We start from the raw sequence: 111,374 nt of genomic DNA on the forward strand, positions 1-111,374 counted from the left end.
GGCGGGGCTTGATCTATCAAGCCCCGCCGGCGATTGAGGCGATCTTTCAAGCCCCTGCGGCGATTGAGCAGCGGGGTCCGGGGCAGAGCCCCGTGTCCGGGGGACGGCGCCGCATCACCAGTCGACATCCTCCGGGACGGGCTCGTACTGGTCGTCATGCGGCGGCTCATCAGGCCACGGCCCGTCATCCCGCACCGCCCCGGCGGACCCCCGCAACCCCGCCAAAACCCCCAGCACACCCTCGCCCCACGTCGCCAACTTCTTCTCCCCGACCCCACCGATCGTCCCCAACTGGGCCAGCGACGTGGGCTGTTGCAGCGCGATCTCACTGAGCGTCGCATTCTGGAAGATGACGTACGCCGGCACCCCGTGCTCCTTCGCCTGCGCCCCCCGCCAGGCCCGCAACGCCTCGAAGACCGGCGCCACCTCCGCCGGCAGCTCGACCGCGGGCGCCTTGGCCTTGCGCTCACGGGCCGCCGCCGCACGCGGCGCCGGCTTCGGCTCCTTGCGCAGCCGCACCTCCCGCTGCCGCCCCAGCACGGTGCCGCTCTCCTCGGTGAGCACCAGCGTCCCGTATTCGCCCTCGACCGCGATGAGCCCCTGCGCCAGCAACTGCCGTACGACGCCCCGCCATTCGGCCTCCGCCAGCTCCTCGCCGATCCCGAAGACGGACAGCTGATCGTGGTCGAACTGGATGACCTTGGCGCTGCGCTTGCCGAGCAGGATGTCGATGATCTGGCCCGCGCCGAACTTCTGCCGCCGCTCTCTCTCGAGGCGCACCACAGTCGAAAGGATCTTCTGCGCGGCGACCGTGCCGTCCCACGTCTCGGGCGGCGACAGGCAGGTGTCGCAGTTGCCGCAGGCCTCGGCGCCCTCCTGCCCGAAGTACGTGAGCAGCTGGGACCGGCGGCACTGTGCCGTCTCACACAGCGCCAGCATCGAGTCGAGGTGGGCGGAGGCGCGGCGCCGGAACGCCTCGTCCCCCTCGCCCATGTTGATCAGCTTCCGCTGCTGGACCACGTCCTGCAGCCCGTACGCCATCCACGCCGTCGACGGCAGTCCGTCACGCCCGGCGCGGCCGGTCTCCTGGTAATAGCCCTCGACGGACTTCGGCAGGTCGAGGTGCGCGACGAACCGGACGTCCGGCTTGTCGATGCCCATGCCGAACGCGATGGTCGCGCAGACGATGAGGCCCTCCTCGCGCAGAAACCGCGACTGGTGCCTCGCACGCGTGCCCGCGTCCAGGCCCGCGTGGTACGGCACCGCCTCGATCCCGTTGCGACTGAGGAACTCGGCCGTCGCCTCCACGGACTTGCGGGACAGGCAGTACACGATGCCCGCGTCGCCCTCGTGCTCCTGCTGGAGGAAGCCGAGCAGCTGCTTCTTCGGGTCCGCCTTGCCGATGATCCGGTACTGGATGTTGGGCCGGTCGAAGCTCGCCACGAAGTGCTTGGCGTCCGGCATGCCCAGACGCTGGGTGATCTCCTCGTGCGTGGCATGCGTCGCCGTCGCGGTCAGGGCGAGGCGCGGCACGTCCGGCCAGTTCCGGCCGAGCACCGACAGGGACAGATAGTCGGGACGGAAGTCGTGGCCCCACTGGGCGACACAGTGCGCCTCGTCGATCGCGAAGAGGGAGATCTTGCCGCGCGACAGCAGCCTGAGCGTGGAGTCGAGACGCAACCGCTCCGGCGCCAGATAGAGCAGGTCGAGCTCGCCCGCGAGGAACTCCGCCTCCACCAGGCGGCGCTCCTCGAAGTCCTGCGTCGAGTTCATGAACCCGGCGCGCACCCCGAGCGCCCGCAGCGCGTCCACCTGGTCCTGCATCAGCGCGATCAGGGGCGAGACGACGATTCCCGTGCCGGCCCTCACCAGCGCCGGGATCTGGTAGCACAGCGACTTGCCGCCACCAGTCGGCATGAGCACGACGGCGTCCCCACCGCCCACCACGTGATCGATGATCGCTTCCTGCTCACCGCGGAAGGCGTCGTACCCGAAGACCCGGTGGAGCGTGGCTAGCGCCTCGCTCCCGGTCACCTCGCTCATACCCTGTGTCCCGTCCATCGCCCTGTCCCCGTGCGTCCAGCTCGTCTCGACTTCTCCAGTAACGATAGGGGTCCGGACCGACACCCCGGAAAGTTATCCACAGGCTGGGGGCATTCCCGGGACATATGGAGGCCCGGCCCCCTCCCAGGGACCGGGCCTCGACCACGCGCGACGGCGGCGGTACCGCTACCGCACGAACACCCCGGCCTGGCCCGCCAGGTCCAGGAAGTACTGCGGCGCGAGCCCCAGCACGATGGTGACCGCGACGCCCACCCCGATCGTCGTCATGGTCAGCGGCGACGGCACGGCCACGGTCGGCCCGTCCGCCTTCGGCTCGCTGAAGAACATGAGGACGATCACGCGGATGTAGAAGAACGCGGCGATCGCCGAGGACACGACACCGACCACGACGAGCGCACCCGCGCCACCCTCGGCCGCCGCCTTGAACACGGCGAACTTGCCCGCGAACCCGGAGGTGAGCGGGATACCGGCGAAGGCCAGCAGGAACACCGCGAAGACCGCAGCCACCAGCGGCGATCTGCGCCCGAGCCCCGCCCACTTCGACAGGTGCGTCGCCTCGCCCCCCGCGTCGCGCACCAGTGTCACCACGGCGAAGGCACCGATGGTCACGAAGGAGTACGCGCCCAGGTAGAAGAGGACGGACGAGACACCTTCGGGCGTCGTCGCGATGACACCGGCCAGGATGAAGCCGGCGTGCGCGATCGAGGAGTACGCGAGGAGTCGCTTGATGTCGGTCTGCGTGATCGCGACGATCGCGCCGCCCAGCATCGTGACGATGGCGATGGCCCACATGACAGGACGCCAGTCCCAGCGCATCCCCGGCAGGACGACGTAGAGCAGACGCAGCAGCGCGCCGAAGGCCGCGACCTTCGTGGCCGCCGCCATGAACCCGGTCACCGGCGTCGGCGCGCCCTGGTACACGTCCGGCGTCCACATGTGGAACGGCACGGCGCCGACCTTGAACAGCAGGCCCATGCCGACCAGCGCCATGCCGATGAGCAGCAGCGCGTCGTTGCCCATGGTGTCGGCGAGGGCCGGGTCCACGTTCTGGATCGAGCCGTCGACGACGCTCGCGATCGTGGCGTACGAGACGGAGCCCGCGTAGCCGTACAGGAGCGCGATGCCGAACAGGGTGAAGGCGGACGCGAAGGCGCCGAGCAGGAAGTACTTGACCGCGGCCTCCTGCGACATGAGCCGCTTGCGGCGGGCCACGGCGCACAGCAGGTACAGCGGGAGCGAGAAGACTTCCAGGGCGATGAACAGCGTCAGCAGGTCGTTCGCCGCGGGGAAGACCAGCATGCCGCCGATCGCGAAGAGCGCCAGAGGGAACACCTCGGTGGTGGTGAACCCGGCCTTTATGGCCGCCTTTTCGCTGTCACTGCCGGGCACGGAGGCGGCCTGCGCGGCGAACGAGTCGACGCGGTTGCCGTGTGCCTCCGGGTCGAGCCGCCGCTCGGCGAACGTGAAGATCGCGACGATCCCGGACAGCAGGATGACCCCTTGGAGGAACAGCGCCGGGCCGTCCACGGCGATCGCGCCCATGGCCGCGATGTGTGCCTTCGTCGTCCCGTATCCGCCGGCCGCGAGCCCCACGACCGCCGCGAAGGCGGCCGCGAGCGCGACGACGGCGAGGAACACCTGCACGTAATAGCGGGAGCGGCGCGGCACGAAGGCCTCGACCAGGATCCCCAGGACGGCGGCACCGATGACGATCAAGGTCGGCGACAATTGCGCGTACTCGATCTTCGGGGCGTCGATCTTGGAGATCCCCTCTTGAACGGGCCCCGCGGCCACCGTTGTCCACAGGCTGTGGACAGAAGAAGCACTCACCAGTGCACTCATTTGTGAGCCGCCTCCACTTCCGGCTTCGGGTCCTTCTTGTGGACGTCGGACAGGGTGTGCTTGACCGCCGGGTTCACCAGCTCGGTGAGCGGCTTCGGGTAGACGCCGAGGAAGATCAGTACGCCGATCAGCGGGACCACGACCGCGAGCTCACGCACCCGCAGGTCCGCGATGCCCTGGGTCGACGGCTTCACCGGGCCCGTCATGGTGCGCTGGTAGAGGACCAGCGTGTAGAGCGCGGCGAGCACGATGCCGAAGGTGGCGATGATGCCGATCACCGGGTAGCGCGTGAACGTGCCGACCAGGACCAGGAATTCGCTCACGAAGGGCGCGAGACCCGGTAGCGAGAGGGTGGCGAGGGAACCGATCAGGAACGTACCGGCGAGCACCGGGGCGACCTTCTGCACGCCTCCGTAGTCCGTGATGAGCCGCGAGCCGCGCCGCGAGATCAGGAAGCCGGCGACCAGCATCAGCGCCGCCGTCGAGATCCCGTGGTTGACCATGTAGAGCGTCGCGCCGGACTGGCCCTGGCTGGTCATCGCGAAGATGCCCATGATGATGAAGCCGAAGTGCGAGATCGACGCGTAGGCGATCAGGCGCTTGATGTCGCGCTGGCCGACCGCGACCAGCGCGCCGTAGACGATGCTGATCAAGGCGAGCACCAGGATCGCGGGCGTCGCCCACTTGCTCGCCTCCGGGAACAGCTGGAGGCAGAAGCGGAGCATCGCGAACGTGCCGACCTTGTCGACAACTGCCGTGATCAGTACGGCGACCGGGGTGGTGGCCTCCCCCATCGCGTTCGGCAGCCAGGTGTGCAGCGGCCACAGCGGGGCCTTCACCGCGAAGGCGAAGAAGAAGCCCAGGAAGAGCAGGCGCTCGGTGTTGGTCGCCATGTCGAGCGAGCCGCTCGCGCGGGCTTCCGCGATCTCCGAGAGCGAGAAGGTCCCGGCCACTACGTAGAGGCCGATGACGGCCGCCAGCATGATGAGGCCGCCGACCAGGTTGTAGAGGAGGAACTTGACGGCCGCGTACGAGCGTTGGGTCGCGGCCTCCTTCTCGCCGTGCGGGCCCGCCCGGTCCCCGAAGCCGCCGATGAGGAAGTACATCGGGATGAGCATGGCTTCGAAGAAGATGTAGAACACGAAGACGTCGGTGGCCGCGAAGGAGATGATCACCATCGCCTCGACGAGGAGGATCAGGGCGAAGAAGCCCTGCGTCGGCCGCCACCGTGTGTTCCCGGTCTCCTGCGGGTCGGCGTCGTGCCAGCCCGCGAGGATCACGAACGGGATCAACAGCGCGGTCAGCGCGATGAGCGCCACCCCGATGCCGTCCACACCCAGCTCGTAGCGGACCCCGAAGTCGGCGATCCACGCGTGGGATTCGGTGAGTTGGAAGCGTCCGCCGCCCGGGTCGAAGCGGACGGCGACCACCGCCGCGAGGACCAGAGTGGCAGCTGAGAACAACAGCGCGAGCCACTTGGCCGCGGTGCGCTGCTTCGCCGGAACCGCGGCCGTGGCGATCGCGCCCACGGCCGGCAGTACCGCCGTCGCTGTCAGAAGAGGAAAGGACATCGGGTATCAGACCGCCCTCATCAGCAGGGTCACCGCGGCGATGAGCGCCGCGCCGCCGAACATCGAGACGGCGTACGAGCGCACGTAGCCGTTCTGGAGTTTGCGCAGCCGACCGGAGAGGCCGCCGACCGAGGCCGCCGTCCCGTTGACCACCCCGTCGACCAGGGTGTGGTCGACGTATACGAGGGAGCGCGTCAGGTGCTCGCCACCGCGCACCAGGACGACATGGTTGAAGTCGTCCTGGAGCAGGTCACGCCGTGCGGCGCGGGTGAGCAGCGAGCCGCGCGGGGCGACGACGGGAACCTCGCGGCGCCCGTACTGGACCCAGGCGAGACCCACGCCGATCACCAGGCACACCATGGTGGCTCCGGTGACCACGCCCGCGCTGATGGGCGCGTGCCCGTGGTCGTGCCCGGTGACGGGCTCCAGCCAGTGCAGGAAACGGTCCCCGATGGAGAAGAAGCCACCGGCGAAGACCGAGCCGACCGCGAGCACGATCATCGGGATCGTCATGGAGGACGGGGACTCGTGCGGGTGCGGCTCATGGCCGTCAGCGTCCGGCTGCCAGCGCTTCTCGCCGAAGAACGTCATGATCATCACGCGCGTCATGTAGAAGGCGGTGATGGCCGCGCCCAGGAGGGCGACGCCCCCGAGGATCCAGCCTTCCGTACCGCCCTTGGCGAACGCCGCCTCGATGATCTTGTCCTTGGAGAAGAAGCCGGACAGACCCGGGAAACCGATGATCGCCAGATACCCGAGCCCGAACGTCACGAAGGTGACCGGCATGTACTTCCGCAGGCCGCCGAACTTCCTCATGTCGACCTCGTCGTTCATGCCGTGCATGACCGAACCGGCGCCGAGGAACAGCCCCGCCTTGAAGAAGCCGTGCGTCACCAGGTGCATGATCGCGAACACATAGCCGATGGGGCCGAGGCCCGCGGCGAGGATCATGTAGCCGATCTGCGACATCGTCGAGCCGGCCAGCGCCTTCTTGATGTCGTCCTTGGCGCAACCGACGATCGCACCGAACAGCAGCGTGACCGCGCCGACGATGGTGACCACCAACTGCGCGTCGGGCGCCGCGTTGAAGATCGCGCCGGAGCGGACGATCAGGTAGACCCCCGCGGTCACCATGGTCGCGGCGTGGATGAGGGCCGAGACCGGGGTTGGGCCCTCCATCGCGTCCCCGAGCCAGGACTGCAGCGGGACCTGCGCCGACTTGCCGCACGCGGCGAGCAACAGCATCAGGCCGATCGCCGTCAGCTTGCCTTCACCGGTGTCACCGACGCTGTCGAGGACGGGCTTGAAGGCGAACGTCCCGAACGTCGTGAACATCAGCATGATCGCGATCGACAGACCCATGTCGCCGACGCGGTTGACCAGGAACGCCTTCTTCGCGGCCGTGGCCGCGCTCGGCTTGTGCTGCCAGAAGCCGATGAGCAGGTACGAGGCGAGGCCCACACCCTCCCAGCCGACGTACAGGAGCAGGTAGTTGTCGGCGACGACCAGGAGGAGCATCGCCGCGACGAACAGGTTCAGGTAGCCGAAGAAGCGGCGGCGCCGCTCGTCGTGCTCCATGTAGCCGATCGAGTACAGGTGGATCAGCGTGCCCACACCGGAGATCAGCAGGACGAACGTCATCGACAGCTGGTCCAGCTGGAAGGCGACGTCCGCCTGGAAACCCTCGACGGGGATCCAGCTGAACAGGTGCTGGCTGAGCGTGCGGTCCTCGGGGCCCCTGCCGAGCATGTCGGTGAAGAGCACGACGGCGACCACGAAGGAGACGGCCGCGAGCAGCGTGCCGAGCAGATGACCCACCCGGTCCAACGCCCGCCCACCGCACAGCAGTACGGCCGCTCCGAGCAGTGGCGCTGCGACGAGCAGCGCGATCAGGTTCTCTGAGTTCATCGGTTCAGCGACCCCTTACAGCTTCATCAGGCTGGCGTCGTCGACCGAGGCCGAGTGGCGGGAACGGAACAGCGACACGATGATCGCGAGCCCGACCACGACCTCCGCGGCGGCGACGACCATCGTGAAGAACGCGATGATCTGCCCGTCGAGATTGCCGTGCATCCGGGAGAACGCGACGAACGCGAGGTTGCACGCGTTCAGCATCAGCTCGATGCACATGAACACGACGATCGCGTTCCGCCTGATGAGCACGCCGGTGGCGCCGATCGTGAACAACAGGGCGGCGAGATACAGGTAGTTGACCGGATTCACTTCGACGCCTCCTCGGCCCGGTCGCGGTCCGAGCGCTCCAGGCGGTCGGACGACCGCTGCTCCAGAGCCTTCAGATCACTCATCGCCTCACCGGAGACATCCCGGATCTGACCGCGCTCGCGCAGCGTCTGCATGACCGTGAGCTCCGAGGGGGTGCCGTCGGGCAGCAGTCCCGCGACGTCCACCGCGTTGTGCCGGGCGTAGACGCCCGGGGCGGGCAGCGGCGGGAGGTGCTTGCCCTCGCGCACCCGCTCCTCGGCCATCTCGCGCTGTGTCTTGGCCCGTTCGGTGCGCTCGCGGTGCGTGAGCACCATCGCGCCGACCGTGGCCGTGATCAGCAGGGCGCCGGTGATCTCGAAGGCGAAGACGTACTTGGTGAAGATGAGGGACGCCAGGCCCTCCACGTTCCCCCCGGCGTTCGCCTTGCCCAGTCCGTTGAACCGCGTCAGCGAGGCCTGTCCGATCCCCGCGATGAGCAGCACACCGAAGCCGAGCCCGCACAGGGCGGCGAGCCAGCGCTGCCCCTTGATGGTCTCCGTCAGGGAGTCCGCCGCGGTGACGCCGACGAGCATCACCACGAAGAGGAACAGCATCATGATCGCGCCCGTGTAGACGACGATCTGCACGATGCCCAGGAAGTACGCCCCGTTGGCCAGGTAGAAGATCGCCAGGATGATCATGGTGCCGGCCAGGCACAGGGCGCTGTGCACGGCCTTCTTCATCAGGATCGTGCACAGGGCGCCGATGACGGCGACCGTGCCGAGAATCCAGAACTGGAAGGCCTCACCGGTGGAGGTGCCCGCGGCGAGCGTGGCCGCCTCGGCGAGCCGCGCGCTCATACGTCCACCTCCTCGGCGTCCTCGGAGGGCTTCTCGCCCTTGGAGACGGCCACTTGGCGCTCCGTGCCGGGCGCCGCCTCGGTGACGAGACCCCGGTAGTAGTCCTGCTCGTCCGTGCCGGGGAAGATCGAGTGCGGGCTTTCGACCATGCCCTCGTCGAGCCCGGCGAGCAGCTGCTCCTTGGTGTAGATGAGGTTGGCGCGGCTGCTGTCGGCCAGCTCGAACTCGTTCGTCATCGTCAGCGCGCGCGTGGGGCACGCCTCGATGCACAGTCCGCACAGAATGCAGCGCGCGTAGTTGATCTGGTAGACGCGGCCGTAGCGCTCACCCGGCGAGTAACGCTCCTCCTCCGTGTTGTCCGCGCCCTCCACGTAGATCGCGTCCGCCGGGCAGGCCCAGGCGCACAACTCGCAGCCGATGCACTTCTCCAGGCCGTCCGGATGGCGGTTGAGCTGGTGCCTGCCGTGGAAGCGGGGAGCAGTGGTCTTCGGTTGCTCCGGGTACTGCTCGGTCAGCCGCTTCTTGAACATGGCCTTGAAGGTCACACCGAAGCCGGCGACGGGGTTCTGGAACCCCGGCTCTGTGTCCTTCTGGTGGCCGGAGTCGGTCTCTTCAGCCATCGGACGCCTCCTTTCCTTCGCGAGATCCGCCGAGCGACTCGTCACTCTGAGTATCGGGGCCACCACTGACAATCAGCTCCCGCTCCCGGCGGGAACGCCTGCGCGGCACGGGTGGCGGCGTCTGTCCTGGCAACGGCGGCACGGGGAATCCGCCCGCCATCGGGTCGAAGGCGGCGGGCTCTTCGGCGGCCTCCCGCTGCTTGGCCCCGCGATCGCGGAAGATGTCCACGACGAACGACAGGAGCAGGATCACAAGGATCGCGGCGCCGACGTACAGGGCGATGGAGGCGAAGTCGTAGTTCTCGTTGCGCAGCGTCCGCACGGTCGCCACCAGCATCAGCCACACCACGGAGACCGGGATGAGGACCTTCCAGCCGAGCTTCATCAGCTGGTCGTAGCGGACACGAGGCAGCGTGCCGCGCAGCCAGATGAAGAAGAACAGCAGCAGCTGGACCTTGATGACGAACCAGAGCATCGGCCACCAGCCGTGGTTCGCGCCCTCCCAGAACGTGGAGACCGGCCACGGTGCGCGCCAGCCGCCCAGGAAGAGCGTCACGGACACCGCCGAGACCGTCACCATGTTCACGTACTCGGCGAGCATGAACATCGCGAACTTGATGGACGAGTACTCGGTGTTGAAGCCGCCGACGAGGTCGCCCTCGGACTCCGGCATGTCGAACGGGGCGCGGTTCGTCTCGCCGACCATCGTCACGATGTAGATCAGGAACGAGACCGGCAGCAGCACGATGTACCAGCGGTCGTGCTGCTGGGCGACGATCTCCGAGGTCGACATCGAGCCCGAGTAGAGGAACACCGAGGCGAAGGCCGCGCCCATCGCGATCTCGTACGAGATCATCTGCGCGCAGGACCGCAAGCCGCCGAGCAGCGGATACGTCGACCCGGACGACCAGCCCGCGAGGACGATGCCGTAGATGCCGACGGAGGCGACCGCGAGGATGTAGAGCATCGCGATCGGCAGGTCGGTGAGCTGCATCGTCGTGCGGTGGCCGAAGATCGAGACCTCGTTGCCCGCGGGGCCGAACGGGATCACGGCGATCGCCATGAAGGCGGGGATCGCAGCGATGACCGGCGCAAGGACGTAGACCACCTTGTCGGCCCGCTTGACGATCACGTCTTCTTTGAGCATCAGCTTGATGCCGTCGGCGAGCGACTGGAGCATGCCCCAGGGGCCGTGCCGGTTCGGACCGATGCGCAGCTGCATCCAGGCGACGACCTTGCGCTCCCACACGATGGAGAACAGGACCGTCACCATCAGGAAGGCGAAGCAGAAGACCGCCTTGACGACGACGAGCCACCAGGGGTCGCGGCCGAACATCGACAGGTCTTCCAACGCGAGTGGGTTCATGACTGCACCTCCGGGACTCCGGCGGCGACGGCCGGGCCGATCTTCACCAGGTCACCGGGGACGGCCCCGGTGTCCGAAGCGACGCCGCCGCCCTCGGAGTTGAGCGGCAGCCACACGACGCGGTCGGGCATCTCGGTGACCTGGAGCGGGAACGCGACGCTGCCGAGCGCCCCGGTGACCGTCAGTACGTCGCCGTCCTTCACGCCCGCCTCGGCGGCGGTCGTGGCGGACACGCGCGCGTGGGCGGCGTGCCGGGTCCCGGCGAGCGCGTCGTCGCCCTCCTGGAGGCGGCCCTGGTCCAGCAGTAGCCGGTGTCCTGCGAGGACGGCCTCTCCGGAGGAGGGGCTCGGCAGCTGACCTGTCGTCTCCAGGGGCTCGGTCGCGTGCGGGCCTTCCCAGTTGCCGAGGCGGTCCAACTCGCCGCGCAGCGAGCGCAGATCGGGGAGCCCCAAGTGGACGTCCATGGCGTCCGCCACCATCTGCAGCACGCGCGCGTCCGTGGGCGCGACGCGCCGCGTCATCTGGTCGGGCTTCAGCGCCGCCTCGAACATCCGGGCGCGGCCCTCCCAGTTGAGGAACGTGCCCGCCTTCTCGGCGACCGCGGCCACCGGAAGGACGACGTCGGCGTGGTCGGCGACCTCGCTGGGCCGCTGCTCAAGGGAGATCAGGAACCCCACCTCGTGAAGGGCTTCACGCGCGCGTGCCGGGGACGGCAGGTCGGCGACCTCGACCCCGGCCACCACAAGCGCCCCCAGTTCGCCGGTGGCCGCGGCCTCCACGATCTGCCCGGTGTCCCGCCCGAAGCGGTGCGGCAGTTCGGCCACGCCCCAGGCTGCGGCGACCTGGTCCCGCGCGCGCGAGTCGGTCGCGGGCCTGCCGCCCGGCAGCAGCGAGGGCAGCGCGCCCGCCTCGACGGCGCCGCGCTCACCGGCCCGCCGCGGGATCCACACCAGCTCGGCCCCGGTCGCGGAAGCGGCCCGTACGGCGGCGGTGAGCCCGCCCGTCACGGACGCGACCCGCTCACCGACGACGATCACGGCGCCTTCGCCGCGCAGCGCCTGCGCGGCGTCCGCTCCCCCGTCCTCGAGGCCGACCCCGGAGGCCAGCGCGTCCAGCCACTCGGGCTCGGTGCCGGGAGCGGCCGGCAGCAGCGTGCCACCCGCCTTCTCCAGGCCGCGCGTCGCATACGTAGAGAGCGAGTAGACCTTCTGCCCGTGTCCCCGCCACGCCTTGCGGAGCTTGAGGAAGACGCCGGGCGCCTCCTCCTCCGACTCGAACCCGACGAGGAGTACGGCCGGAGCCTTCTCCAGCTTCGTGTACGTGACCCCGCTGCCGTCCAGGTCGCGACCGCGACCGGCGACGCGTGCCGCCAGGAAGTCGGCCTCCTCGCTGCTGTGCACGCGCGCGCGGAAGTCGATGTCGTTCGTGTCGAGGGCGATGCGCGTGAACTTGCTGTACGCGTACGCGTCCTCGACCGTGAGCCGGCCACCGGTGAGCACGCCGGTGCGGCCGCGGGCGGCGGCGAGCCCGCGCGCGGCAGTCTCCAGCGCCTCAGGCCAGGAAGCGGGCCGCAGTTCACCGCTCTCCGCGTCCCGTACGAGGGGGTGGGTGAGCCGGTCGGGCTTCTGCGCGTAGCGGAAGCCGAAGCGGCCCTTGTCGCAGACCCACTCCTCGTTGACCTCGGGGTCGTTGGCCGCGAGGCGGCGCATGACCTTGCCGCGCCGGTGGTCGGTACGGGTCGCGCAGCCGCCCGCGCAGTGCTCGCACACACTCGGCGACGACACGAGGTCGAAGGGCCGGGAGCGGAATCGGTACGCCGCCGAGGTCAGCGCGCCGACCGGGCAGATCTGGATCGTGTTCCCGGAGAAGTACGACTCGAAGGGGTCGCCCTCACCCGTGCCGACCTGCTGGAGCGCGCCGCGCTCGATCAGCTCGATCATCGGGTCGCCCGCGATCTGGTTGGAGAACCGGGTGCAGCGGGCGCACAGCACGCACCGCTCGCGGTCGAGCAGCACCTGCTTCGAGATCGGCACCGGCTTCTCGTAGGTGCGCTTCTTGCCCTCGAAACGCGAGTCGGCCTGGCCGTGCGACATGGCCTGGTTCTGCAACGGGCACTCGCCGCCCTTGTCACAGACCGGACAGTCGAGGGGGTGGTTGATGAGCAGCAGCTCCATGACCCCCTTCTGCGCCTTCTCGGCGACCGGGGAGGAGAGCTGACTCTTGACCACCATGCCGTCGGTGCAGGTGATGGTGCAGGACGCCATCGGCTTGCGCTGGCCCTCCACCTCCACGATGCACTGCCGGCAGGCGCCCGCCGGGTCCAGCAGCGGGTGGTCGCAGAAGCGCGGGATCTCGATGCCGAGCATCTCGGCGGCCCGGATGACCAGGGTCCCCTTGGGGACGCTGATCTCGATGCCGTCGATGGTGAGGGAGACGAGGTCCTCGGGCGGAACAGCCGCCTCGCCGCCCCCGGAGGGAGCGTTGGTCGTGACGGTCACGCGTTCACCTCCGTGCGGTGCTTGTCGCCCCGGCCTGCCCAGAGCGTGGACTTGGCCGGGTCGAAGGGGCAGGCCTTGCCCGTGATGTGCTGCTCGTACTCCTCGCGGAAGTACTTGAGCGAGGAGAAGATCGGCGAGGCGGCGCCGTCGCCGAGGGCGCAGAACGACTTGCCGTTGATGTTGTCGGCGATGTCGTTCAGCTTGTCGAGGTCGGACATGGTGCCCTTGCCGGCCTCGATGTCTCGGAGCAACTGCACGAGCCAGTACGTGCCTTCACGGCACGGCGTGCACTTGCCGCAGGACTCGTGGGCGTAGAACTCGGTCCACCTTGTGACCGCGCGCACAACGCAGGTCGTCTCGTCGAAGCACTGCAGCGCCTTGGTGCCGAGCATCGATCCGGCGGCGCCGACACCCTCGTAGTCCAGGGGCACATCGAGGTGCTCCTCGGTGAACATCGGGGTCGAACTGCCGCCCGGGGTCCAGAACTTGAGGCGGTGGCCCGGCCGCATGCCGCCGCTCATGTCGAGCAGCTGACGCAGTGTGACGCCGAGCGGGGCCTCGTACTGGCCGGGGCTCACGACGTGGCCGCTGAGCGAGTAGAGCGTGAAGCCGGGTGACTTCTCGCTCCCCATCGATTTGAACCAGTCCTTCCCCCGATTGATGATTGCGGGAACCGACGCGATGGACTCGACGTTGTTCACCACAGTGGGGCACGCGTAGAGGCCCGCGACGGCAGGGAAGGGGGGACGGAGTCGCGGCTGACCACGGCGGCCCTCGAGCGAGTCCAGGAGTGCGGTCTCCTCACCACAGATGTACGCGCCCGCGCCGGCGTGCACGGTGAGTTCAAGGTTGAGACCGGACCCGAGGATGTTCTGCCCGAGATACCCCGCGGCGTAGGCCTCGCGCACGGCCTCGTGCAAGCGCCGCAGTACGGGGACCACTTCACCCCGAAGGTAGATGAACGCGTGCTCCGAACGGATCGCGTAACAGGCGATCACGATGCCCTCAATGAGGCTGTGCGGATTGGCGTAGAGGAGCGGGATGTCCTTGCAGGTCCCCGGCTCCGATTCGTCGGCGTTGACAACTAGATAGTGCGGCTTGCCGTCTCCCTGCGGGATGAACTGCCACTTCATCCCCGTCGGGAATCCGGCGCCACCACGCCCGCGGAGCCCCGCGTCCTTCACATACGCGATCAGGTCGTCCGGTGCCATGGCGAGGGCCTTGCGCAGCCCCTCGTATCCCTCGTGCCGGCGGTACACATCCAAAGACCAGGACTTGTCCTGGTCCCAGAAGGCCGACAGGACCGGAGAGAGCAGCTTCTCCGGGCTGGTGTCGTTGTTCTCGATCTCGGCTGCCAAGGTCATCACTCCCCCTCCTCGGCGGTCGGTCCCGCTGGGTGCTGCGGGTCGGAGGCCGACGTGTCCTGCGGCGCGTCGTGCGAGCTCAAGTGCTCGGTGGGCGAAGGGTCGTGGGCCGGATCGCCCTCGACGTTCTCGGCGCGCGGGTGGACCACGCGCGCGGGCTCCGTCTCGCCCTTGGCCAGGCGGAGCCCGATCAGCGAGGCGGGCCCCGCGCTGCCACCCGCCTCGACGGCACCGGCACGCTCGTCGGGGAAGCCGGCCAGGATGCGCGCGGTCTCCTTGAAGGTGCACAAGGGAGCCCCGCGCGTGGGTGACACCTCCGACCCCGCGCGCAGATCGTCGACGAGCTGCTTGGCGGTGTCGGGCGTCTGGTTGTCGAAGAACTCCCAGTTGACCATCACCACGGGAGCAAAATCACAAGCGGCATTGCACTCGATGTGCTCCAGCGTGATTTTACCGTCGTCCGTCGTCCCGTTGTTGCCGACGCCGAGGTGCTCCTGGAGCGACTCGAAGATGGCGTCGCCACCCATGACGGCGCACAACGTGTTGGTGCAGACGCCCACCTGGTAGTCGCCGCTCGGCTTCCTGCGGTACATCGTGTAGAAGGTCGCGACGGCCGTGACCTCGGCGGTGGTCAGGCCGAGCATGTCCGCGCAGAACTGCATTCCGGTCCGCGTGACGTGCCCCTCCTCCGACTGCACGAGGTGCAGCAGCGGAAGCAGCGCCGAGCGGGAGCCGGGGTAGCGGGAGATGACCTCCTTCGCGTCGGCCTCCAGGCGGGTTCGGACGTCGTCCGGGTACGCGGGCGCGGGCAGTTGTGGCATGCCCAGACTCACGCCCTGCTCCGAAGAACTGGTGGTCACCGGTCGACGCCTCCCATCACGGGGTCGATGGACGCGACGGCGACGATGACGTCGGCGACCTGGCCGCCCTCGCACATCGCCGCCATGGCCTGAAGGTTGGTGAAGGACGGGTCGCGGAAGTGGACCCTGAACGGGCGGGTGCCGCCGTCGGACACGGCGTGCACACCCAGTTCGCCCTTGGGCGACTCCACGGCCGTGTACGTCTGTCCCGGTGGGACGCGGAAGCCCTCGGTCACCAGCTTGAAGTGGTGGATGAGGGCCTCCATGGAGGTGCCCATGATGTTCTTGATGTGGTCGAGCGAGTTGCCGAGACCGTCCGGTCCGAGGGCCAGTTGGGCGGGCCAGGCGATCTTCTTGTCGCCGACCATGACCGGACCCGGCTCCAGCCGGTCCAGGCACTGTTCGACGATGCGCAGCGACTGGCGCATCTCCTCCAGGCGGATCAGGAAGCGCCCGTAGGAGTCGCAGGTGTCGGCGGTCGGGATGTCGAATTCGTAGTTCTCGTAGCCGCAGTACGGCTGCGCCTTGCGCAGGTCGTGCGGCAGGCCGGCGGATCGCAGCACAGGACCTGTGGCGCCGAGGGCCATGCAGCCCGCGAGGTCGAGGTAGCCGACGTCCTGCATACGGGCCTTGAAGATGGGGTTCCCGGTGGCGAGCTTGTCGTACTCGGGAAGGTTCTTCTTCATCTTCTTCACGAACTCGCGGAGCTGGTCCACCGCGCCGGGTGGCAGGTCCTGGGCGAGTCCGCCGGGCCGGACGAACGCGTGGTTCATCCGCAGGCCGGTGATCAACTCGAAGACGTCGAGAACGAGTTCACGATCGCGGAATCCGTAGATCATGATCGTGGTCGCGCCGAGCTCCATGCCGCCGGTGGCGATGGCCACCAGGTGCGAGGACATCCGGTTCAGCTCCATGAGGAGCACGCGGATGATGCTGGCGCGGTCCGGGATCTCGCCCTCGATACCGAGGAGCTTCTCGACGCCGAGGCAGTACGCCGTCTCGTTGTAGAACGGCGTCAGGTAGTCCATGCGCGTCACGAACGTGGTGCCCTGGGTCCACGTGCGGTACTCGAGGTTCTTCTCGATGCCGGTGTGGAGGTAGCCGATGCCGCAGCGGGCCTCGGTGACGGTCTCGCCGTCGATCTCCAGGATCAGGCGCAGCACCCCGTGCGTGGAGGGGTGTTGGGGCCCCATGTTGACGATGATGCGCTCGTCGTCGGACTTGGCCGCCGCCTGGGCGACCTCGTCCCAGTCACCTCCGGTGACCGTGTAGACGGTGCCTTCGGTGGTCTCGCGTGGGGAGGCGGAGGCAGAGGGAGCAGAAGGAGTGGAAGACATCAGCTGTACGACCTCCGCTGGTCCGGAGCCGGGATCTGGGCGCCCTTGTACTCGACGGGGATGCCGCCGAGGGGATAGTCCTTGCGCTGCGGGAAGCCCTGCCAGTCGTCCGGCATCATGATCCGCGTCAGCGCGGGGTGGCCGTCGAAGACGAGACCGAAGAAGTCGTACGCCTCGCGCTCGTGCCAGTCGTTCGTCGGATACACCGGGACCAGCGACGGCACGTGCGGGTCCGCGTCGGGCGCGGAGACCTCGAGGCGGATCAGCCGGTTGTGGGTGATCGAGCGCAGGTGGTAGACGGCGTGCAGTTCGCGGCCCTTGTCCTCCGGGTAGTGCACCACCGAGACCCCCGTGCACAGTTCGAAGCGCAGGGCCGGGTCGTCGCGCAGGGTGCGGGCGACGCGGACCAGGTGCTCGCGCTCGATGTGGAAGGTGAGCTCGTCGCGGTCGACGACCGTCTTGTCGATGGCGTTCTCGGGGACGAGGCCCTGCTCCTCCAGGGCGCCCTCCAGCTCGTCCGCCACCTCGTCGAACCAACCGCCGTAGGGGCGGGAGGATTCACCGGGCAGCCGGACCGGGCGGACGAGGCCGCCGTAGCCGGAGGTGTCACCGCCGTTGTTGGCGCCGAACATGCCGCGCTGGACGCGGATCTCCTCGCCCTGGTCGCCGCGCTGCCCTGGAAGGTTGGAAGCGCTGAGGTCCTTTTCGGGGTTGACCCCGTTCGATCCCTTGTCGCTGTGCGCGTCGCTCACCGCAGCAGCCCCTTCATCTCGATCGTCGGGAGCGCCTTGAGCGCCGCTTCCTCCGCCTCGCGGGCCGCCTCCTCGGCGTTCACGCCGAGCTTGGAGGTCTGGATCTTCTGATGGAGCTTGAGGATCGCGTCCATCAGCATCTCGGGCCGGGGCGGGCAGCCGGGCAGATAGATGTCGACCGGGACGACATGGTCGACGCCCTGCACGATCGCGTAGTTGTTGAACATCCCGCCGGACGATGCGCAGACGCCCATGGAGATGACCCACTTGGGGTTCGGCATCTGGTCATAGACCTGGCGCAGGACGGGCGCCATCTTCTGGCTCACCCGCCCGGCCACGATCATCAGGTCCGCCTGGCGGGGCGATCCCCGGAAGACTTCCATCCCGAACCGCGCCAGGTCGTAGCGGCCCGCGCCCGTCGTCATCATTTCGATGGCGCAACAGGCGAGCCCGAACGTGGCAGGGAATACGGACGACTTGCGCACCCAGCCCGCGGCCTGCTCGACGGTGGTCAGCAGGAATCCGCTCGGCAGCTTTTCTTCGAGTCCCATTGGTCTGTGGCTCCTGGTCTCCCCTATACGGGGCTCAGTCCCATTCCAGGCCGCCGCGCCGCCATACGTACGCGTACGCGACGAAGACGGTGAGCACGAAGAGCAGCATCTCTACGAGCCCGAACACCCCTAGGGCGTCGAAGGTGACGGCCCAGGGGTAGAGAAAGACGATCTCGATGTCGAAGACGATGAAGAGCATCGCCGTCAGGTAGTACTTGATGGGGAAGCGCCCGCCACCGGCCGGCGTGGGGGTCGGCTCGATCCCGCACTCATAGGCTTCAAGCTTGGCCCGGTTGTACCGCTTTGGACCGATAAGCGTGGCCATGACCACGGAGAAGATCGCAAAGCCTGCCCCGAGGGCTCCCAGTACGAGGATCGGCGCATACGCGTTCACGCTCCTCGCTCCTCTCAGTCGGCACTGACTGGCGGTTGCATGAGCTCGCGCCCCCGCCCCCCACGTCCCGCGAACAGTCGAAGATCGCCTACATGTGAAGCGGGTCACAAGCCCAACTTGCCCCGCATCCTATGCCTGCAACTCTGTGATCTGCGACACGGGGTGCGCCAACTACTTTGTGATCTCCACCACCTGACGAAGGATCATGAAGTCGGATGAGCAGTGATCTTCACACGCGAAGCACCTGAGTGATCACCAGTGGTGACATCTTGACGCGTTACCCCTGGTCGGAGAGGCGTGCCCACTATCAAGACGTGGAGATCGCAAGCAAATTGGTGCTGGACGCGGTTGGCTGATAGTGGACGCCGTTCACACGTGAGGGGGAGGGGTGTGAATGGAAGTGGACGCGAGTTGTGTCCATCGCGTGTGCATCGCATCCCCTAGGGGTCCACTTGTGACCTGCGTCACGCGGCTACCGCACCGTCAGAAACCGGGCTTGGCCAACTGCCTCAACGGGTGGTAAGCGTCGGGCAATTCGGGCGTATTGCAGAAAACCAATGCTCAGGGCCACCCAAGGGGCTGTCCGCTTTGACCGTTACGGCGTCAATAAAGCCTGTCGGGCCCGGGTTTCGACCCCCCTGCTCCACAACTGTGGCGCACCACACGTTTCTTGAAGGGATCGGGGAGGCCCTGATACCGGTTGGTCTCATGTCCCACACCGCTCACATACCCAGCCACCGGAAGCCCCGCAACAGCGCCTCGAAGAAGGCCCTGCGCGCCGGAGTTACCGGTGGCGTCCTCAGCACCCTGGCGATCGCTGGTGCGGCTGGTTCGGCCAGCGCGGCCGAGCCCGTCACTCAGACCATCGAGATGCCCACGCTCACGACCGACCTCTCCTCCCAGGTCGCCCAGTCCGCGGACGCCACCCAGCAGGCCGCGGCCAACTACCAGGTCCAGGCCGAGCGCGACGCCGCCTTCGACAAGGCCGCGGACCAGGCGAAGAAGGACCAGGTCGCCGCCGAGAAGAAGGCCGAGGCCAAGAAGAAGGCCGAAGCGAAGGCGAAGGCCGAGGCCGCCGCCAAGCGCGAGGCCGCCGAGAAGGCCGCCGCCTCCCGCTCCAGCGAGCGCACCACGCTGCAGGCGACCACCTCGTCCGCCTCCTCGGAGGCCCCCGCCCCGGCCAGCGGCTCCGCCGCCGCTGTCGTGTCGTTCGTCAAGGCGCACATCGGTGACGCCTACGTGTCCGGTGGCACGGGCTCCAGCTCCTGGGACTGCTCGGGTCTCGTGCAGGCCGCGTACAAGCAGGCCGGAATCGACCTGCCGCGCGTCTCGCAGGACCAGTCGACGCAGGGCACCCAGGTCGGCCTGGGCAACCTGCAGGCCGGCGACATCCTCTACTGGGGCGGCGCCGGCAGCGCCTACCACGTCGCGATCTACGTGGGCGGCGGCAACTTCGTCGGCGCGCAGAACTCCTCCACCGGTGTGGTCGAGAAGCCGCTCTCCTACGACCAGCCGACCGGCGCGGTGCGCGTTCTCTGAGCCTCTCCGAGGCTCCGTGACCTTCCGGGTCCCCCGGGAGCCCTGCGGTACTCAAAGGCGGCACACAGCCGCCTGAGGCCCCTTGAGGGCTTCACCACGTGCACGGCCGAAGGCCGCCGCTCCCCCTACGGGGTGCGGCGGCCTTCGGTGTTTGTCCGGAAAAACCGGGACAGTGCTGCGGAGGAATCGCAGCTCAGGCCTGCGGGGAGAGCTCGCCCATCTCGCCCCAACCCTCGTTCGGGATCTCGGCGTTGATGATCTCCGGGGTGGCGGCGATGAGCGGAGCCATGGTCTCCATGCCGGCCTTGAAGTGGTCGGAGTTGACGTGCACGGCGCCCGCGGCGGCGTCGCGGAAGCCCTCCAGGATGACGAACTGGTTCGGGTCGTCGACGCTGCGCGACCAGTCGTAGAAGAGGTTGCCCTCCTCGGCTCGGGTGGCCTCGGTGAACGCGGCGGTCTTCTCCAGCCACGTGTCGGCGTGCTCGGGGCGGACGGTGAACTTCACGGCGATGAAAATCATGGGTCCACCCTGGCATCGCTCAGGACTTCGGCGCGACCTTGGTCAGCCCGTTGATGACCCGGTCCATCGCGTCGCCGCCCGTCGGGTCCGTCAGGTTCGCCAGCATCTTCAGCGTGAACTTCATCAGCATCGGGTGGGTCAGACCGCGCTGCGTCGCGATCTTCATGACCTTCGGGTTGCCGATGAGCTTCACGAAGGCGCGGCCCATCGTGTAGTAGCCGCCGTAGGTGTCCTTGAGGACCTTCGGGTAGCGCTGGAGGGCCAGTTCACGCTGGGAGTCGGTGGCACGCGCGTGGGCCTGCACGATGACGTCGGCCGCGATCTGGCCGGACTCCATGGCGTACGCGATGCCCTCGCCGTTGAACGGGTTGACCAGGCCGCCCGCGTCACCGACCAGGAGCAGGCCCTTGGTGTAGTGCGGCTGGCGGTTGAAGGCCATGGGGAGGGCGGCGCCACGGATCGGCATCGTCATGTTGTCCGGGGTGTACCCCCAGTCCTCGGGCATCGACGCGCACCAGGCCTTCAGGACCTCGCGCCAGTCCAACTCGCGGAAGGCCTTCGAGGAGTTCAGGATGCCGAGGCCCACGTTGGACGTGCCGTCGCCCATGCCGAAGATCCAGCCGTAGCCGGGCAGCAGCCGGTCCTCGGCGCCGCGCCGGTCCCACAGCTCCAGCCAGGACTCCAGGTAGTCGTCGTCGTGGCGCGGCGACGTGAAGTACGTACGGACGGCGACGCCCATGGGGCGGTCCTCGCGGCGGTGCAGGCCCATCGCGAGCGACAGGCGCGTGGAGTTGCCGTCGGCCGCGACCACCAGCGGGGCGTGGAACGTGACGGGGGTCTTCTCCTCGCCCATCTTCGCGTGCACGCCCGTGATGCGGCCCGTGCGCTCGTCGATGATCGGGGCGCCGACATTGCACCGCTCGTACAGGCGGGCGCCGCCCTTCTGGGCCTGCCGCGCGAGCTGCTCGTCGAAGTCGTCGCGCTTGCGGACCAGGCCGTAGTCCGGGTACGAGGCGAGGTCGGGCCAGTCGAGCTGGAGGCGGACGCCGCCGCCGATGATGCGCAGGCCCTTGTTGCGCAGCCAGCCGGCCTCCTCGGAGATGTCGATCCCCATGGAGACGAGCTGCTTGGTGGCGCGCGGCGTGAGGCCGTCGCCGCAGACCTTCTCGCGCGGGAAGGCGGTCTTCTCCAGCAACAGGACGTCGAGGCCGGCCTTGGCCAGGTAGTAGGCGGTCGTCGAACCGGCAGGTCCGGCCCCGACGACGATCACGTCCGCGCTGTGCTCGGACAAGGGCTTCGGCTGCTCGGTCACGGCGGGTTCTCCCCAGGCTCGAAAACAGTGTGCCGTCCGGCACGGACATGGGCAGTCTATTCAGCGACCGTGACCACTCAGCCGAAGGGCCAGCCCATGAGTCGAGTTCTGCCCGCCGTGGATCTGCGCGTCCCCACCCATGAGGACGCGCTCGCCTGGCACAGGGTGTTCGACCACCCCGAGGTCATGGAGTTCCACGGAGGCGCGTCGGCGGAGCTCTCGGTGTACGAGGAGCTGACCGCGCGGCAGCGCAGACACGAGGCGGAGCACGGTTTCTGCCTGTGGACGATGACCGACGGCGCGGGAGACGTCATCGGGTTCACGGGCGCGCAGCCCTGGCCGGGCACCTGGGGTCCGGTGGGCGAGATCGAGATCGGCTGGCGGCTCGGGCGCGCGTACTGGGGGCAGGGGTACGCGACGGCGGCGGCGGGCCTGACGCTGGATCAGGTGCGGGCGGCGGGTCTGCCCAGCGTCGTCGCGATGGTGGACGCCCGCAACGAGCGCTCGATCGCGGTGACCCGGCGGCTCGGCATGGAACTGGCCGAGACGTTCGTGACGCCGACCGGTAAGCAAGGGCACTGCTTCCGTCTGGAGCTCTGACCCCGCTCGCGGGACGCTGCCTCGGCCTGGAATTCCGACCCGTCCCTCCAGAGCACTGCCTCCGTCTGAGCCCCTGATCCGGTCCGCCGGGGCGCTGACCGGACCTTCCGGACCCCACACCCCGAGGGCTACCCTTCCGGTACCTCCTGGGGGTGACATCTGTGGTGAAGACACCCAAGACGCCCAAGATGCCGGATGCCGGGCCGCCGGACGTGCCGGTGCCGAAGCTCGTCGGCCTGATGGCGGTCGACGCGCGGCAGACGGCGCGCGAGCACGGCGTGCTGATCGTGGCGGCGGACCGGTACGACGTCGACCGGGTGGTGGTGGAGTACGTGGTGCGCCAGTACCCGCTGCCCGGCGTCGAGGTGCCGCGGGACGCCGTCGTCACGGTGTGGTTCGACCTCGGTGAGGGCGAGGGCGGTGGCGGCGCGGGCGTGCGCGTGCCGCGGGCGCCGGGGCCGCGGGGTGGCGGCATGCGCAGGGAGCTCGGCGAACCGGACGAGCCGCCCACACGCACCGGGTCGTTCAGCCGGTGCCCGTGAGGCGGTCCGTGCCCGTGCAGCCGGCGTGCCCGTGAGCCCGGGTCAGGCCTTCTTGTAGCCCCGGTGCAGCGTGACGATGCCGCCGGTGAGGTCCCGCCAGGCCACCTGCTGCCAGCCGACGTTCTGCATCAGCGCGGCGAGTTCGGGCTGCGTGGGCCAGGCGCGGATGGACTCGGCGAGGTAGACGTACGCGTCCGGGTTCGAGGACACCGCGCGCGCGACCGGAGGCAGGGCGCGCATCAGGTACTCGGTGTAGACGGTGCGGAAGGGGGCCCACGTCGGGTGGCTGAACTCGCAGATGACGACGCGGCCGCCCGGCTTGGTGACGCGGTGCAGCTCGCTCAGCGCGACCTCGGTCTCCTGGATGTTGCGCAACCCGAAGGAGATGGTCACGGCGTCGAACGTGTCGTCCTTGAACGGCAGTTTCGTGCCGTCGCCCGCCGTGAACGGCATCCACGGGTGGCGCTGCTTGCCCACGCGCAGCATGCCGAGGGAGAAGTCGCAGGGCACGACGTACGCGCCGGCCTGCACGAAGGGCTGCGAGGAGGTGGCGGTGCCGGCCGCGAGGTCGAGGACCTTCTGCGCGGGGCGTGCGGCGACGGCCTTGGCGACCTCCTTGCGCCACAGCCGGGTCTGTCCCAGGGACAGCACGTCGTTGGTGAGGTCGTACTTCTCCGCCACGTCGTCGAACATCGAGGCGACTTCGTGGGGCTGCTTGTCCAGGGATGCACGGGTCACCCGGCCATTGTGGCAGCCCATGGCCGGTGGGCCGGGTGCCGCCTCCCGAAAGTCCTGCCGGACGGGCCTGCTCAATCGCCGCAGGGGCTCCAATGATCAGCGAGCCCGGTACACCAACCGCCCGCCGACCACCGTCGCCACACACGTGGCCGCCCCCTTGGCCACCAGTTCGGCGCGGTCCGCCACGTCGAAGACCGCGAAGCGGGCCGGGCCGCCCACCACCAGACCCGGCAACAGCACCATCGGCTTCGGGGACAGGGACACGGGCCCCCGCAGCCCCTCCGGCCGCCCACCGAACACGAGCCCCGACCGCTGCGCCACCTCAAGGACCGGCTTGGCGCGCAGTTCGCCCGCCAGGGCCACCGTCCCGTGCGCGAACAGCCGCTGCACGCCCCGCCGGGCGCTCGCGCCGAGGCGGGACGGGTCCGCGCGGAAGATCTCCCGCGCCCGCTCCCCGCCGATCGGCACCGTCCCGTAGGTGTCCGCCTCGCGCGGATCCGGGTGGTACGTGTGCTCGAGGATCTCGGGACCGTACGGGTTGAGGAGTCCCGGCGTGAGGATGCCGGGCCAGCGCCGCACCCGCGCCGACGGGTGGGCTTCGGTCAGCTCCTCGTACGAGCCGAGTGCTCTGATGGTCTCGCCCTCGACGAGAGCGGCCGCCCCGTCGGCCTCGGTGACGTGAAGTGTCGCCAAGACGCGCTCAGTTGGTGGAGACGAGCTTCAGCTCGGGGTGAGCCGTCCCGCCGTCGATCGCCGTCGACGAGATGTGCGAGCTGACGCGGTCGTCGACCGGGTCGTTCGCCGGGTCGTCGTGCACGACGAGGTGCTCGTACGTCGTGGCGCGCTGCGCCGGGACGCGGCCCGCCTTGCGGATCAGCTCGATGATCTCCATGCGGTTGGAGCGGTGCTTGGCACCGGCCGACGAGACCACGTTCTCCTCCAGCATGATCGAGCCGAGGTCGTCGGCGCCGTAGTGCAGGGACAGCTGGCCGACCTCCTTGCCCGTCGTCAGCCAGGAGCCCTGGATGTGCTGGACGTTGTCCAGGAAGATCCGGGCGATCGCGATCATCCGCAGGTACTCGAAGAGCGTCGCCTGCGTGCGGCCCTTCAGGTGGTTGTTCTCCGGCTGGTACGTGTACGGGATAAAGGCACGGAAGCCGCCCGTGCGGTCCTGTACGTCGCGGATCATGCTCAGGTGCTCGATGCGCTCGGCGTTGGTCTCGCCGGTGCCCATCAGCATCGTCGACGTCGACTCGACGCCCAGGTTGTGGGCGATCTCCATGATCTCCAGCCAGCGCTCGCCGGACTCCTTGAGAGGAGCGATCGCCTTGCGGGGGCGCGCGGGGAGCAGCTCGGCGCCGGCGCCGGCGAAGGAGTCGAGACCGGCGGTGTGGATGCGCTGGATGGCTTCCTCGGCCGACACCTTGGAGATCCGCGCCATGTGCTCGATCTCCGAGGCCCCCAGGCTGTGGATGACCAGCTGCGGGTACGCCTTCTTGATGGCGGAGAAGTGCTCCTCGTAGTACTCGACGCCGTAGTCCGGGTGGTGCCCGCCCTGGAACATGATCTGCGTGCCGCCGAGCTCGACGGTCTCCTGGCAGCGCCGCAGGATGTCGTCGAGGTCGCGCGACCAGCCCTTCTTGGTGTCCTTGGGGGCCGCGTAGAAGGCGCAGAACTTGCACGCCGTGACGCACACGTTCGTGTAGTTGATGTTCCGCTCGATGATGTACGTCGCGATGTGCTCGATGCCCGCGTACTTGCGGCGGCGGATCGCGTCCGCGGCGGCGCCGAGCGCGTGCAGCGGGGCGTCACGGTAGAGGGTGACGGCCTCCTCGGGGGTGATCCGCCCACCGTCGGCGGCGCGGTCGAGGATGGCCATCATGGACGGCAGCGCGGCCTTCTCGGTCACCGGACGAGCCCCTTTCGGAGGAATCTGCCGAGTTCGAGCTGGAATCTCGACGAGTCTGAGCTGAAATCTCAGCGTACGTCAGGCGCCCAGACCGCCCAGCAGAACCCCCGCGAGGGCGCCCAGAATCATGAAGGGGCCGAACGGGATCTCGGTCCCGCGCCCGGCCCGCCGCGCGACCACCAGGACCAGCGCGTACAGACCGTTGAACAGCACGCCCGCGAAGGCGCCCAGGAACAGCACACCCCACCCGTACCAGCCGAGCGCCGCGCCGAGCCCGACCGCCAGCTTCACGTCCCCGAAGCCCATCCCCTTCGGGTAGGCGAGCAGAAGCAGCAGGTAGCCGCCGCCGAGACCGAGCGCGCCCCACAGTGCGCCGCTCCACGCCCCGCCGGCCTCCGGCAGCAGCGCGGCCCCGCCGAGCGCGAGCACGGTGAGCCCGGCGAGCGGCAGCGTGAGCACGTCCGGCAGCCGGTGCACCGCGAAGTCGACGGTGGCCAGGAGCACGCCGAGCGGCGCGAGCAGCAGCCAGGCGCCGAGCTCCGGCCGGGTGTCGGTGGTGGCGGCGAGCAGCGCGCAGGCCGCGCCGGTGATCAGGGCCAGCCGGACGGAACCGGGCCCGGCCCCCACCCAGCCGCGCCCCGGCCGCCACGGCTCCCCCGGCTCGACGGACAGCCGGTACGCGGGCCGCGGCAGCAGCAGCCCGCAGGCCGCGCCCCACAGGGCGGCGAGCGCGACCAGCACGACCGGCGCACCGGCCTCGACGGCGATCAGCGCGCCGCCCCGCACCATGTCCCCCCGCACCGGACCTCAGCCGCCCTTGACCCGGTCGAGGTCCGCCGTCGGGTTGCCGGCGGCCGGATACTGCGAGGTGTACTTGAGGGACGTGCCGTCCCGGGTGAGGCGCACGGTGTGCGTGCCGCTCGCGCAGGTGCCCGGGTTGCCGGGCGCGGCCTTCCCCGCGGCCACGAGCGCCTTGCCGTCGGCGGACTTCAAGGTCAGTACGTCGACGCACTGGATGCCCAGCGGATCCGTCGACGTCACCTTGCCGACCCGCTGGCCGGCCCTGGCCTGCTTCAGGTCGACGCGGAACGTCCCGAAAGAGACCCCCGCCTGCTTCGCGGGCCCGTCCCACGCCCCTACGTAGAACTGCGGTACGCCCGGCGCCCTGGACGCGGCGGACGGAGTGGGCCGGGCGTCGCTCGCGCCGCTCTGGTCGCCGCCGCCTTCGCTCGGCAGCATGGTGAACAGGACCACGCCGCCCACCGTCACCGCCGCGAACGCGCCCGCCACGGCGAGCGCCACCGAACAACTCACCCTGCGGCCCCGCCCGTTCGACTCGCCGGGGGTCGAGCTCGCCGTCACGGACATCGACAGGCGCCCCGGTACGGCGTCCTGCTTCGACTCGGTGGGTGACCCCTCCGTACGAGGCGTGGGCACGCGCGCGTACGCGGGGTCCGGTGGCCCGAAGACGCCGGCCGGCTCCGAACTCCCGGTCACGGCAGGGGCATTGAAGCCGACAGGCCCCGAGTGCGGGACGTCGGCGGGGGCGCCCTCCAGGTCCAGGAGCCGCACCGCGCCGCGCGAGACCTCCTCCACCATCGGCCCCGGCAGCCACCCCGCCTGCACGAGACGCGCGGCGCCGTCCGGGGCGAGGCGCCGGGCGACCTCCTCGGGAGTGGGGCGCGCGGCCGGATCCTTCGCGAGGCAGGCCGCGGCGACCTCGCGCAATTCGCCGGTCAGCGAGCCCAGTTCGGGCTGCTCGTGGACGACCTTGTAGAGCAGCGCGGCCGACGAGTCACCGGGAAAGGGGGACGACCCCATGGCCGCGTACACGAGGACGGCACCGAGCGAGAAGACGTCCGCGGCGCCCGTGACGCCCTTGCCGAGGATCTGCTCGGGCGACATGTAGCCGGGCGAGCCGATGGAGACGCCGGTGGAGGTGAGCGAGGCCGTGCCGTCGGTGGCGCGGGCGATGCCGAAGTCGATGAGCCGCGGCCCGTCCAGGGTCAGCAGCACGTTCGACGGCTTCACGTCGCGGTGCACGAGCCCCAGGCCGTGCACGGCCGCGAGCGCCTCGGCGAGGCCGGCGCCCAGAACCCGTACCGAATGGTCGGGCAGGCCCGCGCCCCGGCCCGCGGCCTCGGTGAGCGAGGGGCCCGCGACGTATCCCGTCGCCACCCACGGCACCTCGGCGTCCGGGTCGGCGTCGAGCACCGGCGCCGTCCAGGCACCGCCCACCCGGCGGGCCGCCTGCACCTCACGCTTGAAGCGGGCCCGGAACTCGTCGTCGAGCGCGAAGTGCGGGTGCACGATCTTCACGGCGACGGTGCGCCCTCCGGCGCTGCGGCCCAGATACACCCGGCCCATGCCGCCCGAACCGATCCTGCCGAGCAAGCGGTAGGGCCCCACCGCCGTGGGTTCGCCGGTCTGAAGCGGCTGCATGATGCGGACCTCCCCCAATGTGCACGCACGCACCAGCAGCGTAGCCCCGCGCCTCGTCCGCGCACACGCCTCTCGAAAGCCCCGGAACACATCCGGGACGCATCGGGAACACATCGGGAAGACCGGGTGGATCACCGTGAATTCATACCGAATTCACCCACCGGCGCAGAATTCCCGTACAACGTTCCAGGAATCCCGCGCCGGAGAACGCCGGCCCACAAGCGCACTCAGGAAGAATTCACGACATCAGCAGATCGACCCGGACATCCGCGGGAAACCCCGTCGTCGGTCCGACCCGTCGCGCGAACTCCGTGACGCCTTCCAGTTGTGCGGGACCGAAGCGGAAGTCGAGCGTCGTGAAGTACTCCTCGAGGATCTTCTCGTCGAAGACCTCCCAGCGCGCCGCCTGCTCGGCGACCTTGGTGACCTCCTCCAGGGAGACGTCGCGGGAGGCCAGGAACGCCTCGTGCACCTTCTGGGTGATCTCCGGTTCGCGCTCCACGTACTCCTTGCGTGCCGCCCACACCGCGAAGACGAACGGCAGCCCCGTCCACTCCTTCCACAGCGCACCCAGGTCGTGCACCTGGAGGCCGAGCCGCGGGGCGTCGTGCAGATTGGCCCGCAGCGCCGCGTCCCCGATGAGCACGGCCGCCTCCGCGTCCTGCATCATCAGCCCCAGGTCAGGCGGGCACGTGTAGTAGTCGGGCTGTACGCCGAAGCGCTCGGCCAGCAGCAGCTGCGCGAGCCTGACCGACGTACGAGAGGTGGACCCGAGGGCCACGCGCCGGCCGTCGAGCTGGTCGAGGGGGACCTGCGAGACGATCACGCAGGACATCACGGGGCCGTCGCAACCCACGGCGAGATTGGGGAACGCGACGAGGTCGTCGGCCGCCTTGAGGAACTCGACGAGGGTGATGGGACCGATGTCGAGGTCACCGTTCACCAGCTGCTCGCTCAGCTTCTCCGGCGTGTCCTTCGTCAGCTCGAAGTCCAGGAGCGAGCCCGTCCTGGCAAGCCCCCAGTACAGAGGCATGCAGTTCAGGAACTGGATGTGGCCCACTCGCGGACGAGTGCGCCGCGCGGCCTTCAGGGTCTCGGGAGAATTGTCCACATCGCGAGACTAAACCCCATGCGGTACGGTGCGGGGTCCGGGTCGGGTACGGCATCGCGGTCAACCCCCACGGAGACCCCGTCAAACCTGCGAGTGAAGTGATCTTGGCCTCTATTGCTTTCGGCTGCCTGCGTGCTAGGCTCCATCGCAAGTTGCAGTTTGGTTTCCCTTGCAGTACAGAGCCTGCGGAGCATGTGACCGCGGGCTCTCGTCATTTTCAGACTTTTGCATTGTTCGCAAGTGCATTTGCAGGTTCTGGAACAGGGCAACCCTTTGGCCCATAGGAGGGCTTATGGCTACCGGAACCGTGAAGTGGTTCAACGCTGAAAAGGGCTTTGGCTTCATCGCCCAGGAAGGCGGCGGCCCGGACGTCTTCGTCCACTACTCCGCGATCAATGCGAGCGGCTTCCGCTCCCTTGAGGAGAACCAGGCCGTGAACTTCGACGTCACGCAGGGCCCGAAGGGTCCGCAGGCGGAGAACGTCACCCCCGTCTGATCCTTCGCGATCGCACGGTAGTTGCCGTGATCTGATCCGGAACCTAGCGCAGTACCCAAGGAGCCCCGCGCCTCACGGCAGCGGGGCTCCTGCCTTTTTCGGACGGGCGGCTACGTGAGTGCGGCCCGGGCCGCGACCGCGTCCGCCGGGTCCCAGCCCCGGCCCGGCACCGAGGCGAGCAGCAGCCGGGTATACGGGTCGGTGGGCTCGCTCAATACGCGGTGCGTGGGCCCCCGTTCGACCACTCTGCCCCGCCGCATCACCAGCACCTCGTCCGTGACGTGCTGGACGACCGCCAGGTCGTGGCTGACGAAGACCAGGGCCACTCCGGTGTCCCGGCGGATCTCGTCGAGGAGCCGCAGGATCTGCGCCTGGATGGAGACGTCGAGCGCGGCGACCGCCTCGTCGAGGACCAGCACTTGGGGGTCGACGGCGAGTGCGCGGGCGATGGCCAGGCGTTGGCGCTGGCCGCCGGAGAGGTGGCGGGGGCGGGCGGTGGCCTCGCGCGCGCCGAGGCCCACCTGGTCGAGGAGGGCGGATGCGGTGGATTCGTCGCGGCCGTGCAGGCGCAGGGCGGAGCGCAGGCACTCGTCCGCCGTGAGGCGGGGGTCGAGCGATACGTAGGGGTCCTGGAACACCATTTGGATCTGGCGGGCTCTGGCCAGGCGGGGGGTCTTGCCGCGAGGGGGTTTGGCGGGCCTTGGGGTGCCGTCGACCTTGATCGTGCCGTGGTCCGGGGGGACGAGGCCGACGAGCATGCGGGCGACGGTGGTCTTGCCGGAGCCGGATTCCCCGACGATCCCCAGGGCGCCGCCGGGGGTGAGGGTGAAGCTGATCGCTTCGGCGGCGGTGTGGGTGCCGTAGGTCTTACGGAGGTCCGTGACGTCCAGGAGTGGTGGTTGCGTGGTCACTTGGGGCCTTCCCCGTTCGTCTCGTCGCGCGGCGCCGTGGGCTGTCTCCCCCACCCCGCCCCTTCCCGAAAGTCCTGCCGGACGGGCCTGCTCAATCGCCGCAGGGGCTCCATTTGGAGCCCCGCCGGCGATTGAGGCGAATCAAGCCCCGCCGGCGTTTGAGGCGCGTCTTTAAGCCCCTGCGGCGATTGAGCAGCGGGGTCCGGGGCGGAGCCCCGGGGCGTGGGGGCGGTGCGGCGGCATGTGACGGTTCCGCCGTCCGGCAAAGGGCTTGGTTCCGGGTGCCAGTTGGCGCACTCGGCATCCGCGTCCGGACAGCGGTCCACGAACGGACACCCCCCGAACGTGTCCGAGAGGGACGGCGGCTTGCCCGGGATCGGGGCAAGGGGGCGGGACTCGCCCAGCGTTGGGGAGCAGGCCAGGAGGCCGCGGGTGTACGGGTGGGCCGGAGCCGTGAACAGCGCGTCCGCCGTACGGTGTTCGACCACGCGGCCCGCGTACATGACGTGGACCCGGTCGCAGTAGGCCGCCGCCAGGTGCAGGTCGTGTGTGATGAAGAGGAGGCCGGCGCCCCGGGACTCCCGGGCCTCGCGGAGCTGCGTGAGGATCTCCGCCTGGGTCGTGACGTCGAGCGCACTGGTCGCCTCGTCCGCGAGGAGGAGCCGCGGGCGGGCCGCCAACGCCCCCGCGATGACGACACGTTGGAGCATTCCGCCGGAGAGTTCGTGCGGGCGCTGGCGCACGTGCCGGGCGGGGTCGGGCAGGCCGACCGCGGCGAGCAGGTCGAGCGCCTCCGCCTTCGTCGCCCCTCGTTCCGTCAGGAAGTCGCCGATGCGGCGGACGGGGTTGAGGGCGGCGCGCGGGTCCTGGTGGATCATCGCGGCCGTCTCCGACCTGTGCTTCCGCAACTCCTCGCCGCGCAGGGCCAGGACGTCCGAGCCTTCGACCCGGACCGTTCCCGTGGTCGTGGCGCCGTCCGGCAGCAGGCCGAGCGCCGCCTTCGCCGTCGTCGACTTGCCGGAGCCCGACTCCCCTACCAGGCCGACGACTTCGCCCTCGGCGACGTTCAGGGAGACGGAATCGAGGAGGGGGCGGGCGGCGCCGGGGACCGTGACGGTGAGGTCCTCGATCGAGAGAAGCGTCTTCATGGTCGTAGTCATCAGGACTGCTTTCCGAGGCGGTCGGCCGCCCATACCCCGACGACGTTGAAGGAGACGACGACCAGGGCGATGGCCGTGCCGGGCACGAGGGCGGGCAGGAGTGCGCCCTGGACGATCGCGGCCTGGCCCTCCTGGACCATCAAGCCCCAGTCGGAGGACGGCGGTTGGGCTCCGAAGCCCAGGTAGGAGAGGGTCGCGAGGGACATCAGGGCCTCGCCGAAGAGGACGACCAGGTAGCCGAGGATCGACCGGCCCAGGTTCGGGACGAGGTGCAGCGCGCAGATCCGGGCGCCGCCCATGCCCTGGACCCGGTACGCGTCGACGTACGGCTTGCGGGCCTCCGAAAGGGCCAGAGAGCGCGTGTACTTGGCGATGGTCGGAGTGAAGGCGAGGCCGAGCGCGAGGACCGACGTCGTCATGCCCGCGCCGAACACCGCGATGATCAGGACCGTGAAGAGCAGGCCGGGGAAGGCGTACATCACGTCCGTGAGCCGGGAGACCAGCGTGTCCACCCAGCCGCCGCGCCAGGCGGCGAGCACTCCGAGCGTGACGCCGAGCGCCGCGGCCACCGCGAGCAGCGCGACCGGTGCGACGAGGCTGGACCGGGCGCCGTACAGGACGCGGGACAGCAGGTCCTGACCGGAGGAGTCGGTGCCGAGGAGGTGCTCGGAACCGGTGCCGACGAGGGAGGCGGAGAGGTCGATGGCGTCGGGTGCGTAGGGCGCGAGCAGGGGCGCGGCGAGCGCCGCGAGCACCACGAGCGCGAGCACCGCCCCGGCGAGGGTGACGCCGAGCGGGCGCCGGGTGGTCCCGACCGGGGTCAGGCTGAGGGCCGCCGTCATGCGTGGGCCTCCTTCACTCTCGGGTCCAGGAGGGGGTGCACGAGGTCGACGAGCGTCGTCACGACCACGTATCCGGTGACCATGAGGAGCAGGACGGCCTGCGCCACCGGGAAGTCGTGGGTGTTGATCGCGTTGACGAGCAGGGAGCCGATGCCGCTGATGCCGAACGCCGTCTCGACGACGACCGTGCCGGCGAGCATGCCCGCCATGACGAGTCCACACATGGTGACGATGGGGCCCAGCGCGTTGCGCAGGACGTGCCGGCGGACGATCTCGCGTTCCGGGACGCCGGAGGCGCGGGCCGCCTCGACGTGGTCGGACGCGGCGGCGTCCGCCATGGCCTGCCGGGTGACGCGGCTGATGATGGCGAGCGCGCCGAGGGCCAGCGAGACGGCGGGCAGCGTCAGGTGGTGCAGGGTGCCCGCGAGGCCCGAGCCCGAGCCGGTCACCGGGAACCAGCCGAGCTGCACGCCGAACAGCGAGACCAGCGCGATCGCGGCGACGAACGAGGGGACGGAGGCGGCGAGCGTCGTGCCGCCGACCACCGCCGAGTCGACCCACGTCGAGCGCCGCACCGACGCGAGGATCCCGGCGCCGACCCCGAGGATCACGTACAACACCGTTGCGTAGGCGACGAGTTCGAGCGTGGTGGCGAGCCGGGAGGAGATGAGGTCCGCGACCTGGTCGCCGTACTTGAAGGAGCGGCCGAGGTCGAGGTGGACGGTGTCCCACAGCCAGCGGCCGTACTGCACGACGAGCGGTTCGTCGAGGTGGTACTGCGCGCGGACCTGCGCGAGCCGTTCGGGTGTCAGCTTGTCGCGGCCGCCCGCGAGGAAGACCGCGGGGTCGCCGGGCGCCGCGTACACGGCGGCGAAGATGACGAACGAGGCGGCGACGAGGGTCGCGACCAGACCGGCGAGGCGACGCGAGAGGAGCGCCACCGCGCGCAGCGGAAGTACTTTGATGGCTGCCACTACTTCCCCTTCCTCGCGCCGAGTTCGGCGGCCCACGGGTAGTAGAGGTAGGCCTGCGAGGCCGTCGGCCCGGTCAGCTTCTTGTCCAGGACGAGGATCGTGGGCACCTGGGCCACCGGGATCCACACCGCGGACTCGACGAAGGTGCGCTGGACGGTGATGGCGAGCTTCGCGCGGGCGGCGTCGTCGAGGGTGGAGAGTGCCTGCTTCACCTGCCGGTCGTACGCGGCGTCCTTGAATCCGACCCAGTTGTTCGAGGAGCCGGAGAGCCCGTTGTCGTAGAAGCCCATGGGGTCGGCCTTGGAGATGTACCAGTCGCCCACGAGTACGTCGATGTCGGCGCGGGCCGTCGGGTCGCTGTAGAACTCCTCGAACTGGGCGGTCGGCACGGTCTTGATCTCCGCGCGGATGCCGACGCGCTGGAGGGCGGCGCGGGTCGCGTTCGCGATGACGGTGCGGCCCTGGCTCGCGTCGGTGCCGATGACGACGGGGGCGGTGGGGGCGCCCGCCTCCTTGACGAGCTTCTTGGCGCGGGCGAGGTCGGACGCGGTGGGCGAGGCGGGGGCGAGGTGTTTCAACTTCTTCTGCGCGGCGGCGAATTCGTCCTTCTCGTAGCCCCAGGCGCCCGAGCCGACCGGTGACGCCCATGGCTGCACGAGGCCGCCGTAGCCGGAGTCGGCGATGCCCGTGCGGTCGAGGGAGAGCGAGAGGGCGCGGCGGATCTTCGGGTCGGTGAGGCCGCCGCGGTCGGTGGGGATGAGGGCGAGCGAGGCGGTGGAGGGGCCGTAGTACTGCTTGAGGTCCTTGTCCGCGCGCAGCGCCGCCGCCGTGTTCGGGGACTCCGCGTACGCGCCGTCGGCCGCGCCCGTCTTGAGCGCGTTGACCAGCGCGCTGTCGGAGGCCCAGCGGAAGACGACCTCGTGGGTGAGCGGCTTCTTGCCCCAGTAGTCGTCGTAGGCGCGCAGGGTGATCGAGTCGCCGGACTTCCAGCGGGCGAGTTCGTACGGTCCCGAGCAGGCGTCCGGATGTCCGGGCGTGCCGAACTCCTTGCCCGCCTTGTCGACTTGGGCCCTGTTCCAGACGATGCCCGCGTCGCCCGCCATGGCCTTGAGGAACATGGCGTCGGGCGCCTTGAAGGTGACGGTGACGCGGTCGGCGGCCGTCTTCTTCATCGAGGTGACGTTCTCGAACTCGTCGGACTGTTCCATGTCCTTGGAGGCGTGCCGCTTCAGCGACCACAGCACGTCGTCGGCGGTCAGCTTCTTGCCGTCGTGGAACGTGACGCCGTCGCGGACGGTGAAGGTCAACTTCCGTCCACCGTCGGACGTTTCGGCCTTCTCGGCGAGCTGCGGCTTCGTCGTCATGTCCGGCTGGAGCTGGTAGAGGCGCTCGCATACGTTGGTGAGGACTACGCGGCCCGCGCTGCCGCCCTGCGCATCCAGGTCGAGGGAGTCCGGCTCGTCCTCAAGGAGCCAATTCGCCTTCTTCACTGGGCCGTTGGCGGCGGGAGTGGTGGCGTCCAGCTTCAGGTCGGCGGCCGGGGTGCCGCCGCCCTCCCCCTCGGGGCGGTCGGCGCCCGCGCAGGCGGTGGTGACGAGGAGGGTGACCGTGGCGAGCAGGGCCGCGGCCGGCACTCTTCGGGGCTTCGTCGCCATCAGGCGTCTCATCGGGCGTCTCCGTACGGGCCGTCGTAGAGGTTCCAGGGCAGGTGCTGGTAGTCGCGGTCGCAGGGGGTGCCGGCGGTGACGTGGTAGTCGCCGCTGGTCAGGTCGACGCAGGACGAGACGAGCGTCATCCAGTGCTTGACCTCCGGCTTGCGGACGTCGGGGTGGGTGCACAGGGACTCGGGCAGGCCCAGGTGGTCCGACATCGCCTGCTTGATGAGCTTGCGGGACTCGTCGGGGCCGCCGGACTCCCGCAGCGCGGCGAGGCCCTGCTCGGCGCGCGGGACGCGGACCAGGGAGTCGGAGGACATCGGGCGGTAGTCGGCGGCGAGGGCCGCGGGGACGCCGGCCTGGTAGTGGTTGCCGTGCACGAGCAGGCCGTTCGTCGGGTTCAGCCAGCCGATGCCCGCGGGCGTCGTCTCCAGGTCGACGGCGAAGCCCTCCCGGCAGGTCAGCAGGGCGTTGCTGGCGATGTGGGCGCGGGTGCGGCACAGGACGTCGAGGGCGTCGGTGACGGTGTGGGTGTCGAGGACGCTGCGGCGGATGACGGTCTGCGGGAGGCCGATCGCCTCGCTGAACCGGCCGCCGAGGCCGTTGGCGTTGAGGGCGATTCCGGCGGAGTTGGCGCCCTGGCGGCCGATCTGGCCCGCCTCCACCTGCATGATCACGGTGGGCTTGGGCGGCTGGACGATCCGGATCATGACGACGGTGTCGGCGACGCCGGCCCGCCAGTCCCAGTTCTGGCCCGCCCATACGTGGCCGTCTCCGCTGGCCTCGCCGAAGGCGGCGAAGGAGGTGCAGCCATCGGGAGCCTCTTCGGCGGGGTCCTCCTCCTTCTCGGCGGCCATGTCCTTGAAGGAGCGGTCGTAGATGACCTCGCCGCGGGCGTTGAGCGCGAGGACGTCCAGGACGTCGACGCCCGCCCCGTCGGCGATCCCCCGCATCTCTTCGAGGAGTTCGGGGGCGTAGGCGCGCACCGGCTCCAGCCAGCGGGCCGCGCGTGCGGTGACCCGGTCCCAGGTCAGGCCCGCGGACTGGCCGAAGGCCTGCTCGTAGTAGCCGATGGCGGCGTGCAGTTGGGGACGCACGGCCTCGCCGTACTGCCGGCCGCGGGCCAGGGGGGTGCCGCTGATGTCGATGACCGGGAGGGTCCGGGATGCCATGGTTCTCCTTGCCACGGAGAGGGCCCGTGAGGGTCCGTTCCCGAAACCGCGGTGTAACGTCGATTACGAGATGCTCTCCACTTGGAATGCGTTGTCCAGGAGAGTAACGGCCGTCACACGAGAGTCAATAGCTGTAATGAAAATTACCGATGGGGCCGCTCGGCTGCGCGGCGCCGTGCGCGAGCACTGGGACGAGCTGTCCGCGTCCGAGCGGGCGGTGGCCCAGTACCTGGTGAGCGCGCCGGCCGAGTCCCTGCTGTTCGCGTCCGCGCAGGAACTGGGGGCGGCGAGCGGCACCAGCAACGCGAGCGTGGTGCGCACGCTGCAACGCCTCGGGTACGCGGGGCTGCCCGCGCTCAAGCGGGAGCTGGCCTCGGACCTCACGTCCGCGGTGGCGCCCGAGGTGCGGCTCAAGCAGCGCATCGACCATGTCGGCCGCGATCTGGACGCCATCTGGGGCGAGGTGTTCGACGAGGCCGCCGAGCGCATCGAGCACGCCCGGCGGCTGACGCCGGGCGAGGCGCTGCGGGACGCCGTGGCGGCTCTGGCCGAGGCCGGCGAGATCCACTGCTACGGGGTCGCGGCGTCCGAACTCGCCGCGCGACACCTGGCGTTGGCACTCGGCAGGGTCGGGCGCAGGGCGCAGTACGTCGGGGCGACGGGGTTCGCCCTCGCGGACCATCTGCTGCGGCTGCGCAAGGGCGACGCGGTCGTCATCTTCCAACCGGGCCGCGATCTCCCCGAGTTGACGGTGCTGATCGACCGGGCGCGGGCGGTGGGCGCGCGGGTCGTCCTCGTCACGGACGAGCTGGCCGAGCTGTACGGGGACCGGGTCGACGCGGTCCTCACCGCCCCGCACACGCCCACCGGAATCACCACGGAGGCGCTCACGGCCCTGATGGTGGCGGACGCGCTGCTGCTGGCGATGACGACGCTGGAGGAGGGCCTCGCCGTGGAGACGTCGCACCAGCTCACGGTCCTGCGCGAGCAGCTTCTGAACCACCGCAAGAAGTAGCCGCAGGACCGCGGATCCGGCTCACGGGTGCATGCGGGTCACGGGTGCATGCGGGTCACGGGTGCTGCGAGTCACGGGTGCTGCGAGTCACGGGTGCATGCGGGCGCCCTTCAGAACCTTGTCGACCGCGTTACGCGGGCCATAGACCGCGAGGCCCACCAGGTCGAGCTCGGCGGCGGACACCGCGCGTACGGCCGCCCTGTTGTCGGCGTCGTGGCCGGTGGCGAACAGGTCGGACGTGAAGACGGCGCGGGGCAGGGCGCGGCGCAGGGCGCGTTCGTGGGCGGTCTTCAGGAGGTCCTTGCCGCCTTCGAAGACCAGCACCGGCTGGCGGAACATCGGCAGGTACGGGGTGCCGTCCGCGTCCTCGTAGGGTTCGCCGATCACCTCGGGCAGCTGCGGGCCGAGGCCGCTGACCAGGAAGGCCGTGACGTTCAGGCGCTGCCAGGTCTCCAGGTCGTCGCGGAGCAGCACCGCGATCTTGGTGTCGAAGCGGACGGAGGCGGGGGCGGTCGTGGCGGTAGCGGTGGTCTCGGTGCTCATGGGTTGAGACTGCCGGGTGGCTTACCTGCTGGTCTTGTACGTTTTTTGCATGGCGGTCAGCGGTCCCGGTTCTGGTTCCGGAGAGGAGATCAGTGCGTGGCGGCCCGGTGTGCCGGGTGTCACGGAGGTCTTCCACGCCCACTTCACACGGCACGTCTATCCGATGCACGTGCACGACACCTGGACGCTGCTCATCGTCGACGAGGGCGCGGTCCGCTACGACCTGGAGCGGCACGAGCACGGGACGCCGCTCGGCACGGTCTCGCTGCTGCCGCCGCACGTTCCGCACAATGGGCAGGCCGCGACGCCGGAGGGGTTCCGGAAGCGGGTGCTGTACCTGGACGCGGCGGGCGACGGGCCGCTCGACTCTTCGTTCATCGGGGCCGCCGTGGACCGGCCCGACCTGGTGGATCCGATGCTGCGGCGGCGGATCGGGCAGCTGCACGGTGCGCTCGCGCACCGCGGGGACGAGCTGGAGGCCGCGGGGCGGCTCGCGCTCGTCGGGGAGCGGCTCCGGGAGCGGTTGCGGCCGGCGCTGGCCGATGTGCGTAAGCCGGTGCCGGATCGGCGGGTGGCGGCTGCGTTGCGGGAGTTGCTCGATGCGCGGGTGGTGGAGGGGGTCGACCTGAGGGAGGCGGCGGGGCTTGTGCATGCGCATCCGGCGCATCTGGTGCGGTCGTTCGGGGCGGCGTACGGGATTGCTCCGCATCAGTACTTGATGGCGCGGCGGGTGGATCGGGCGCGGGGGTTGTTGCTGGGTGGGCAAGCACCTGCCGGTGTGGCGGAGGCGTGTGGGTTCTATGACCAGTCACATTTGACGCGGTGCTTCAAGCGGGTGGTGGGGGTGCCGCCGGGGCGGTACGCCCGTGGTTCTGTTGCGGTCGACCGTGGTTGACGCCACGGGGCGCTGCCCCGGACCCCGCGCCTCAATCGCCGGCGGGGCTTGATGTGCGCAGCAGCGCCGCGCTCAGCGTTGCCGTCGCGGCCAGGAGGGTGCCCGCAACCACCAGGCTCACCCGCATCCCGGCCAGGGAGAACGTGCCCTCCCCCGACCCCGCGAGCAACGTGCCGAAGAGGGCCACCGCCAGCGCCCCGCCGGTCTGGCGCAGCGCGTTGAGGAGGCCGGAGGCCGTGCCCACGCGCGGGCCCGGAACCGCGTCCATCAGCATCGCCGTCACCGCGGGGATCGCGAACGCCCCGCCGAGCCCGGTCGGGACGAGGAGCAGCAGGAGCAGCCACATCGGCGTGTGCGCGGTCAGCGGCAGGAGGGCGAACATGGCGAGCGCCAGCACGAGTTGGCCGATGACGACGACCGGGCGGCGGCCGAAGCGTTCGGCCACGCGCGGCGAGATCAGGTTCGTCCCGGTGATCAGTACGGCCAGCGGCACGAAGACCAGGCCCGCCGCCGTCGCGGACATGCCCCGGAGCTGCTGGAGGTAGAGGCCGAGCAGGAACACCACCCCGTAGAAGCCGACGTTGACGGCGAAGCCGACCGCCAGCGACACCGACACCGTGCGGTCGCGCAGCATGGTCAGCGGGACCATCGGGGCGCGGTGCCGCTTCTCCGTCACGTAGAAGGTGAGCGCGCAGACGACAGCGACCACCAGTGCCACGAGTCCCAGGCCACCGCCCTCGATCACCGCGAAGGTCAGGCCCGCCAGCGTGAGGACGGCCGTGATCTGGCCGGGGACGTCGATCGGTGCCGGGCGGCGGGGCGAGGGGGCGACCTTCACGAGCAGGGCCAGGATCGCCGCGCCCACGGGCAGGTTGAGGAAGAACACCGCACGCCAGCCGACGTGTTCGGTCAGTACGCCGCCGAGCACCGGGCCCGCCGCCATCGACACCGAACCGCCGACCGTCCACAGCGCGATCGCCCGCGCCCGCTGCCGCGCGTCGTCGTACGCCTCCCGGATCAGCGCGAGCGAGGCCGGCATGAGGACCGCCGCCGCCCCGCCCTGGACGACCCGGGCCACGATCAGCGCGCCGAGACCGGGCGCGACGGCGCAGGCCAGCGAGGCGACGGTGAAGAGGGCGGTGCCGAGGACGTAGGCGCGGCGGGCGCCCGTGCGGTCGGACAGCGCACCCGCCGAGAGCATCAGCCCGGCGAACATCAACGTGTACGCGTCCGCCACCCACTGCAACCCGGCCATCCCGCCGTGCAGGTCGTCGCGGATGCCGGGCAGCGCGATGTTCACCGCCGACACGTCGATGGTGATCACGGCGAAGCCGAGCAGCGCGGCGAGGAGGGCGGGGGTCCGGCCGGTGCGGCCGGGTGCGGTTGCCTCGGCGTCGAGTACGGGTCGCGTACGAGTACGGGCTCTGGCGGCGACGGTGGTCACACGGTCCTCCTGGGGCGCGGTGTTCGAAGTGCGGGTGGGCGGCCGGCACGGGCCGCGGCCCTGTGACATGCACTCCCTGGGCCCCGGGCCCTTCCGAGAAGGGCCCTCGCCTGCCGGCCACCCGCAGCGAGAACCACTCTGCGGCCGCGCGGCGAAAGGTGGCAGGCCGCGCTCCACCGGGGTGCCGCGTTCCTGGCCCTGAGACGGCCCCCCACCGCTCTCGACGACGATGCAGAATGCACGTATGGCTGAGACCACGGAACTGGGCCGCTACCTGCGGGCCCGCAGGGGGCAGGTCACCCCGGCCGACGCGGGCCTGCCCGCCGGTACGGGCCTGCGCCGCACACCCGGGCTGCGCCGCGAGGAGCTGGCCACGCTCGCGGGCGTCAGCGTCGACTACTACACGCGCCTGGAGCGGGGCCGCGAGACCAACCCGTCCGCCGCCGTGCTCGACGCCATCGCCCGCGCCCTGCGGCTGCGCGGCGACTCCTACGAGCGCCTCCACGAACTGGCGGAACTGGCCTCGGGACGCCCCAGCGAACCGCGTCCCACCGCCGACGACACGGTCCGTCCCTCGGTGCTGCGGGTGCTGGAGGCGCTGCGACCGCTGCCCGCGTACGTCGTCAGCCGGCACAACTACGTACTCGCCGCGAATCCGCCGGGCCGTCGGCTGCTGCCGGGGCTGTGGGACTGGCCGGACGAGCAGCGCAACATCACGCGCTACCTCTTCCTGCACCCGACGGGGCGTGAGCTGTACGTGCCGTGGGAGGAGACGGTGACCGCGTCGGTGGCGCACCTGCGGGCCATCGCGGGTACCGATCCCGACGATCCGCGGCTGACCGCACTCGTGGGCGAACTCACCCTCAAGTCAACGGACTTCACCCGCATCTGGGACCGGTACGACGTCCAGGAACGCAGTGGCGGCACCAAGTCCTTCGCGCATCCGAAGGTCGGTGCGATGACGCTCACGTTCGAGGTGATGCGGCTCGCCCGCACGGGGGGCCAACGCCTGGTCGTCTACCAGGCCCCTCCGGGTTCGCCGGACGAGGAAGCGGCCCTGAACCTGGACCCCGCCTCCTCACCCTGAAGGCGCCGACGCCACGGGGCTCCGCCCCGGACCCCGCTGCTCAATCGCCGCAGGGGCTTGATCGCCTCAATCGCCGGCGGGGCTTGATAGATCAAGCCCGCCGACGATTGACCTTTCGAGCCCTGCCGATGGTTGGTCTTCCAAGCCCCGCCGGCGGTTGGTTTTTTGAGCCCCGCCGGCGATTGAGGCGCGGGGTCCGGGGCGGAGCCCCGTGGCGTCAAGCACGTTCCAGCACAGCGGTGACGCCCTGGCCGCCCGCCGCGCAGATCGAGATCAGGCCCCGCCCCGAACCACCCCGCTCCGCCAACAACTTGGCCAACGTGGCGACGATCCTCGCCCCCGTCGCCGCGAACGGATGCCCGGTCGCGAGCGACGACCCCGCCACGTTCAACCGCCCCCGGTCCACCGGCGAAAGCCCCGCCTTCTCCCACGCGGCGAGCGTCGCCAACACCTGCGAGGCGAACGCCTCATGCACCTCGACCAGGTCGAAGTCCTCGACCCCGAGCCCCACCCGCTCCAGCATCCGCGGCACGGCATACGCGGGCGCCATGAGCAGCCCGTCGCCGTCGCCGCCCGCGACGTCCCCGCCTACGAAGTCGACCGCCGCCGTCTCGTACGCCGTGAGATACGCGAGCGGCTCAAGCCCGCGCGACGCCACCCACTCCTCGCTCGCGAGCAGCACCACCGCCGCGCCGTCCGTCAACGGCGTCGAATTCCCGGCCGTCATGGTCGGGTTCGGGTCGTCACCCTTGACCCCGAACACCGGCTTCAGCTTGGCGAGTTGCTCGACGGTCGACCCCGGCCGCAGGTTCTGGTCCCGCTCGAGCCCCCGGTACGGCACGACGAGATCGTCCAGGAGCCCCCGCTCGTACGCCGCCGCGAGACGCTGATGACTGGTGGCGGCCAGCTCGTCCTGGGCCTCGCGGGCGATGCCCCACGCGCGCGCGGTGACGGCGGCGTGCTCGCCCATGGACAGCCGGGTGCGCGGCTCCGCGTTGCGCGGGATGTCGGGGACCAGGTGCCCCGGCCTGACCTTGGCGAGCGCCTTCAACCGGCCGCCCGCCGACTTCGCCCGCCGCGCCTCAAGGAGGATCTTGCGCAGCTCGTCGTTGACGCCGAGCGGGGCGTCACTCGCGGTGTCGGAGCCGCCCGCGACGGCGCTCTCGGTCTGACCGAGCGCGATCTTGTTGGCGGCGGCGATCACGGCCTGCAGCCCGGTGCCGCAGGCCTGCTGGATGTCGTACGCGGGCGTGCGCGCGTCCATCATCGAACCGAGCACGGTCTCGCGTGCGAGGTTGAAGTCGCGGCTGTGCTTCAGCACGGCGCCCGCCACGAACTCACCGACGGCGCCGGGCTCGTGGAGCTTCATCCGCCCCACGAGGCCGTCGAGCGCGGCGGTCAGCATGTCCTGGTTGGACGCGGTCGCGTACGGGCCGTCGGAGCGCGCGAACGGGATGCGGTTGCCGGCGACGACGGCGACACGACGTGGTGCGTTTCCCAGGACGGGGGCGGCAGGGCCCTTCGGGGTTCGCGTCATGTTCGGCAGCTCCTGAGCTCTCGCGGTGCCTCTCGACAAGTACTGACCTATGAGTAACCTTACTCCGTAGTAAATTTACGCCGAGCTGGGAGCTGGACCGTGGCCGACCGCTATCTGAACTTCACCGGCACGACCCCGGGCCGCTTCCTGACCCGCCGCCTCGGCCTGCCGCAGCCCGCACCACTGCACCGTTTCAGCCCCGAACGCCCGTGCCTGGATGGTCAGTTGCTGCACCTCACGGCGGGCGAATCCACGCATCGCAAGGTCCTCGCGGAGCTGCTGGGCCGCACCGGACTCGCGGTCACGTCCGACGCCGAGCGGCCCACGGCCGTCGTCGTCGACGCCACCGCCGCCCACGGCCTGGACGCCCTCGCCGAGGTGCACGCCGCGCTGCATCCGGTCGTGCGCTCCATGGCGACGGGCGGCCGCGTGGTCGTCCTCGGCGCACCCCCGTCCCCCGAAGACCACCACCAGGCGGCCGTGCAACAGGGCCTCGAAGGCTTCGTGCGCTCACTCGGCAAGGAGATCGGGCGCGGCCGCACCGTGAACCTGGTGCGCGTCGCGGGCCCGGTGGCCGGCGCCGAGTCGACCCTGCGCTTTCTGCTGTCGCCGAAGTCGGCGTACGTCAGCGGGCAGGTGGTCCAAGTAGGCGCTACGGGCGGCGAGTTGAAGCTCCCCGGAGACTGGGAACAACCCCTCGCCGGCCGCACCGCCCTCGTTACCGGCGCCGCGCGCGGCATCGGCGAGGCCGTCGCCGAGACCCTCGTACGGGACGGCGCCGAGGTCGTCCTGCTCGACGTCCCGTCGGCCGGGGCCGATCTCGCGAAGGTGGCGGAGCGGCTCGGCGGGCGCGCGCTGCCACTGGACATCACGGCGGACGACGCGGGTGAGCGGATCGCCGAGTTCGTGCCCGACGGCCTGGACGTCCTCGTGCACAACGCGGGCATCACCCGCGACCGGCGCCTCGCCAACATGGCGGCCGAGCGCTGGAGTTCGGTCCTCGAGGTGAACCTCGCGAGCGTGTTGCGGACGACGGACGCGCTGCTCAAGGCGGGGGCCGTGCGGCGCGGCGGAGCGATCGTCGCGACCGCGTCCATCGCCGGGATCGCGGGGAACGCGGGGCAGACCAACTATGCGGCGAGCAAGGCGGGCGTCGTCGGGCTCGTACGGTCGCTGGCGCCGCGGGCCGCCGCGGAGCACGGTGTGACGGTGAACGCGGTGGCTCCCGGTTTCATCGAGACGAAGATGACGGCGGCCGTTCCGTTGTTCATCCGGGAGGCCGGGCGGCGCATGAACTCCCTTGGGCAGGGTGGGCTTCCGGTGGATGTGGCGGAGGCGACGTCCTGGTTCGCGTCCCCTGCGTCCGGGGCCGTGAATGGGCAGGTCGTCCGGGTCTGCGGCCAGTCCCTGCTCGGGGCGTAACCCCTCCGGGGCGGGCGGGTTCGGGTGCGCCTCGGCACCGGACGCGCCCGGCCCGCCATCCTCCGCTCACGGGGCTCCGCGCCGGACCCCGCGCCTCAATCGCCGGCGGGGCTTGATATGCCCACCCGCCCCTCCCTTAGGACCCCTCATGACCCGCACCGTCGCCCTCGACGCCGTTCCCGCCCTGCTCCCCCTCATGTTGCGCGGCGCCGTACTTTCCCCGTTCAAGCGGCCCCGCCCGGACGCCCCGTTCGCCGATACCCGGCTCACCGTTCCAGGGCTCCGCATCGCGCAGGACCACCTCACCGCCTACGAGCGGACCTGCGGATTCGCGACCGGGAGGCCCGAGTTGGCGCTCACGTACCCGCACGTCCTGGGCTTCCCGCTGGCCATGCGGCTGATGTCGGCGCGCGCGTTCCCGCTGCCGCTGCTCGGCCTCGTCCACACGTCGATCGCGATCACGCAGCAACGCGACCTGTCCCCGACCGAAACGTTCGAACTGGCCGTACGGGTAAGGGAGTTGCGGCCGCACCGCCGCGGCACCGAGGCCGTCGTCGTCACCGAGCTGCACGCCGCCGCGGGCGAACCGGAACCGGTGTGGCAGTCGACCAGTACGTATCTGGCCCGGCACAAGACGTCCGCGCCGGCCCCGCCCGAGGCACCGCGGGAGCCCGCCGAACCGCTGCCCGAGCTCACCCGCTGGCAGCTCTCCGACGACCTCGGCCGCCGCTACGCCGCCGCGTCCGGCGACCGCAACCCCATCCACCTGCACCCGCTCACGGCCCGCCTCTTCGGCTTCCCGCGAGCCATCGCGCACGGCATGTGGACGGTGGCCCGCTGCCTCGCGGAGCACAAGGCGCACGGGCCCGTCCACGTACAGGCCCACTTCAAGGCGCCGGTGCTGCTGCCGGGCGAAGTGGTGTACGCGGCCCAGGGGCCGGCCCTCGAGCTGCGTTCGGCGGACGGGAAGCGCACCCACCTCACCGTCGAGGCGCACCCGCTAACGGGCTGACCAGCGCCGCCCGTCCATCAGGTTGCCGAGCCCCGACCAGGCAAAGTTCATCATCGTCGTGGCGACCTCCTTCGCGGACACCGAAGCGTCCGCGTTCGCCCAGCCGGCGAGCGCCTCCGCCGCGCCGACCAGGGCCTGGGCGAGGCCCGTGACCTCGCGCTCGACCAGCTCGGGCTTGTCGTGCGCCTCGCGCGCGGTCGCCGCGATGAGCCCGGTCACGAACGCGACGATCTCCTCGCGCATGGCGACGACCTCCGCCACGAACGGGTCTCCGCCGGAGCGCGCCTGGCTGTGCAGCACCGCCCATCCGTCGGGCCGCTCGGCGGTGTGCGCGAAGAAGGCGGTGAGGCCCTCCCACAGCTGCCGGTCGGCGGCCACGTCCGTGCGTACGCCTGCCCGGACCGCGTCGACCAGCGCCTTGGCCTCCCGCCGGATGCATGCGCTGAACAGGTCTTCCTTCGAGTTCAGGTACAGATACACCAACGGCTTGGACACGCCCGCCAGTTCGGCGATCTCGTCCATCGACGCGGCCCGGTACCCCCGCTCCCCGAACACCCGGACCGCGGCGTCCAGCATCTGCCGCTCCCGCTCGGCCCGCGGCATCCTCTTCTGCCGCACCACCCCGACCTGCCCCTCGCCACCCACCCCAGCCGCCTCTCTCCGCACGATCCGCACGGACCACCCTACGCAGCGCGGCCGGGGCTTGATTGATCAAGCCCCGCCGGCGATTGAGGCGCCCCCGGTGCGGCGCAACGAGAACGACCGCGAACGCACGTAGTCCCGCCCCCAGGGAGCAGGGGGCGGGACTACGTAGATGGTGGAGCGAACCGGGGGATGTCAGGCGGCGGCCGGGACGGCCACCTCCTGCGGCTCGTCCACCGGGGAGGACGTCGCGTTGTCGTAGGCGTCGCGGTCGAGGATCTTCTCGCGGGCGGAGACGATCACCGGGACGAGCGCCTGACCCGCGACGTTCGTCGCCGTCCGCATCATGTCCAGGATCGGGTCGATCGCGAGGAGCAGGCCGACGCCCTCCATCGGCAGGCCGAGCGTCGACAGGGTCAGCGTCAGCATGACCGTGGCGCCCGTCAGACCGGCGGTGGCGGCGGAACCGATCACCGACACGAACGCGATGAGCAGGTAGTCACCGATGTTCAGGTCGATGTTGAAGATCTGCGCGACGAAGATCGCGGCGATCGCCGGGTAGATCGAGGCGCAACCGTCCATCTTGGTCGTCGAACCGAAGGGGACGGAGAAGGAGGCGTACTCCTTCGGGACGCCGAGGCGCTCGGTGACCCGCTGCGTGAGCGGCATCGTGCCGACGGAGGAGCGGGAGACGAAGGCCAGCTGGATCGCAGGCCAGGCGCCCTTGAAGAACTGCAGCGGGCTGAGCTTCGCGACCGTCCACAGCAGCAGCGGGTAGACGCCGAAGAGGACCAGGGCGCAGCCGACGTAGATGTCGACGGTGAACGTCGCGTACTTGCTGATCAGGTTCCAGCCGTACGTGGCGATGGCGTTGCCGATGAGGCCGATGGTGCCGATCGGGGCGAGCTTGATGACCCACCACAGGGCCTTCTGGAGGAGCTCGAGGACCGACTCGGAGAGCGTGAGGATCGGCTGGGCCTTCTCGCCGACCTTCAGGATGGCGATGCCGGCGACGGCCGCCATGAAGACGATCTGCAGCACGTTCAGCTCGGTGAACGGCGTGATGACGTCCGTCGGGATGATGCCGGTGAGGAAGTCGAGCCAGGAACCGGCGTGTTCCGGCTTGGCGCCGTCCTTCGCGGTCAGGCCCGTGCCGGCGCCCGGGTTTGTGAGCAGGCCGATCGCGAGGCCGATGACGACCGCGATCAGCGACGTGACCATGAACCAGAGCAACGTGCGCGACGCGAGCCGGGCGGCGTTGTTGACCTTACGAAGGTTGGTGATCGACACCAGGATCGCGAAGAAGACCAGCGGGGCAACGGCCAGCTTCAGCAGCTGGATGAAGGTGTCGCCGACCTTCTGCAGGGTGGTGACGAGCCAGGAGATGTCCTGGTTGCGGGCCAGCCAGCCGAGCAGCACACCCAGGACGAGACCGCCCAGGATCTGCGCCCAGAACGGGATCTTGGGTATTCGGAAGCCGGACTTCTGTTCGGCTGCGGGGGTGTTCGCGGACACGGAGGCACTCCAGTGAGGACACGCGGGACAAGACGGGGACGTACAGGAGCGGCGACCGCGAAACGTGGTCAACGGAGCCGCTGCGTCGCTTCGGCCGGAGAAGTCGAAACTGAGCGATCAGGCGCGACAGGCCGCGGACATGCAGCGGCAGAGATCGACATGCAGGCGCTCCACGAGCGCGACGCTCATGGCGGTTTCAGGCGCAACTGATGTCTTCATGACAGGAACGTTAACACCGCAACTTTGAGAACATCAAAGGGCTTCTTTGGGGCAGATGAGGTGCCCGTACGGGCTCAAAGTGGCATTTGCCTTGAAAATGCAGGCGACCCCGGCACCTGATGCGGTGCCGGGGTCGTCCCGAGTGTGAGGAAGCTTACGCGTCCTGTGTGTGGGCGCGGGTGCGGGCGGCGTCGTCCGCGTCGTCCTCCATGGAGCGGTTGGCCGCCATGTTCGACTTGGCGCGGTCCACGCGTTCGATGACCTTCTTGGAGGCGCGGTCGCGCTCACCGCGCAGCACGACGTAGCTGATGGGCGCGGAGATGACCAGGCCGATCAGTGCGATCCACAGCCAGTAGGAGCCACCGATGCCGGCGGGCACGATACCGGTGGCGACGAGACCCCAGACGACGAGGAAACAGCCCACGAAGATTCCGAGCCGCATCAGCGTGTAGCGGAGCATGTCAATCCACTCTTCCGTTCCGAAATGATGCCCTTACAGGACGAGCGCCCCTCCAGTGAAGCACGGGGAGGGGCACTCGATTCCAGCGGGGGCTCGCGGCGTCGGATCGGCGCGTCAGATCAGCCACCGGTTGTTGCGGACGACGGGCAGCTGGGCCCACACCCCGCCGAGACCGTAGTAGCGGCCCGCGCCGGTGGCCGCGGTGATCAGCAGGACGAGGGCGATCATCCAGTGGTCGTCCATGAACGGGTTGCTGTCGGGCCACAGCGAGACGAGCCACATGAAGGCCATCATCAGCGTGCCCGCGGCGGCCGCGATCCGCATGCCGATGCCGAGGACCATGGCGAGGCCGACGCCGAGCAGGCCGAGCATGAAGACCAGGTCGAGCCACCAGGCGCCGGCCACGGAGTCAAACATGTGGGCGAAGGGGCCGGACGTGCCGTGCAGAAGGAAGCCCTCGGTGGGGCTGCCGCCGTTCAGCCAGCTTCCGCCGGAGGGAGTCGCCTTCCCGAAGCCGAAGGTCTTGTCCAGGAAGGCCCACAGGAAGTAGAAGCCGACGAGTACGCGGGACACGGCGAGGATCCCGCGGGCGGCGGGCGCGCGGACGACGACGTCGTCCTGGCTGCCGGCGCCCCGGCGCGGGGCGCCCGTGGCGCTGTGTCGGGCGGGACTGTCCGATGCGTGGAGAGCCATGGCCGTTGCCTTCTTTCGCTCGTGAATACATTCACAAGCTACGCCCGGTGCTTAGCCGCTCCCTACGGCCGAAGGTCCCGATCCGGACGTCCGAACGTCACGACCTCGCCTCTGGTTACGCTCGGACCCATGCGCACCACGACTCCCCTCACCTTCGAACTCGACCCGGCCGTCGACCCCGATCTGCGCGACGGGCTCCTCACCCTGTGGTCGGACGTCACGAACGCCGGCGGCGCGGTCGGCTTCGTCCCGCCGGTCACCACCGAGGACATACGCCCCGAGCTGGTGAAGCGCCTCGCCGACCTCGCCGGGGGCCGGACCCGGCTCCTCGTGGGCCGCGACGAGCAGGGCCGGGTCGCGGCGTCGGCCTTCCTCGCGTTCAACCAACACCGCCTGATGAAGCACCACTTGTGGCTCTACACGGTGATGGTGCACCCCGCGCACCAGGGCAAGGGGTACGGGCGCGCGCTGATGTCTGCCGCCGCGGATGTCGCCCGCTCGTTCGAGGGCATCGAGGCTCTGCGGCTCACCTGCCGTGGGGGTACGGGGGCGGATGCGTTCTACGCGGCGTGCGACTACAGGGAGGTCGGCCGCGTCCCCGGAGCGATCCGGGTGGCCCCCGGAGACGACCGCGACGACATCCACATGATGCTCCCGCTCTAAAACCCCGGGGCTCCGCCCCGGACCCCGCTGCTCAACCGCCGCAGGGGCTTGATAAATCAAGCATTTCCAGCCCCGCCGGCGTTTGAGGCGCGGGGTCCGGGGCGGAGCCCCCTGGCCGGTGGACGGGTGCCCGCCACCATCACACTCGCATGGGCTGCGGCTCATCCCGCCGCCCGGGATCGGCCCCCTCGTACTCACGGATGATCTCGTACCGCGTATTGCGCTCCACCGGCCGGAACCCCGCATCGCGAATCAGATCGAGCAGATCCTCACGCGTCATCTTGTTCGGCGTACCGTAATTGTCCGCGTCATGCGTGATCTTGTACTCGACGACCGAGCCGTCCATGTCGTCCGCCCCGTGCTGCATCGCGAGCTGCGTGGTGTGCAGTCCGTGCATGACCCAGAAGCACTTCACGTGCGGCACGTTGTCGAACAGCAGCCGCGACACGGCGAAGGTCTTCAAAGCCTCCGCACCCGTGGCCATCGTCGTCCCCGCCTGAAGGCGGTTACGGACCTTGCCGTCCTTCATGTCCACGAAGTCGTGCTGGTAGCGCAGCGGGATGAAGACCTGGAAACCGCCGGTCTCGTCCTGCAGTTCACGCAGCCGCAGCACGTGGTCGACGCGGTGCCGGGGCTCCTCGATGTGCCCGTACAGCATCGTCGCGGGGGTCTTGAGCCCCTTCTCGTGCGCCAGGCGGTGGATGCGCGACCAGTCCTCCCAGTGGGTGTCGTGGTCGACGATGTGCTGCCGGATCTCCCAGTCGAAGATCTCGGCGCCACCACCGGTCAGCGATTCCAGCCCCGCCTCGATCAGCTCGTCGAGGATCTCGCTCGCGCCCATCCCGGAGATCTTCTCGAAGTGATGGATCTCGGTCGCCGTGAAGGCCTTGAGCCCGACGTTCGGCAGGGCCTCCTTGAGCGCCTTCAGGGAGCGCGGGTAGTAGCGCCACGGAAGGTTCGGGTGCAGCCCGTTGACGATGTGCAGTTCGGTGAGGTTGTCGCCCTCCATCTCCTTGGCGAGCTTGACCGCCTCCTCGATGCGCATCGTGTAGGCGTCCTTCTCGCCGGGCTTGCGCTGGAAGGAGCAGTAGGCGCACGAAGCGGTGCACACGTTCGTCATGTTCAGGTGACGGTTGACGTTGAAGTGCACGACGTCGCCGTTCTTACGCGTGCGCACCTCGTGGGCGAGGCCACCGAGCCAGGCCAGGTCGTCCGACTCGTAGAGCGCGATGCCGTCCTCGCGGGACAGCCGCTCACCGTCCCTGACCTTCTGCTCCAGCTCGCGCTTGAGCCCTGCGTCCATGTGCCCGTACCTCTCCTCGCTCAACGACCGTCCCACCGTACGCCGTCGCACCGACAGGCCCCGGCAGGGCCCGTCCCCTCACACCTCTTCGGGTCACACCTCTTCGGGGAGCTCCCCCACCCGGTTCTCCCACTTCGTGGAGAGAATGATCGTGGTGCGCGTCCGGGACACGCCCTTCGTACCGCTGAGGCGACGGATCGTCCGCTCCAGGCTGTCCACGTCACCCGCGCGGACCTTCAGCATGTACGAGTCGTCGCCCGCGATGAACCAGCAGTCCTCGATCTCGTGCAGATCGCGCAGGCGGTGCGCCACGTCCTCGTGGTCGGCCGCGTCGGAGAGCGAGATGCCGATGAGGGCGGTGACACCGAGGCCGAGCGAGGCGGAGTCGACGGTGGCGCGGTAGCCGGTGATCACCCCGGCCGCCTCGAGGCGGTTGATGCGGTCCGTGACACTGGGTCCGGACAGGCCGACAAGCCGGCCCAACTCCGCATACGAGGCGCGGCCGTTCTCACGCAGGGCCTGGATGAGCTGCCTGTCCACGGCGTCCATAAGGTCCATTGCCTTTCATTGTTCAGCGTTGACGTGATCTTACGCGTACAATCGAAGGCGCGCTAGGGTTTATCATCGCAAAATCTAAAGTCCACGCATCACGTCCGCGTCACTCGGCTGCACGGGAGCCTCCCCCGAGCTCGCCCTCCCACCGGCGGTACAGCGTGTGCGGCACTCCCGCCGCGTCGAGCGTCCGCCCCGCGACGAAGTCCACGAGATCCTGGATGTGCGTCGCCCCCGCGTAGAACGCCGGTGACGCGGGCAGCACCACGGCGCCCGCCTCGTCGAGCGACACCAGGTGCTTGAGCGTCTGCCCGTTCAGCGGCGTTTCCCGTACGGCGACGATCAGCGGCCGCCGTTCCTTGAGCGTCACACTGGCCGCGCGTTGCAGCAGATCCTTCGAGAGCCCGAGCGCGACACCGGCCACGCACGCCGTCGAAGCGGGCACGATGATCATGCCCTTGACCGGGTACGAGCCGGAGGACGGGCCGGCCGCGAGATCACCGGCGGGCCAGTACCGCACGTCGTCGAGTCCGATGTCACCGAACGTGTCGGGCTTGCCGTCGGCGCCGCGCGCCAGCCACTGCGCCAGGTCCTCGCGCCAGTGCGCGTCCCGGAGCGGGATCCCCGTCTCGTCGAGCAGCGTGAGCCGCGAGGCCCGTGAGACGACGAGGTCCACGGATTCGCCGGCCGCGAGCAGGGCGCGCAGCACGGAAGCGGCGTACGGGGTACCTGACGCTCCGGACACCCCGACGACCCAGGGCGTGCGGCTGCTTGCTTTCACGTGCTCCACACCACGAGCCTATCCGTCGGCCCCGGAGGGGAACTTGCGCAGGGGCGACGAGCGTTCTTTCCATGACGGGCGGGGGCTGGGATGACGTACGAGGACGGATCGGGCGCGGCGGCGGTGCCGCGGCGGCCGACGCGCGGGCGGGCGCTGGCGGCGGGCAAGGTGATGCTCGCCTGGGTGGCGCTGCTCTGGCTCATCGAGGTGGTCGACGCGGCATCGGGGCAGGCGTTGGACACCTTCGGCATTCAGCCGCGCGAGGCCTCCGAGCTGATCGACGTCGTACCGGCGTCCTTCATCCACTTCGGCTTCGCGCATGTCGCGGCGAACTCGATACCCCTGCTGGTCCTCGGCTTCGTCGCGGCGCTCGGCGGCCTGCGCCGCTTCTTCCTGGCCTGCGCCCTGATCATCGTGGCGGACGGGCTCGGGGTGTGGCTGGTGGCCCCGGCGCACACGAACACGGCGGGTGCGTCGGGCCTCATCTTCGGCCTGTTCGCCTTCGTCGTCCTGTCCGGTTTCGTGGAGCGCCGGCCGCTCGGCATCGTCGTCGGCGTCCTCATAGCCGCGTACTGGGGCACGTCGTTCCTGGCGGGCCTCTCCCCCACGAACGACGGCGTGAGCTGGCAGGGCCACCTGATCGGCCTCGCCGCGGGGGTGGCGGCGGCGTTCCTCTTCCGCCGCCGCCCGTCGGCCCAGGGCTCGTTCTAGGGCCTGTCGGTCCTAGACCGTCAGTCCCCGCACGAGCAGATCCAGCAGCGCGCACGCGAAGAGTGCGATGCCGATGAAGCCGTTGACCTGGAAGAACGCCCGGTTGAGGCGGGACAGGTCGCGGGGCTTCACGATCGTGTGCTCGTAGAGGAAGGCGCCCGCGACGATCACGAGGCCGACCCAGAAGAAGGTGCCCGCGTCCGTGGCCAGGGCGTACCAGACGAACAGGGCGGTCGTGAGGGTGTGGCAGACCCGCGCGCCCCAGATCGCTCCCGGGATGCCGAAGCGGGCCGGGACCGACTTCACGCCGACCTCGCGGTCCGTCTCCACGTCCTGACATGCGTAGATCAGGTCGAAGCCGCCGATCCAGATGCCGACGGCGAGGCCGAGGATGACAGCGGTCCAGGACCACTCCCCCGTGATCGCGATCCACGCGCCGATCGGGCCCATCGCCTGGGCGAGGCCGAGGATCGCCTGCGGGAAGTTCGTGAACCGCTTGCCGTACGGGTAGACCACCATCGGGATCACCGCGATGGGCGCCAGCGCCAGGCAGAGCGGGTTGAGGAGCGCCGCCGCGCCGAGGAAGACGACGACGGCGACCAGCGCGCCGGTCCACGCGGTCTTCACCGACATCGCGCCGGTGACCAACTCGCGGTGCGCGGTGCGCGGATTGCGGGCGTCGATCTCCCGGTCGATGATCCGGTTCGCCGCCATCGCGAACGTCCGCAGGCCGACCATCGCGATGGTGACCAGGAGCAGGCGCCCCCAGTGGATGTTCTCGTCCAGCTGGAACATCGCCGTCAGGGCGGCGATGTACGCGAAGGGCAGCGCGAAGACCGAGTGCTCGATCATGACCAGGCGCAGAAACGCCTTGGTCCGTCCCGGCTGCTGCGGGATTGCTGCTGAAGCGCTGGTCACTAGAGTCCGTACTCCTTCCAACGGCGGTCCACCAGGGCCGCCGTACGGGGGTCGGAGACGACCATCTCGGGCCAGCCTCCGTCCCTCGTGTAGCCCTCCTCGGGCCACTTCTTCGTCGCGTCGATGCCCGCCTTACCGCCCCAGAACTGCTGGTACGAGGCGTGGTCGAGGTGGTCGACCGGGCCTTCGGCCACGGTCAGGTCCCGGGCGTAGTCGGTGTTGCCGAGGGCTCGCCACGAGACTTCATGAAGGTCGTGGACGTCGCAATCGGAGTCGACGACGACGATGAGCTTCGTCAGCGACATCATGTGCGCGCCCCAGATCGCGCTCATCACCTTCTGGGCGTGCTTCGGGTACTTCTTGTCGATCGAGACGATCGCGCAGTTGTGGAAGCCACCGGACTCCGGCAGGTGGTAGTCGACGATGTCCGGGACGATCACCTTGAGCAGGGGGAGGAAGAAGCGCTCCGTGGCGCGGCCCAGCGGACCGTCCTCCGTCGGCGGGCGCCCCACCACGATCGACTGGATCAGCGGGCGCTTCCGCATCGTCACGCAGTCGATCTTCAGCGCCGGGAACGGCTCCTGCGGCGTGTAGAAACCGGTGTGGTCGCCGAAGGGGCCCTCAGGGAGCATCTCGCCCGGCTCCAGCCAGCCCTCGATGACGACCTCGGCGTTGGCCGGGACCTGGAGCGGCACCGTCTTGCAGTCGACCATCTCGACGCGCTTGCCCTGGATGAACCCGGCCAGCATGTACTCGTCCATGTCGCCGGGCAGCGGCGCCGACGACGCGTACGTGACCGCCGGCGGGCAGCCGAAGGCGATCGCGACCGGGAGCTTCTCGCCCTTGCGGGCGGCCACCTGGTAGTGGTTCCGGCTGTCCTTGTGGATCTGCCAGTGCATGCCGATGGTGCGCTTGTCGTGGCGCTGAAGGCGGTAGAGCCCGAGGTTGCGGACGCCCGTCTCCGGGTCCTTGGTGTGGGTGAGCCCCAGGTTGAAGAAGGAGCCGCCGTCCTCGGGCCAGGTGAACAGCGCGGGCAGCTTGTCGAGGTCGACGTCCTCGCCGTGCAGCACCACCTCCTGCACGGGGGCGGCGTCCGACTTCACCTTCTTCGGCGGTACGTGCGTCATCGCGCCGAGCTTGCCGAACGCCTCGCGGATGCCGACGAAGCCCTGCGGCAGCTCCGGCTTCAGCAGGCCGCCGATCTTGTCGCTGATGTCGTTGTACGACGTGAGGCCGAGCGCCTTGAGGAGCCGGCGGTCGGTGCCGTACACGTTCATCGCGAGGGGCATCGACGCGCCCTTCACGTTCTCGAAGAGGAGGGCGGGGCCGCCGGCCTTGTTCACCCGGTCGACGATCTCACCGACCTCCAGGTGCGGGTCGACCTCGGCCTTGATGCGCTTCAGGTCGCCTTCGCGCTCCAGAGCCCTGAGCAGGGAGCGAAGATCGTCGTAAGCCATGCGTTCCAGTATCGGGCACCGGTTACGCTGGCCCGGTCACCGGGGGCCCGATGTGCCCCGTTCCGCTCCTTGGGGGATCGCGACACCATGCTGCGCTACTTGCCGTTCCTGCTGGTCCTGGCGCTCTGGATCTACGCGTTCATCGACTGCCTGAACACCCCGGAGAAAGAGGTGCGGGGCCTGCCCAAGCTGGCCTGGGTCTTCATCATCCTGCTCTTCGGCCAGGTGCTCCTCGGCCCGATCGCCTGGTTCCTGGCGGGCAGGCCGCGCCGCGCTCCGGCGGGCGGCGGCAGCGCGCGGTTCGTCGCGCCCGACGACAACCCCGAGTTCCTGCGGTCCCTGAGGGACGACGACAAAAAGGACGAATGAGCACCATGGATCTCGACCTCGCCCGCACCTGGCTCGCCACCGCCGTGGAGGAGGCGAGGGACAGCCTCGCCGAAGGGGGCATCCCGATCGGCGCCGCCCTGTACTCCGCCGAAGGCAAGGTGCTCGGCCGCGGCCACAACCGGCGCGTGCAGGACGCCGACCCGTCCGCACACGGGGAGACCGACGCCTTCCGCAGGGCGGGCCGGCAGCGCACGTACAAGGGCACCACGATGGTGACCACGCTCAGCCCCTGCTGGTACTGCTCGGGCCTGGTACGGCAGTTCGGCATCTCGCGCGTGATCCTCGGCGAGGCGCACACCTTCCACGGCGGACACGAGTGGCTCGCCGAGCAGGGCGTGGAGATCGTGGTCCTGGACGACCCCGAGTGCGTGACGATGATGTCGGAGTTCATCGCGGCGAAGCCGGAGCTGTGGCACGAAGACATCGGGGAGTGAGCCATGGCTGGGGGACGTCGAGCGGTCCCCTGTGCCGCTCGACGCCCCCGCACCTGAGGTGCCCCCCTCGGGCCGTTCGCGGAGATCAGTGTGGCTCAGCACCATACTGAACTGGAGTGAATTTCTAGAAATTCACTATAGAAACACAGCCCCGACGGTGCCTTAGGCTGGTCGTCGACATGAGCCCCAAGCAACTGCGCGGCACGGAAACCGTCGACCGCCTCCTCGATGCCGCACTGCGCGTCTACGCGGACGCGGGCGAGCAGGGCATCACCGTCAGCTCCCTGACGCGCACGGGCGGGGCCAGTCCCGGCAGCCTGTACCACCACTTCGGCAGCGTCGACGGGCTGATGCAGGCGCTGTTGCTGCGCTGGCTCGGCCGGCTCCTCGAGGAACTCACCGCGGCCCTCGAACGCTCCCGCACGCCGCGCACGGGAATCCGCGCGATCGTCGAGACGTATCTGCGCTTCATCCGCGAACACCCCGACGCCTCCCGCCTGTTGCACTCCTCGTACGCCGACCGGCTCGGGATGGCGCAGGCCCGCCAGTTGCGCGACGCGCAGGAGGCCCGGCTCTCCCCGCTCACCGTGTGGATGCGGCAGCACGTCGACTCCGGTGCGGTCGCACCGCTGCCCGAGCCGCTCATCGAGGCGCTGGTGCTCGGCCCCGTCGTCGGCCTCGCGCGCGGCTGGCTCGCCGGGACGCACGAGACCGACCTCGACCAGGCCGCGCGCGTCCTGTCGGAGCGGATCTGGCGCTCGCTGGGCCCTTGACCGGCCGCTACCCGCGTACGCGAAAGGCCGGCCCCGCAGGACCGGCCCTTCACCACTGCGCCGAGGCGGATTACACCCCGGCGTACGAGTGCTTGCCCGTGACGAAGATGTTGACGCCGTAGTAGTTGAAGATCCAGCAGCCGAAGGCGATCAGCGCCAGGTAGGCGGCCTTGCGGCCCTTCCAGCCGGCGGTCGCGCGGGCGTGCAGGTACGCCGCGTAGGCGACCCAGGTGATGAACGACCAGGTCTCCTTGGGGTCCCAGCCCCAGTAGCGGCCCCACGCGTCGCCCGCCCAGATGGCGCCCGCGATGATCGTGAACGTCCACAGCGGGAAGACGGCCGCGTTCACGCGGTAGGAGAACTTGTCCAAGGACTGCGAGGCGGGCAGCCGCTCCATGATGGACGTCGCGAACCGGCCCGGCTGGCCGCCGGACGCCAGCTTGTTCTCGTACGAGTCCTTGAAGAGGTACAGGATCGTGCCGACCGCGCCGACGTAGAAGACCGCGCCGCAGAAGATCGCCGTCGAGACGTGGATGTACAGCCAGTACGAGTGCAGCGCCGGCACCAGCTGGTCGCTGGACGTGTACAGCACGGTGGTCGCGAGGCCGAGGTCGAGCAGGACCGTGATGACCAGGGGCAGGCCGAGCCAGCGCACGTTCTTCTTCAGCGCGAGCAGCACCAGATAGATCGCCACCGCGACGGTGGAGAAGGTGATGCTGAACTCGTACATGTTGCCCCACGGGGCCCGCTCCACCGAGAGCGCGCGCGTGAGCACACCGCCGAGCTCGATGAGGAAGCCGAGCGCCGTGAGGGAGATGGCGATGCGCCCGTACAGGTCGCCCTGTACGTCACCGGCCGCGGCGCCGGGGCCGTCCGGCACGTCCCGCGCGCCGGCCGCGGCCCGCGTCACGACCTTCGGCCGCTCCAGGACGGCGGTGCCGCCCTTCTTCTTGACCGTGACCGCGGGCGCGGCGGCCTTCTCCTCGGCGTTGCCGGTCAGCGCGGCGGCCGTTCGGCCGACCTTGCTGCGGCTACCGAAGATCCACTCGGCCATGTTCGCGAAGAACGCGAGCAGGTACACGGCCATCGACGAGTAGATGAGGACGTTACTGGTGTGAGCCAGGTTCTCGTTGACTGCGGCGGCGAGAGTCACTTCTCAGCCCCTTCGGCGGCAGGAACAGCGGTGGTTGATGCGGAGGTTACTGTGGGTTCACTGGGGGCGGGCGCGCTCGGCGCCTCGCTGTGCAGCTGCTCGACCAAGGAGCCGAGCTCCTCCGGCAGCTTCGCGGACTCGCTGCGGCCGAGGCCCGCCAGTTCGACGACGGTCACACCGTCGGGGCCCTCGACGGCACGCACCCAGACGCGGCGGCGCTGAATGAACAGGGAGCCGGCCAGGCCGAAGATCGCGGCGACGGCGCCGCCGAGTGCCCAGGTGTCACCGGGCTGGTGGGAGATCTGGAAGGTGACCCATTCCTTGATGTCCTTGTCGAACGTGATGGAACCCGCCCCGTTCGGCAGCTTCATCGTCTCGCCGGGCAGCAGCCGCTGCTTGAGCGCCTTGCCCTTGGAGTCCTTGAAGGCCTTCATGTGCGAGGTGTCCAGCTGGTACACGTTCTGCGGAAGGCCCGCGTCCACGCCGAGGTCGCCGTGCGTCGCGTTCAGCGCGAGGACGGGGAAGTCGAGCCCGGGGAACTGGGAGAGCATCGTGCCCTTGCCCGCACCCGCGAACGACGGCACGAACCAGGCCGCGAAGCCCAGCTGTTCCTTCTTGCCCTTGGCGTCGCTGTAGCCGTCCATCACCTTGATGGCGCCCTGCGAGGAGAGGTTGGAGTCGATCGGCAGCATCGGCACGGTCTGCTTCGAGACGACCTTGCCCTTGCCGTCGCGGACCGTGACGGGGACCGCGTAGCCATGCCCGTTGAGGAAGATCTTGGTTCCGTCGATGTCCAGCGGCTTGTTGGACTCGATCTTCGCCTTCTTCGTCTTGTCGCCGGAGCCCTCGGTGTAGCTGACGTTCGCGCGGAACGTGCGCGGGGTGCCCTTCTCGGGACCCGTGCGCTCGTACGTGGCCGTGAACTTGTCGAGGGTGAAGCTGAACGGCGACAGGTCGTGGTCGCTGTCGAAGAGGTTGCCGGACTGGAAGTCGTCGTACTGGGTGAGGGTGTTGGCGAACCCGTCGCCCTCGGTGACGAGCTTGCCGCCCTCGAACTTGAACAGCTGGCCCCAGGCGAAGGAGATCAGCAGCACGATCAGCGCGATGTGGAAGGCGAGGTTGCCGACCTCACGCAGGTACCCCTTCTCGGCGGCGACCGCGGTCCCCGCCACGTGCGCCCGGTAGCGGCGCTTCTTCATCATCGCGAGGGCGGCGGTGCGCACCTGCTCGGGGTCCGCCTCGGTGCGCCACGTCGCGTACGCGGGCAGCCGGCCGAGCCGCTTGGGCGCGCCCGGCGGGCGGCCGCGCAGCTGCCCGACGAACTGCCAGGTGCGCGGCACGATGCAGCCGATGAGGGAGATGAAAAGCAGCAGGTAGATCGCGGAGAACCACACCGAGCCGTAGACGTGGAAGAAGCCGATCTTGTCGTAGACCGACGCGAGCGTCCCGTGGGCCTCGCGGAAGTCGGCGACCTTGGTCGGGTCCGTGCCCTCCTGCGGAATCAGGGAGCCGGGGATGGCGCCGAGGGAGAGCAGGAACAGCAGGATCAGGGCGACCCGCATCGAGGTGAGCTGCCGCCAGAACCAGCGGACCCAGCCGATGACACCGAGCCTCGGCAGGGTGGGCGACCGGTCCTCTTGTGGAGCGGTGCTCAGTTGGGATGACGCGGCTTCGAGCTCAGTGGGGTCGCCACCGCTCCGCGCGTCGTCGGTCGTGTTGCTCATGGATCAGATTCCCACCTGGAAGCCGGTGGACCAGGTCCGCATCTGCCCCACGAGGGCGTCCCACGCGCCCGTGAGCAGAAGAACTCCGGTCAGGATCATCATGATGCCGCCGATGCGCATCACCCACGTGTAGTGCTGCTTGACCCAGCCGAACGCGCCGAGCGCCTTGCGGAAGGCGATCGCGGCGAGCACAAAGGGCAGGCCGAGACCGAGGCAGTACGCGATGGTCAGTATGGCCCCGCGGCCGGCGGTGCTCTGCACCGAGGAGAGGCCGATCACGGAGGCGAGGGTCGGGCCGATGCAGGGGGTCCAGCCGATGCCGAACAGCGCGCCGAGTATCGGGGCTCCGGCGAGCCCGGCGGCGGGCTTCTTGTGGAAGCGGATCTCCCGCTGCGTCACCCAGGGCATGAAGCCCATGAAGAAGACGCCCATGAGGATCATGAGGACGCCGAGCACCTTGCTCAGCACCCCCTGGTACTCCTGGAGCGTCTGCCCGAAGAAGCCGAACAGCGCGCCGCCGGAGACGAAGACGGCGGTGAACCCGAGGACGAACAGGCTGGCGCCCGCCGCCATCCGGCCCCGCCGCTGCTCCATGAGGTCGGTGCCGGTGATGCCGGTCACGTACGACAGATAGCCGGGTACGAGGGGCAGCACGCACGGGGAGAAGAAGGAGACGAGGCCGCCGAGGAGGGCGACCGGCACGGCCAGGAGCAGCGCGCCGTCCGTGACCGTGTCACCGGCGGCGAGTGTGACGAGGGAGGAGCTCACCTTCGCTCACTTCTCCGCGACGACCGGCGCGACCATCTTGCGCAGGGCCTTCTCGCTGAGTGGCTTGAGCGAACGCGCGGCGATCTTGCCCTCGCGGTCGACGACGATCGTCGAGGGGATGGCCTGCGGGTTGAGTGTGCCCTTCTCGAACTTGAGGAGCAGTCGGCCCGTCGGGTCGTAATAGCTCGGGTACGGGACCCCGTAGGACTCCTCGAACTTCTGGGCCGGGCTGGTGCTGGGGTCCCGGGTGTTGATGCCGAGGAACTGGACGCCCTGCTTCTCGGTGTCCTTGGCGACCTTCACGAAGTTCGGGGCCTCGGCGCGGCACGGCGGGCACCAGGAGCCCCACACGTTGAGGACGACGACCTTGCCCTTGTAGTCGGACATGTCGAGCTGCTTGTCCTCGAGGTCCTTGCCCGTCAGGGAGGGGGCGTCGTGCCGCTCGCCCTTCTTGACGGTGGCGATGCCGCCGGACCCGGAGACGAAGTTGGTGTTGTTGCCGCCGCCCGACGTACCGCCGGAGCCGCAGGCCGTCAGCGCGAGGGCCGCGACAGCGGCTCCAACGGTCAGCTTGGCGGCGCGGCGCTTCGTCGCGGTGGTGCGGGGGGTGCGGGAGGCGGCACTCATGTGAAAAGTTTCGCATGTCTGTTTAGGGGATCTTCCGCACCCCCCTCACGCCGGGAAAAGCCCACTTCAGAAGGGGTTTGCGAGGAACGTCCCGCAGCCCTTGGAGGGATGCGGGACGGGCCTGTTGGGATCAGGCGCCGAAGGCCTTGTCCTTGCCCTTCACCGGCTTGACTCCCGCCCGCAGATGAGCCGGGACGAGGTCGATGGCGGGCTCGGTGTAGCCCACGGACACGATCTTGTCGCCCTGGTACGTGAACGTCGTCAGCGAGGCCAGCGTGCACTGCCGCTTGCGCGGGTCGTGCCACAGGCGCCGCTTCTCGACGTAACTCCGCACGATCCAGATGGGCAGCTGGTGGCTGACGCACACCGCCTCGTGCCCGCGCGCCGCGTCCTTCGCCGCATCGAGCGCGCCCATCATCCGCACGACCTGGTCGATGTACGGCTCGCCCCAGGATGGCTTGAACGGGTTGACCAGGTGCTTCCAGTTCTCCGGGTTCTTCAGCGCGCCGTCGCCGACGCCGAAGGTCTTGCCCTGGAAGACGTTGCCCGCCTCGATGAGCCGTTCGTCGCCGTCCAGGTCGAGGCCGTGCGCCTTCGCGATCGGCGTCGCCGTCTCCTGCGCCCGGTCCAGCGGGGACGCCACGACGTGCGTGATGTCGCGCCCGGAGAGGTGCTCGGCGACCCGGTCGGCCATCCGGCGGCCGAGCTCGGAGAGGTGGTAGTCGGGCAGGCGCCCGTACAGGATCCCGTCCGGGTTGTGCACCTCGCCGTGGCGCATCAGATGGACGACCGTGATGTCGTCGCCGGACTTCGGGGCGCTCATGCCGTGGCCTTCGCGGCGGCGCGGGCGGCGGCCGGCAGCGCGGCCTCGATGCGCGCGATCGCCCGCTCGTCGTGGGCGGTCGAGACGAACCAGGACTCGAAGGCCGACGGCGGCAGGTACACGCCCTGCTCCAGCATCGAGTGGAAGAACGGGCCGAAGCGGAAGGCGTCCTGCCCCTTCGCGTCCTCGTAGTTGGTGACCTCGTTCTCCGTGAAGAACACGGTGAACATGTTGGAGGCGTTCTGCACGCGGTGCGCGACACCTTCCTTGGTGAGCGCCTGCGAGACCAGCGAACGCAGCTGCTCGCTCGTCGCGTTCACCTTCGCGTACGCCGCGTCGTCGAGCAGCCGCAGCTGGGCGACGCCCGCGGCGGTGGCGACGGGGTTACCGGACAGCGTGCCCGCCTGGTAGACGGGACCGGCGGGGGCGAGGTGCGCCATGACATCGGCGCGGCCACCGAACGCGGCGGCGGGGAAGCCACCGCCCATGACCTTGCCGAACGTCATCAGGTCGGGGACGACACCGTCGACGCCGAACCAGCCGGCCTTCGACGTACGGAAGCCGGTCATCACCTCGTCGGAGACGAACAGCGCGCCGTTCTCGGCGCACACGTCCTTGAGCCCCTGATTGAAGCCCGCCTTCGGCGGCACGACGCCCATGTTGCCGGGCGAGGCCTCCGTGATGACGCAGGCGATCTCGCCGGGGTGCGCGGCGAACGCGGCGCGCACGGCGTCGATGTCGTTGTACGGCAGGACGATCGTGTCGCCGGCCTGCGCACCCGTGACACCCGGGGTGTCCGGCAGGCCCAGCGTGGCGACGCCGGACCCGGCGGCGGCGAGCAGCGCGTCGACGTGCCCGTGGTAGCAGCCGGCGAACTTGACGACCTTCGCCCGGCCGGTGAAGCCACGGGCGAGCCGGATCGCGGACATCGTCGCCTCGGTGCCGGAGGACACGAGGCGCACCTGCTCGACGGGGTCGATCCGCTCGACGATCTCCTCGGCCAGCTCGACCTCACCCGCGCCCGGCGTACCGAAGGAGGTGCCGCGCGAGACGGCCTCCTGCACGGCCGCGATGACCTCGGGGTGGGAATGGCCGAGGATCATCGGCCCCCACGAGCACACGAGGTCGACGTACTCGCGCCCGTCGGCATCGGTGAGATACGGACCGTCACCGGACACCATGAACCGGGGCGTTCCGCCCACCGCGCGGAACGCGCGCACGGGCGAGTTCACGCCACCGGGCGTGACCGCTTCCGCTCGGTCGAAAAGCCCCTGCGACGCGGGTGCCTCATAGGGATAGGGAGTGTTGTTCGCCTCTGCCATACCTCTCAGCGTACGGCCCACCCTCGCGCGCCCCGGCGCGCGGACCCGTGGCGACCTAGACTCTGCCTGGCGCCACACTCTGCCGACACGTTTCGGCTGGGGACCGTGGGGGAGGTCACTGACACGATGATCGGGTTGCGCGCAGGCGGTCGCGCGGCCTACAAAAGGGGCTTGCGCGCCCTGGGGAACAGCAGTCGGGTGGAGATATGCATCGCGGTGGCGGACTGGGCGAGGGGACCGGTGACCTCGGCCCCCGGCGTGCCCGGCGGGGGAAGCACCGGCGCGAAGAGGACGTAGAGGGCATAGCGGCCAGGGACATCAGGGACGGGGACATCGGGAATGGTGGCCGGGTGGGGGTGACGTACAAATACTTCGGCGCGCCCGACGGCGCCACGGCAGCCCGCGTCCCGATCTCCATGCGCCCCGAGGAGCTCGGCGGTGACGAGTTGGGCATGGGCGGCATGTTCACCAAGATCAAGCCGGAGACGGTGGCCGCGATGGTCCTCACCGGCATAGAGGGCATACCCCTGCACAAGGTTCCGCCCCTGGAACTCGTCGTCCTCCACCCCGACTACGCGGTGGTCAAGCTCCCCATGACGGTCGTCGACCCGCTGCGCGGGGTCGGCGAGGAGTCCGTCGGCGCCGCGGCGTTCATCTGGTCCACGGTCCCCGACCGCGGCGGCCCGCGCGACGCGTTCAACGTGTACCAACTGCTGCACGAGTGGCAGGACTTCAGCCACCGCCTGCACGATGCGGGACATCAGGCGTACTGCCTGGTGTGGCCGTAGCCGGCCTCTACAGCTCTGGCGGTCCCGCCTCGATCCGCCGCAGCACCGCCTCGTACGAGTCGATCTTCCCGCCCGTCTGCAACTGCCGCTCGTCCCACCAGGTCGCCCCCGCGTCGGCCAGCGGTCCCACGATGTCGAGCGCGGCCGCCTTGCCGGGCGGCGTGAGCCCGCCGACGACGAACTCGAAGGGGCCCTGGGCGGACTCCCGGTGCTCGTTCACGTAACGGACGACCTCCGCGAACCGGTCCGGGCGCGGCGGCACACCGTGCAGGGCGTCGGCGAACAACGGGGCCGCGCCGTCCCAGCGGGCCGCCCGGCGCATCGGCCGCCGGGCGGGCCAGAAGCCGCCGATCCAGACGGGCGGCCGGGGCTGCTGCACGGTCGCGGGCAGCAGCTGCGTCTCCTGTACGCGGAAGTGGGCGCCGTCGTGGTCCACCTCGGCGCCCGACCAGTACCGGGCGAGCAAGTCCAGCCCTTCGTCGAGGCGTTCGGCGTGCACGGTCCGGTCGACGGTGTCGCCGAAGCTCCCGTACTCGTCGCCGGCGGGGCCGCCGAGACCGGCGCCGAACACGACACGGCCACCGCTCAACGCGTCCAACGTGGCCACCTGCCGGGCGAGTTGCTCGGGTCGATAGCGGGGCACCGCCGTGACGAGCGTGCCGACCCTGAGTCGGGACGTGGCCAGGGCCGCCGCCGTCAGCAGCATCCAGGGGTCGCCGAAGGGCTTGCCGCGCTGCACCTTCTTGTCGTGCACGACGTGATCCCACACCAACAGGCCGTCCCAGCCCGCCTGTTCGGCCGCGACGGCCGTGCGGGCGACGGTGCGGGCGTCGGCGAAGTCACCGAAGTTCGGAATGTTGACCGAGAAGCGCATGCCCTCATAATGTCGGCCGGGGCGCCCGCGCAACAGGGCGCCGCGCGACCTGCCCGGCGGGCGCCCCGGTCGGGTCCGGTGCGGCGGCGGGTCGCCTGTTCGGTGGTCGGCCGAAGGGCTTCTTCCCCGGATCTCACCCGCGGCGCGCGCCTTCCGGGGAACACATGCCCACATGAAGATCGCGTTCCTGCTGCACAACGTGTACGCCGTCGGCGGCACGGCGCGCACCACGCTCAACCTCGCCGCCGCGCTCATCGAGCACGGCGGCCACGACGTGGAGATCGTGTCGCTCTCCCGGCACCGGGAGGCCCCTCGGTTCCCCGTCGACCCGCGGATCACCCTCGTACCCCTGGTGGACCTGCACGCCGGGTCGCCCGACAGGCTCCACCCCGCGTACGGGAAGCGGGCCCGGGTCTACCCCGCCACCGACAAACGCCACCACCAGTACACGCTGCTGCACGACCTGCGCGTACGCGAGTACCTGGAGGAGCGCTGCGAGGCCGACGTCGTCATCGGGACGCGGCCCGGCCTCAATGTCTACCTCGCCCAGTGGGGGCCGAAGCGGGCGCTGCGGATCGCGCAGGAACACCTGCGGCACGACGCGCACAGCGGCCGGCTGCTCAAGACGCTCGCCAGGCGCTACCGGGCGCTGGACGCGCTGGTCACGGTCACGGAGGAGGACGCGGAGGTGTACCGGGCCAAGATGCGGCTGCCCGGCGTGCGGATCCTCTCCGTGCCGAACATCGTGCCGCCGGCCGATGTGCCGCCCTCGGACGGCAGCTCGAAGATCATCGCCGCGGCCGGCAGGCTCACCCCCGGAAAGCGCTACGACCTCCTCCTGGAGGCCTTTGGCGCGGTGTCGGCGAAGCATCCGGACTGGGAACTGCGGATCTACGGCGGCGGCCGGCGGGAACCGCAGCTGCGGGCCCTCGTGGACGAGCTCGGTCTCGGCGGCCGGGCCCGGCTCATGGGGACGGTGTCGCCGATCGAGCCGGAGTTCGCGCGGGCGTCGATCGTGGTGAGCGCCTCCGACGCGGAGTCCTTCGGGATGACGCTGGTGGAGGCGATGCGGTGCGGGGTGCCGGTGGTCAGTACGGACGCGCCGCTCGGCCCCGCCGAGATCATCACGGACGGGGTGGACGGGCGGCTCGTGCCCGTGGGCAACGCGAGTGCGCTCGCCGAGACGGTCATGGACCTCATCGAGGACGAGCCGGCCCGGCGGAAGATGGGGGCGGCGGCGATTGCCTCCGCGCACCGGTACGACCCGGAGCCGATCGTGGCCCGGTACGCGGCGCTCTTCGCGGACCTCTCTGCGACTCGGCGGCGCCGGGCGTGGCAGAAGCTCCGCCGGCTCCGCCACCCGGGACAGTGAACGAGCGACCCCGCACCCCAAGGCCACGGGGCTCCGCCCCGGACCCCGCGCCTCAATCGCCGGCGGGGCTTGATTTTGCCGCAGGAGCTTGATCTATCAAGCCCCTGCGGCGATTGAGCAGGCCCACCCGGCAGGGCCGCTTACAGCCCCTGCGGCGATTGAGCAGACCCACCCGGCAGGGCCGCTTACAGCCCCTGCGGCGATTGAGCAGGCCCGCCCGGCAGGGCTTTCGGGAAGGGGTGGGGTGGGGGAGACAACGGGTCAGCCAACCCGTAGCCCCTCCAGGCGCTCCGCGAAGGGGACGACCTCGAAGCCGTCGTCCGGGTCGACCGAGGTGATCGCGCCATGCAGAGCGCGGGGCGCGATCGCCGGGGCTGTGTCCACGTCAGGGGCCTCCGCGGAAGACCCCATCAACCCCGCCAACTCCCCACCCGCACGGGCGACCCGACCCGCGAGCCCCTCCTCACCCCAGTCCTCCGACGCCGCATAGACCGCCGTAGGAAGGACGATCGACCGCAGGTACGTGAACAGTGGACGCAGCGCATGCTCCGTGACCAGGGAGTGCCGCGCCGTACCCCCCGTCGCCCCGACAAGCACCGGCTTCCCGGTCAACGCATCCTTGTCGATCAGATCGAAGAACGACTTGAACAGCCCGCTGTACGACGCCGAGAAGACCGGCGAGACCGCGATCAGACCGTCCGCCGCCGCCACCGCGTCCAGCGCGGCGGCCAGCCGAACAGGCGGGAACCCGGTGACGAAGTGCTGAGCGATCTCCGTGGCGTAGTCACGCAGTTCGAGCACCTCGACCTCGGCGTCCACCCGCTCCACGGTCGCGGCGGCCAGCCGATCGGCGAGCAGCCGGGTGGACGACGGGGCACTCAGCCCCGCCGACACGACGACGAGCTTCATACCCGGTCGACCCCCTTCGCCGCGACCCGCGCCGCGTGCGTGGGCGCGTCCGGCACGTTCGCAGGACGCTTGTTCGCGAACTCCTTGCGCAGCACCGGCACGACCTCCTCGCCCAGCAGGTCGAGCTGCTCCAGGACCGTCTTGAGCGGCAGCCCGGCGTGGTCCATGAGGAACAGCTGGCGCTGGTAGTCACCCACGTAGTCCCGGAAGGACAGCGTCCGCTCGATGACCTCCTGCGGCGAGCCGACCGTCAGCGGGGTCTGCGAGGTGAACTCCTCCAGGGAGGGGCCGTGGCCGTACACCGGCGCGTTGTCGAAGTACGGGCGGAACTCCCGTACCGCGTCCTGGGAGTTGCGCCGCATGAACACCTGGCCGCCGAGGCCGACGATGGCCTGCTCCGGCGTGCCGTGCCCGTAGTGGGCGTAGCGCTGCCGGTACAGGTTCACCATCTGCTTGGTGTGGGAGGCCGGCCAGAAGATGTGGTTGTGGAAGAAGCCGTCGCCGTAGTACGCGGCCTGCTCGGCGATCTCCGGCGAGCGGATGGAGCCGTGCCACACGAAGGGCGCGACGCCGTCCATCGGGCGGGGCGTGGACGTGAAGGACTGGAGCGGCGTGCGGAACTTGCCCTTCCAGGTGACGACGTCCTCGTCCCAGAGGCGGCGCAGCAGCGCGTAGTTCTCGATGGCGAGGTCGATGCCGTCGCGGATGTCCTTGCCGAACCACGGGTAGACCGGCCCGGTGTTGCCGCGGCCCATCATCACGTCGACCCGGCCGTCCGCGACGTGCTGGAGCATCGCGAAGTCCTCGGCGATCTTCACCGGGTCGTTCGTGGTGATCAGCGTCGTGGACGTGGAGAGGATCAGGTTCTCCGTGCTCGCCGCGATGTGGCCGAGCATCGTCGTCGGCGAGGACGGGACGAACGGCGGGTTGTGGTGCTCACCGGTCGCGAAGACGTCGAGGCCGACCTCTTCCGCCTTGCGCGCGATGGCGAGCATGGCCTTGATCCGCTCGTGCTCGCTCGGGGCTCGGCCGGTCGTCGGGTCGGGCGTGACATCACCGACGGTGAAGATCCCGAACTGCATCGTGCTCACCTTGCTCACCTTCCGCAGGTTGTTGACGCTTCAACTATACCTCCGGAACGGTGCGCGCCCGCACGCTATTCCCCGTACGGGTCCCGGCCCGTGGCGGCCAGCATGCGCGCGAGCGGATCCGCGTCCGCGCCCACCGGCACCGCCGCCCCGAACGCCCCCATCTCCCGGCCCGTCGGCGCCAGCTGCTCCACCACCGCTGTGAGCTCCGACACCACCGCCGGATCGGCCCCGTACTCCTGACCGGTCGCCCGCGCCAGATCCCACGCGTGGGCGGTCAGATCCAGCAGCGCCATCCCGCCCACGGTCCGCGCGGGCATGTTCAGCGCCCCGGTCGTCCCCTCCTCGGCCCCGGGCGTGGACCAGGCCTCGACCAGCGCCTGCGCCTCACGCGCGAACCGCTCCCGCCAGTCGGCCTCCGCCACGTAATCCGGCGGCGCCGTGAAATCGGAATCCTGCTTCACCGCGAGCTTCTGGAACTCGACGACGACGTGGAACAGGTGGTTGGCCAGCGCCCGCACGTCGTAGTTCGCGCACGGCGTGGGGGCGTCGAGGGCCTTGTCCCCGATCCCGGCGACGACGGGAACGGCGCGCGAGACGGCCGCGGCGAGCAGCGCGCCAAGGGGCTTGGTCTGTGTCTGGTTCTGCGTCTGCTTCTCGTTCATGTCCATACTTCGACGCTACGAGCGCACGGCCCGCCCGGCTTGAAGAAACACGACGCGACGGGCGGGCGGACGGGCGATGTCAGTGCCCCGCCCTACGCTCATCTCATGTCACCGGAGAGGTCACCGGAGCGCCCCGACACCCGCGGGATCGTCGACCCGGCCGCACTGCTCACGCGCGTGCGGCTGCGGCGCCACGAGCCCGCCGAATCGCTGCGCCGGTACGTCGAGCACTACTGGTTCATCGACTGGGACCTGCCGGAGCCGTACGCCTCGAACGTGCTGCCCCACCCGTCCGTGCACCTCACCTTCCAGCAGGACGACATCGACCAGCCTCCGTACGGGGAGCTGACCGGTGTCGCCGCGCCCGGCCTCTACACGCGCAAGATCCACGGGCGGGGAAAGGTGTGCGGGGCGAAGTTCCGGCCGGGGGCGTTCCGGCCGTTCGCACCGGGCGCGCCGGTAGCGCAGTGGACGGGCCGGGTCCTGCCCTACGAGAAGGTCTTCCCGGCCACGGATCCGGCGGCCGTCCTCTCCCCCGCCGACGACACCGCCGACGACACCGGCCGGATCGCCGCCCTCGACGCGTACCTGCTGCCGCTGGCCCCCGCCGAACCCGCCCCGCAGGCCGAGCTGGCGATCGGCCTGGTCGACCGGATAAGGGCCGACCGAGGGGTCCGCCGCGTCGCCGACTTCGCGCAGGCCGAGGGCATGACGGTGCTGTCGCTGCAACGCCTCTTCCACGCATACGTGGGCGTCAGCCCGAAGTGGTGCATCCTGCGCTACCGCATCCACGAAGCCGTGGAGACGGCGGCGGCCCGCCGCAACATCGACTGGGCCGCACTCGCCGCCGACCTCGGCTACGCGGACCAGGCCCACCTCGTCCGGGACTTCACGGCGACGGTGGGGGTGCCGCCGACGGCGTACGCGGGCTGAGGCGGCCGCGCTAATTGGCGTGCTTGACCGCGAAGATCATCACGAACGCCACGATATGAATGCCGAACAGGAAGTACCCCAGGTACCACCACATGTACCGCTCGCCGCGCTTTTCCTCCGCGCGACGCCGCTCGTCGTACTCCCGCTGAAGCACGTCCAGCGGATCGCTCGCATCACTGCTGCTCACGATGCACCTTCGTGTTGGACGCCTGCGCACGCGGCCGCACCACCAGCAGGTCGATGTTCACGTGCGGCGGCCGGGTCACGGCCCAGCCGATCGTGTCGGCGACGTCGTCCGCGCTCAGCGGCTCGGCCACACCCTGGTACACCTTGGCGGCCTTGGCCTCGTCCCCACCGAACCGGGTCAGCGCGAACTCGTCCGTCTTCACCATGCCGGGCGCGACCTCGATGACCCGCACCGGCGTCCCGACGATCTCCAGCCGCAGCGTCTCCGCGAGCACGTGCTCCCCATGCTTGGCGGCGACGTACCCGCCCCCGCCTTCATAGGTCCCAAGCCCCGCGGTCGACGACAGAACGACAACGGTCCCGTCCCCACTCGCGGTGAGCGCGGGCAGCAACGCCTGCGTCACATTGAGCGTGCCGATGACGTTCGTCTCGTACATCTGCCGCCACTGCTCGGGATCACCGGTGGCGACAGGGTCGGCACCGAGCGCACCCCCGGCGTTGTTCACCAGCACGCCAATGGTCTTGAACGCCAAGGCGAACTCATCGACCGCGGCCCGATCGGTCACATCCAACGCATACGCCACGGCATCGTGCCCCGCCGCCGTGATCTCCTTGGCGACCGCCTCGATCCGTTCCTGCCGGCGGGCCGTGAGCACCACGCGGTACCCCTCGGCCGCCAGCCGCCGGGCGGTGGCGGCACCAATGCCACTGCTCGCGCCCGTGACGACGGCGATACGGGATGCGGGAGCGGGAGCCATGGCCTTGCCCTACCTTTCGGCGACGATCCAGGAAACGAAGTCCAGGGTACGCGCGGCGCGAGCGGGTCAGCCCTTCACACAGACGACCTGCTTGAGCTTGGCCACGACCTCCACGAGGTCCCGCTGCTGGTCGATGACCTGCTCGATCGGCTTGTACGCGCCCGGGATCTCGTCCACGACGCCGGAGTCCTTGCGGCACTCCACGCCCCGCGTCTGCTCCTCCAGGTCACGCGTCGAGAAGCGCTTCTTCGCGGCGTTGCGGCTCATCTTCCGACCCGCCCCGTGCGACGCGGAGTTGAAGGACGCCGCGTTGCCGAGGCCCTTCACGATGTACGAGCCCGTACCCATGGAGCCGGGGATGATCCCGTACTCGCCGGAGCCCGCGCGGATCGCGCCCTTGCGGGTCACCAGGAGGTCCATGCCGTCGTACCGCTCCTCGCTGACGTAGTTGTGGTGAGCGCTGATCTCCGGCTCGAACATCGGCCTCGCCTTCTTGAACTCCTTGCGGATCACGTCCCTGAAGAGCGCCATCATGATCGTGCGGTTGTACTTGGCGTACTCCTGCGCCCAGAACAGGTCGTTGCGGTAGGCCGCCATCTGCGGGGTCTGCGCGATGAATACGGCGAGGTCGCGGTCGACGAGGTTCTGGTTGTGCGACAGGCCCTGCGCGACACCGATGTGATGGTCCGCCAATTCCTTGCCGATGTTGCGGGAACCGGAGTGCAGCATGAGCCAGACCGCACCCTCAGAATCGAACGTAAGTTCGAGGAAGTGGTTTCCCCCGCCAAGCGTCCCCATCTGCTTCACGGCCCGCCCCTCCCGGAACTTCACCGCATCCGCGACCCCGCCGAACCGTCCCCAGAAGTCGTCCCACCCACCCGTCGCGAACCCGTGCAGCCGCCCCGGATCCACCGGCTCGTCATGCATCCCCCGCCCCACCGGAATCGCCTGCTCGATCTTCGAGCGCAGGCGGGACAGGTCGCCCGGGAGGTCGTTGGCGGTCAGGGACGTCTTGACCGCGCTCATGCCGCAGCCGATGTCGACGCCGACCGCCGCCGGGCAGACCGCGCCCTGCATCGCGATCACCGAGCCGACGGTGGCGCCCTTTCCGTAGTGGACGTCGGGCATGACGGCCAGGCCCTTGATCCAGGGGAGCGTCGCCACGTTCTGGAGCTGCCGCATGGCGGCGCCCTCGACCGTGGCCGGGTCGGCCCACATGCGGATCGGGACCTTGGCGCCCGGAACCTCTACGTATGACATGAAATCCCCCGAGGATCGGATGAGTTGGTTCGGAAGTGGTGAAGCATGCGAAATGGATGTAGCGCAAATACCGTCGCCAGCACGGCAAATCGGATGCCGGACCGGCGTTCACAGCGGCGCGTGCGATACACATAGTGCCCATTGGCCGCACCGCCGCGGCAACCGATTAACCAGGCGCAAGGCGCCGAGAGGAGCCTCAGGGTGCAGCGGAAGTCGTACGCGTTCGTACCGGGCGTCGCCGTGCTCCTTGCGGCTGTGCTCGCCGGCTGCACGAGTGGTTCCGATGACGGCGGCGGCGCCGGCGACTCGAAGCCCGGTGAGCCGAGCGCCACCGCGTCGACCGCGGAACCGGGCAAGTACCGGACGCTGCCCGAGCCGTGCGGCCAGCCCGACCAGGACACGCTGGACGAGATGCTCCCCGGCATCAGGAAGCTCCCGGACGCGGAGCAGCGGGAGAAGGCGTACGAGGGTGTGGCCACGGTCACGTACGACACGGATCGCCGGGTCGGGTGCCGGTGGAAGGACGATTCGGCCCCGGGCGGCACGCATCGGCTGAGCCTCGACTTCGAGCGGGTGGTGTCGTACGACACGGCGGTGAGCGACGACGACCGCGCGGCGGCCGTGTTCGCGTCGAAGGTGGATGCGGCGCATCTCCCGGAGCCGGTGGCGTCGGATGCGTCGGCCTCGGCGTCGAAGGCCGCGTCGGACGAGCCGTCCGATGGCGCTTCATCATCGACCTCGGCTTCCGACTCCCCCTCCAAGGGAGCCGACAGTTCCGGCAATTCGGACTCCCCGGACCCCTCAGGCTCCGGCAGCGGTTCGCCGTCCGCGACCCCCGTGGATCTTCAGCCGCGACTGCTCGACGATCTCGGTGACGAGGCGTTCGTCGACGACGTGCTGGCGGGTCCGACGACCGGTCGGCACCGCACGGTGACTGTGGCGTTCCGCACGTCGAATGTGTTGGTGACCGTCCGGTACGAGGTGCAGTCGGCGACCGTCGCAAAGGTGCCGGACAGCAAGGAAATGCAGGACACAGCGCAGAATCTGGCCGGAAACCTGGTCGGCAAGTTCGGCGATTAGGGGCATTAGGGCACGGCCCGATGGCATGGTGAAGGCGAGACGGGCGCGTCGGCCACGGCGTACGGTGACCCATCGGACCCCAGTCGTGAAGGTCGAATGGTCATCACGTGTCGGGTCCGTGGCCCTGTCAGCGTCCTAGTGAAGGAACCATGCACCGTCCGACCAAGCGACTCACCCGCACCCTTGTCTGCGCGGCCGCCGTGCCTGCGGTTCTCGTCGTAGCCGGCTGCTCGTCCGGTTCCGGTTCCGACAGCGCGAAGGACGACTCGCAGGCGAAGGCCTCGGCCTCGACCTCGGGCGCCAAGGCGAAGAAGGTCACGCCCGCGACGTACAAGCAGCTGCCGCAGGCCTGCGACGCGTTCTCGAAGAGCACGCTGAAGGACCTCGTCCCGAAGGGCGAGAGCAAGGCCGGCGCGTCCGACGACGAGTCGACGCGCGCGAGCTGCTCCTGGTCCAGCCTGGACAACAACGGCGTGAAGGGCTCCCAGTTCCGCTGGCTCAATGTCTCGTTCGTCCGTTTCGAATCGGATGTGAACCGGGGCAGCGGCGACAAGCTGGCCGAGAACTACTACGCGAAGCAGATCAAGGACGCCAAGGCGACCTCGGACGCGAAGGACGTCAAGTCGACGCCGGTGTCCAAGACGGGCGACGTGGCGACGCAGATCGGCTACGACCGCAAGTACAAGGACAAGAAGGACACCGTCACGTCCAAGCAGCAGACGGTCGTCTCGCGCGTGGACAACGTCGTGGTGACGGTCGACTACAACGGTTCGGGTCTCGCGGGCGACGAGGCCCCGTCCGCGAGCTCGCTGTCGAAGGACGCGCAGAAGGCGGCGAAGGAAGCGGTGGCCAAGGTCATCGAGTCCGCCAAGGGCGGCGCGTCCTCGGATTCGTCCGGCTCGGCGAAGCCGTCGGCGTCCGCCTCGGAGTCCAAGAAGCCCTCGGAATCCAAGAAGTCCAAGGAGTCCAAGGAGTCCAAGGAGTCGGCGTCCCCCAAGGAGTCGGAGTCCAAGAAGGGCGCCTGAGCGCGGCCCGTTGACCTCCTGACGGAAGCCCGGTCCCCCTCGGGGGGCCGGGCTTCCGTGCGTACCGGCCCGCACCCCTGCGCGTGCATGTGCCAGTCTGTTGGCCGCAACAGCCGGAACTTGGAGGGGAAGTGGAGTGGCCGCGCCACTGAAGCTGACACGGACGCACCGGATACTCGTGGGGGTGGTCATCGCCGGGGCGGTGGTCATCGCCGCCATCGGTTTCGCCGGTTCGTACGCCGCTGTGCGGGAGTTGGCCCTGGAGAAGGGCTTCGGGAACTTCTCGTACGTCTTCCCGATCGGTATCGACGCCGGTATCTGCGTGCTCCTCGCGCTGGATCTGCTGCTGACGTGGATCCGGATCCCGTTCCCGTTGCTGCGGCAGACGGCGTGGCTGCTGACGGCGGCCACGATCGCCTTCAACGGCGCGGCGGCCTGGCCCGATCCGCTGGGCACCGGCATGCACGCGGTGATCCCGATCCTGTTCGTGGTGGCCGTGGAGGCGGCCCGGCACGCGATCGGGCGGATCGCGGACATCACCGCGGACAAGCACATGGAGGGCGTGCGCATCACGCGCTGGCTGCTCGCTCCGCTGCCCACGTTTCTGCTGTGGCGGCGGATGAATATCTCTATGCCGCTCTGACCCGTCAGGGACGTACGGCACGTCTCGTCACTCGTTCGTGGCTCACAAGTATCTACAACGCGGGAGTCACGTTAGGTACGGCATGAACGCCGACGCCTTTCAGGCTGAACGGGCCCTGTCTCCCACTGGGGATGTGCAGAGCACTCGCTGGGTCATCCTCGATCCTCAGCTCGTGATCCACCGGGAGGGGACGGACTTCCTGACGTTCCTGCACGGTGCTGACCGGTCTGTGAACACCATCAGGGTCTACGCCGGGCGCCTGGCCCTGTTCCTGACCTGGTGCGCCGAGTACGCGGTCGACTGGAGGACCGTCACGCTGGCCTCGATGGCGCGCTTCCGGTTCTGGCTGGAGTCCACTCCAGGTCGACGAGGCAAGTCCCGCTCCGGGGCGACGGTCAACGCGACGATCACGGCGGTGGTGGAGTACCTACGGTATTGCGCTCTTCACGGCGTGATCGCGCCGGAGGTGGCGGACCGCTTGTCGCAGCCGCGCTATCTCGCGACACCGCCGCCCGGCTTCGATACCGGTGAGCGCGGGCAGTTCCGCACAGTGCGCGCGAAGGCGATCAAGTCGCTCGAGGTGGAGAAGCCCTACGAGGCGCTGTCCGAGGAGCAGGTCGCTGCGGTGGTGGCCGGGTGTCGTACGGCTCGGGACCGGTTCCTGGTGGTGCTGATGCTGGCGACCGGCATCCGTATCGGGGAGGCTCTGGGGCTGCGAAGGCAGGACATGCACTTCCTCCCGGACTCCCGTGCCCTCGGCTGCAGCGTGTGCGGGGCCCACATCCACGTGCGCCACCGCCGCGACAACGAGAACAAGGCCCTTGCCAAGTCCCGCTATCCGCGGGTCGTCCCTGTCGATGGGCCCGCGGTGGCTGAGTATGTGGCCTATCGTGCCGACCGCGATGTCGTGGTCGAGGCCGAGGCGAACGACCTGGTCTTCGTCAACCTCTACCAGCGGCCTCTAGGCAAGGCGATGACCTATCAGGCCGCGAAGGGCATGTTCGAGCGGCTGTCGCGGCAGTGCGGGTTCGTCGTACGCCCGCACATGCTTCGGCACACCGCCGCGACGGCCTGGGTTCGAGCCGGCGTGCCGATCGACGTCGTGCAACAGCTGATGGGGCACGTGTCGGCCGCTTCCACCGCGATCTACCTGCATGCCAACGAGCAAGAGAAGCGGGATGCCGTGGAGCGTGTGGCGGCGCGGCGGGCGGTGACTGCGTGATGCAGCAAGTACTCGCTTCGCCCTTGCCCTCGCGGTCGGATCCCGAGACGCCGGGCGCTGGCTGGTTGGCTTGGCTGCGCCAACACGTGCAGCCCGACTGGCGTCCGGGCGAGTGGGACCACGAGCGGATGTTCTTCGACGGTGATCTGGACAGCGACGCCACTGGTGCGTCGCGGTGCAAGGTAGCCACCTGCCAGACGCCGTGCCCTGGTCGCGTCGGCCGGTGCTCGCCCTGCAAGGCGGCTGCCCGGTCGAGCGATCTGTCGGCCGATGAGTTCGACGCGACGTACCAGCCGCCCCGGCAACGGCGCGCACGCGGACTGTCGGATCGTGAGGCGTGCTTGGTTGCTGACAGCTCGGGGCGATGCGCACGGGAAGCGGTAAGTCACGGGCTCTGTCCCACACATGCCTCGACCTTCAACGAGCGCAGAAGACGCAGCCCCGAGCTGAGCGTTGCAGACTGGCAGCGCTCGACGCGCCCCCAGCCGCTGCCGCACCAGGGAGAATGCCTCGTCGGCGGGTGCGTCCGTGAGCAGCAACAACTTCGCTTGTGTGGGTCACACCATGGGAAGTGGCGCCGCGAGATCAGCAACGGCAGGCGCACTCCCGACCAGCTTCTGAAGTGGGCTGCTGCTGCCGGCCCGTTCCTGCAGGTCCATCAGTTCTGGTGCGGCGGACTTCACCCCGTCGTCGCCCACGAGCTGCTGCTCGGACTGCAGGAACGCGACCGGGCAGGGCTGAGCATCAGTCCGCTCTCGGTACGGCTCGCCATCGCAGCCGTCGCAGACGTGGACAGCCTGTGCAGCCTGGACGTGTCGGCGCTGCGGCTCGGCGGGCAGCAGGGCAGCAGCCCGGCGCGAGCCTTGCTGGGGCAGATCCAGCGCATGGTCGAGCGCGCTCGGCGGCAGTACGAGGGGGCCGATCCGATGGCGGGTGAGGTCTGGGACGCGGCCGCCGTGGGGCTGTGGGCCGCAACCCATCGTCGCTACGACGCGGTGAAGGGCGACATCGATTTCCGTGTCGTTCGGCAGCAGTGGTTGCGCGCACTGCTGATGGAATGGGCCCGCTCGGTTCGGCCGACCATCCAGGAACTGCGCACCTCCCTGCTGGCCTTCTCCGCCGCGTCCGAGGGGTTGGCCCAGAGGGCCGGTGGCGGCGATGCTCCTTCGCGTCTCGGCGCTGCTGACATGACGGCTGCTGTCGACGCGATCAAGAAATCCCGGAAGCAGAACGGGGAGCCTCGGGCATCTGCCACCCAGGACAAGCTGGTCAGAGCGTGGTTCGCCGTGCTGGAGTTCGCCCGTGCAGGCGGGCTGATGGACGACGTTCCCGGTACCTTCAGCCGGGCTCGCCACCACCGTGTGGCTCCCGTCGAGGTCAACGAGGAACAGATCGGCCGAGCGTTGCCCGACACCGTCATTCGTCAGCTGAACGCCCAGCTGGATCTGCTAAGCGCCTCCCAGCGGGGCTGGCCGAAGGACCTTTCCCAGCTGTTCCACCAGACCATCTACGCCGTCCTGCGTGACACCGGGCGCCGCCTGAGCGAGGTCGCTAGCCTCAAGGTGGGCTGCGTCGAGCAGGAGGACGAGCACTACCAACTGATCTACGACAACCACAAGGCCAAGCGGAACGGCCGCCGCCTGCCCATCGCGCAGAGCACAGCCGAGTTGATCATCCGCTGGGAACAGCGCCGTGCCGAACTCCCGCTGACCGAGCGCGCGGGACAGTGGCTCTTTCCCAGTGCCATGCACGGCTCCGGCCGCGGAAACGGGCACATCCGGGGTGACAGCATCTCAGCGGTACTACGCACCTGGGTGGACTCGCTCCCCCGCATCGACAGCGACATCCCGGGGCCGGACGGGCAACCGATGCCCTTCGACCGCTCCCAGATCACCGCTCACGCCTTCCGCCACACCTACGCCCAGCGGCATGCAGACGCCGGTGTACCCGTCGATGTCCTGCGCGACCTCATGGATCACGCCTCGGTCGACACGACCATGGGCTACTACCAGGTGACCTTGAAACGTAAACGGGAAGCTGTGCGAGCCCTGGCCCCCCTGGCCGTGGACCGCACCGGACGGTCGGCCCCTCTCGCCCAGAGCAAGTACGAGATCGCTTCGGTCGCCGTCCCGTTCGGCAACTGCACTGAGCCATCCAACGTCAGCGCTGGCGGCGGCTCCTGTCCGCTTCGCTTCCAGTGCTCGGGCTGCCCCTTCTATCGCCCCGACCCGTCCTACTTGCCAGCAATCGAAGATCACGTACGTGGTCTGAAAGCAGACCGCGAGGCAGCTGATGCCATCGGTGCCGCCGACTTCGTTGTGACCAACATCAACGCCGAGATCGACAGCTACCAGGACGTGGCCGCCACCATGCGCGACGAGCTCGCCTCACTACCCGATGACGAGCGGCACGAGATCGAGGAAGCAAGCAAGATCCTCCGCAAGTCCCGGGCCACCGCGTCCCACAAGCTCCTGCCGCTGACCGTGGTCAAGTCGCGCGAGGAGGATCAGTGACCGGTCACGAAAGCCGAGCTGCCGCGCTCAAGGCTGCGCGAGAGCGCGACAGCCAGAACAAGCGACGCCGCGTGCTGGAAGTTCTCGACTCCCTGCAGCGCGCGGGCACGAAGATCACGTTCGCCAGAGTTGCCAAGGAGGCAGGCGTTTCCAGCTGGCTCGCGTACTCACCGGGGCTGCGCGAACACATCGACGCCGCCCGCCGGCGCCAGGAGGAGCTCGGCATCGAGGCGACAGCCGACGCCGTCCCACCACAGACCCGCGTCAGCACCGCCAGCCTGAAGACCGACCTCGTGCTTGCCCAGCAGCAGGTCAAGGACCTCCGGGAAGAGCGCAACCGGCTGCGCGAACGACTCCGCCTCCAGCTCGGCACGGAACTGAACAACACCGACACCAGCGAACTCACAGCCCGCGTAGAGGAATTGAGCCGCGCGAACACAGCGCTCACCAAGGATCTCCAGCAAGCCCAAGCCGACAACAAGGCACTGCGCGCCACGATCGAGGACCTGGAGGACGACCTGACCGCAGCCCGGCAGAGTCTGCGCAAAATGATGCGCGCCACGTAGATCCAGATCAGGCTGCCACCACTCAGCACCGGAGCGACAGCATCGCCCGTACGATGCCGGTGCTGAACACAGTCCCGCCGAAGGAGGAACAGCGCATGGCCAGGAGGCAGAGCCCGGTCCGGCCCATCCATTTCCTCCTGGCTCCGCTCATGGCACGGCGCCTGTACCTATGGACGCTGGACAACCCCGGTCTCACCTACCGGGAAGCGCTGAAGTGGGAGAGCCGCTGGCAGCACGAGCGTGCCCGGCTGCGACAGGCTTATGGGCGATGGCTGTGGCGCCTGAAGGCGCCTCGGTTGGAACGGACTCCTCTGCGCGCTGGCCTCTTCAGCCCGGCTTTCCTCGCCGAGATGCGCTCCGTCCAGAGATCCATGAGCAGCAGTTGAGCAAAGCGGTGCCAGGCGGGCCCTTGCACCCACGCGAACCTGAACCCGCCACTCACCTCGAGACGGCCGAATCGTAGAAAGGGAGGACGTGGAGAACCGGTTCGCAGGAGGGTGCTCGTCCTGTTCCGTGTGGGTGGCTGCACACGGTGGGTTCGTACGGAGAAGTGAGAGAGGCACCTGGGAGGTGCGCTGCGCGACGTGCCGCCACGTGGACAAGCTCGTCGAGGCGGACGACTTTGACCCCGACGAACTCACCCTGCCCGCGGCGCCATCGCCCGGGGCCGCTCCCAGCCTGCCCCTTCGTGTCCTCGGACTGAACCGATCCTGTTGGAAGTGCGGAAGAGGCACCACCTGCATTGTCGGGCTCTATCCGGCTCGGCCAGCACGCGGGTACTGCGGGCTCTACACCACGGAGAGCGCCCGAACCATGGCACTCGCCGTGCGGCTTCTAGGGAAACACGGCCTGACAGACCTAACGGCACCAGTGAGGCTCAGATACAGCGAGACCATGTGTGCCCGATACCTGGCCAACGGGTGCCAGCACTGTGACGCCCTCCAAGGGAATTTCCCTGTTCAGGAGGAAGCGTTCGCACGAGTTGCGGCAGCTGGCGGGCCGGACGGGCTCAACGCCCTACTCATCGCCGAATGCCCTGCCCTCGCCTGGCAGGAAGTGGTGCACGATACCGGCGGCGGTGTCATCGCTGTGTGAAGCCAGGGCGATGCAGGTCAGATGGCGCTCAACGGAGCGCTCTTGTGCGGGGATTGTTGGTCAAAACTCTGCGCGCGGCTCCTGTGCGAGGTTACGTCCGCTGCCATTGAATCCTGCCGTACCGCCTATTCCAAGGTGTTCCAAGGTGCGATTCATGACCTGGACTGCGAGATCCAGCGACTCCTTGTCTTCGATAACGCTGAACACTTCCTCTATTTTACTTCGGACGAGGAGTTTTTCGTCACTGGTCTGATCGACCTTGGCGGCATGAAGCGCCTTCTGTAGCACGGCAAAGGCGCGTAGGAACGATTCGACCTTCTTCTCCGGGTCGCCGGTCGCGAACTGAAGCTCGGCATACCGGCTGACCCACCAAACCGGTCCGAGGGTCTGATCAGTGAGCCGATCGAACAGTAGCTCGAGTTCGACAGTCTGTCGTGCATGTGCTGACCGCAGAACTACTTCTTCTTCAGCCCGCTGCTGTGCCAGTTGTTTATCTGCCTTCGTGATCCTAAGGCGCACGCCTGCCTCAACACCGATGCGCTGCTCGGCATCCCATATTTCCTGACAGAGCGCAGTGTTCATGGCGTCCTCTGCTGCGCAAAAGTCCAGCATCCGATACTGACCAGCCACACCCTCCAGCGCTGCTGTGAGGAGGTGGCGCGCCAGGCCATCGGGAGCTAGGGGTCGGGGAGCGGAGGATTCACCGTTAATGCGCCAGCGGTAGTGGACGGTCGCACGGAAGTACAACCCGCGATCCTTGCTTTCCAGTGATGCCGAGAGGGAGCGACGATTGAAGAATCGTCGCCCCCTTCGCCAGCCAAGAACTCGAATCATGGTGCTGCGGAATCCGCCTCAGGTGAGTCAGGAACGGTCTGCTGTGCCGGCGTGGGCGCGAACGGCACGGCAGGCCCACCCGGTGCCACGCCGTACGCCCTCTGGTACTCCACAAAAAGGGAAGCGAGTAGGGCGTCCTTCAACCGGCCGTCAGGCTTTACGACATCCCGCAGGGGAGCCTTGGCGATGCCCGTAACCCGGCTGAGCGCGATGATGATTTCGACCACGGGGCCCTCTGGCAACAAACCGTCCTCAGCGCTCCGGCGCCAGGTCAGCAGAACTTTCTGGGCTTGGGGCAAATCTTCACCGTTTTGAACGATGTGCTCCCATCCCTCCAGAAGGCGTCGACGTACTACTTCGCCTGCCTTACCCGTCTGATTGAGCGCCACTGCCAGAGGGGTCTTATCAAGCTGATCGACGCTAGAGGGAACGGTGAAGACGTCGTAGAAGACGCTCCATGCCGTTCCGGTCGGCTTACCTGAATTCGTGATCCAGTGGACGACGGTGTCGGTCACGAGAGGTGCGAGATCCCCATCCGCGGCCAATGTACGCACAGCTTCGATGGCTTCCCGTTGTGCCACCTGTTGCGGGTCCTGAGAACCCGGCGAGTTGATGATGTAGCGAGCTCGGGTCAAAGCTTGGCTGGGGTACTCCTTCCCGAAGGAACCTGCGCAAGCTCGGGCGACGGCACGTTGGCGTGCCGGTTCCGATCTCCCTGCGGCCCACTTCGCCAGCTCAACCCTTGCCTGACTACCCAGCGTAGCGTGCACGGCGAGATCGGAAATGAGGTCGCCGACAAGCTCCAGATGCTGCTTACTGCCGTTACGGAGCCAGCCTTCTGCCAGATCGAATAGGGGCTCTATGCCCACCGTCTCAGCAAGTTGAGTGAGCGAAGAAGCGAGCGCTTCAAGGTGACCCTCGGCCGGCCCCTGACTGATGTCCTGGAGCCACTGGGTGAGCACCTCCTCAGTCAGCTGCGTGTGCCTCGTCCAGAGGTATCGCAGGATTGCTGGCCCTTGCGACTCGTGGTCAAGTGATGCAACACCAGTAGCCTCGTTGAAGGACATATCTGCTGGCTCGAGGCGCGTCGGTGCGTCCGGCATCGCGAGGAGCCCACCCTCAGGCATGGGTAGGTTGACTTTGCGGGCCTCAAGCAGGAGGTCAGCGCTGTTCAGCACTACCGCAGCTGGCGCCCTATCCAGGAAGGCGCCAGCGATTCGGACGGCTCGCGTTTCGACTCCTTCCCGGCCTCCGGCGCTGAACCAGTCCCTCAGGTGGTTTTCCCAGCCCTTGTACTCATCAAGAGCTTCCTTGTCTGTGACGTGCTTGGCCCTTGCAATGATCGATGCCAGCCGAACCGCTTCACCGGGTGCGCAACCTTTCGGCAAAAGGCCAAAGAACACGCCTTCTTCGTTGTCAATCCAGCCAGAGCGATCCCGCGTCTGCTCTTTGCTCTCCAGATACTTCTTGACAACATCACCGGGCTTTGGGCGATCGATCTCCACCACGAAGATCTCGGGATGGAGCGCGCCTGCTCGCGCCTGGGACCAGACGGCCCTCGTGGCAGTGATGACCATGTAGCTGCCTGCATTGCGCAGCGTGGACGCATACGTCGCTAGATCGCTATAGAAAGCATCGGGGAGGGACTGAGTAACACCACGCAGGTTGAGGAGATAGCCCGCGCCGCGCTCTACGGGCAGGCAGTCAACGTCCGGTTCATCCCAGTCAGGCCGTAGTTCGAAGAAGCGATCAGACGGGAGGTTTGTGGTGGCCAGCAGACGGAGCGCTGCCGACTTGCGGCCATGCTGCTCGGGAGCCAGCAGGACCACGATGCGGGCGGCTGTGCTCCCGTAGGAGGTTCGGATCGCTTGACCAGCCCTGTCAAAGCTGGTGTTTTTCTCGTCGCCAGGGGTGACGAAGCGGTTGGCCGGCATCAACGTGTCAGGGCTGATCGCACGCGGGCGCAAGCGCCGCAGTCCGGTCAGGTAATTCGTGATGTTATTGTCCCGGCCAGCAACGTTCTGGTCACCGTGGACGACATTGTCCTTGACCTCCTGTTCCACCGAGGGCTCAGGCGGGGTCGGCAACGACATCAGCGAGCTCCTCCGAAGTTGTTGTCCCGGCCAGCAACGTTTTGGTTGCCGAAGACGAAGTTGCTCTTAACGTCCTGCTTCACTGAGGCATCGGTAGGCGGCTCCACACCCTGCGCCTTCAGCGCATCGAGGAGCTCCTGGATTGTGTCGGGCTCGTCGCCGACGCAGGAGGCCAGAATCTCGCGCACCTGTGGCTCCACAGCGTTGATCATCGCCTCCCTCTGGTCAGGCTCAGCAGCCGCTACTACCTGCTCCAGCGAGTCGAGTCGAGCCACCGCCTCGGTTTCACCCTCAGCTGCACCACCGTGACGACGGCGTCGGAATGTGACCAGGCTCTTGAGGGCGGGCTTCCAAAGTTCGGTGCCCATGGCTCCCCCCATAGAGGCAGCGGCTGTGAGCAGAAGATCGGCCGATGTTGTCACGACAAACTCCCCCATGCGTGGCCGTCACAGCTCGGTCCTGCAGGCCTAAGATCCTGCTGTTCACTGCGACTTGTAGGAGGATGGTATGTCCACGTCGATCGTTTCAGGTGCCGAGCGAACACGGTGGCTTGATTCTGTTGATGGTGTAAGTGCCCTTGCAGCTCCAGAAGAACGCGAGCCAAGTAGCCACGCCTGAAAGCAGGCCTGCAGCACCTTTAAGTGCCCGCGTACCTCACATCCCAGACATCTCTTTTGCGCCTCCACCTGTAGAGACGTGCCGTTGACTAGAGATAAGGATGAAGCTGTGGGAGCTGCGTTCGTACGACGAGGTCATCAAGCTGGAGCAGGAGCGGCTGGTCTATCGGGCGCGGCTGCATTCCCGGTTCGGGCGGGCGTGGCGGCGGAAGGCTCCGGTGGAGTCGCTGATGCCGTTGCGCCTCGCACGGTACGGGGTTCCGCTGTCGCAGACCGCGCCGGAGGGTCTCGCGGCGGCGGGCATCGAGGCGCCGCTGCTGCCGCCCGTTCCCGCCCGGCAGGAGGCGCCGCAGCTGGCTCCAGCGGCTCCACCGGCCGCTGCCCCGGCCGTGGCCGTGGAGCAGAACGCCGGCTACGTTCCCCCGGCGTTCAACGGGCAGTTGCGCAAGGAATATCGCGGCGGCTACGACCCGGAGTTCGATCCGTCGGTGTACGTTCCCGAGCCGGAGCACCAGGGGCGCTACGAGGAGCAGCCGCCGCGGGCACCGCAGCCGCAGGCCCCGCAGGCCCCCGCCCCGGTACCGGCTCCCCGCGCTGCGGAGCCCGAGCCGCAGCCGCAGTACCGGGAGCCCCAGTACCCGGAGCCGGAGTACCAAGAGCCGCAGTTCCGGGAGCCGGAGTTCCCTGTGCCCAATGGGGCGGGTGGGACGCGGCCGTTGGGTGAAGGTGCGCCGGAGCTCGTCGAGCAGCCGACGGACGACGAGCTGTACCAGGTGTTCCGCGGCTCGATAGAGGGCGAGGGGCTGCCGACACCGAAGGCGTTCGCGGCGAACGCGGAGGCGCAGTACGGGGTGCGGATGACGGCGGAGGACGTGTCCCGGTACATGAACCAGTTCGCGGTCCGCTTCGAGCAGGACATGATGAGCGAGGCGTAGGCAGGCACGTGAAGAGGGGCGGCACCGGATCGAATCCGGTGCCGCCCCTCACGTGTGTCCGGTGACCCGTTACGCCCCGAGCAGCTTGCGCACGCGGTCCGCGCCGACGGCGAGGAGCAGCGTGGGCAGTCGCGGCCCGGTGTCGCGGCCGACGAGCAGGTGGTAGAGCAGCGCGAAGAACGAGCGCTGGGCGACCTTGATCTCGGCGGGGAGTTCCTTGGCGGTGGCGTCGGCGGGGAAGCCGGCCTGCACCTTCGGAACGCCGTACACGTGGTGGGTCAGGCCGTCGAGCGACCAGTGGTCGTCGAGCCCGTCCAGCAACAGCCGGATGGACTCCCGCCCCTGCTCGTCGAGCGCGGCCAGCGCCTCCGCGTCGGGCTCGGTGCGCACGATGGTGCGGGATTCGGCGGGTACGTACTTGGTGATCCAGGCCTCGGCCTTGTCGAGCCGGGGGCGGACGGTGTCCAGGTCGGTGACCGGGTTCTCCGGGTCGAGCTCGGAGAGGATCCGCTGGGTCTGCTCCTCGTCCCCGGCGGTGACGTCGGCGACGGAGGCGAGCGTGCGGTACGGCAGCGGGCGCGGGGTGCGGGGCAGCTCGCGTCCCGCGACGCCGATGGCGCGGCTGTACGCGGCGGCGTCGGCGGGCAGCACGGTGCCGTCGGCGACCTTCGCGGCGAGCTTGTCCCACTCGTCGTAGAGCCGCTGGATCTCCTGGTCGAAGGCGATCTTGAACGACTGGTTGGGCCTGCGGCGGGCGTACAGCCAGCGCAGCAGCTGCGGCTCCATGATCTGGAGCGCGTCGCCGGGGGTGGGGACCCCGCCCTTGCTCGACGACATCTTGGCCATGCCGCTGATACCCACGAAGGCGTACATCGGGCCGATGGGCTGCTTGCCGCCGAAGATCTGGTCGACGATCTGCCCGCCGACCTGGAAGGAGGAGCCCGGCGATGAGTGGTCGACGCCGGACGGCTCGAAGATGACGCCTTCGTAGGCCCAGCGCATCGGCCAGTCGACCTTCCAGACCAGCTTGCCGCGGTTGAACTCGGAGAGCGGGACCGTCTCGGTGAAGCCGTCGAGGGTGCAGGTGTAGGACAGCTCGGTCGTCTCGTCGTCGTAGGACGTGACGGTGGTGAGGTCCTTGCCGCACTCGCCGCAGAACGGCTTGTACGGGTAGTAGCCGCCCGCGCCGCCGCTGCCGTCGTCCTCGGACGCGGCGCCGGAGCCCTCGGCGGCCTCCAGCTCGGCCTCGTCGACGGCCTTCTGCTGCTGCTTCTGCTGCGGCTTCTTACCCGCCTTGGCCGGGTCCTTCTTCGTGCGGTACTGGTCGAGGATCGCGTCGATGTCGCCGCGGTGCCTCATCGCGTGCAGGATCTGCTCGCGGTACGTGCCGGCCTGGTACTGCTCGGTCTGGCTGATGCCGTCGAACTCGACGCCCATCTCGGCGAGGGCGTCGACCATGGCGGCCTTGAAGTGCTCCGCCCAGTTCGGGTACGCCGAGCCCTGCGGGGCCGGGACCGAGGTCAGCGGCTTGCCGATGTGGTCGGCCCAGGACGCGTCGGTACCGGGGACGCCGTTCGGGACCTTGCGGTACCGGTCGTAATCGTCCCAGGAGATCAGGTGCCGCACGGTGTACCCGCGGCGGCGGATCTCGTCGGCGACCAGGTGCGGGGTCATGACCTCGCGGAGGTTGCCGAGGTGGATCGGGCCGGACGGGGAGAGGCCGGAGGCGACGACGACCGGTTTCCCCGGGGCACGACGCTCGGACTCGGCGATGACATCGTCCGCGTATCGGGAGACCCAATCCTGGGTCTCCGCGCCTGTGCTCTGGGCCACGATCGGTTGTCCCTCTCTTCGAATCCGGGGTGGGGCTTCACCTCTGCCCATCCCATTCTCCCAGCTTCCCGGTGCGGAACGAAAACGCGTTACGGCTTCGCGGTACGGCTCTGGGATACTGGCCGTGCATTCCACCCGCCCCGACCAGAACGGCAGCCCCTACATGGCCCCGGTCAAGTCCATCACCGCCAACGTCAACGCACGCCTCGCCGACGCCCTGACTTCCGCCCTGCCGGAGGCCGGCGGCGCGGACCCGCTGCTGCGACGTAGTGACCGGGCCGACTACCAGGCCAACGGGATCCTGGCCCTCGCCAAGAAGGCGAAGGCGAACCCGCGGGAGCTGGCCACGCAGGTCGTCGAGAAGATCACGAACGGCGAGCTGATCGCCGACGTCGAGGTCTCGGGCCCCGGCTTCCTGAACGTGACGGTCACCGACCGGGCGATCACCGACACGCTCGCGGCGCGCGCCGCCGACACGGACCGGCTGGGCGTGCCCACGAAGGCGGAGCCGGGCATCACGGTCATCGACTACGCGCAGCCGAACGTGGCGAAGGAGATGCACGTCGGGCACCTGCGGTCCGCCGTGATCGGCGACGCGCTGCGCGGCATGCTCGACTTCATCGGCGAGGAGACGATCGGCCGGCACCACATCGGTGACTGGGGCACCCAGTACGGCATGCTCATCCAGTACGTGATCGAGCACCCGGACGAGCTGCCGGCCGGCACGGACACCGACGGCGAGCGGGCCATGTCGACGCTGAACCGGATCTACAAGGCGTCGCGGGCGGTCTTCGACGCGGACGAGGACTTCAAGGAGCGCGCCCGCAAGCGGGTCGTCGCCCTGCAGTCCGGCGACCAGGAGACCCTCGGCCACTGGCAGCGGTTCGTCGACGAGTCGAAGGTCTACTTCTACTCGGTCTTCGAGAAGCTCGACATGGAGATCCGGGACGACGAGATCGTCGGCGAGTCGGCGTACAACGACGGCATGCCGGAGACGGCCCGCATCCTGGAGGAGACGGGCGTCGCGGTCCGTTCCGAGGGCGCGCTCGTCGTCTTCTTCGACGACATCAAGGGCAAGGACGACCAGCCGGTCCCGCTGATCGTGCAGAAGGCCGACGGCGGCTTCGGCTACCCGGCCTCCGACCTGACGGCGATCCGCAACCGGGTCCAGGACCTGCACGCCACGTCGCTCCTCTACGTGGTCGATGTCCGTCAGTCGCTGCACTTCAAGATGGTCTTCGAGACGGCGCGGCGCGCGGGCTGGCTGTCCGACGAGGTGAGTTCGCACAACGTCGCGTTCGGCACGGTGCTCGGCGCGGACGGCAAGCCGTTCAAGACGCGTGCGGGCGAGACGGTGCGCCTGGAGGACCTGCTCGACGAGGCGGTGCAGCGTGCCGCCGAGGTCGTGCGGGAGAAGGCGCGGGACCTGACCGAGGCCGAGATCCAGGAGCGGGCGCAGCAGGTCGGCATCGGTGCGGTGAAGTACGCGGACCTGTCGACGTCGCCGAGCCGTGACTACAAGTTCGACCTGGACCAGATGGTGTCGCTCAACGGTGACACGTCCGTCTACCTCCAGTACGCGTACGCCCGTATCCAGTCGATCCTGCGCAAGGCGGGCTCCGGCGTGGCTCCGGCGGCCCACGCGGAGCTCGAACTGGCTCCGGCGGAGCGGGCGTTGGGCCTGCACCTGGACGCGTTCGGCGACACGGTCTTCGAGGCGGCGGCCGAGTACGCGCCGCACAAGCTGGCGGCGTACCTGTACCAGTTGGCGTCCCTCTACACGACGTTCTACGACAAGTGCCCGGTCCTGAAGGCGGATTCGACGGAGCAGGTGGAGAACCGCCTGTTCCTGTGCGACCTGACGGCCCGGACGCTGCACCGCGGCATGGCACTGCTCGGCATCCGCACCCCCGAGAAGCTCTGACCGCACCCTGTACGTGCCGCCGCGGCCCGTTGTGCGTGGCGGCAGTAGCGGGGGAACCTTCGTGCGATTTCGCCCGTTCTCGGAACGACCCAGGAACACGACGACGAAACGGGGATCCACATGGCACTGTTCGGCAACGCTCATCCGATCGACCCGGCCAAGGCGGCGCAGGACTACGGGCGGCTGCTCGGGCAGGGTGAACAGATATACGGCGCCTATCAGTTGATACGGGACGCGATCCTGCTCACGGACCGGCGCATGGTCCTCATCGACAAGCAGGGGATGACGGGCAAGAAGGTCGAGTACCACTCGGTGCCGTACCGCAGCATCTCGCACTTCGCCGTGGAGACGGCCGGTCACTTCGATCTGGACGCCGAGCTGAAGATCTGGATCTCAGGGAACTCGGTGCCGATCGAGAAGACCTTCACCAAGGGCGTCGACATCTACGAGGTGCAGGCGATTCTGACGCAGTTCGTCGCGCGCTGACGTCGGGGGGGAGCCTCAGGCGCGGGTCGCCCGTAGCTCCCCCTTCACCACCTTGCCGGAGGCGTTGCGCGGGAGTTCCGTCACGAATCCGACCGACCTCGGCACCTTGTAGTTGGCCATCTCGCGGCGCGCCCAGGCGATGAGGTCGTCCTCGGTGAGGACGCCGCCCGGCCTGCGCACGACGTACGCCTTGCCGACCTCGCCGAGGCGGCCGTCGGGGACGCCGACGACCGCGACGTCGGCCACCGCCGGGTGCAGGCCGAGGAGTTGCTCTATTTCGGCCGGATAGGCGTTGAAGCCGCCGACGATGAACATGTCCTTGATGCGGTCGGTGATCCGGAGGTACCCGGCCGCGTCCATGACCCCGACGTCACCGGTGTGCAGCCAGCCGTCCTCGGTGATCGCCTCGGCGGTGGCGGCAGGGTCCTCGAAGTACTCACGCATGACGTTGAAGCCGCGGACCAGGACCTCGCCCGGTTCGCCGGGGGCGGCCGAGTCGACCCGGACCTCCGTGCCCGGTATCGCCCGCCCGGACGTCTCGGCGATCAGTTCCGCCGGGTCGCCGCGGCGGCACATCGTGGCGATGCCGCTGGACTCGGAGAGCCCGTACGCGGTGAGGACGGTGGCCACGTGCAGCTCGCCGCGCAGCCGTTCCACGAGGCGCAGGGGGACCACCGCGGCGCCCGTCACGACGAGCCGCAGCGCCGACAGGTCGTGGGAGTCGCGCGAGGGGTGGTCGAGGAGGGACTGGTGGAGCGTGGGCGGGCCCGGCAGCACCGAGATGCGCTCGGACGCGATGTTGGCGAGGGCCGTGTCCACGTTGAAGACGGGCTGCGGCACCATCGTGGCGCCCCGCATCAGGCAGGCGAGGACGCCCGCCTTGTAGCCGAACGTGTGGAAGAACGGGTTCACGATCAGATAGCGGTCGCCCTCGCGCAGGCCCGCGAGGTCCGCCCAGATCTCGTAGCCGCGCAGCGTCTGCGCGTGGGTGATGACGGCGCCCTTGGGGCGGCCTGTCGTGCCGGAGGTGAAGATGATGTCCGAGGGGGCGGTGGGGTCGACCGCGGCGGCACGTTCGCGGACCTCGGCGGCCGTGACCTTGTCGCCCGCGGCCAGGAACTCCTTCCAGCTCCGGTAGCCGGGAGCTTCGGGGGCGCCGTCGCCGAACACCACCACCTGTTCCAGGGCGGGCAGTTCGGCGCCCGCCTCCTGCGCGCGGCGCAGTGACGCCACGTAGGACGTGCCCAGGAACGTACCCGTGACGAACAGCAGCCGGGCCCTGGAGCGGGCCAGGATGTCGGCGGCCTCGCCGCCCTTGAAGCGCGTGTTGAGCGGTACGAGGACGGCCCCCGCGCTCACCGCGCCCAGCGCCGAGACGATCCAGTCCAGCGTGTTCGGCGCCCAGACCGCGACCCGGTCCCCCGCCTCGACACCCGCCGCCATGCACGCCGCCGCGGCCCGCTCGACGCGTTCACCGAGTTCCGCGTACGAGATGCGGGCACGCCCCTCGACCACGGCCTCGCGCTCGCCGTACCGTTCGGCAGCGTCCCGTACCAGCTCCGGGACCGTTCCCCACTCGCCATCCGTACGCATCGAACGACCTCCCACAACGCCGTAGCTGACTAACCGTCAGATTAGCTGTAGCCTGACGCGCTGTCAGCACACCGGACAGGCGGCAGACGGAACCAAGTGGGGGTGCCCATGGCGGGACTCAAGGACGCGACGGCCATCGTCGGTATCGGACAGACGGCCTTCGCGAAGCAACTCCCGGAATCCGAGAAGACGTTGGCGTGCCGGGCGATCATCGAAGCGCTCGACGACGCGGGGATATCCCCGTCCGAGGTCGACGCCTTCGCCTCCTACACGATGGAGGAGACGGACGAGGTCGAGGTGGCCAAGTCCATCGGCGCCGGAGACGTCACCTTCTTCTCCAAGGTCGGCTACGGGGGCGGCGGTTCGTGCGCGACGGTCGCCCACCTCGTCGCCGCGATAGCCACCGGACAGGCGAGCGTCGGCATCGCGTGGCGCTCCCGCAAGCGCGGTTCGGGCCCGCGCCCGTGGAAGAACACGGCCGTCCAACTCCCCACGCCCGCCCAGTGGACACGCCCGTACGGGCTGCTCCGCCCGGCCGACGAGATCGGCATGCTGGCCCGCCGCTACATGCACGAGTACGGCGCGACGCGGGATCACCTGTTCAACGTCGCGCTCGCTTGCCGAAACAGGGCCAATCAGAATCCGGCCGCGATGATGTACGAGCGCCCCATGACCCGCGACAGCTACATGACCTCGCGGTGGATCAGCGAGCCGCTCTGCCTCTTCGACAACTGCCTGGAGACGGACGGGGCGTTGGCGTGCGTCATCGTCTCCGCCGAGCGGGCCCGCGACTGCCGGCAGAAGCCGGTCTACGTCCACTCTGCGGCCCAGGGCCTGCCCGCGCAGCACCACGGCATGGTCAACTACTGGAACGACGACCCGCTGACCGGGCCCGCGTGGACGGCGGCCCGTCACCTGTGGAAGAACGCGGACGTCACCCCCGAGGACGTCGACGTCGCCCAGATCTACGACGCGTTCACCCCGCTCATCCCGCTCTCCCTCGAGGGGTACGGGTTCTGCGGGCGCGGCGAGGGGGCGGCGTTCACGGAGGGCGGGGCGCTCGAGATCGGCGGTCGTCTACCCATCAACACGGGTGGCGGCGGGCTGTCCGAGGCGTACGTCCACGGGTTCAACCTCATCAACGAGGGCGTGAAGCAGTTGCGGGGGGTGAGTACGGCGCAGGTCCCGGACGCGGAGACCTGCCTGGTGACGGCGGGCGAGGGGGTGCCAACGTCGGCGCTTTTGCTGCGCGCCTAGTTCAAGCCCCAAACGCCGGGTGGGCATTTCAAGCCCCTGCGGCGATTGAGCAGCGGGGTCCGGGGCGGAGCCCCGAGACCGCAACCACTCTTCCGTGAAGGAACACTCATGGCAGACGCAACGACGACCTCACAACTCCTCACCCCCACCCCCGACGACGACGGCGCCCCCTTCTGGGACTACGCCACCCGCGGCGAACTCCGCATACAGGCCTGCGCCAACCCCACCTGCGGAGAACTCCGTTTCCCGCCCCGCCCCTGCTGCCCGCTCTGCCAGTCCTTCGACAGCGAATGGCGCAGGATGAGCGGCCGCGGACGCATCTGGTCCTACGTCATCCCGCACCCGCCGCTGCTTCCCGCCTACGCCGCCCAGGCCCCGTACAACGCGATCGTCGTCGAACTGGCCGAGGCGCCCCGGATCCGGCTCGTCGGCAATCTGGTCTCCGCCGCCGACGCCCCGCTCAACTCCGTCGACCCGGACCGCATCAAGATCGGCGCGCGGGTGCAGGTGGCGTTCGCGGAGGTCGACGGGGTGGCGGTGCCGCGCTGGGTCCTGGAGCGCCCATGACCGTGACCACGGAGATCGACAAGGGCACGGGCGTCGCCACCGTCACCCTCGACCGCCCGCACCGCCACAACGCACTCGACCAGGCCACGGTCGCTCAACTGGCCGCGACATGGCGGGAGTTCCGGTTCGACGACACCGTGCGGGCGATCGTCCTGACCGGGGCCGGCGACCGGGCGTTCTGTACGGGCATCGACCGCGGGTGGGATGTGCCGCAACCGGACTCCCCGTACTCGGCGGACGATCCGCTTCCCACGGTCGGCCCGAAGGCCAACGACCTGTGGAAGCCGGTCGTCGCCGCGGTCAACGGCATGGCGTGCGGCGGGGCGTTCTACCTGATCGGCGAATCGGAGTTCGTGGTCGCGGACGAGACGGCGACGTTCTTCGACCCGCACACCACGTACGGCATGGTCAACGCCTTCGAGTCGATCTACCTCGCGCACCGGATGCCACCGGGCGAGGTGGCCCGGCTCGCCCTGATGGGCTCGGCGGAACGGATGTCGGCGCGGCGGGCGTACGAGGTGGGCCTGGTGTCCGAAGTGACGGAGCCCGGCGGGGCGTTGGCGGCGGCGCTGCGCTGCGCGACGATCGTCGCGGGCCACCCGACCGAGGCCGTACAGGGCACGGTGAAGGCGCTGTGGGCCGCGAACGAGGCCACCCGTTCGCACGCCTTCGCCCGTGCCCCGGACCTGATCAAGCTGGGCAACCTGCCGCCGGAGCGGCAGGCCGACCTTTTCAACTCCCGTACGCAGAACCGGGAGTTCAGGGTGCGCTGAGTGTGTCGTCAGCGCAGTAGGACGGCTTTCGGGTCGATGTCGCAGTGGGCGACGTCGGCGGCGAGGGTCCTGCTGCCGACCTGCACCCCCACGGTCACCTTGCCGTCCGCGGCCACCTCGACCTCCTTGTGCCGGTCGGCCACCGTCCTGCCGTCCGCGGCGAGGAACGTGCCGTGCGCGTCGAACCGCAGCTTCCTGTTGTTCGGGTTGGTGACCGTGACCAGGGCGTACTCCTGGTCCGCGCTTGCGCACTCGAGCAGCTTCACGGTGCCGTCCCGCAGGTTCCTCGTGGTGGAGGACGACGTCGTGGAGCGGTGCGTGGTGTGCCGGGTGTAGCTGCTGCCGCCGCCCTTGGAGACGGTCGAGGAGGTCGAGTCGTGGCTCTGGGAGGAGCTGCTGCACCCGCCCCCGCTGCTACTGCTCCGGCTCTTGGAGTGTCCGTGGCTCCGGCCGGTGGTGAACCCCGTGAGGGCCACCACCACCAAGGTCGCCACCGCTGTCAGTTTCAGTCCCCGTTTCATCACGCGAGGCACCCTACCGTCGAGCCGCTAGCGGCTGGTCCCCGTTCCCTTCTCCGCGTCCAGCGCGTACACGCAACGGTCCTTGCTGCACGCGTAGACGACGCCGTCCCGCACGACCGGTGTGCCCGTGATCTCGCCGCCCGTGGCGAGCTTCCAGCGCAGGCGGCCGTCGTCGGCCTTCAGCGTGTAGAGCAGGTGGTCCGTGGAGCCGAAGTGGATCCGCCCGTCCGCCACCACGGGCGCCCCGACGATCTCGCCGCCTGCCTGGAAGCGCCACTTCGGGGTGCCGGTCACGGCGTCAAGCGTGTAGAGCCCCTGGCCGGAGCCGACGTGCACGTGGCCCTGCGCCACCAGGGCCGGGTCGACCGACGCGGGCCTGGCCTCCGTCGCGATGCGCCAGCGGTCCCGGCCGTCCGTGGCGTCGAGCGCGTACACGGTGCCGAGGTGGTCGACGAGGTAGACGCCGCCGCCGGTGACCGCGGCGCCGGGGGCGAACGCGGGCGGCGAGAGGAACACGGCCGGGGCCTCGAAGTGCCAGCGGACGTGCCCGGAGGCGGCGTCGATGGCGAGGACGCGGGTGCCCGCGGCGACGTACACATGGCCGTCGGACGCGGGCGTCAGGCGCATCGGGACGCCGCCGCAGGAGGCCGCGTCGCCGATCGGGTACGACCAGCGCTCGTCACCCGTACGGGCGTCGAGGGCGCGAAGGCGTGCGTCCTGCCATACGTAGACCGTGCCGTCGTGCATGACGGGTCCGGCCTCCGCGGCCTCGAAGTCGGTCTGGCAGCCGGTGATCTCCCACTGGAGGTCGCCGCTGACGGCCTCGCGGGCCTGGACGCCGCCGCCGCGCGTTGCGGTGACGACGGTGCCGCGGCCGGCCTGCATCGCGTACACCCAGGCATCGGTCTGGATGCGCCACAGGTCGCCGCCCTCGCGGGCGTCGAGCGCCCACAGGGTGGGGCCGTCGGAGGCGTGGATGCAGCCGTCGGCGACGGCCATGGACCAGGCGACGTCACGGGTCTTGAAGCGGCGCCGGCCGGTGGCCACGTCCAGGACGTGCACCTCGAACGACGTGACGTAGACGAGGTCGTCCGCCACGGCGGGCGTGCCCCACACGTCGTTCGACATGCGGAACCGCCAGGGCCGCCAGGGCGCGCCCTCGGCGGCGGCCGGCGCGGGCACGACCGGTTCGTGCGAGCCGTTCACGGCGGGCTTGGCGCGGGACCAGGATCCGGCGAGGCCCGATTCGGCGGGCGGCGCCTTCACGGCGGCGGCCCGCGCGTCGGCGACCCGCGGTCCTGGACCGATCGGCACCTGCGCCCCCGCGAGGTGCACAGGGCCGTCCGCGACGAGGCTCTGACCCGCGGGCACCGGCGAGTGCCGCCAGCCGTCCGGGGACATCGGCGGCGCGGGCGGCTGCGAGGGCATGGCGGGGATGGGGGCGTGCCCGTTCGGAGCGGCGTGCGCACCCGGGCCGGGCCCGCGGCTCATGGGCGGCTTGGGGGCGGGGCGGCCGCCGCGGCGCGACTCGATCAGGGCGACGGAGCGCTCGGGCAGCCAGGCGGACGCGGTGCCGCTGTCGTCGCTGCCCGCGCCGAACAGGTGCGGGGCGAGCTGCGACTGGAGGTCGGCGGGCGACGGCCGCTGCGCCGCGTCCATCTGCATGCACGCCTCCAGCAGCGGCCGCAGCTCCGCCGGGAGTCCCTCCAGGTCGGGGCCCTCGCGCAGCAGCATGAACACGGTCTCGACCGGGTTCGCGCCGTGGAACGGGGCGTGCCCGGTCGCCGCGAAGACGAGCGTCGAGCCGAGCGAGAAGACGTCCGACGCCCCCGTCACGCTCCGCGAGTCCTTCGCCTGCTCCGGCGACATGTACGCGGGTGTGCCCACCGCCACGTTCGTCATGGTCAGGCGCGTGTTCGAGACGCCGGACGCGATGCCGAAGTCGATGACGCGCGGGCCGTCCTCGACGACCAGCACGTTCGACGGCTTGAGGTCGCGGTGCACCAGGCCCGCGCCGTGGATCGACTGCAGGGCCTCGGCGACGCCCGCGGCGAGCCAGCGGACGGCCTGGGCGGGCAGCGGCCCGGTCTCGTTCACTATTTCTTCGAGGGAGGGCGCGGGGACGTACGCGGTGGCGAGCCAGGGCACGGCCGCGCGCGGGTCGGCGTCGACGACGGCGGCCGTGTAGAAGCCGGACACCGCCCGTGCCGCCTCGACCTCGCGCGTGAAACGGACCCGGAAGAGCTGGTCCTCCGCGAGTTCCGTACGCACCGTCTTGATCGCCACGCGTCGGCCCGAGGCCGAGCGCGCCAGATAGACCAGGCCCATGCCGCCCGCGCCGAGCCGTCCCAGAACCTCGAACGGACCGATCCGCCTCGGATCGTGCTGCGTCAGCTGATCCATCACTCGCCTGCCACCTCCCCGTGCGGGCCACCGCACTCACGGCCCCGTCAGCGTCTCACCACCGAAGCGCCACGGCGGCACGCACCCCGATTCTTCCTGTCCCGGCCCTCAGTTGCGAACCTCGGGTCAAAACGGGGTGTCTCGGAGTATTCGGGGCCTCTCATGCCTGCTCGCACACCACGAACACCGCGCCTTGATCATCCTGGATCACGGCGGCCCGTCCGTACGCCATGGGACGCGGACCCACCCGGACCCGCCCGCCGAGGCGGACCGCGGCCGCCGCCGTGGCGTCGACGTCGGCGCAGCCGAAGTGGAGCAGGAACCGGCCGGGCCCCTCGGAGACGACCCTACGGCGCACCGCCTCCCAGGAGGGGCCGTCCCCGGGTCCGGTCCCCCCGAACGAGACCGTCCCGGGGTCGGCTCTCTCGAACGAGACCGTCCCGGGGTCGGCCCTCTCGGATGAGGCTGCCCCTGGAGCGGCCCCTTCCGACGAGACCGTCCCTGGAGCGGCCCCCTCGAACGAGACCGCCCCAGGGGCAGTTCCCTCGGACGAGGCCCCCGCGAACGCCCCCTCTCCGAATACGGCGCCGTAGAAGGAATCGCTCAACGCGGCGTCCGGTGTCAGTAGCTCCGCGCCGCGGAACGCCCCGGCCCCGCCCACCCCCTCGAAACCTCGATGGGTCCCCGCCTGCCGCAGTACGAACACGGCCCCCTCCGGCCCCCGCGCGAGCGCCACCGTCGCCGCCGTGCCGCCGGGCAGCGGCCCCGCCACGATGTGGCCGCCCGCCGCGAAGACCCGTTCGGCGGCGGCGTACGCGTCGCGTACCGCGAGGTGGACCCGCCAGCGGGCGCCCCGGTTCGCGGGGGCGAGGGCGGCGACGGAGCGGTCCCCGCTGTAGGCCGCCGTGTAGTAGCCGCGCTCGGCGCCCGCGCCCTCGTCGAAGGTCCAGCCGAAGAGGTCGCCGTAGAACCGCTTTCCGGCCTCGACGTCCGCGAGCCGGGCGTCGGCCCAGCACGGGGCCCCTTCGGGAAAATCGGGAGGATCGAGCCGGTCGCGGCGGGCGGGGCGCATGAGCGTCACGCTAACCAGGCCGGACGGGCCACCGCGCTTGAAATTCGAACGTTTGGCCAATTCCGGTCGCTCACGGCGCGTCATTTGACCAGAGGTCATGACGGCCAACCCCATTTGCAGTCGGCCAGATCGCGCTCCGATCACCCCTCGGTAAGCTGACGGCATGACAGGACAAGTACGGACCGTCGACGGCCGCGTGGCCGGCCGGCGTGGTCAGGCGACACGTCAGAAGCTGCTCGACTGCCTCGGCGAGATGCTCAGCTCCTCGCCCTACCGGGACGTCAAAGTCATTGATGTCGCGCGAAAGGCGGGCACTTCGCCCGCGACCTTCTACCAGTATTTCCCGGATGTCGAGGGCGCCGTCCTGGAGATCGCCGAGCAAATGGCCACCGCGGGCGCGGGGTTGACCGAACTGGTCGCGGACCGCTCCTGGGTCGGCAAGGCCGGCTGGGCCACGGCGCAGGAACTCGTGGACGGCTTCCTGGAGTTCTGGCGCAAGAACGACGCGATCCTGCGCGTCGTCGACCTCGGCGCGGCCGAGGGCGACAAGCGCTTCTACAAGCTCCGCATGAAGATCCTGAACTCGGTGAACAACTCCCTCGCGGACGCCGTCAAGGACCTTCAGGACAAGGGAAAGGTCGACAAGGACGTGAGCCCGGCCGCGGTCGCCGGTTCACTGGTCGCGATGCTCGCGGCGGTCGCCTCGCACCAGAGGGGCTTCCAGACCTGGGGCGTCAAGCAGGCCGAACTCAAGCCGAACCTCGCACTGTTGGTGCACCTGGGCGTGACCGGAAAGAAGCCCACCAAGTAACTCTTCCTGGTCCTGTCGTGCAGCGGCGGTTCGCGTGGTGCAACGCGAGCCGCCGCTGTTGCAGTTCCCGGCCCGTCGCTCAGCGGCGCTCAAGGCGGAACAGCCGGATCTGCCGCTCCACCCGCCGCTGGTACGCGGCGTAGGGCGGCCAGAACTTAAGCGCCGCCTCCCAGGCATCCTCCCGCTCACCGCCCTCCAGGAGCCGGGCCGTCACCAGGATGTCCGTCCCGTGCCAGTTGATCTCGGCGTCCGGATGCGCGAGCAGATTCGCGGTCCAGGCGGGATGACCGGGGCGCCCGAAGTTCGACCCGATCAGCAGCCACGTCCCGGCCTCCTCCTCGGGCATGCACGCGAGTGGAGTACGCCGCTCGATCCCGCTCTTCGCGCCCCGCACGGTGAGGATCACGCCCGGCAGCATCTGCGCGCTGAGCAGCACCTTTCCGCGCGTGAGCCGGTGCACGGTGCGGTCGAGCACGGGGATGACGTGCGGCGCGAGGCGGCCGAACGTCCGCGTCGACGACACCTTCTGCACCAGCTTGATGCCCGGCGGCGCCATCAGACCGCCACCTCCAGGCGGGGCCCCGGCGCGAACAGCTCTGCGGCCTGCGCGGCACGGTCCCGCAGCAGGTGCACGGGCCCGAACAGCAGCTCGTCGCCAGTGGCCCGCTTCAGATACAGGTGCGCCTCGTGCTCCCAGGTGAACCCGATGCCGCCGTGCAGCTGCACGGCCTCCCCCGCCCCGGTCCGCAACGCCTCCAGCGCCTGGGCGAGCGCGAGCCCGCCGACGGGCGCCTCGTCGGCGGTGCTCGCGGCCCACGCCGCGTAGTACGCGGCCGAGCGCGCCGCCTGCACCGTCACGTACACGTCGGCCAGCCGGTGCTTCACGGCCTGGAAGGACCCGACGGGCCGACCGAACTGCTCCCGTTCCTTGACGTACTCGACGGTCCGTTCAAGGGCCCGGTCCGCGGCGCCGACGGCCTCGGCGGCGAGCAGCGTGGCGACGGTGTCCCCGACGGCGGCGAGCGCCGCATTCACGTCGCCGCTCTCCTCACCCAGCAACTCGGCCGCCACGTCACGGAGTTCGACGCGCGCCTGCGGCCGCGTCTCGTCCATGGCCGTCTGGCGTACGCGGACGAGCCCGGGGGCGTCCTCCCGTACGAGGAACAGGAGCGTGCGGGAGCGGGCGAAGCCTCCGGTGTGCGCGGCGACGAGCAGCAGCCCGGCGCTGTGGCCGTCGAGCACCTGCTCGGCCTGCCCGTAGAGCCGCCACCCGCCCTCCTGTCGGGCCGCCTGCACGCCGCCGGCCCGTCCGCCGCCCGCCCAGTCGCCCGCGTTGTCGGCGACGAGCCCGAGGGCGGTAGCGAGGCCCGTGCCGGGCACGGCGAGCGTCGCGGTCAGGGTGCCCTCGGCGATCCTCGGCAGCAGCGCGGCGCGCTGGGCCTCCGTGCCGAGGGTAGAGATCAGCGGGGCCGCGAGCCCGCTGGTGGCGAGCAGCGGCGTGGGTGCGAGGACACGACCCAACTCCTCCGTCGCGAGCGCGAGTTCCACCAACGACCCGCCCACACCGCCGTACTCCTGCGGCAGCGCGAGCCCCGGGAGGCCGAGCTGCGTGCTGAGGGTGCCCCACAGGGCGAGGTCATGGCCGACGGGGGTGCGGGTGGCGGCCTTGACGTCGTCCGGGGTGCAGCGCTTGGTGGCGAGTTCGCGCAGGGTACGGCGGATCTCTTGCTGTTCCTCGGTGAACCTGGCGTCCATGTGGGCCCCTTTCTGACGGGGCGTCATGTTAGGACGACTGTCGTCGGATGCCCAGAGCTACGCACACTAGACCGCGCACCCGTCCCCACGCTCGCCCGCACCCTCCTCCGCACCCCCGTATCTGATGTACCGTCAGATTCATGACTGAGACCGGGAGCCAGGATGACTGAAGCCGGGAGCCAGGATGACTGAAAGCGGAAGCAAGGTCGCCATCACGGGCATCGCCCTCTCCGACTGCGGCCGCGTCGACGAAGCCACTCCCTACGCCCTGCACGCCCAGGCCGCCCGCCGGGCGCTCGCCGACGCGGGGCTCACCCCGGATGTCGTGGACGGTTTCGCCTCGGCCGGCCTCGGCACCCTCGCGCCGGTCGAGGTCGCCGAGTACCTGGGCCTCAAACCCCGCTGGGTAGACTCCACTTCGGTCGGCGGCTCCACCTGGGAGGTCATGGCGGCGCACGCGGCCGACGCGATCCGGGCAGGCCACGCGCGCGCCGTCCTCCTCGTCTACGGCTCCACGGCCCGCGCCGACATCAAGGCGAAGCGCCGCACCTCGAACCTCTCCTTCGGCGCGCGCGGACCGCTCCAGTTCGAGGTCCCGTACGGCCACTCGCTGATCGCCAAGTACGCGATGGCCGCCCGCCGCCACATGCACGAGTACGGCACGACGCTCGAGCAGCTGGCCCAGGTCGCGGTCCAGGCCCGCGCGAACGCCTCCCGCAACCCGGACGCCATGTTCCGCGACCCGATCATGGTCGACGAGGTCCTCGACGGGCCGATGATCGCCGACCCCTTCACCAAGCTGCACTGCTGCATACGCTCGGACGGCGGCGCGGCGGTGCTCCTGGTCGCGGAGGACCTGGTGGCGGACTGCGCGAAGCCGCCGGTGTGGGTGCTCGGTTCGGGCGAGCACGTCTCCCACACCACGATGTCCGAGTGGGACGACTTCACCGTCTCACCGGCGGCGGTCAGCGGACGGCTCGCGTTCGAGCGGGCGGGGGTGCGGCCGGACGAGATCGACATCGCGGAGATCTACGACGCCTTCACGTACATGACGCTCGTGACGCTGGAGGACCTCGGCTTCTGCGCCAAGGGGGAAGGCGGCGCGTTCGTCGAGAAGGGGCGCCTCCTGCACGACGGCGAGCTGCCGACGAACACGGACGGCGGTGGCCTCTCCGCCCAACACCCCGGCATGCGCGGCCTGTTCCTCCTCGTGGAGGCGGCACGCCAACTGCGCGGCGAGGCGGGCGGCCACCAGGTGCGGCGGTCCGATGGCTCACTGCCGCAGCTCGCCGTCGCCTCGGGCACGGGCGGCTGGTTCTGCTCGGCGGGGACGGTGGTGCTGGGGCGGGACTGAGGTCCACGGGGTGCCGCCCGCCCAGCTCGCCGGTGACGGCTGACATTCGTACAAGACGGGCCGGCCAGGCCGCCGCATCATCGCCGATATGGGCGAATACGACGCTACGCACTCATCCGGGACGCACGTGGTCCACGACGGACCGCGCGAGGCTCCCCCGCTGCTCCTCATCCACGGGTCCGGGGCCTCGGGCTCGACCTGGGACCCGGTGGTCCCCCTCCTCGCCGGACACCATCACGTGATCCGGGTCGACCTCCCGGGCTGCGGGCACTCCCCGCCCGCGCCGACGTACGACGTACCCGCGCAGACCGAGCGGGTGGCGCGGGTCCTCGACGGTCTCGGCCTGCGGCACGTCGCCGTGGGCGGGCACTCCAGCGGCGGCTACATCGCCACCGCCCTCGCCGAAAGCCGCCCCGACCTGGTGCGCTCGCTCGCGCTGGTCAGCACAGGACCGAGCCCCGACGCGCTGCTGCCGCAGCCGCTCCTCCACCGGGTGCTGCTGGCCCCGCCCTTCGGCGCGCTCCTGTGGGCGAGGCGTTCCGACGCGATGATCCGCAAGGGGATGGCCATGACGGCCGCCCGCCCGGTGAACATCCCGGACAACGTCGTCGCCGACGTACGGGACCTCGAGTACCGCACGCTGCGGGCGATGCTGCGCCACTACACCGAATACGTCGCGGAGCGCAGCGTGCCCGAGCGGCTCGCCGCGCTCGACGTCCCCGTCCTGGTCCTCTTCGGTACGGCCGACCCGCGCTGGGACCCGGCGTCCGCGCACCGGTACGAAGCGGTGCCCGGCGCCCGGGTCGAACTGCTGCCGGGTGTCGGCCACTTGGCCATGTTCGAGGACCCGGCCGGGACCGGCGAACCCCTGCTCGCGTTCACGTCGGCGGCCGGTGACCTGAACGCGAGCAGGCCACAGACCCGGCCCCATACCGATACCCGCCCCCGTACCCAGACCCAGACCTAGACTGGATCCGTGCTGTCGTCGAGAAGGCCGTCGCCCGACTGGACGAGCGTGGACATCGCGGTCCCACGCCCGCGGGACCGGCTGCCGGGGGTCAGCATGGCGGGCTTCCTGGCGCACGGACCGCCCCCGGCCGGCTTCGACAGGGCCATCGCCATGGTCGCCCACCCCTTCGTCACCCTGCTCATCGACCTGAGCGAGGGCGGCGCCCAAGGGGACGGCCGGGACGACGGCCGGGCAGGCGGCCTCTTCCACGAGGCCGGTGGGCGGCGCGGATACGGGAGCATCGCCGTGGGGCTGCTGCCGAGGGACGTCAGGACCGGCGGCAGCACGGGCGAGTGCCTCCAGATCCGGCTCCGGCCGGCCGTGGCCACGGCCGTCCTCGGCGCGTCGGTCGACCTCAGCGGGGCTGTCGTACCCCTGGCGGACCTCTGGGGCCGCGACGCCGTACGGGCCGAGGAGCGGTTGCGCGCCGCCGATTCCTGGGACGATCGGTTCGCGATCGCGGCAGCCCTCATCGGCCGCCGTCTCGCCGTCCGCCGCGTCGATCCCGAGGTCGCCTTCGCCTGGCGGCGCGCCTTCGGCCTGCGGGGGCAGGTGCGGGTCGACGGCCTGGCGGACGAGATCGGGTGGAGCCGCAAGCGCCTGTCCGCCCGCTTTCACGCGCAGCTCGGCATCTCCCCCAAACGCGCCGCCCGCCTGATCCGCTTCGACCACGCCGCCCACCTCCTCGCGGCGGGCCGCCCGGCCGCCGACACCGCCACCGCGAGCGGCTACGTCGACCAGCCCCATCTGCACCGCGACGTACGGGAGTTCACGGGCCTGACCCCGACGGCCCTGGCCGCGGCGCCCTGGCTCTCGATCGACGACGTCGCCTGGCCGGACTCGGCCCCGGGGCGCCGGGCGGTGGCGCGACCGTCGGGTGAGTGAAGCGGCACGGGCGGCACGGGCGAGAATCGAGCCCATGGAACTGGAACCGGTACCGGAACCCGATCTGGACGCCCTGCTGCGGAGCCTGCGCGTGTGGGACACCGAGCTGCCCGCCTTCGACCCGCGGGACGCGCCCGCCGCGCCCTTGGAACTCTTCGTCGAGTGGTTCGCCGCGGCCGTGGCGGCGGGCCAGCCCGAGCCGCACACCCCGTCGCTCGCGACGACGGACTCCGAGGGCCGCGCCGATGTCCGTACGGTGATGCTGCACGGCGCGGACGAGGCGCACGGCTGGCACTTCGCCTCGCACGCGGGCAGCGCGAAGGGCCGCCAGCTCGCCGCCCGGCCGTACGCGGCGCTGGGCTTCTACTGGCCGGCGCAGGGCCGCCAGATCCGGGTCCGCGGCCCCGTCCGCACGGCGCCGCCCGAGGCCGCCCACGCGGATCTGCACGCCCGCTCGACCGGCGCGCTCGCCTCCGCCCTCGTCGGCCACCAGAGCGAACCGCTCGGCTCCTACGAGGAGTTAGAGCGCGCCTCGGACGCCGCGTGGGAGCGCGCGCAGCGCGAACCGGACGCCGCGGCCCCGTCCTGGACGGTCTACGAGCTGACCCCGGACGAGGTCGAGTTCTTCCAGGGCGACCCCCGCCGCCGCCACGTTCGCCTCAGGTACCGGCGCACGGCGGAGGGCGGCTGGGCCAAGGAGTTGCTGTGGCCGTGACCACGCCGCAGGGGCTTGAATTGCCCGTGAACTCCCACACCGCGAACTCCCGGACCGGCCGGTAGCCGAGGCGCTGGTAGAGGGCGTTGCTCGTCGGGTTGGCGAGGTCCGTGAAGAGCAGCACCTCTTCGGCTCCCGCCACGCGCCGGGCCCGGCCGACCTCACCCCTCACACCGCGACGACCGTCAGTACGCTCTCCAGCCCCTTGAAGTCCTTGATGTTGCGCGTATACAGCGGCAGCCCGTTGGCCGAAGCGATGGCCGCGATCATGAGGTCGAGCTTCCTGGGTCGGGGGTCCCGCCGCCCGGCAAGGGCCAGCGCCACCAGGGTTCCGTATCGCGCGGCCGCCTCCGCACCGAAGGGCAAGGGGGCGGGGAAGGCGTTCACCGCATCGCCGAGCCGCTCGGTTCGCCTCGCACGCTCCACCGGGTCCTTGGCCATGCCGACCCCTTGATGCAGCTCCGCGAGACTGATGGCGGTCAGCTCCGGGGTGCGCGGCAACCCCGCCGGGTCGATCAACGCCAGATCCACATATGCGCACGTGTCGAGCACACCCCGGGCATCCCGCTCAGCCACGACCGCGCTCCCACGGATCGTCGTCGGCTTCACCGACAAGGCCCTCTGTCCCGAAGAATTCGTCGGCTTCCCGGCGCATCTGCTCATAGTCGACTCGCGGCAGCCTCTTCGCCCGCCCGACCAGTTCCTCCGCGCTGAGCGCGCGCCGACGCGGCACGGGCCGCAGTTCCGCGACCTCTATGCCCTTGCGAGTGATGTGGTAGGTCTCGCCGGCCTCCACCGCGTCCATGACAGCGGCGGAGTTGTTTCGGAACTCGCGCTGCGTGATGGTCTTCATGCAGCCAGCGTAGCCCCGCGGGACACGCCGGGCTACACCGTTCCGACCGGCCTGAACACCGGCACGGCAAAGCCGCCCCCCGCCTCCCGGAAGTCGACCGTCAGGTCCATGCCCATCCGAAGATCGGGTTCCGCGCACTCCACGATCTCCGTCATCATCCGCGGCCCCTCGGCGAGGTCGACGACGGCGGCGACGTACGGGGGGCGCGTCCCGAAGGGGGGCAGGTCGTTGCGGTGCACGACGGACCACGTGTAGAGCGTGGCCCGGCCGCTCGCCTCCCGCCACCCCACGTCCTCGGGGGACTCGCTCCAGCAGAACGGGCAGAACTCCCGCGGATAGTGGTGGTCACGCCCGCACGCCGCGCAGTGCCTGAGCAGCAGCCGACCCCCGGCGGCCGCGTCCCAGTAGGGCCGGGTGAAGGCGTCGGGTTCGGGAACGTCGAAACGTACGGAGGCGTCAGCGCTCACTGGAACAGTCCGATCGCGTGGTCGAGGGACCAGGCCTGCCAGGACATGGCGAACAGCGCGACGAGCGAGATCAGGCCCATCATCGCGTTCTGCCCCTGCTCGGCCCAGTCGTGGATCATCAACGTGAAGTAGAGAACGTTCAGCAGCAGGCCGCCGACCAGCGCGATCGGCGTCAGGAACCCGAGGATCAGGCCGATCCCCAGGGCCAGTTCGGCGTAGACGACGACGTACGCCATCGTCTTCGGCCGCGGTTTGACGACGACCTCGAAGCCGCTGCGCACCGCGTTCCACTTGTGCTTGCCCGCGACGTCGGCGGCCCACGCGATGCCGGTGCCGCGCTCGAACCAGCCCTTCTTGTCCTTGTGCCGCCAGCTCTCCAGCCACCACAGGCCGAGCCCGATGCGCAGCACGGCGAGCCATTCGGCGCCGCTGAGCCCTATCGCGTCCATATCGCTTCCATGAAGTCCGCTCCCATGAAGTCCGGTCCTTCAATCATTTCCTGACGATGCGTCAGTTTCTCGGGTAGGCCAGTTCAACGCATCCGGCACCGCCTCCGCAAGGCCCCCGCACACACCACCGGCAGCACCCCACGCCCGCCACCCGTGATCAATTCGCAACCGGTTTCCGTCTTGACCGGTCCCGATCAAACCGGCGCCGGAATACGCTCCGTACATGGCCGACTCCCCACAAGCACCGGCACGCAGCCATGAACGTCCGCCCGTGTACGTCATCGGAGGCGGCCCCGGTGGTCTCGCCGCGGCCGTCGGCCTCGAGGCGCACGGTGTACGGGCCGTCGTCCTGGAGAAGTCCGACCGCGTCGGCACCTCCTGGCGCGGCCATTACGACCGCCTCCACCTGCACACCACGCGCCGCCTCTCCGGCCTCCCGGGCCTCGCGATGCCGCGCCGCTTCGGCCGCTGGGTCGCCCGCGACGACGTCGTGCGCTACCTGGAGAAGTACGTCGAGCACCACGACCTGGAAGTCGTCACGGGCGTCGAGGTCACCCGCGTCGAGCGGGCCCCCGACGGTGCGGGCTGGCTGCTGCGGGCCACCGGCGGCCGCGAGCTGACCTCGGCCGCCGTGGTCGTCGCCACCGGCTACAACCACACCCCGCACCTGCCCGACTGGCCCGGCACCCCCTCGTACACCGGGAAGCTGCTGCACGCGGGCGAGTACCGCGACCCGGCGCCCTTCACCGGGCGGGACGTCCTCGTCGTCGGCGCCGGCAACACCGGCACCGAGATCGCCGTCGACCTCATCGAGGGCGGCGCCGCGCGCGTGCGCATCGCCGTGCGCACCACGCCGCACATCGTGCGCCGCACGACGCTCGGCTGGCCCGCCCAACGCACCGGCATCCTCTGCCGCCGGCTGCCGGTCGGCCTGGTCGACCGGCTCGCCGTGCCGCTCGGCAAGCTGAGCGTCCCCGACCTGTCGGCGCAGGGTCTGCGACGCCCGGACACCGGCCTCTACTCGCGGGCACGCGAGGGCGCCATCCCGGTGCAGGACGTCGGCTTCATCGACGCCGTACGGGCCGGGAAGGTCGAGCCCGTCGCCGCCGTCACCTCCTTCGACGCGGACGCGGTGGTCCTGTCCGACGGCGCCCGCATCACCCCGGACACGGTGATCGCGGCCACCGGATACCGGCAGGGCCTCCAGGACCTGGTGGGGCACCTGGACGTCCTCGACCCCGCCACGGGGCGCCCCCGCGCCTCCTCGCCTCGCACCCCCGCTCTCCCCGGCCTCCACTTCACCGGCTACACGAACCCGATATCCGGCATGCTCCGCGAACTGGCCCTGGACGCGGGCCGCATCGGCAAGGCAGTGGCCGCACAACTCCCTTCCTGAGATCCCTGAGACCCGCCGGGGCACCCGCGTGCGCACGCCCCTCGGAACGTTCGCCTCACCTCTTTGCCTGCAGCCCTGTTCCTGACACAGTGTCAGTTCTGTAATCTGACTAGGCGTCAGTTATCCCTGGGGGGACTTCAAGGCACTGCACAGGCAAGAGATGTCGCTGACACACAGGAGCGGGCGGACCGATGCTTGGATCGACGTATGGCACCCTGACCACCGACTCCCGCCGGGCCCGCGTGATCGCCTGCGGTGAGCAGCCCGGACCCGCCGTGCACGGGCGGGCCGGCAGCGAAGAACTGGACGTCAGCGGGCGTCCGCTGCACTCCGACGTACCGGATCTGGACCGGTTCTTCCGGCCCGAGTCCGTCGCCGTCGTCGGCGCTTCCGACGCCGAGGGGCGGCCCAACACCGGGATCACCCGGCAGCTGATGGGCTGGGCGGAGCGGGTCGGCGCGCGCCTGTATCCGGTGCACCCCACCCGCGAGACCGTCTTCGGCCTCCCGTGCTCCCCTTCCGTCGCCGAGCTGCCCGAGCAGGTCGACCTCGCCGTGCTGCTCGTCGCCGATCCGCTGCCCGTCATCGAGCAACTGGCGGACACGAAGGTGAAGTTCGCCGTCGCCTTCGCCTCCGGGTTCGCCGAGACCGGTGACGAGGGCGCCGCCGCGCAGACCCGGCTCTCCACCGCCGTGGAACGCTCCGGAATGCGCCTGCTCGGCCCCAACACCAACCTCAACGCCTTCGAACGCTTCCGCGAGGACCTCGAAGGGCCGGCCATCGCGCTCATCACCCAGTCCGGCCACCAGGGCCGCCCCGTCTTCGCCCTCCAGGAACTGGGCATCCGGCTCTCCCACTGGGCACCGACCGGCAACGAGGCCGACCTGGAGACCTCCGACTTCATCTCCTACTTCTCCCAGCGCCCCGAGGTCGGCGCCATCGCCTGCTACGTCGAGGGCCTCAAGGACGGCCGCTCCTTCCTCCTCGCCGCGGACCGGGCCGCGCGCGAGGGCGTGCCGGTCGTCGCGGTGAAAGTCGGCCGAACGGAGACCGGCGCCCGCACCGCGGCATCCCACACCGGGAAGCTCACCGGCGCCGACACCGTCGTGGACGCCGCGATGCGGCAGTTCGGCGTCATCCGCGTCGACGGCCTCGACGAGCTCCAGGACACCTCCGCCCTGCTCGCCCGCGCCAAGCCGCCGCAGGCCGACGGCGTCGTCGTCTACTCGATCTCCGGCGGCACCGGCGCCCACTTCTCCGACCTGGCGACGGAGGCGGGGCTCCAACTCCCCACGCTCCCCCAGGAGAAGCAGAACGAACTGCACCAGTGGATACCGGACTATCTGAGCGTGGCGAACCCGGTCGACAACGGCGGCCACCCGGTCGGCGACTGGCGCGGCCGCAAAATCATCGACGCGATCCTCGCGGACCCGTCCGTCGGGGTCCTCATCTGCCCGATCACCGGCCCGTTTCCGCCCATGAGCGACAAGCTCGCCCAGGACCTGGCGGACGCGGCGGAACAGACGGACAAGCTGGTGTGCGTGGTGTGGGGTTCCCCCGTCGGCACCGAGGAGGCCTACCGCACGACGCTCCTCGGCTCGTCCCGCGTCGCGACCTTCCGCACCTTCGCCAACTGCATCACCGCGGTCCGCGCCTACCTCGACCACCACCGCTTCACGGCCTCGTACGTCTCCCCCTTCGACGAGGCGCCGCGCACGCCCTCGCCCTCCTTCCGCAAGGCGCAGGCCCTGATGCGCCCGGGCCACCAGCTGAGCGAGCACGCGGCCAAGCAACTGCTGCGGGCATACGGGATCCGCGTACCGCGCGAGCAGTTGGTGACGAGCGCGGCGGCGGCGGTGCGGGCCGCCTCCCTCGTCGGCTACCCGGTCGTCATGAAGGCCTCGGCCCCCCAACTGGCCCACAAGTCGGAACTCGGCCTGGTCAAGGTCGAATTGACGTCGGCGAGCCAGGTCCGGGACGCGTACCGGGAGCTCACCGACATCGCCCGCTACGAGGGCATCGAGCTCGACGGCGTACTCGTCTGCCAGATGGTCGAGCGGGGTGTCGAGATGGTCGTCGGCGTCACCCGCGACGACCTGTTCGGCCCCACGGTGACCGTCGGCCTCGGCGGCGTACTCGTGGAGGTGCTGCGGGACACCGCCGTCGCCGTACCGCCCTTCGGCGAGAGCCAGGCGCGGGCCGTGCTCGACCAACTCCGCGGGCGGCCCTTGCTCGACGGGGTCAGGGGCGCGCCGCCCGTCGACATCGACGCGCTGGTCGAGGTGATCCTGCGCGTACAGCGGATGGCGCTCGAACTCGGCGACGACCTCGCCGAGCTGGACATCAACCCGCTCATGGTGCTGCCACGCGGCCAGGGCGCGGTCGCCCTCGACGCGCTCGCGGTGTGCCGCTGAACCCGCCGCCGCACCCGCCGCCGAACCACTCCCGAGACGGAGCTCCCCCATGACACATGCCTCCCCCGCAGAACCCGACCAACCCGCAGAACCGGAAAAGTCCCTGGACTCATTGGTACTGCACGCCACTGACAACGGCGTCTCGTGGATCACGCTCAACCGCCCCGAGGCCATGAACGCCGTCACCTGGGACCAGCGCGAACGCGTCATCGCGCTGCTCGCCGAGGCCTCCGCCGACCCGGACGTACGGGCCGTCGTGATCACCGCGACGGGCAAGGGCTTCTGCGCCGGGGCCGACCTGCGGGGCGGGGGCGCGGACACCGGGGAACGGGTGGTGGGCGACGTCGCCCGGATGATCCGCCTCGGCGCGCAGCGCCTGATCGCCGCCGTCCAGGACTGCGAGAAGCCGGTGCTCGCGGCGGTGAACGGCACGGCGGCCGGCATCGGCGCGCACCTCGCGCTCGCCTGCGACCTGGTCCTGGCGGCGGAGTCGGCGCGGTTCATCGAGGTGTTCGTCCGCCGCGGCCTCGTCCCGGACGGGGGCGGCGCGTACCTCCTCCCCCGCCTGATCGGCCCGCAGCGCGCCAAGGAACTCATGTTCTTCGGCGACGCGGTCCCCGCCACCGACGCGGAGCGCCTCGGCCTGGTCAACAGGGTCGTCCCGGACGGCGAGTTGCCCAAGGTGGCGAGGGAGTGGGCGGAACGCCTCGCGGCGGGCCCGACCCGCGCCCTCGCCATGACCAAGCAGCTGGTCAACGCCTCCCTCGACTCGGACCGCTCCACGGCGTTCGCGGCGGAGGCGACAGCGCAGGAGCTGAACATGGGCACGCACGACGCGAACGAGGGCGTCGCGAGCTTCGTGGAGCGGCGGAAGCCGGAGTTCAGGGGCCGCTGAGCCGGTTGAGCGTGTGACTGTGGCGGGAAATGACGACTGGGTCGTCATTTCCCGCCACAGTCCATTGGCTACCGACTCCCGAGGCACACGCCTCCCGTAACGGGCTGCCTGTTGGTGCGGCGCAGGCAGGCGATTAAAGCCCCTGCGGCGATTGAGCAGCGGGGCCCGGGGCGGAGCCCCGTGGCGTGAGGACGGGTGACCGGTGGGGTCTCCGGCTCACACCGCCACCCCCGCCCGGAACGTCCTCCGGTACGCCGTCGGGGTCACCCCCACCGATGCGTGGAAGTGCTGCCGCATGGACTGGGCCGTGCCGAAGCCGGACTGGTGGGCGACATCGTCCATGGAGGCCGGTGACGTTTCCAGCAAATGGCGGGCCCGCTCGACCCGTTGGGCCGTCAGCCACTGGCCGGGGCTGATGCCCACCTCCTCCCGGAAGCGGCGGGTGAAGGTGCGGACCGAGAGCGATTCCCAGGCGGCCAGGTCACGGAGCTGGATGGGCTCACCCAAGTGCTCGAGGGCCCACGCGCGGGCGCGCGCGGTGGACGCCATCCGGGGCTCCGGCAGTGGGCGTTCGATGTACTGGGCCTGGCCGCCGTCCCGGTGCGGTGGCACCACCGTGCGGCGGGCCACGTCGTTGGCCACCGCCGCGCCGTGGTCGCGCCGCACCAAATGCAGGCACAGGTCGATGCCCGCGGCGACGCCCGCCGACGAGAGGACGTCGCCGCCGTCGATGAACAGCACGTTGGGGTCGACCTCGATGTGCGGGAACAGGCGCTGGAAGCGGTCGGCGTCCGCCCAGTGCGTGGTGGCGGCCCGGCCGTCGAGCAGGCCCGCCGCCGCGAGGACGTAGCTTCCGGTGCAGATGGAGACCATGCGGGTCCCGGGGCGGATCCACGCGAGCGCGGCCTCCAACTCCGGGGTGAGGATGCCCTCTTCGTAGACGGGGCCCATCTCGTACGAGGCCGGGATGATGACCGTGTCCGCCGTCCCCAGGCCCTCCGGGCCGTGCTCGACGTGGATCGCGTAATCGGCGTCGGTCTGTACGCGGCCCGGCTCGCGCACCGCGCAGGTCACCACCTCATACAGGCGCGCCCCCGTGGCGTCGCGGGCGCGGCCGAAGATGCGCTGGGGGATGCCGAACTCGAACGGGATGAGGCCGTCGAGCGCGAGCACCGCGACACGGTGTGGGGCGTTCCGTCGAGTACGAGTACGAGTACGGGAGACCATGGCCCGATCCTAGCGAATGATGGCATTCGGGCCACTCGTTCTGGGTACGCGGATCCCCGAAGCTTCTGACGTGACCGACACCGAGACGCAGAGACCACCGAAGGATCCGATCGGCGCCCGCCCGCGACGACGCCGTCCCCACCGCGCCTGGGCCGTCGCCGCCGTCACGTTC

At 69.8% G+C, this 111,374-nt stretch carries 105 protein-coding genes and 3 pseudogenes (1 of these 108 running past the window's edge); 38 read left to right on the plus strand and 70 right to left on the minus strand.

What is annotated here, in order from left to right; translation table 11 throughout:
* Window positions 1–114: 114 nt before the first annotated feature.
* From recQ to ACWD2L_RS29350, 15 genes are all read right to left on the minus strand, one after another.
* On the minus strand, window positions 115–2,043 hold the full coding sequence (gene recQ, locus ACWD2L_RS29280; protein ID WP_451192253.1) for a DNA helicase RecQ: 1,929 nt from the start codon (window positions 2,041–2,043) through the stop codon (window positions 115–117).
* Window positions 2,044–2,229: 186 nt separating this feature from the next.
* Window positions 2,230–3,894, minus strand: a complete 1,665-nt coding sequence (nuoN, locus tag ACWD2L_RS29285; RefSeq protein ID WP_351341599.1) for an NADH-quinone oxidoreductase subunit NuoN — start codon at window positions 3,892–3,894, stop codon at window positions 2,230–2,232.
* Window positions 3,895–3,902: 8 nt separating this feature from the next.
* Window positions 3,903–5,477, minus strand: coding sequence for an NADH-quinone oxidoreductase subunit M (locus ACWD2L_RS29290; protein ID WP_351341602.1), 1,575 nt, complete (start codon window positions 5,475–5,477; stop codon window positions 3,903–3,905).
* A gap of 6 nt (window positions 5,478–5,483) precedes the next feature.
* Window positions 5,484–7,385 (minus strand): NADH-quinone oxidoreductase subunit L, encoded by a 1,902-nt coding sequence (gene nuoL, locus ACWD2L_RS29295; protein ID WP_351341605.1) that lies wholly within the window; start codon window positions 7,383–7,385, stop codon window positions 5,484–5,486.
* Window positions 7,386–7,400: 15 nt separating this feature from the next.
* On the minus strand, window positions 7,401–7,700 hold the full coding sequence (gene nuoK, locus ACWD2L_RS29300; RefSeq protein ID WP_003974374.1) for an NADH-quinone oxidoreductase subunit NuoK: 300 nt from the start codon (window positions 7,698–7,700) through the stop codon (window positions 7,401–7,403).
* Window positions 7,697–8,539 (minus strand): NADH-quinone oxidoreductase subunit J, encoded by an 843-nt coding sequence (locus ACWD2L_RS29305; RefSeq protein WP_351341606.1) that lies wholly within the window; start codon window positions 8,537–8,539, stop codon window positions 7,697–7,699. Before ACWD2L_RS29305 ends, nuoK begins: the two co-directional genes overlap by 4 nt.
* Window positions 8,536–9,159: an NADH-quinone oxidoreductase subunit NuoI gene (nuoI, locus tag ACWD2L_RS29310; RefSeq protein ID WP_351341608.1), complete on the minus strand. Its 624-nt coding sequence runs from the start codon at window positions 9,157–9,159 to the stop codon at window positions 8,536–8,538. Before nuoI ends, ACWD2L_RS29305 begins: the two co-directional genes overlap by 4 nt.
* The gene (nuoH, locus tag ACWD2L_RS29315) at window positions 9,152–10,525 is read right to left on the minus strand and encodes an NADH-quinone oxidoreductase subunit NuoH (RefSeq protein WP_351341610.1); all 1,374 of its coding nucleotides are present in this window, start codon (window positions 10,523–10,525) and stop codon (window positions 9,152–9,154) included. Before nuoH ends, nuoI begins: the two co-directional genes overlap by 8 nt.
* Window positions 10,522–13,023 (minus strand): NADH-quinone oxidoreductase subunit G, encoded by a 2,502-nt coding sequence (locus ACWD2L_RS29320; protein WP_351341613.1) that lies wholly within the window; start codon window positions 13,021–13,023, stop codon window positions 10,522–10,524. The genes nuoH and ACWD2L_RS29320 overlap by 4 nt, the downstream gene beginning before the upstream one ends.
* Window positions 13,020–14,387 (minus strand): NADH-quinone oxidoreductase subunit NuoF, encoded by a 1,368-nt coding sequence (gene nuoF / locus ACWD2L_RS29325; RefSeq protein ID WP_351341616.1) that lies wholly within the window; start codon window positions 14,385–14,387, stop codon window positions 13,020–13,022. The genes ACWD2L_RS29320 and nuoF overlap by 4 nt, the downstream gene beginning before the upstream one ends.
* Window positions 14,387–15,247 (minus strand): NADH-quinone oxidoreductase subunit NuoE, encoded by an 861-nt coding sequence (gene nuoE / locus ACWD2L_RS29330; protein WP_351341619.1) that lies wholly within the window; start codon window positions 15,245–15,247, stop codon window positions 14,387–14,389. Before nuoE ends, nuoF begins: the two co-directional genes overlap by 1 nt.
* A complete protein-coding gene (locus ACWD2L_RS29335) occupies window positions 15,244–16,584 on the minus strand; it encodes an NADH-quinone oxidoreductase subunit D (protein ID WP_351341622.1) in 1,341 nt (446 codons plus the stop codon). The genes nuoE and ACWD2L_RS29335 overlap by 4 nt, the downstream gene beginning before the upstream one ends.
* Complete coding sequence (locus tag ACWD2L_RS29340) at window positions 16,584–17,336, minus strand: NADH-quinone oxidoreductase subunit C (RefSeq protein WP_351341625.1); 753 nt, start codon at window positions 17,334–17,336, stop codon at window positions 16,584–16,586. The genes ACWD2L_RS29335 and ACWD2L_RS29340 overlap by 1 nt, the downstream gene beginning before the upstream one ends.
* Window positions 17,333–17,887 (minus strand): NuoB/complex I 20 kDa subunit family protein, encoded by a 555-nt coding sequence (locus tag ACWD2L_RS29345; RefSeq protein WP_016640165.1) that lies wholly within the window; start codon window positions 17,885–17,887, stop codon window positions 17,333–17,335. The genes ACWD2L_RS29340 and ACWD2L_RS29345 overlap by 4 nt, the downstream gene beginning before the upstream one ends.
* Window positions 17,888–17,921: 34 nt before the next feature.
* A complete protein-coding gene (locus ACWD2L_RS29350) occupies window positions 17,922–18,281 on the minus strand; it encodes an NADH-quinone oxidoreductase subunit A (protein WP_007383963.1) in 360 nt (119 codons plus the stop codon).
* A 708-nt stretch (window positions 18,282–18,989) separates the two neighbouring features.
* Here ACWD2L_RS29350 and ACWD2L_RS29355 point away from each other — a divergent pair.
* The gene (locus ACWD2L_RS29355; protein ID WP_351341627.1) at window positions 18,990–19,820 is read left to right on the plus strand and encodes a C40 family peptidase; all 831 of its coding nucleotides are present in this window, start codon (window positions 18,990–18,992) and stop codon (window positions 19,818–19,820) included.
* Between the two features lie 193 nt (window positions 19,821–20,013).
* Here the strand turns inward: ACWD2L_RS29355 and ACWD2L_RS29360 are convergent, their stop codons facing one another.
* Together ACWD2L_RS29360 and ACWD2L_RS29365 are read right to left on the minus strand one after the other, a co-directional pair.
* A complete protein-coding gene (locus ACWD2L_RS29360) occupies window positions 20,014–20,340 on the minus strand; it encodes a putative quinol monooxygenase (protein ID WP_351341630.1) in 327 nt (108 codons plus the stop codon).
* Window positions 20,341–20,359: 19 nt separating this feature from the next.
* On the minus strand, window positions 20,360–21,652 hold the full coding sequence (locus ACWD2L_RS29365; RefSeq protein WP_351341633.1) for a geranylgeranyl reductase family protein: 1,293 nt from the start codon (window positions 21,650–21,652) through the stop codon (window positions 20,360–20,362).
* A 96-nt stretch (window positions 21,653–21,748) separates the two neighbouring features.
* On the opposite strand from ACWD2L_RS29365, the gene ACWD2L_RS29370 reads away from it, so the two are divergent.
* Together ACWD2L_RS29370 and ACWD2L_RS29375 are read left to right on the plus strand one after the other, a co-directional pair.
* Window positions 21,749–22,252 carry a GNAT family N-acetyltransferase gene (locus ACWD2L_RS29370; protein ID WP_351341636.1) on the plus strand — a complete coding sequence of 168 codons (504 nt, stop codon included), beginning with the start codon at window positions 21,749–21,751 and terminating at the stop codon, window positions 22,250–22,252.
* Window positions 22,253–22,440: 188 nt separating this feature from the next.
* Window positions 22,441–22,794, plus strand: coding sequence for a PASTA domain-containing protein (locus ACWD2L_RS29375; protein ID WP_351341655.1), 354 nt, complete (start codon window positions 22,441–22,443; stop codon window positions 22,792–22,794).
* Window positions 22,795–22,836: 42 nt separating this feature from the next.
* Here ACWD2L_RS29375 and ACWD2L_RS29380 read toward each other — a convergent pair whose 3' ends face one another.
* From ACWD2L_RS29380 to ACWD2L_RS29405, 6 genes are all read right to left on the minus strand, one after another.
* Window positions 22,837–23,532, minus strand: a complete 696-nt coding sequence (locus tag ACWD2L_RS29380) for a demethylmenaquinone methyltransferase (RefSeq protein WP_351341639.1) — start codon at window positions 23,530–23,532, stop codon at window positions 22,837–22,839.
* A gap of 96 nt (window positions 23,533–23,628) precedes the next feature.
* Entirely contained in the window at window positions 23,629–24,225 is a 597-nt protein-coding gene (locus ACWD2L_RS29385; RefSeq protein ID WP_351341642.1) for an imidazolonepropionase-like domain-containing protein, read from the minus strand.
* 7 nt (window positions 24,226–24,232) lie between these two features.
* Window positions 24,233–25,441, minus strand: coding sequence for a cyclic dehypoxanthinyl futalosine synthase (gene mqnC, locus ACWD2L_RS29390; protein ID WP_351341645.1), 1,209 nt, complete (start codon window positions 25,439–25,441; stop codon window positions 24,233–24,235).
* Between the two features lie 78 nt (window positions 25,442–25,519).
* Entirely contained in the window at window positions 25,520–26,230 is a 711-nt protein-coding gene (locus tag ACWD2L_RS29395) for an A24 family peptidase (protein ID WP_351341658.1), read from the minus strand.
* Between the two features lie 18 nt (window positions 26,231–26,248).
* Entirely contained in the window at window positions 26,249–27,883 is a 1,635-nt protein-coding gene (locus ACWD2L_RS29400) for a serine/threonine-protein kinase (RefSeq protein ID WP_351341648.1), read from the minus strand.
* Window positions 27,884–28,121: 238 nt separating this feature from the next.
* On the minus strand, window positions 28,122–28,973 hold the full coding sequence (locus ACWD2L_RS29405; RefSeq protein WP_351341661.1) for a menaquinone biosynthetic enzyme MqnA/MqnD family protein: 852 nt from the start codon (window positions 28,971–28,973) through the stop codon (window positions 28,122–28,124).
* A 313-nt stretch (window positions 28,974–29,286) separates the two neighbouring features.
* Between ACWD2L_RS29405 and ACWD2L_RS29410 the strand changes: the two genes are divergently transcribed.
* Window positions 29,287–29,490: a cold-shock protein gene (locus ACWD2L_RS29410; RefSeq protein ID WP_100836743.1), complete on the plus strand. Its 204-nt coding sequence runs from the start codon at window positions 29,287–29,289 to the stop codon at window positions 29,488–29,490.
* Between the two features lie 110 nt (window positions 29,491–29,600).
* On the opposite strand, the gene ACWD2L_RS29415 is transcribed toward ACWD2L_RS29410, so the two are convergent.
* The 6 genes and pseudogenes from ACWD2L_RS29415 to ACWD2L_RS29440 form a co-directional block, all read right to left on the minus strand.
* Window positions 29,601–30,401 (minus strand): ABC transporter ATP-binding protein, encoded by an 801-nt coding sequence (locus tag ACWD2L_RS29415; RefSeq protein WP_351341652.1) that lies wholly within the window; start codon window positions 30,399–30,401, stop codon window positions 29,601–29,603.
* 215 nt (window positions 30,402–30,616) lie between these two features.
* A pseudogene (locus tag ACWD2L_RS29420) lies at window positions 30,617–31,549 on the minus strand (ABC transporter ATP-binding protein); the annotation flags it as partial.
* Between the two features lie 11 nt (window positions 31,550–31,560).
* Entirely contained in the window at window positions 31,561–32,403 is an 843-nt protein-coding gene (locus tag ACWD2L_RS29425; RefSeq protein ID WP_351345003.1) for an ABC transporter permease, read from the minus strand.
* Window positions 32,400–33,368: an ABC transporter permease gene (locus ACWD2L_RS29430; protein WP_351345006.1), complete on the minus strand. Its 969-nt coding sequence runs from the start codon at window positions 33,366–33,368 to the stop codon at window positions 32,400–32,402. The genes ACWD2L_RS29425 and ACWD2L_RS29430 overlap by 4 nt, the downstream gene beginning before the upstream one ends.
* Window positions 33,369–33,376: 8 nt before the next feature.
* Window positions 33,377–35,032, minus strand: a complete 1,656-nt coding sequence (locus ACWD2L_RS29435; RefSeq protein ID WP_351345001.1) for an ABC transporter substrate-binding protein — start codon at window positions 35,030–35,032, stop codon at window positions 33,377–33,379.
* A gap of 8 nt (window positions 35,033–35,040) precedes the next feature.
* On the minus strand, window positions 35,041–36,204 hold the full coding sequence (locus tag ACWD2L_RS29440) for a C45 family peptidase (protein ID WP_351344998.1): 1,164 nt from the start codon (window positions 36,202–36,204) through the stop codon (window positions 35,041–35,043).
* A gap of 136 nt (window positions 36,205–36,340) precedes the next feature.
* Here ACWD2L_RS29440 and ACWD2L_RS29445 point away from each other — a divergent pair, with 136 nt between their 5' ends.
* Window positions 36,341–37,219 (plus strand): MurR/RpiR family transcriptional regulator, encoded by an 879-nt coding sequence (locus ACWD2L_RS29445; RefSeq protein ID WP_351344995.1) that lies wholly within the window; start codon window positions 36,341–36,343, stop codon window positions 37,217–37,219.
* Between the two features lie 87 nt (window positions 37,220–37,306).
* Here ACWD2L_RS29445 and ACWD2L_RS29450 read toward each other — a convergent pair whose 3' ends face one another.
* Window positions 37,307–37,762, minus strand: coding sequence for a DUF2000 domain-containing protein (locus ACWD2L_RS29450; protein WP_351344992.1), 456 nt, complete (start codon window positions 37,760–37,762; stop codon window positions 37,307–37,309).
* Between the two features lie 49 nt (window positions 37,763–37,811).
* On the opposite strand from ACWD2L_RS29450, the gene ACWD2L_RS29455 reads away from it, so the two are divergent.
* Window positions 37,812–38,657, plus strand: coding sequence for a helix-turn-helix domain-containing protein (locus ACWD2L_RS29455; protein WP_351344989.1), 846 nt, complete (start codon window positions 37,812–37,814; stop codon window positions 38,655–38,657).
* A gap of 31 nt (window positions 38,658–38,688) precedes the next feature.
* Here ACWD2L_RS29455 and ACWD2L_RS29460 read toward each other — a convergent pair whose 3' ends face one another.
* Window positions 38,689–40,101, minus strand: a complete 1,413-nt coding sequence (locus ACWD2L_RS29460) for an MFS transporter (RefSeq protein WP_351344986.1) — start codon at window positions 40,099–40,101, stop codon at window positions 38,689–38,691.
* Window positions 40,102–40,345: 244 nt separating this feature from the next.
* On the opposite strand from ACWD2L_RS29460, the gene ACWD2L_RS29465 reads away from it, so the two are divergent.
* The gene (locus ACWD2L_RS29465) at window positions 40,346–41,188 is read left to right on the plus strand and encodes a helix-turn-helix domain-containing protein (protein ID WP_351344983.1); all 843 of its coding nucleotides are present in this window, start codon (window positions 40,346–40,348) and stop codon (window positions 41,186–41,188) included.
* 217 nt (window positions 41,189–41,405) lie between these two features.
* Here ACWD2L_RS29465 and ACWD2L_RS29470 read toward each other — a convergent pair whose 3' ends face one another.
* On the minus strand, window positions 41,406–42,725 hold the full coding sequence (locus tag ACWD2L_RS29470) for an acetyl-CoA C-acetyltransferase (RefSeq protein ID WP_351339819.1): 1,320 nt from the start codon (window positions 42,723–42,725) through the stop codon (window positions 41,406–41,408).
* Window positions 42,726–42,824: 99 nt separating this feature from the next.
* Between ACWD2L_RS29470 and ACWD2L_RS29475 the strand changes: the two genes are divergently transcribed.
* Together ACWD2L_RS29475 and ACWD2L_RS29480 are read left to right on the plus strand one after the other, a co-directional pair.
* Window positions 42,825–44,147: a 3-oxoacyl-ACP reductase gene (locus tag ACWD2L_RS29475; protein WP_351339817.1), complete on the plus strand. Its 1,323-nt coding sequence runs from the start codon at window positions 42,825–42,827 to the stop codon at window positions 44,145–44,147.
* 148 nt (window positions 44,148–44,295) lie between these two features.
* Window positions 44,296–45,159, plus strand: coding sequence for a MaoC family dehydratase (locus tag ACWD2L_RS29480; RefSeq protein WP_351339815.1), 864 nt, complete (start codon window positions 44,296–44,298; stop codon window positions 45,157–45,159).
* Here ACWD2L_RS29480 and ACWD2L_RS29485 read toward each other — a convergent pair.
* The 4 genes from ACWD2L_RS29485 to ACWD2L_RS29500 all read right to left on the minus strand — a co-directional run bounded on the left by ACWD2L_RS29485 (window position 45,148) and on the right by ACWD2L_RS29500 (window position 48,688).
* Entirely contained in the window at window positions 45,148–45,762 is a 615-nt protein-coding gene (locus tag ACWD2L_RS29485) for a TetR/AcrR family transcriptional regulator (protein WP_351339826.1), read from the minus strand. The two genes, ACWD2L_RS29480 and ACWD2L_RS29485, sit on opposite strands and share 12 nt — an antisense overlap.
* Before the next feature lie 234 nt (window positions 45,763–45,996).
* Window positions 45,997–47,316: a dicarboxylate/amino acid:cation symporter gene (locus ACWD2L_RS29490; RefSeq protein ID WP_351339813.1), complete on the minus strand. Its 1,320-nt coding sequence runs from the start codon at window positions 47,314–47,316 to the stop codon at window positions 45,997–45,999.
* A gap of 373 nt (window positions 47,317–47,689) precedes the next feature.
* The gene (locus tag ACWD2L_RS29495; RefSeq protein WP_351339810.1) at window positions 47,690–47,995 is read right to left on the minus strand and encodes a DUF4229 domain-containing protein; all 306 of its coding nucleotides are present in this window, start codon (window positions 47,993–47,995) and stop codon (window positions 47,690–47,692) included.
* Between the two features lie 114 nt (window positions 47,996–48,109).
* Window positions 48,110–48,688: a DoxX family protein gene (locus ACWD2L_RS29500; RefSeq protein WP_351339807.1), complete on the minus strand. Its 579-nt coding sequence runs from the start codon at window positions 48,686–48,688 to the stop codon at window positions 48,110–48,112.
* 129 nt (window positions 48,689–48,817) lie between these two features.
* On the opposite strand from ACWD2L_RS29500, the gene ACWD2L_RS29505 reads away from it, so the two are divergent.
* Window positions 48,818–49,351, plus strand: a complete 534-nt coding sequence (locus ACWD2L_RS29505) for a GNAT family N-acetyltransferase (protein WP_351339805.1) — start codon at window positions 48,818–48,820, stop codon at window positions 49,349–49,351.
* A 139-nt stretch (window positions 49,352–49,490) separates the two neighbouring features.
* Here the strand turns inward: ACWD2L_RS29505 and mqnE are convergent, their stop codons facing one another.
* The 3 genes from mqnE to ACWD2L_RS29520 form a co-directional block, all read right to left on the minus strand.
* On the minus strand, window positions 49,491–50,654 hold the full coding sequence (gene mqnE / locus ACWD2L_RS29510; protein ID WP_351339802.1) for an aminofutalosine synthase MqnE: 1,164 nt from the start codon (window positions 50,652–50,654) through the stop codon (window positions 49,491–49,493).
* Window positions 50,655–50,747: 93 nt separating this feature from the next.
* Complete coding sequence (locus tag ACWD2L_RS29515; RefSeq protein ID WP_266712846.1) at window positions 50,748–51,203, minus strand: Lrp/AsnC family transcriptional regulator; 456 nt, start codon at window positions 51,201–51,203, stop codon at window positions 50,748–50,750.
* A gap of 109 nt (window positions 51,204–51,312) precedes the next feature.
* Window positions 51,313–51,996 (minus strand): UbiX family flavin prenyltransferase, encoded by a 684-nt coding sequence (locus tag ACWD2L_RS29520; protein WP_351339800.1) that lies wholly within the window; start codon window positions 51,994–51,996, stop codon window positions 51,313–51,315.
* Window positions 51,997–52,077: 81 nt separating this feature from the next.
* Here ACWD2L_RS29520 and ACWD2L_RS29525 point away from each other — a divergent pair, with 81 nt between their 5' ends.
* The gene (locus ACWD2L_RS29525) at window positions 52,078–52,698 is read left to right on the plus strand and encodes a rhomboid family intramembrane serine protease (RefSeq protein WP_351339797.1); all 621 of its coding nucleotides are present in this window, start codon (window positions 52,078–52,080) and stop codon (window positions 52,696–52,698) included.
* Between the two features lie 12 nt (window positions 52,699–52,710).
* Here the strand turns inward: ACWD2L_RS29525 and mqnP are convergent, their stop codons facing one another.
* A complete protein-coding gene (gene mqnP / locus ACWD2L_RS29530; RefSeq protein WP_351339795.1) occupies window positions 52,711–53,616 on the minus strand; it encodes a menaquinone biosynthesis prenyltransferase MqnP in 906 nt (301 codons plus the stop codon).
* The gene (locus ACWD2L_RS29535) at window positions 53,616–55,073 is read right to left on the minus strand and encodes a menaquinone biosynthesis decarboxylase (RefSeq protein WP_351339792.1); all 1,458 of its coding nucleotides are present in this window, start codon (window positions 55,071–55,073) and stop codon (window positions 53,616–53,618) included. Before ACWD2L_RS29535 ends, mqnP begins: the two co-directional genes overlap by 1 nt.
* Window positions 55,074–55,160: 87 nt before the next feature.
* Between ACWD2L_RS29535 and ACWD2L_RS29540 the strand changes: the two genes are divergently transcribed.
* From ACWD2L_RS29540 to ACWD2L_RS29550, 3 genes are all read left to right on the plus strand, one after another.
* Entirely contained in the window at window positions 55,161–55,442 is a 282-nt protein-coding gene (locus tag ACWD2L_RS29540) for a PLD nuclease N-terminal domain-containing protein (protein WP_351339789.1), read from the plus strand.
* A gap of 5 nt (window positions 55,443–55,447) precedes the next feature.
* Window positions 55,448–55,897: a nucleoside deaminase gene (locus ACWD2L_RS29545; RefSeq protein ID WP_351339823.1), complete on the plus strand. Its 450-nt coding sequence runs from the start codon at window positions 55,448–55,450 to the stop codon at window positions 55,895–55,897.
* A gap of 179 nt (window positions 55,898–56,076) precedes the next feature.
* Window positions 56,077–56,670 carry a TetR/AcrR family transcriptional regulator gene (locus tag ACWD2L_RS29550; protein ID WP_351339786.1) on the plus strand — a complete coding sequence of 198 codons (594 nt, stop codon included), beginning with the start codon at window positions 56,077–56,079 and terminating at the stop codon, window positions 56,668–56,670.
* Window positions 56,671–56,740: 70 nt separating this feature from the next.
* Here the strand turns inward: ACWD2L_RS29550 and ccsB are convergent, their stop codons facing one another.
* The 6 genes from ccsB to hemL form a co-directional block, all read right to left on the minus strand.
* Window positions 56,741–57,823 (minus strand): c-type cytochrome biogenesis protein CcsB, encoded by a 1,083-nt coding sequence (gene ccsB / locus ACWD2L_RS29555; protein ID WP_351339785.1) that lies wholly within the window; start codon window positions 57,821–57,823, stop codon window positions 56,741–56,743.
* Window positions 57,820–59,547: a cytochrome c biogenesis protein ResB gene (gene resB, locus ACWD2L_RS29560; RefSeq protein ID WP_351339782.1), complete on the minus strand. Its 1,728-nt coding sequence runs from the start codon at window positions 59,545–59,547 to the stop codon at window positions 57,820–57,822. The genes ccsB and resB overlap by 4 nt, the downstream gene beginning before the upstream one ends.
* Before the next feature lie 3 nt (window positions 59,548–59,550).
* Window positions 59,551–60,315 (minus strand): cytochrome c biogenesis CcdA family protein, encoded by a 765-nt coding sequence (locus ACWD2L_RS29565; protein WP_351339780.1) that lies wholly within the window; start codon window positions 60,313–60,315, stop codon window positions 59,551–59,553.
* 6 nt (window positions 60,316–60,321) lie between these two features.
* On the minus strand, window positions 60,322–60,942 hold the full coding sequence (locus ACWD2L_RS29570) for a TlpA family protein disulfide reductase (RefSeq protein WP_351339777.1): 621 nt from the start codon (window positions 60,940–60,942) through the stop codon (window positions 60,322–60,324).
* A 130-nt stretch (window positions 60,943–61,072) separates the two neighbouring features.
* Entirely contained in the window at window positions 61,073–61,765 is a 693-nt protein-coding gene (locus ACWD2L_RS29575) for a histidine phosphatase family protein (RefSeq protein ID WP_351339774.1), read from the minus strand.
* Complete coding sequence (hemL, locus tag ACWD2L_RS29580) at window positions 61,762–63,087, minus strand: glutamate-1-semialdehyde 2,1-aminomutase (protein WP_351339772.1); 1,326 nt, start codon at window positions 63,085–63,087, stop codon at window positions 61,762–61,764. The genes ACWD2L_RS29575 and hemL overlap by 4 nt, the downstream gene beginning before the upstream one ends.
* A 206-nt stretch (window positions 63,088–63,293) precedes the next feature.
* Between hemL and ACWD2L_RS29585 the strand changes: the two genes are divergently transcribed.
* Window positions 63,294–63,875, plus strand: a complete 582-nt coding sequence (locus tag ACWD2L_RS29585) for a hypothetical protein (RefSeq protein WP_351339769.1) — start codon at window positions 63,294–63,296, stop codon at window positions 63,873–63,875.
* Window positions 63,876–63,882: 7 nt separating this feature from the next.
* Here ACWD2L_RS29585 and ACWD2L_RS29590 read toward each other — a convergent pair whose 3' ends face one another.
* Window positions 63,883–64,749, minus strand: coding sequence for an LLM class flavin-dependent oxidoreductase (locus ACWD2L_RS29590; protein ID WP_351339768.1), 867 nt, complete (start codon window positions 64,747–64,749; stop codon window positions 63,883–63,885).
* 172 nt (window positions 64,750–64,921) lie between these two features.
* Between ACWD2L_RS29590 and ACWD2L_RS29595 the strand changes: the two genes are divergently transcribed.
* Complete coding sequence (locus tag ACWD2L_RS29595) at window positions 64,922–66,121, plus strand: glycosyltransferase family 4 protein (protein ID WP_351339766.1); 1,200 nt, start codon at window positions 64,922–64,924, stop codon at window positions 66,119–66,121.
* Between the two features lie 261 nt (window positions 66,122–66,382).
* Here the strand turns inward: ACWD2L_RS29595 and ACWD2L_RS29600 are convergent, their stop codons facing one another.
* From ACWD2L_RS29600 to ACWD2L_RS29610, 3 genes are all read right to left on the minus strand, one after another.
* Window positions 66,383–67,030 (minus strand): CE1759 family FMN reductase, encoded by a 648-nt coding sequence (locus ACWD2L_RS29600; protein ID WP_351339763.1) that lies wholly within the window; start codon window positions 67,028–67,030, stop codon window positions 66,383–66,385.
* Window positions 67,027–68,112, minus strand: a complete 1,086-nt coding sequence (locus ACWD2L_RS29605; protein ID WP_351339821.1) for an LLM class flavin-dependent oxidoreductase — start codon at window positions 68,110–68,112, stop codon at window positions 67,027–67,029. Before ACWD2L_RS29605 ends, ACWD2L_RS29600 begins: the two co-directional genes overlap by 4 nt.
* Before the next feature lie 74 nt (window positions 68,113–68,186).
* Window positions 68,187–68,789, minus strand: coding sequence for a TIGR03086 family metal-binding protein (locus tag ACWD2L_RS29610; RefSeq protein ID WP_351339761.1), 603 nt, complete (start codon window positions 68,787–68,789; stop codon window positions 68,187–68,189).
* Window positions 68,790–68,888: 99 nt separating this feature from the next.
* On the opposite strand from ACWD2L_RS29610, the gene ACWD2L_RS29615 reads away from it, so the two are divergent.
* Window positions 68,889–69,716: a helix-turn-helix domain-containing protein gene (locus ACWD2L_RS29615; RefSeq protein WP_351339759.1), complete on the plus strand. Its 828-nt coding sequence runs from the start codon at window positions 68,889–68,891 to the stop codon at window positions 69,714–69,716.
* Between the two features lie 10 nt (window positions 69,717–69,726).
* Here the strand turns inward: ACWD2L_RS29615 and ACWD2L_RS29620 are convergent, their stop codons facing one another.
* The 3 genes from ACWD2L_RS29620 to ACWD2L_RS29630 all read right to left on the minus strand — a co-directional run bounded on the left by ACWD2L_RS29620 (window position 69,727) and on the right by ACWD2L_RS29630 (window position 71,920).
* Window positions 69,727–69,903: a hypothetical protein gene (locus ACWD2L_RS29620; RefSeq protein ID WP_351339828.1), complete on the minus strand. Its 177-nt coding sequence runs from the start codon at window positions 69,901–69,903 to the stop codon at window positions 69,727–69,729.
* Window positions 69,890–70,660 carry an SDR family oxidoreductase gene (locus ACWD2L_RS29625; RefSeq protein WP_351339756.1) on the minus strand — a complete coding sequence of 257 codons (771 nt, stop codon included), beginning with the start codon at window positions 70,658–70,660 and terminating at the stop codon, window positions 69,890–69,892. The genes ACWD2L_RS29620 and ACWD2L_RS29625 overlap by 14 nt, the downstream gene beginning before the upstream one ends.
* 66 nt (window positions 70,661–70,726) lie before the next feature.
* The gene (locus ACWD2L_RS29630; protein ID WP_351339753.1) at window positions 70,727–71,920 is read right to left on the minus strand and encodes an RtcB family protein; all 1,194 of its coding nucleotides are present in this window, start codon (window positions 71,918–71,920) and stop codon (window positions 70,727–70,729) included.
* Between the two features lie 201 nt (window positions 71,921–72,121).
* On the opposite strand from ACWD2L_RS29630, the gene ACWD2L_RS29635 reads away from it, so the two are divergent.
* The 6 genes and pseudogenes from ACWD2L_RS29635 to ACWD2L_RS29660 all read left to right on the plus strand — a co-directional run bounded on the left by ACWD2L_RS29635 (window position 72,122) and on the right by ACWD2L_RS29660 (window position 78,969).
* A complete protein-coding gene (locus tag ACWD2L_RS29635; RefSeq protein WP_351339751.1) occupies window positions 72,122–73,000 on the plus strand; it encodes a DUF3558 domain-containing protein in 879 nt (292 codons plus the stop codon).
* Between the two features lie 149 nt (window positions 73,001–73,149).
* The gene (locus tag ACWD2L_RS29640) at window positions 73,150–74,025 is read left to right on the plus strand and encodes a DUF3558 family protein (protein WP_351339748.1); all 876 of its coding nucleotides are present in this window, start codon (window positions 73,150–73,152) and stop codon (window positions 74,023–74,025) included.
* A gap of 136 nt (window positions 74,026–74,161) precedes the next feature.
* A pseudogene (locus tag ACWD2L_RS29645) lies at window positions 74,162–74,653 on the plus strand (DUF2637 domain-containing protein); the annotation flags it as partial.
* 97 nt (window positions 74,654–74,750) lie between these two features.
* Window positions 74,751–75,890 carry a tyrosine-type recombinase/integrase gene (locus ACWD2L_RS29650; RefSeq protein WP_351339746.1) on the plus strand — a complete coding sequence of 380 codons (1,140 nt, stop codon included), beginning with the start codon at window positions 74,751–74,753 and terminating at the stop codon, window positions 75,888–75,890.
* Entirely contained in the window at window positions 75,890–78,403 is a 2,514-nt protein-coding gene (locus ACWD2L_RS29655; protein WP_351339744.1) for a tyrosine-type recombinase/integrase, read from the plus strand. Before ACWD2L_RS29650 ends, ACWD2L_RS29655 begins: the two co-directional genes overlap by 1 nt.
* Window positions 78,400–78,969, plus strand: coding sequence for a DUF6262 family protein (locus ACWD2L_RS29660; RefSeq protein WP_351339742.1), 570 nt, complete (start codon window positions 78,400–78,402; stop codon window positions 78,967–78,969). Before ACWD2L_RS29655 ends, ACWD2L_RS29660 begins: the two co-directional genes overlap by 4 nt.
* Window positions 78,970–80,124: 1,155 nt before the next feature.
* Here ACWD2L_RS29660 and ACWD2L_RS29665 read toward each other — a convergent pair.
* Genes ACWD2L_RS29665 through ACWD2L_RS29675 form a run of 3 tightly spaced genes read right to left on the minus strand, consistent with a single transcriptional unit; the run spans window position 80,125 to window position 83,359 of the window.
* Window positions 80,125–80,898 carry a hypothetical protein gene (locus tag ACWD2L_RS29665; RefSeq protein ID WP_351339740.1) on the minus strand — a complete coding sequence of 258 codons (774 nt, stop codon included), beginning with the start codon at window positions 80,896–80,898 and terminating at the stop codon, window positions 80,125–80,127.
* A complete protein-coding gene (locus tag ACWD2L_RS29670; RefSeq protein WP_351339738.1) occupies window positions 80,895–82,991 on the minus strand; it encodes a hypothetical protein in 2,097 nt (698 codons plus the stop codon). The genes ACWD2L_RS29665 and ACWD2L_RS29670 overlap by 4 nt, the downstream gene beginning before the upstream one ends.
* Window positions 82,991–83,359 (minus strand): hypothetical protein, encoded by a 369-nt coding sequence (locus tag ACWD2L_RS29675; RefSeq protein ID WP_351339737.1) that lies wholly within the window; start codon window positions 83,357–83,359, stop codon window positions 82,991–82,993. The genes ACWD2L_RS29670 and ACWD2L_RS29675 overlap by 1 nt, the downstream gene beginning before the upstream one ends.
* 350 nt (window positions 83,360–83,709) lie before the next feature.
* Between ACWD2L_RS29675 and ACWD2L_RS29680 the strand changes: the two genes are divergently transcribed.
* Complete coding sequence (locus ACWD2L_RS29680) at window positions 83,710–84,543, plus strand: hypothetical protein (protein ID WP_351339734.1); 834 nt, start codon at window positions 83,710–83,712, stop codon at window positions 84,541–84,543.
* A 69-nt stretch (window positions 84,544–84,612) separates the two neighbouring features.
* Here ACWD2L_RS29680 and lysS read toward each other — a convergent pair whose 3' ends face one another.
* Window positions 84,613–86,427 carry a lysine--tRNA ligase gene (gene lysS, locus ACWD2L_RS29685; protein ID WP_351340400.1) on the minus strand — a complete coding sequence of 605 codons (1,815 nt, stop codon included), beginning with the start codon at window positions 86,425–86,427 and terminating at the stop codon, window positions 84,613–84,615.
* 112 nt (window positions 86,428–86,539) lie between these two features.
* Here lysS and argS point away from each other — a divergent pair, with 112 nt between their 5' ends.
* The gene (gene argS / locus ACWD2L_RS29690; RefSeq protein WP_351340488.1) at window positions 86,540–88,300 is read left to right on the plus strand and encodes an arginine--tRNA ligase; all 1,761 of its coding nucleotides are present in this window, start codon (window positions 86,540–86,542) and stop codon (window positions 88,298–88,300) included.
* Between the two features lie 120 nt (window positions 88,301–88,420).
* The gene (locus ACWD2L_RS29695; RefSeq protein ID WP_351340402.1) at window positions 88,421–88,786 is read left to right on the plus strand and encodes a PH domain-containing protein; all 366 of its coding nucleotides are present in this window, start codon (window positions 88,421–88,423) and stop codon (window positions 88,784–88,786) included.
* Window positions 88,787–88,801: 15 nt separating this feature from the next.
* Here the strand turns inward: ACWD2L_RS29695 and ACWD2L_RS29700 are convergent, their stop codons facing one another.
* Entirely contained in the window at window positions 88,802–90,379 is a 1,578-nt protein-coding gene (locus ACWD2L_RS29700) for a FadD3 family acyl-CoA ligase (RefSeq protein ID WP_351340405.1), read from the minus strand.
* Window positions 90,380–90,487: 108 nt separating this feature from the next.
* Between ACWD2L_RS29700 and ACWD2L_RS29705 the strand changes: the two genes are divergently transcribed.
* The 3 genes from ACWD2L_RS29705 to ACWD2L_RS29715 all read left to right on the plus strand — a co-directional run bounded on the left by ACWD2L_RS29705 (window position 90,488) and on the right by ACWD2L_RS29715 (window position 92,976).
* Window positions 90,488–91,636, plus strand: coding sequence for a lipid-transfer protein (locus tag ACWD2L_RS29705; RefSeq protein WP_351340407.1), 1,149 nt, complete (start codon window positions 90,488–90,490; stop codon window positions 91,634–91,636).
* Between the two features lie 108 nt (window positions 91,637–91,744).
* The gene (locus ACWD2L_RS29710) at window positions 91,745–92,203 is read left to right on the plus strand and encodes a Zn-ribbon domain-containing OB-fold protein (RefSeq protein WP_351340410.1); all 459 of its coding nucleotides are present in this window, start codon (window positions 91,745–91,747) and stop codon (window positions 92,201–92,203) included.
* Entirely contained in the window at window positions 92,200–92,976 is a 777-nt protein-coding gene (locus ACWD2L_RS29715; RefSeq protein ID WP_351340413.1) for an enoyl-CoA hydratase/isomerase family protein, read from the plus strand. Before ACWD2L_RS29710 ends, ACWD2L_RS29715 begins: the two co-directional genes overlap by 4 nt.
* Window positions 92,977–92,984: 8 nt before the next feature.
* On the opposite strand, the gene ACWD2L_RS29720 is transcribed toward ACWD2L_RS29715, so the two are convergent.
* The 3 genes from ACWD2L_RS29720 to ACWD2L_RS29730 form a co-directional block, all read right to left on the minus strand.
* Window positions 92,985–93,497, minus strand: a complete 513-nt coding sequence (locus ACWD2L_RS29720; protein ID WP_351340491.1) for a hypothetical protein — start codon at window positions 93,495–93,497, stop codon at window positions 92,985–92,987.
* Between the two features lie 27 nt (window positions 93,498–93,524).
* On the minus strand, window positions 93,525–95,903 hold the full coding sequence (locus ACWD2L_RS29725; protein WP_351340416.1) for an outer membrane protein assembly factor BamB family protein: 2,379 nt from the start codon (window positions 95,901–95,903) through the stop codon (window positions 93,525–93,527).
* Window positions 95,904–96,060: 157 nt separating this feature from the next.
* Window positions 96,061–96,972, minus strand: a complete 912-nt coding sequence (locus ACWD2L_RS29730) for a VOC family protein (RefSeq protein ID WP_351340419.1) — start codon at window positions 96,970–96,972, stop codon at window positions 96,061–96,063.
* A gap of 163 nt (window positions 96,973–97,135) precedes the next feature.
* Here ACWD2L_RS29730 and ACWD2L_RS29735 point away from each other — a divergent pair, with 163 nt between their 5' ends.
* Window positions 97,136–97,783 carry a TetR family transcriptional regulator gene (locus ACWD2L_RS29735; RefSeq protein ID WP_351340422.1) on the plus strand — a complete coding sequence of 216 codons (648 nt, stop codon included), beginning with the start codon at window positions 97,136–97,138 and terminating at the stop codon, window positions 97,781–97,783.
* 79 nt (window positions 97,784–97,862) lie between these two features.
* Here the strand turns inward: ACWD2L_RS29735 and ACWD2L_RS29740 are convergent, their stop codons facing one another.
* On the minus strand, window positions 97,863–98,339 hold the full coding sequence (locus ACWD2L_RS29740) for a nitroreductase family deazaflavin-dependent oxidoreductase (RefSeq protein WP_351340425.1): 477 nt from the start codon (window positions 98,337–98,339) through the stop codon (window positions 97,863–97,865).
* Window positions 98,339–99,538 carry an acyl-CoA dehydrogenase family protein gene (locus ACWD2L_RS29745; protein WP_351340428.1) on the minus strand — a complete coding sequence of 400 codons (1,200 nt, stop codon included), beginning with the start codon at window positions 99,536–99,538 and terminating at the stop codon, window positions 98,339–98,341. Before ACWD2L_RS29745 ends, ACWD2L_RS29740 begins: the two co-directional genes overlap by 1 nt.
* Before the next feature lie 184 nt (window positions 99,539–99,722).
* On the opposite strand from ACWD2L_RS29745, the gene ACWD2L_RS29750 reads away from it, so the two are divergent.
* From ACWD2L_RS29750 to ACWD2L_RS29765, 4 genes are all read left to right on the plus strand, one after another.
* Window positions 99,723–100,892, plus strand: a complete 1,170-nt coding sequence (locus ACWD2L_RS29750) for a thiolase C-terminal domain-containing protein (protein ID WP_351340431.1) — start codon at window positions 99,723–99,725, stop codon at window positions 100,890–100,892.
* Between the two features lie 88 nt (window positions 100,893–100,980).
* Entirely contained in the window at window positions 100,981–101,859 is an 879-nt protein-coding gene (locus ACWD2L_RS29755) for an alpha/beta fold hydrolase (protein ID WP_351340434.1), read from the plus strand.
* A 9-nt stretch (window positions 101,860–101,868) separates the two neighbouring features.
* On the plus strand, window positions 101,869–102,786 hold the full coding sequence (locus ACWD2L_RS29760) for an AraC family transcriptional regulator (protein WP_351340437.1): 918 nt from the start codon (window positions 101,869–101,871) through the stop codon (window positions 102,784–102,786).
* Between the two features lie 34 nt (window positions 102,787–102,820).
* Window positions 102,821–103,501 (plus strand): pyridoxine/pyridoxamine 5'-phosphate oxidase, encoded by a 681-nt coding sequence (locus ACWD2L_RS29765; protein ID WP_351340439.1) that lies wholly within the window; start codon window positions 102,821–102,823, stop codon window positions 103,499–103,501.
* Here the strand turns inward: ACWD2L_RS29765 and ACWD2L_RS29770 are convergent.
* The 5 genes and pseudogenes from ACWD2L_RS29770 to ACWD2L_RS29790 form a co-directional block, all read right to left on the minus strand.
* Window positions 103,446–103,745, minus strand: a pseudogene (locus ACWD2L_RS29770) (GNAT family N-acetyltransferase); the annotation flags it as partial. The gene ACWD2L_RS29765 and the pseudogene ACWD2L_RS29770 sit on opposite strands and share 56 nt — an antisense overlap.
* Entirely contained in the window at window positions 103,670–104,110 is a 441-nt protein-coding gene (locus tag ACWD2L_RS29775; RefSeq protein WP_351340441.1) for a type II toxin-antitoxin system VapC family toxin, read from the minus strand. The pseudogene ACWD2L_RS29770 and the gene ACWD2L_RS29775, both read right to left, overlap by 76 nt.
* Entirely contained in the window at window positions 104,070–104,354 is a 285-nt protein-coding gene (locus ACWD2L_RS29780) for a type II toxin-antitoxin system Phd/YefM family antitoxin (protein WP_351340444.1), read from the minus strand. Before ACWD2L_RS29780 ends, ACWD2L_RS29775 begins: the two co-directional genes overlap by 41 nt.
* A gap of 32 nt (window positions 104,355–104,386) precedes the next feature.
* Complete coding sequence (locus ACWD2L_RS29785) at window positions 104,387–104,821, minus strand: Zn-ribbon domain-containing OB-fold protein (protein ID WP_351340446.1); 435 nt, start codon at window positions 104,819–104,821, stop codon at window positions 104,387–104,389.
* Window positions 104,818–105,270 carry a DoxX family membrane protein gene (locus ACWD2L_RS29790; RefSeq protein ID WP_351340453.1) on the minus strand — a complete coding sequence of 151 codons (453 nt, stop codon included), beginning with the start codon at window positions 105,268–105,270 and terminating at the stop codon, window positions 104,818–104,820. Before ACWD2L_RS29790 ends, ACWD2L_RS29785 begins: the two co-directional genes overlap by 4 nt.
* A gap of 223 nt (window positions 105,271–105,493) precedes the next feature.
* Here ACWD2L_RS29790 and ACWD2L_RS29795 point away from each other — a divergent pair, with 223 nt between their 5' ends.
* From ACWD2L_RS29795 to ACWD2L_RS29805, 3 genes are all read left to right on the plus strand, one after another.
* Window positions 105,494–106,666 carry a flavin-containing monooxygenase gene (locus ACWD2L_RS29795; RefSeq protein ID WP_351340456.1) on the plus strand — a complete coding sequence of 391 codons (1,173 nt, stop codon included), beginning with the start codon at window positions 105,494–105,496 and terminating at the stop codon, window positions 106,664–106,666.
* A 191-nt stretch (window positions 106,667–106,857) separates the two neighbouring features.
* A complete protein-coding gene (locus ACWD2L_RS29800) occupies window positions 106,858–109,080 on the plus strand; it encodes an acetate--CoA ligase family protein (protein ID WP_351340459.1) in 2,223 nt (740 codons plus the stop codon).
* A gap of 49 nt (window positions 109,081–109,129) precedes the next feature.
* Window positions 109,130–109,975: an enoyl-CoA hydratase/isomerase family protein gene (locus ACWD2L_RS29805; protein WP_351340461.1), complete on the plus strand. Its 846-nt coding sequence runs from the start codon at window positions 109,130–109,132 to the stop codon at window positions 109,973–109,975.
* A gap of 216 nt (window positions 109,976–110,191) precedes the next feature.
* On the opposite strand, the gene ACWD2L_RS29810 is transcribed toward ACWD2L_RS29805, so the two are convergent.
* Window positions 110,192–111,202 (minus strand): GlxA family transcriptional regulator, encoded by a 1,011-nt coding sequence (locus tag ACWD2L_RS29810; RefSeq protein ID WP_351340464.1) that lies wholly within the window; start codon window positions 111,200–111,202, stop codon window positions 110,192–110,194.
* A 19-nt stretch (window positions 111,203–111,221) separates the two neighbouring features.
* Between ACWD2L_RS29810 and ACWD2L_RS29815 the strand changes: the two genes are divergently transcribed.
* Window positions 111,222–111,374, plus strand: the start of a protein-coding gene (locus tag ACWD2L_RS29815) for an MFS transporter (protein ID WP_351340466.1). Its footprint extends 1,227 nt past the window's final position; 153 of the gene's 1,380 nt are visible here — the first part of the coding sequence; it begins with the start codon at window positions 111,222–111,224; its stop codon lies off the right edge, out of view.

Source organism: Streptomyces sp. NPDC002754 (genome assembly GCF_053592315.1).

Coding starts and splice junctions, on each gene's coding strand:
- recQ (WP_451192253.1), bottom strand. CDS start 2,043: ATGAGCGAGGTGACCGGGAGCGAGGCGCTAGCCACGCTCCACCGGGTC.
- ACWD2L_RS29290 (WP_351341602.1), bottom strand. CDS start 5,477: ATGTCCTTTCCTCTTCTGACAGCGACGGCGGTACTGCCGGCCGTGGGC.
- nuoL (WP_351341605.1), bottom strand. CDS start 7,385: ATGAACTCAGAGAACCTGATCGCGCTGCTCGTCGCAGCGCCACTGCTC.
- ACWD2L_RS29305 (WP_351341606.1), bottom strand. CDS start 8,539: ATGAGCGCGCGGCTCGCCGAGGCGGCCACGCTCGCCGCGGGCACCTCC.
- nuoI (WP_351341608.1), bottom strand. CDS start 9,159: ATGGCTGAAGAGACCGACTCCGGCCACCAGAAGGACACAGAGCCGGGG.
- nuoH (WP_351341610.1), bottom strand. CDS start 10,525: ATGAACCCACTCGCGTTGGAAGACCTGTCGATGTTCGGCCGCGACCCC.
- nuoF (WP_351341616.1), bottom strand. CDS start 14,387: ATGACCTTGGCAGCCGAGATCGAGAACAACGACACCAGCCCGGAGAAG.
- ACWD2L_RS29335 (WP_351341622.1), bottom strand. CDS start 16,584: ATGTCTTCCACTCCTTCTGCTCCCTCTGCCTCCGCCTCCCCACGCGAG.
- ACWD2L_RS29345 (WP_016640165.1), bottom strand. CDS start 17,887: ATGGGACTCGAAGAAAAGCTGCCGAGCGGATTCCTGCTGACCACCGTC.
- ACWD2L_RS29355 (WP_351341627.1), top strand. CDS start 18,990: ATGTCCCACACCGCTCACATACCCAGCCACCGGAAGCCCCGCAACAGC.
- ACWD2L_RS29360 (WP_351341630.1), bottom strand. CDS start 20,340: ATGATTTTCATCGCCGTGAAGTTCACCGTCCGCCCCGAGCACGCCGAC.
- ACWD2L_RS29370 (WP_351341636.1), top strand. CDS start 21,749: ATGAGTCGAGTTCTGCCCGCCGTGGATCTGCGCGTCCCCACCCATGAG.
- ACWD2L_RS29375 (WP_351341655.1), top strand. CDS start 22,441: ATGCCGGATGCCGGGCCGCCGGACGTGCCGGTGCCGAAGCTCGTCGGC.
- ACWD2L_RS29395 (WP_351341658.1), bottom strand. CDS start 26,230: ATGGTGCGGGGCGGCGCGCTGATCGCCGTCGAGGCCGGTGCGCCGGTC.
- ACWD2L_RS29400 (WP_351341648.1), bottom strand. CDS start 27,883: ATGCAGCCGCTTCAGACCGGCGAACCCACGGCGGTGGGGCCCTACCGC.
- ACWD2L_RS29410 (WP_100836743.1), top strand. CDS start 29,287: ATGGCTACCGGAACCGTGAAGTGGTTCAACGCTGAAAAGGGCTTTGGC.
- ACWD2L_RS29425 (WP_351345003.1), bottom strand. CDS start 32,403: ATGACGGCGGCCCTCAGCCTGACCCCGGTCGGGACCACCCGGCGCCCG.
- ACWD2L_RS29435 (WP_351345001.1), bottom strand. CDS start 35,032: ATGGCGACGAAGCCCCGAAGAGTGCCGGCCGCGGCCCTGCTCGCCACG.
- ACWD2L_RS29440 (WP_351344998.1), bottom strand. CDS start 36,204: ATGGCATCCCGGACCCTCCCGGTCATCGACATCAGCGGCACCCCCCTG.
- ACWD2L_RS29445 (WP_351344995.1), top strand. CDS start 36,341: ATGAAAATTACCGATGGGGCCGCTCGGCTGCGCGGCGCCGTGCGCGAG.
- ACWD2L_RS29450 (WP_351344992.1), bottom strand. CDS start 37,762: ATGAGCACCGAGACCACCGCTACCGCCACGACCGCCCCCGCCTCCGTC.
- ACWD2L_RS29455 (WP_351344989.1), top strand. CDS start 37,812: ATGGCGGTCAGCGGTCCCGGTTCTGGTTCCGGAGAGGAGATCAGTGCG.
- ACWD2L_RS29465 (WP_351344983.1), top strand. CDS start 40,346: ATGGCTGAGACCACGGAACTGGGCCGCTACCTGCGGGCCCGCAGGGGG.
- ACWD2L_RS29470 (WP_351339819.1), bottom strand. CDS start 42,725: ATGACGCGAACCCCGAAGGGCCCTGCCGCCCCCGTCCTGGGAAACGCA.
- ACWD2L_RS29480 (WP_351339815.1), top strand. CDS start 44,296: ATGACCCGCACCGTCGCCCTCGACGCCGTTCCCGCCCTGCTCCCCCTC.
- ACWD2L_RS29485 (WP_351339826.1), bottom strand. CDS start 45,762: ATGCCGCGGGCCGAGCGGGAGCGGCAGATGCTGGACGCCGCGGTCCGG.
- ACWD2L_RS29495 (WP_351339810.1), bottom strand. CDS start 47,995: ATGCTCCGCTACACGCTGATGCGGCTCGGAATCTTCGTGGGCTGTTTC.
- ACWD2L_RS29500 (WP_351339807.1), bottom strand. CDS start 48,688: ATGGCTCTCCACGCATCGGACAGTCCCGCCCGACACAGCGCCACGGGC.
- ACWD2L_RS29505 (WP_351339805.1), top strand. CDS start 48,818: ATGCGCACCACGACTCCCCTCACCTTCGAACTCGACCCGGCCGTCGAC.
- mqnE (WP_351339802.1), bottom strand. CDS start 50,654: ATGGACGCAGGGCTCAAGCGCGAGCTGGAGCAGAAGGTCAGGGACGGT.
- ACWD2L_RS29515 (WP_266712846.1), bottom strand. CDS start 51,203: ATGGACGCCGTGGACAGGCAGCTCATCCAGGCCCTGCGTGAGAACGGC.
- ACWD2L_RS29525 (WP_351339797.1), top strand. CDS start 52,078: ATGACGTACGAGGACGGATCGGGCGCGGCGGCGGTGCCGCGGCGGCCG.
- ACWD2L_RS29535 (WP_351339792.1), bottom strand. CDS start 55,073: ATGGCTTACGACGATCTTCGCTCCCTGCTCAGGGCTCTGGAGCGCGAA.
- ACWD2L_RS29540 (WP_351339789.1), top strand. CDS start 55,161: ATGCTGCGCTACTTGCCGTTCCTGCTGGTCCTGGCGCTCTGGATCTAC.
- ACWD2L_RS29545 (WP_351339823.1), top strand. CDS start 55,448: ATGGATCTCGACCTCGCCCGCACCTGGCTCGCCACCGCCGTGGAGGAG.
- ACWD2L_RS29550 (WP_351339786.1), top strand. CDS start 56,077: ATGAGCCCCAAGCAACTGCGCGGCACGGAAACCGTCGACCGCCTCCTC.
- resB (WP_351339782.1), bottom strand. CDS start 59,547: ATGAGCAACACGACCGACGACGCGCGGAGCGGTGGCGACCCCACTGAG.
- ACWD2L_RS29570 (WP_351339777.1), bottom strand. CDS start 60,942: ATGAGTGCCGCCTCCCGCACCCCCCGCACCACCGCGACGAAGCGCCGC.
- ACWD2L_RS29575 (WP_351339774.1), bottom strand. CDS start 61,765: ATGAGCGCCCCGAAGTCCGGCGACGACATCACGGTCGTCCATCTGATG.
- hemL (WP_351339772.1), bottom strand. CDS start 63,087: ATGGCAGAGGCGAACAACACTCCCTATCCCTATGAGGCACCCGCGTCG.
- ACWD2L_RS29585 (WP_351339769.1), top strand. CDS start 63,294: ATGCATCGCGGTGGCGGACTGGGCGAGGGGACCGGTGACCTCGGCCCC.
- ACWD2L_RS29590 (WP_351339768.1), bottom strand. CDS start 64,749: ATGCGCTTCTCGGTCAACATTCCGAACTTCGGTGACTTCGCCGACGCC.
- ACWD2L_RS29595 (WP_351339766.1), top strand. CDS start 64,922: ATGAAGATCGCGTTCCTGCTGCACAACGTGTACGCCGTCGGCGGCACG.
- ACWD2L_RS29600 (WP_351339763.1), bottom strand. CDS start 67,030: ATGAAGCTCGTCGTCGTGTCGGCGGGGCTGAGTGCCCCGTCGTCCACC.
- ACWD2L_RS29605 (WP_351339821.1), bottom strand. CDS start 68,112: ATGCAGTTCGGGATCTTCACCGTCGGTGATGTCACGCCCGACCCGACG.
- ACWD2L_RS29610 (WP_351339761.1), bottom strand. CDS start 68,789: ATGGACATGAACGAGAAGCAGACGCAGAACCAGACACAGACCAAGCCC.
- ACWD2L_RS29615 (WP_351339759.1), top strand. CDS start 68,889: ATGTCACCGGAGAGGTCACCGGAGCGCCCCGACACCCGCGGGATCGTC.
- ACWD2L_RS29625 (WP_351339756.1), bottom strand. CDS start 70,660: ATGGCTCCCGCTCCCGCATCCCGTATCGCCGTCGTCACGGGCGCGAGC.
- ACWD2L_RS29630 (WP_351339753.1), bottom strand. CDS start 71,920: ATGTCATACGTAGAGGTTCCGGGCGCCAAGGTCCCGATCCGCATGTGG.
- ACWD2L_RS29640 (WP_351339748.1), top strand. CDS start 73,150: ATGCACCGTCCGACCAAGCGACTCACCCGCACCCTTGTCTGCGCGGCC.
- ACWD2L_RS29650 (WP_351339746.1), top strand. CDS start 74,751: ATGAACGCCGACGCCTTTCAGGCTGAACGGGCCCTGTCTCCCACTGGG.
- ACWD2L_RS29655 (WP_351339744.1), top strand. CDS start 75,890: ATGCAGCAAGTACTCGCTTCGCCCTTGCCCTCGCGGTCGGATCCCGAG.
- ACWD2L_RS29665 (WP_351339740.1), bottom strand. CDS start 80,898: ATGATTCGAGTTCTTGGCTGGCGAAGGGGGCGACGATTCTTCAATCGT.
- ACWD2L_RS29670 (WP_351339738.1), bottom strand. CDS start 82,991: ATGTCGTTGCCGACCCCGCCTGAGCCCTCGGTGGAACAGGAGGTCAAG.
- ACWD2L_RS29675 (WP_351339737.1), bottom strand. CDS start 83,359: ATGGGCACCGAACTTTGGAAGCCCGCCCTCAAGAGCCTGGTCACATTC.
- ACWD2L_RS29680 (WP_351339734.1), top strand. CDS start 83,710: ATGAAGCTGTGGGAGCTGCGTTCGTACGACGAGGTCATCAAGCTGGAG.
- lysS (WP_351340400.1), bottom strand. CDS start 86,427: ATGGGCAGAGGTGAAGCCCCACCCCGGATTCGAAGAGAGGGACAACCG.
- argS (WP_351340488.1), top strand. CDS start 86,540: ATGGCCCCGGTCAAGTCCATCACCGCCAACGTCAACGCACGCCTCGCC.
- ACWD2L_RS29695 (WP_351340402.1), top strand. CDS start 88,421: ATGGCACTGTTCGGCAACGCTCATCCGATCGACCCGGCCAAGGCGGCG.
- ACWD2L_RS29700 (WP_351340405.1), bottom strand. CDS start 90,379: ATGCGTACGGATGGCGAGTGGGGAACGGTCCCGGAGCTGGTACGGGAC.
- ACWD2L_RS29705 (WP_351340407.1), top strand. CDS start 90,488: ATGGCGGGACTCAAGGACGCGACGGCCATCGTCGGTATCGGACAGACG.
- ACWD2L_RS29710 (WP_351340410.1), top strand. CDS start 91,745: ATGGCAGACGCAACGACGACCTCACAACTCCTCACCCCCACCCCCGAC.
- ACWD2L_RS29715 (WP_351340413.1), top strand. CDS start 92,200: ATGACCGTGACCACGGAGATCGACAAGGGCACGGGCGTCGCCACCGTC.
- ACWD2L_RS29720 (WP_351340491.1), bottom strand. CDS start 93,497: ATGAAACGGGGACTGAAACTGACAGCGGTGGCGACCTTGGTGGTGGTG.
- ACWD2L_RS29730 (WP_351340419.1), bottom strand. CDS start 96,972: ATGCGCCCCGCCCGCCGCGACCGGCTCGATCCTCCCGATTTTCCCGAA.
- ACWD2L_RS29735 (WP_351340422.1), top strand. CDS start 97,136: ATGACAGGACAAGTACGGACCGTCGACGGCCGCGTGGCCGGCCGGCGT.
- ACWD2L_RS29740 (WP_351340425.1), bottom strand. CDS start 98,339: ATGGCGCCGCCGGGCATCAAGCTGGTGCAGAAGGTGTCGTCGACGCGG.
- ACWD2L_RS29745 (WP_351340428.1), bottom strand. CDS start 99,538: ATGGACGCCAGGTTCACCGAGGAACAGCAAGAGATCCGCCGTACCCTG.
- ACWD2L_RS29750 (WP_351340431.1), top strand. CDS start 99,723: ATGACTGAAAGCGGAAGCAAGGTCGCCATCACGGGCATCGCCCTCTCC.
- ACWD2L_RS29755 (WP_351340434.1), top strand. CDS start 100,981: ATGGGCGAATACGACGCTACGCACTCATCCGGGACGCACGTGGTCCAC.
- ACWD2L_RS29765 (WP_351340439.1), top strand. CDS start 102,821: ATGGAACTGGAACCGGTACCGGAACCCGATCTGGACGCCCTGCTGCGG.
- ACWD2L_RS29780 (WP_351340444.1), bottom strand. CDS start 104,354: ATGAAGACCATCACGCAGCGCGAGTTCCGAAACAACTCCGCCGCTGTC.
- ACWD2L_RS29790 (WP_351340453.1), bottom strand. CDS start 105,270: ATGGACGCGATAGGGCTCAGCGGCGCCGAATGGCTCGCCGTGCTGCGC.
- ACWD2L_RS29795 (WP_351340456.1), top strand. CDS start 105,494: ATGGCCGACTCCCCACAAGCACCGGCACGCAGCCATGAACGTCCGCCC.
- ACWD2L_RS29800 (WP_351340459.1), top strand. CDS start 106,858: ATGCTTGGATCGACGTATGGCACCCTGACCACCGACTCCCGCCGGGCC.
- ACWD2L_RS29805 (WP_351340461.1), top strand. CDS start 109,130: ATGACACATGCCTCCCCCGCAGAACCCGACCAACCCGCAGAACCGGAA.
- ACWD2L_RS29810 (WP_351340464.1), bottom strand. CDS start 111,202: ATGGTCTCCCGTACTCGTACTCGTACTCGACGGAACGCCCCACACCGT.